Source organism: Sphingomonas yunnanensis (genome assembly GCF_019898765.1).
GTDB lineage: Bacteria > Pseudomonadota > Alphaproteobacteria > Sphingomonadales > Sphingomonadaceae > Sphingomonas > Sphingomonas yunnanensis.
Genome location: NZ_JAIOKB010000001.1, coordinates 227989 through 340917, shown reverse-complemented (window position 1 = coordinate 340917; position 112929 = coordinate 227989). Strand labels below are relative to the sequence as shown.

Below are 112929 nucleotides of genomic sequence, written 5' to 3'. Positions count from 1 at the left end.
GGGTCGGTGCGGCGCAACAGCATGGACGCCTTCACCAACGTGCCGTCCAACGGCAAGATCGCGATGAAGTTCGAGGGCGAGGATGCCGACGACCGGCTGATCGGCGTGGCGCTGCTCGACGAGGGTGACGACGTGCTGCTCGCGACCAAGTGCGGCAAGGCGATCCGCTTCGCCGCCGACGAGGTGCGCGAGTTCCAGAGCCGCAACTCGACCGGCGTGCGCGGCATCGCGCTTAAGGGCGACGATCAGGTGATCTCGCTCTCGGTGCTGCACCGCGCCGGCATCCGCGACCAGGAGGAGCGCGACGATTACCTCCGCCACGCGCCGTGGAAGGCCGAGGACGCCGATCGCACGCCGCGGGCGATGGACCAGATCCGCTTCGAGGAGCTGCGCGCCCGGGAGCAGTTCGTGCTGACGGTCTGCGCCAACGGCTATGGCAAGCTGAGCTCGGCCTATGAGTATCGCCGCACCGGCCGCGGCGGCCAGGGCATCACCAATATCGACAATATCGCGCGCAACGGCGCGGTGGTGGCGAGCTTCGCGGCGAGCAAGGCCGAGCAGCTGATGCTGGTGACCGACCAGGCCAAGATGATCCGCATGCCGCTCGCCTCGTTGCGCGTGATCGGGCGCGGCTCGGCCGGCGTGCGGCTGTTCAACGTCGCGGCGGACGAGCATGTCGTCTCGGCGGCGCGGATCGACGAGGAGCCCGAGCCCGAGGACGCCGCCGAGGCCGCGGTCGCGGCCGAGCTCGACGAGGCCGCGCCGGTCGCCGCGAGCGACGTGCTGACGCTCGACGACGGCACCGGCCCCGACACGCTCGGCGAACAGGTCGACGAGAGCGATGACGACGGGGAGGAGGACTGATGGCGGACGAGCGGCCGATGTTGGCCTATAAGGTGCTGACCGGCGAGCAGATCGCCGCGCTGGAGCGCGACGGACGCTTCGACGGCGCTCCGGTCGATCTGGCCGATGGCTACGTCCACCTCTCCACCGCGGCGCAGCTCACCGCGACGGTGGACAAGCATTTCGCGGGCCAGGACGCGTTGCACGTCGCCGCGGTCGACCTCGAGGCTTATGGTGATCGCGTGCGGTGGGAGGCGGCACGCGAGGGCCAGCTGTTCCCGCACCTCTACGAGCCGCTCCTGCTCGAGACCGTGGTGGCCTATGGCCCGCTCGAGCGGCTCGAGGACGGGAAGGTGAAGCTGCCGGTCGCGGGCTAGGGTGGGCAGTGGGCGACGTGGTCGCCTACCGCCCCCCGTCATGCCGGACGTGATCCGGCATCCATCCAGCCGCGGGCGGCGGCGCCGGAGGTGGCCGTCGCCAACGCCACGCGGTTACCGTCGCCCCGGAACACGTCCGGGATGAGGGACAAGGGACGACCTGCGGCATCGCACCGTATCGTGCTCCGGCGACCGCTGGAGCACAGAGCCACCGGCGGCGCGGCCCTTCACCCCGGGCTCCTGCATCCGCAGGAGCACGCGCCGCCTTCGCTCACGCGTACAGGTCGACCACCTCGCGCCCCTCACCCACCGCGCCGAGCAGCAAGGTGCGGTGGCAGTGGCACGGGTCGCGCTCGAAGCACAGCAGCGCGCTCGGCCGCTCGTCCGCCAGCTCGAGCATCTGCGCCGCCGCCACCTGCGCCTCCGGTAGCGCGAGCTGTGCCTCGTACACCGCGGTGAGTGTCGCCACATCGCCCTTCTTGGCGGCGTCGCGTCCGGGCTTGGGCGTGCCGAGCGGTTTGAGGTGGACATAGTCGATCCCGGCCTCCTTCAGCGCCGCGGCGAGCAACGATTTGGAGAAGCCCGGCCGCCGCGACAGCGGCAGCGCGCGCACGTCGATCACGCGCCGCACACCCGCCCCGGACAGCGCGGCGAGGAACGAGTCGACCGTCGTCCCCTCATAGCCGATGGTGTAGATCTTCATCGCTTCAAGCTGGGAACGCGCACCTGACAAGGCAAGCGCGAGCCGCTATCGCGCACCCCATGAAACATGACATTCACGTGATCGGCGGGGGACTTGCCGGGTCGGAGGCGGCGTGGCAGCTGGCCGAGGCGGGGTTCCGCGTCCGCCTCTCCGAGATGCGCGGCGGCGGCGACACCACCCCGGCGCACCACGGCGACCATCTCGCCGAACTGGTCTGCTCGAACAGCTTCCGCTCCGACGACGCCGAGAGCAACGCCGTCGGCCTGCTCCACCAGGAAATGCGCGCGCTCGGCTCGCTGATCCTGCGCGAGGGCGATCACCACCGCGTCCCCGCCGGCTCGGCGCTGGCGATGGACCGCGACGGTTTCTCCGCCGGCGTCACCGCGGCGCTGGCGGCGCACCCGAACGTGACGATCGTGCGCGAGCGCGTCGACACCTTGCCCGACACGCCCGCGATCATCGCCACCGGCCCGCTCACCGCGCCCGCGCTGTCGGAGCGGATCGCGGGCGAGACCGGCCGGGACGCGCTCGCCTTCTTCGACGCGATCGCGCCGATCGTCCACCGCGACTCGATCGACCTCGACACCGCCTGGTTCCAGAGCCGCTGGAACAAAGGTGACGGGACGGACTACATCAACTGCCCGCTCGACAAGGACCAGTATCACGCCTTCGTCGACGGGCTGCTCGCCGGCGAGAAGACCGAATATCGTGAGTGGGAGAACGTGCCCTATTTCGAGGGCTGCATGCCGATCGAGGTGATGGCCGAGCGCGGGCGCGAGACGCTGCGCTTCGGGCCGATGAAAGGCGTCGGTCTCGACGACCCGCGCACCGGGCGCTGGCCCTATGCCGCGGTGCAGCTGCGCCAGGACAACGCCCACGGCACCTTGTGGAACATCGTCGGCTTCCAGACCAAGCTCAAGCATGCCGAGCAGGTGCGGCTGTTCCGCACCATCCCGGGGCTGGAGAAGGCCGAGTTCGCGCGGCTCGGCGGGCTGCACCGCAACACCTTCATCCGCTCGCCCGAGCTGCTCGACCCGCAGCTGCGATTGCGCTCGCGCCCGCACCTGCGCTTCGCGGGGCAGATCACCGGTTGCGAGGGCTATGTCGAGAGCGCGGCGATCGGTCTGCTCGCAGGACGCTTCGCCGCCGCCGAGCTGCACGGAGAGGCGATGACGCCGCCTCCGGTGGAGACCGCGCTCGGCGCGCTGCTCGGCCACATCACGGGCGGCGCCGAGGCGGAGAGCTACCAGCCGATGAACGTCAATTTCGGCCTGTTCCCGCCCATCCCGGGGCGCACCAAGAAGGCGGACCGAAAGAAGCTCTACACCGACCGCGCCCGCACCGCGCTGGCGGCGTGGATGGCGGCCTGACGCGGCGCGGCGCCGCGCCGCGCTGGTCGCGCGCCGCGGCGCAGGCGCTCAATCGTCACTGTGCACTGCGTCGGCGCAGGGGCTCGCGCGACGGGGTTTGTGCTTGGGCGCGGTCGCGGCGAATTCCTTCTCGTCTAACGCACCCGACCTGTCCCGATCGGCGGTCGCGAAGCGGTCGACGGTGCGCGCCGCCCACTCGTCGAAGCTCAACTTGCCGTCGCCGTCGCGGTCGAGCTTGGCAAATGCCTTGCGCCGCGGCTCGAGGAACTCGTCGCGGGTCACCTTGCCGTCGCGGTCGCGGTCGAACCGCTCGAAGCGCCGGCGCGCGCGCGTGGCATTGTCGGCCTCGGGCAGGTCCGGCGCGGGACTGGTCGCGGCCGCTGTGTCACTCGGTCGCGCGGACGGCGCCGCGCTCGTCGACGCGCCCGAGTGCGCCTGTCCGCCGATCATCAGCCAGCCGCCTGCGATCAGCAGCAGAGCCGCCACGCCGCCCGCCAGGTACCGCCACATTGCCTCATCTCCCCACTACCCACGGGGAGGCTATCGGGCGCCCAAGCGACCGCGCAAGCGCGCCCGGCTAGCGTCCGGAAAGGCGGTGCCAAAGCAGTCGCGCCGCTCGCGCCGGATGGCCCGTCGGCCGAGTCGGCCAGGTCAGATCGAGTCGCGCCAGCCACGCCAGCGCACCCAGCGCGCGCGCTCGCGCCGGCCAGTGCTGGCCCAGTGCGTCGGACAGCCGCGTCAGCGCGGCGGTGCGGGCCACCGCGGCGAGGTACGGGTCGCTGAGATGGCGCGTGAGATCGGCTAGCGCCCACCCCTCCCCGGCGCGTTCGATCGCTTCCGCGGGCGGGACTCGCAGCAGCGTCGCGGCGGCAGCGAACAGCGAGCCGCCGCGGCCGCGGGCATGCAGCTCCAGCGCCGTCGCGGTCAATGGCGCCTCCAGCAACGCCTCCCATCCCTCGACCTGCTGGGCCAGGACCGCGCCGCTCACGCGCGCGACGACCGTCTCGCCCAGCGTGGCGAGCGTCGGTTCGGCCGGCGGCGGCGCGCGGTCGAGCGCCTCCAGCGCCTCATACCACCAGGTCAGCCGCATCTGCCCGACCAGCGGCTCGCGGGTGGTGCGCAGGATGGCGCCGAGCCGCCCGTCGAGCGCGAGCAGCGCGGCGAGGCCGTCGCGCGCGCCTGCGGGGGCGTAGCCGAGCACCAGCGCGCGCTCCGTGGCTGTGGCGGAGGGCGTTGGAAAATGATCAGTCTCGATCACGCTGACGCTCGCTCCCTCACGTTCGCGCCCGGCGATGCCCGGAAGGTATCAGATGCGCAGCCGATCGCGCTTGTTCCGCTCGCTCCGCCCCGCCCTAGCGCCGCTCGCGCGAGATGACTCGGCTGGACGATCGGGATCGTGGCCGCCGCGCTCGTCTATTCCTTCGACAGCACGGTGATCGTCGAGCATTCGCTCAGACCGCTCGTTCGAACGCGAGAGCAAGTGCGCCACCGTGAGCCATCGGTGAGCGATCGCGAGCGCTAAGCGAAGCGCCTGACGTCATCCTGACCGCGTAACAGGATGACGCTAGGCGATAGCGTTGGCAAATCGTTGAGGCGGGAAAGTGGCACTGCGCCGGCTTCCCGCCTCGTCCATGGTCTCACTTGCGGTAGGTCACCTTCTTCACCGCCGCGACGATCTTGTCCGCGGAGATGAGCGCCAGCTTCTCGAGGTTGGCGGCATAGGGCAGCGGTACGTCCTCGTTGGTAACGCGCAGCACCGGCGCGTCGAGGTCGTCGAAGCCCTGCTCCATCACCACCGCGGCAATCTCGGACGCGATCGAGCAGGTCGGCCAGCCCTCTTCTACCACCACCAGGCGGTTGGTCTTGGCGAGGCTCTTGAGCACCGTCTTCGTGTCGAGCGGCCGTAGCGTGCGCAGGTCGATCACCTCCGCCTCGACGCCCTCGCCCGCCAGCTTCTCGGCGGCCTCGAGCGCGAGCCCGACGCCGATCGAGTAGCTCACGATCGTCACGTCCTTGCCCTGACGCATCACGCGCGCCTTGCCGATCGGCAGCACCCAGTCGTCCAGCTTGGGCACCTCGAACGAGCGGCCGTACAGCAGCTCGTTCTCGAGGAACACCACTGGATCCTGGCTGCGGATCGCCGCCTTGAGCAGGCCCTTGGCGTCGGCCGCGTCATAGGGCGCGATCACGATCAGGCCGGGCACGCTGGCGTACCACGGCCCGTAGTTCTGCGAGTGCTGCGCGCCGACTCGGCTCGCCGCGCCATTGGGACCGCGGAACACGATCGGGCAGCGCATCTGACCGCCCGACATATAGTTGGTCTTGGCGGCCGAGTTGATGATGTGATCGATCGCCTGCATGGCGAAGTTGAATGTCATGAACTCGACGATCGGCTTGAGCCCGCCCATCGCCGCGCCGGTACCGACGCCGGCGAAGCCGTACTCGGTGATCGGCGTGTCGATCACGCGCTTGTCGCCGAACTCGTCGAGCAGGCCCTGGGTCACCTTGTAGGCGCCCTGATATTGCGCGACCTCCTCGCCCATCACGAACACGCGCGCGTCGGCGCGCATCTCCTCCGCCATGGCGTCGCGCAGCGCCTCGCGGACGGTCTGCTTCACCATCTCGGTGCCCGCGGGCACGTCCGGGTCACTCACCTCGGACGTGTGCGCGGCGGCCTCGAACAGCTGGCGCGCGCCGGTATCGACCTTCTCCTGCGCGGGGTGCGCCGAGTCCTCGACCGTGTCGGGCGTCTTCTGCTCGTCCGCCGACGCGTCGCCGCGCGGCGAATCGTCCTTGGTCGCGGCGGTGCTGGCCGGTTCCGCCGACCCCGCCTCCTCGCCCTCACCGGCGAGCTGCAGGATAACGGTGCCGACCTTCACGCCGTCGGTGCCCTCGGCGACCAGGATCTTGGCGACCGTGCCCTCGTCTACCGCCTCGAACTCCATCGTCGCCTTATCGGTCTCGATCTCGGCCATGATGTCGCCGGACTTCACCGTGTCGCCCTCCTTGACGAGCCACTTGGCGAGCGTGCCCTCCTCCATCGTCGGGGACAGCGCCGGCATCTTGATGTCGATCGCCATCTCAATACTTCTCCACCAGGACGTCGGTATACAGTTCGGCCGGATCCGGCTCGGGCGTGCTCTCGGCGAAATCCGCCGCCTCGTTGACCTGCTTGCGGATACGCTGCTCGATCGCCTTGAAGTCCTCCTCCTTGGCGCCGTGCGTCTCGCTCAGCGTGCGCTTCACCGCCTCGATCGGGTCGGACTTGTCGCGCACCGCCTGCACCTCGTCGCGCGAGCGGTACTTGGCGGGATCGGACATCGAGTGGCCGCGGTAGCGATAGGTCTTCATCTCGAGGATGATCGGCCCCTTGCCCGCGCGCACCCAGGCGAGCGCCTCCTCCGCCGCGCCGCGCGCCGCCAGCACGTCCATGCCGTCGATCTGCAGCCCGGGGATGCGGAAGCTCTCGCCGCGCTTGTACAGCTGGTCCTCGGACGAGGCGCGATTGACGCTGGTGCCCATGGCATATTGGTTGTTCTCGATCACGAAGATGATCGGGAGCTTCCACAGCTCGGCCATGTTGAAGGCCTCGTACACCTGGCCCTGGTTGGCCGCGCCGTCGCCGAAATAGGCGAGGCAGACGCCGCCGTCCTCGCTGTACTTGTGCTTGAACGCGAGCCCGGCGCCGAGCGACACCTGCGCGCCGACGATACCGTGGCCGCCGTAGAATTTATGCTCGACGCTGAACATGTGCATCGAGCCGCCCTTGCCCTTGGAGATGCCGGCCTGACGCCCGGTCAGCTCCGCCATCACGTCCTTGGGCGGGATCCCGCACAGCAGCATATGGCCGTGGTCGCGGTAGCCGGTGATCACCGAATCGGCCTCGGTCAGTGCCGACTGGAGCCCGACCGCGACCGCTTCCTGGCCGATGTAGAGGTGGCAGAAGCCGCCGATCAGGCCGAGACCATAGAGCTGTCCCGCCTTCTCCTCGAAGCGGCGGATCAGCAGCATGTCCTCGTAGAATTTGAGCAGCTCTTCCTTGCTGGCCTCATACGGACGCGGGTCCGATGGGCGCTCGCGATTCGTCTTCGTCGGGTCGGCGGGGGGCGTATCGCCGGCGATTACCGGGCTGCGTGCTGGGGCTTTTGCCACGATGGACAGGACCTCATTCCTTGGGAAGATGGGGGCCTATAGGCGCGGGTCGCGTCGGACTGCAAACCCCACCGGGTTGCAAGGGTTTCAGCGCGGGTCTAACCCGCTCCTCCGATGCACGCCCCGATCGATCCGCCGGCCGCGCCGCGCCACCCTCTTCGCATCGCCAACTTCCGCGCCTACTGGCTGGCGCGCTTCTCCGGCACGATCGCGATCAGCGCGCAGGCGATCATCATCGGCTGGCAGGTCTACGGCCTCGCGCGCCAGACGATGGACATCCGCGACGCCGCCTTTCTCCTCGGCATGATCGGGCTCGTGCAGTTCATCCCCCTGTTCCTGCTGACGCCGCTCGTCGGGCTGGTGGCCGATACGGTCGACCGGCGCTGGATCGTGCGCGGCACCACCGCGCTGCTGGTGCTCAACGCCGCGACGCTGGGCGTGCTGACCTGGTCGGGTCAGCTCGGCCTTCCATATCTTTTCGTGTCCGCGGTGCTGATCGGTGTCGCGCGTGCCTTTTCGGGACCGGCCTATTCCGCTTTGGCGCCGAATCTCGTTCCCAAGGAGAGCCTCCCGACCGCGATCGCGATCTCCTCGATCGCCTGGCAATTCGGCACGATCGCGGGGCCGAGCGTCGGCGGACTGCTCTACGCCGTCCACCCCGATATCGCTTATGGCGTAATCGCGGGTCTGCTGCTGCTCGCGCTCGGGCTCATGTTCCTGATCGGCAAGGTGCCGCAGCCGCCCGCGCAGAAAGACCGTCGCCCGCTCCAGCGTATCCTCGACGGCTTCGCCTATGTCCGGCGCAACCGGCTGGTGCTCGCGGCGATCACGCTCGACCTGTTCGCGGTGCTGCTGGCCGGCGCGACCGCGCTGTTACCGATCTTCGCGCGCGACATCCTCCGGGTCGGTGCGCCGGGTCTGGGCGTCCTGGCGGCGGGCATGGGGATCGGCGCGGCCAGCACCGCGCTCTGGTTCTCGTTCCGGCCGATGAAGCGCAACGTCGGCGTCAAGATGCTCGCCTCGGTGGTGGTCTTCGGGCTCGGCATTCTCACCTTCGGGGTGGCGACTCAGCTGACCGACGCGCTCGGCATCACCCATGTGGCGCTCGGCGCGGGGTGGCCGGTGCTCCAGACCGACTTCCTGCTCAGCCTGGTCGGGCTGATCGTCGCGGGCGGCGCGGACATGGTCTCGGTCTATGTCCGCAGCTCGCTGATCCAGCTCCATACGCCCGACTCGATGCGCGGCCGCGTCAGCGCGGTGTCGCAGCTCACCATCTCGGCCTCGAACGAGCTCGGCGAGGCGGAGAGCGGGCTGATGGCGTCGCTGCTCGGCCCGGTCGGCGCCGTCGTCTTCGGCGGCGTCGGCGCGATCGCGATCACCATATTGTGGTCGCGGCTGTTCCCGGAACTGAAGAACGCGCGGACCTTTGACCCGCCCGAGATGCTAGAGACCGAACCCCAGCACGGAGTAGCGCAGCCATGAAGGCCCAGACCATCCTGGAGACGATCGGCAACACGCCGCATATCCGAGTCCGCAAGCTCTTCCCGGGCTCGGAGGTGTGGATCAAGTCCGAGCGATCCAATCCCGGCGGTTCGATCAAGGACCGCATCGCGCTTGCGATGATCGAGGCGGCCGAGGCCTCGGGCGCGCTATCGCCCGGCGGCACGATCGTCGAGCCGACCAGCGGCAACACCGGGATCGGCCTCGCCATGGTCGCCGCAGTGAAGGGCTATAAGCTGATCCTCGTCATGCCCGAGAGCATGAGCCTCGAACGCCGCCGGCTGATGCTCGCCTATGGCGCGCAGTTCGACCTGACCCCGCGCGAGAAGGGGATGAAGGGCGCGATCGAGCGCGCGCTCGAGCTGGTCGAGCAGACGCCGGGCGCGTGGATGCCGCAGCAGTTCGAGAACCCCGCCAACGTCGACGTCCATGTCCGCACGACGTCGCAGGAGATCCTGGACGACTTCCGCGACTCGCCGATCGACGTCATCATCACCGGCGTCGGCACCGGCGGCCACATCACCGGCGTGGCCGAGACGTTGAAGAAGGAATGGCCCAACCTCAAGGTGTTCGCGGTCGAACCTCAGGCGTCGCCGGTGATCTCCGGCGGCCAGGCCGGGCCGCACCCGATCCAGGGCATCGGCGCGGGCTTCATCCCCGCCAACCTCCACACCCAGGCGCTCGACGGTGTGATCGAGGTCGACGCCGCGGTGGCCAAGGACATGGCGCGCCGCGCCGCACGCGAGGAGGGCATGCTGGTCGGCATTTCCTCGGGCGCGACGCTCGCAGCGATCCTTCAGAAGCTTCCCGACCTGCCCGACGACGTGCGCGTGCTCGGCTTCAACTACGACACCGGCGAGCGCTACCTCTCGGTGCCGGACTTCCTGCCGGAGAATTGAGCTGAGCGGCATCGGTATGCGGACGAGCGCGGTCCTCGGCGGCATCGCGCTGCTGGCGATCGCGGGCCCACTGGTGGTGATCCAGCGCGCGCCGGCGGTGCCGCGCGCGATCGCGGCCAAGGTCCGTCCGCCGCAGCGGGTCGCGCCGCCGACCGAGCTGCCCGAGGTCGAGCCGGTCGAGCTGCAGGATCTCACCGCCGAGGAGGCGCGCGCCTACAACGCGGGAATCGCGTTCGTGCGCGGGCCGAAGCCGGCGGCGCAGCCGTTCCGTTTCGCCGGCGACGCCGCCGCGCTGTTGCGCGCGACCGACTGTCTCGCTGCCGCGTCCTGGTACGAGGCGGGCGACGATCCCGCCGGTCAGCGCGCGGTGGCGCAGGTGGTGCTCAACCGGCTGCGTCATCCCGCTTTCCCCAAGACCGTGTGCGGCGTGGTGTTCCAGGGCGCGGAGCGCAGCACCGGCTGCCAGTTCACCTTTACCTGCGACGGCGCGCTGGCGCGGCACCCGAGCGGGCCCGCGTGGGAACGCGCGCGCAGGGTCGCCGCGGACGCGCTGGCGGGCAAGGTCGAGAAGAAGATCGGCTACGCCACCCACTACCACACGGATTGGGTGGTGCCGTACTGGAGCTCGAGCCTCGACAAGATCGCCGAGGTTCACACCCATCTGTTCTTCCGCTGGACGGGATGGTGGGGCACGCCCGCCGCCTTTCGCCGGACGGTATCGAGCGCCGAGCCGGTGATCGCCGCGCTCGCCGCGGTGTCGCCCGCGCACCAGCTGAGCGCCGCGCAGGCAGAGGCGGACGCGGTGACCGCCGCCGCGGTGCCGCTGCTCACGGGCGCACCCGGCCCGGCGCCGGCGGCGACGCCGCTACCCGACGACGAGGACGCCTTCGCGATGCTGCTGGGCCGCGACTCGCCCGAGCGTTACGTCGACGTCGCGCGCGGGGCGTGCGGCGAGCGCGCGCGGTGCAAGTTCATGGGCTGGACCGACCGCGCCCAGCTGCCGGGAAGCGCGACGATGGCTCCGCAGCAGATCGCCGCGATGTCGTTCAGCTATCTTCGCAACAAGGACGCAGGCATCGAGCGCATGCTGTGGAACTGCAAGGAGTTCCCGCGCACAGGCCCGGGCCTGTGCATGCGCCGCCAGCCGGTCTCGCAGCTCGCGCCGCCGTCAGGGCCGCTGCCAACCGGGCCCGAGCCGCTGGATGGCGTGCGACGGCGCGAGGGAGCCAGCGGGAGGAGCCCCTCGCCTGAAGGGGAGGGGTTGGGGCGGGGAGCTTCCTCAGGCGCTACCCCCGCGGCGAAGCCCCACGTCCAGCCCCTATCCTAAAGGGGACCGTTGCATAATCGCGATTGCGCGACCGACCATCGTCATCCCGGCCTGGAGCCGTAATCTATGGCTCGGCAGAAGCGACGGCGTAGCGTTCGCGGCACGATGGATCCCGGCTCAAGGCCGGGATGACGAGAGTCTCGCAGCGATCTCCTACAGGGGGAAAGGAGAGCACAGATCCTCCCCGCTCGCGGGGAGGGGGACCGCGCCCGCTGGGCGGGGTGGAGGGCGGCGACCCGAACGCACCGGCCCGTATGCGGACCCCCGCCGTCATCGCTGACGCGCTGCCACCTCCCCGCGAGCGGGGAGGATGTCGTCGCACGTCCCGGCGAGCACTTCGCAGATGCCTGCCCAAACGCCTGGCCCGCGCATGGAACGCCCGCACTCCCCGCGAGGAGGGAGGCTTCGCGCCATATCGCCCCCTCAGGCCGCCGCGAACATCTCCGGCGGCAGCGCCATGATCGCATCGGCGCCGCCCTCGATCTTGCGGCGCAGCGCGCCCGCCTCCGGCAGCACGCGCTCGGCGAAGAAGCGCGCGGTGACCAGCTTGGCGTCGAGGAAGGCGGCGTCCCCCGCCCCTTCCGCCTTCAGCCGCGCGGCCGCGGCGGCCATGCGCAGCCACATCATCCCGACCGCGACCACGCCGAGGAGATGCATGTACGGGACCGCCCCCGCGCCGATGTTGTTGGGGTCCTTCATGCCGTTCGCGAGGAACCACATGGTCGCCGCCTGCAGCTCGCCCGCGGCCTTCTCCAGCCGGGCCGCGAGGTCGGCGGTCGCGGACTCGGCCTTGCCCGCGGCGATCTCCTCCAGCACCAGCTTGCCGAACGCCTGCACCGCGCGACCGCCGTTGAGCGCGAGCTTGCGCCCGACCAGGTCCATCGCCTGGACGCCGTTGGTGCCCTCGTAGATCATCGCGATGCGCGCATCGCGGACATACTGCTCCATCCCCCACTCGGCGATATAGCCGTGCCCGCCGTAAACCTGCTGCGCGTTGGTCGCGATCTCATAGCCGCGATCGGTGCCGACACCCTTGATCACCGGCGTGAGCAACCCGAGCAGGTCGCCGGCGAGCTGGCGCTCCGCCTCGTCGGTGGCGTGATGCTCGAGATCGGCCTGGAGCGCGCCCCACAGGCAGAGAGCGCGCAGCCCCTCGGTCCAGGCCTTGCCCTCCATCAGCATGCGGCGCACGTCGGGGTGGACGAACAGCGTGTCGGCCTTCTCGCCCGGCTCGGCCGGCCCGGTCAGCGCGCGGCCCTGGCGGCGGTCCTTCGCATACTGCACCGCATTCTGGTAGGCGGTCTCCGCCACGCCGAGCCCCTGCAGCCCGACGCCGAGCCGCGCCGCGTTCATCATGATGAACATCGCGGCGAGCCCCTTCATCTCCTCGCCGACGAGCCAGCCGGTGGCGCCATCATAGTTCATCACGCAGGTCGAGTTGGCGTGGATCCCCATCTTGTGCTCGATCGAGCCGCACGTCACCGCGTTGCGCGCGCCCAGCGAGCCGTCGTCCTCGACCATGACCTTGGGCACCACGAACAGCGAGATGCCCTTGGAGCTGTCGGGCGCGCCCGGCGTCTTCGCCAGCACGAGGTGGATGATATTGTCGGTCAGGTCGTGCTCGCCCGCCGAGATGAAGATCTTGGTGCCGGTGATCTTGTAGCTGCCGTCGGGCTGCGGCTCGGCGCGGGTGCGGATCAGCCCGAGGTCGGTGCCGCACTGCGGCTCGGTGAGGTTCATCGTGCCGCCCCACTCGCCCGACACCATCTTGGGCAGGTACTTCTGCTGCTGCTCGGGGCTGCCCTTCACCACCAGCGCCGCGATCGCGCCGTGCGCCAGCCCGGGGTACATCGCGAATGCCATGTTCGCGGAGATCATATATTCCTGGAAGGCGGTGGACACGACGTGCGGCATCCCCTGCCCGCCGAACGCCTCGGGCGCGCTCAGCGTGCCCCAGCCCGACTCGACGAACTGCCGGTACGCTTCCTTGAACCCCTTGGGGGTGGTGACGCTGCCGTCGGGATGGCGCGTGCAGCCCTCCTGGTCGCCCGACTGGTTGAGCGGGAACAGCACCTCGGCGACGAAGCGGCCGCCCTCCTCCAGCACCGCCTCGACCGTGTCGGGCGTGGCGGCGGCGAAGCCGGGGACGTTGGCGTACCGATCAAGCCCGAGCACCTGCTCGAGCACGAAGCGGGTGTCGCGGATGGGAGGAGTGTATTGCGGCATCGTCTCAGCTTTCCTTGGCTTTGCCACCCTCGACCACCGTCAGGAACTCGGCCAGCTCGGTGATCGCGGCGTCGATATCGTGCTTCTGTTGCTGGAGCGCGGCGATGCGCTCGCGGCAGCGCTCGATCGCCACCGCGCGCTGCTTCTGCCGGCCGTCGCCCGCGTCGTAGAGGTCGATCATCTCGCGGATGTCGGCGAGGCTGAAGCCGACGCGCTTGCCGCGCAGGATCCAGGCTAGCCGGGCGCGGTCGCGGTGCGAGTAGATCCGCACCATGCCGCGCCGCTCGGGCGCGATCAGCCCCTCGTCCTCGTAGAAGCGCAGCGCGCGCGGCGTGACGCCGAACTCGGCCGAGAGGTCCGTGATGGTGAAATGATCGCGGTCCGCGCGCGGCGGCACGACGGCATAAGCGGCAGACACGTCGAGAAGGTCGCTCATGACACGGCGGTAACTTCCCTTTACGTGAACGTCAACTGGCACCGTCGCCGCAGAGGAGACGTCCGTCGGCGCCGCGGGTCCGACTCGCCTCGGCGATCGAGTCGCTCAGTCGCTCGAGTCGCAGACCGGCCAGCGACGCTCGACCGGAGCAGCGCGAGTCGCAGCCAGCGGGCAGTGTTGCGGGAACGATCAGCGCGTCGCGGTCATACCGGAGCGTGACCGTGCAGCTCTTTCCCCACTGCATGGTCAGCGCCGAACCGGCGTGCGCCACACCGCGCGCGACGCAATGCTGGCCCGCGCCATAGTCGACGCTCGCGCCGGCGCTGAGCGCCCCGTCCCGCCGCGGGAGGAGACACAGTCGCGCCGCCTCGGTCGCGAAGACGCCGACCGGCCGTTCGCGCGCCGGCGCGACGATCAGCCCGGCCATGTCAGCGGCGCGCTCCAGCGCGGCGCCCGCGGGCTGTTCATGCGGCGCGGACGACGGCGCACGCTCGCAGCCGGCCAGAAGCAGCCCCGCGAGCGCGAGCGCGCGTCGAGTCACGCGACCGGGCTCAGCGAGCCCTCCGCTGAAGCGGCGCCGAGCGCGACCTGGCGATAGAAGCAACTGCGCGCGCCGGTGTGGCACGCCGGACCGGCGGGATCGACGATCAGCCACAGAGCGTCCTGGTCGCAATCGACCCGCATCTCGACGACGCGCATCACGTTGCCCGAGGTCTCGCCCTTCTTCCACAGCCGCCCGCGACTGCGCGAGAAGAAGGTGGCCTCCCCGCTGGCGCGCGTGGCGGCGATTGCCGCCGCGTCCATGTGCGCGACCATCAGCAGCTCACCGGTCGCTCGGCTGGTCACCACCGCGGTGATCAGCCCGGCCGAGTCGAACTTGGGGAGGAAGTCGGTGCCGGTCTCGCGCGTGTCGATCATGTCGGTCATGTCGACCGCGTAGAGCGAGACGGGACCGGTTTGAAGCCGGGATGTGGGTCGTGCCTCGTGCCCCGGCAGGCCAGGGCACGAGCATGCCGCCGCCGGGTCCTCACAACCTGGATCAGGAACCAGCCTCGGTCGTGGAACGTAACCCCCGCGATGACCGACCTTCTATGGCTGCGCCAGGACCTCCGCCTTCACGATCAGCCCGCGTTGATCGCGGCCGCGCACAGCGGTGCGGTGATCCCGGTCTATGTGCTCGACGACGAGGCGCCCGGCGCCTGGAAGATCGGCGAAGCGCAGCGCTGGTGGCTGCACCACAGCCTCCGTGCGCTCGCGGCGTCGCTCGAGAAGAAGGGCAGCCGGCTGATCCTGCGGCGCGGCCGGGCGGCCGAGGCGCTGCCCGCGCTGGTGGACGAGGCCGGTGCCGAGCGCGTCCACGCTGTCCGCCACTACGAGCCATGGTGGCGCCACGCCGAGGCGGCGCTCGGCGACCGGCTCTGCCTGTACGACGGCAATCACCTGACGCGGATCGAGGACGTCACCACCGGCGGCGGCGCGCCGTACCGGATCTACTCGTCCTTCTGGAAAGGGCTGCAGCCGCACCTGCCGCCCGGGAAGCCGCTCGCCGCGCCGCGTACCATCCCCGCACCCGAGACCTGGCCGAAGAGCGACTCGCTCGCCGACTGGACGCTGCTGCCGACCGCACCCGACTGGTCGGGCGGGTTCGACTGGACGCCGGGTGAGGCCGAGGCGCTGCGCAAGATCAAGCAGCTCGCGCTCGACGGCTATGAGGAGCGCCGCAACCTGCCGAGCGAGGAGGGCACGTCGCGGCTGTCGCCGCACCTCCATTTCGGCGAGGTCTCGCCGCGCACGGTCTGGCACGCCACCGGCGGCGACGACATCACGTTCCGCAAGGAACTGGCGTGGCGCGACTTCACCGACGGCGTCGTGCTCGCTCTGCCCGACTATGCCGACGCGAACGGGCGCGACCGCTACGACAAACTGCCGTGGCGCAGCGGGACGGCGGCTCAGCGCGACCTGCGCGCCTGGCAACGCGGGCGCACGGGCTATCCGATCGTCGACGCCGGGATGCGCCAGCTGTGGCAGAGCGGCTGGATGCACAATCGCGTGCGGATGATCACCGCCTCCTTCCTGGTGAAGCACCTGCTGATCGACTGGCGCGAGGGCGAGCGCTGGTTCTGGGACTGTCTCGTCGACGCCGATTACGGCAACAACGCGGTCAACTGGCAGTGGATCGCGGGTACGGGCGTGGACGCCAACATGTTCAGCCGGATCATGGCGCCGATCCGCCAGTCCGAGAAGTTCGCCGCGGGCGACTATATCCGTCACTGGGTACCCGAGCTGAAGCATCTTCCCGATGCCGCGATCCACGATCCAGACGCGGCGGGCTGCCGCCCCGGCGACTATCCCGCGATGCTGATCGGCCATCGCGAGGCACGTGAACGCGCGCTGGCGGCGGGTAAAAAGGTGCGATAGGCGGCGCGGCATGGATGCCGCGACGACCCGCCCTCCCCCCGCCGCTCTCGGCAGCCGGATCGTGGCGCCGCTGTTCCACCGCATCCTCGACCGCGTCGACCGCGGGCTGGTGACGGGGGCGATCGAGGCCGAGCTGCCCGACGGTACGCGCCGGCTGCTGGGCGGCCATGAGCCAGGGCCGTTCGCGGCAGTGCGCGTTGTGCGCTGGCGCGCGTTGTGGCGGTTGGTCAGCGCCGGCTCGATCGGCTGGTACGAGGGCTGGGAAGCGGGCGACTGGACCAGCCCCGACCCGGTGCCCGTGTTCGACCTGTTCATGCGCAATCGCGCGGCGCTGGGCGATGTCGCGCGCGCCAAGCGCGGCGCCAAGCTGGCGGCGCGGCTGGTCCACCGCCTGCGCCGCAACGATCGCGGCGGCGCGCGCCGCAACGTGGCGGCGCACTATGACCTCGGCAACGACTTCTACCGCGAGTGGCTCGACGAGACGCTGACCTACTCGAGCGCGCGTCACGCCACGCCGGGCGAGCCGCTCGCCGCGGCGCAGCGGCGCAAGCTGGAAGCGATCCTCGCGCGAACCGGGGCGAGCGCGGGGCAGCGCGTGCTCGAGATCGGTTGCGGCTGGGGCTCGTTCGCGGCGACCGCGGCGGCGGCGGGAGTCGGCGTCCACGCGCTGACGCTCTCGACCGAGCAGCGCGACCATGTCGCCGCGCGCGGCCTGTCCGGCGTGAGCGTGGCGTTATGCGACTATCGCGACGTCACCGGCATGTACGACGCGGTCGCCTCGATCGAGATGGTCGAGGCGGTCGGTCCGGATTATTGGCCGGCCTATTGCGCGACGCTCGCGCGCGTGCTGCGCCCCGGCGGCCGCGCCGCGCTCCAGCTGATCGCGATCGCGGACGACGTGTGGGACGCCTATGCGGGCGGCGTCGACTTCATCCAGCGCTACATCTTCCCCGGCGGGTCTCTGGTATCGGTCAGCCGCTTCCGGGCGATCGCCGCGGCGCACGGGCTGGCGTGGCAGGACGAGGAGCGGTTCGGCCTCGACTATGCCGAGACTCTGCTGGAGTGGCGCCGCCGCTTCGACCAGGCCGCCGCTGAAGGTCGGCTGCCGGTGCGGTTCGATGAGCGCTTCCAGCGGCTGTGGCGCTATTATCTGATGTACTGCGAGGGCGGCTTTCGCGGCGGCGGCATCGACGTGCTGCAGGTCACGCTCTTGAAGCAATGACGAGCGGTGACGAAGCGGCCCAATGCTCAACCGTCATCTCGGACATGATCCGGGGCCCATCTTTCCGCGAGAGCAACGCTGGCAGAGGGTGCGGCGCCATGGGTCCCGGCTCAAGGCCGAGACGACGAGTAGGGCCAAGACGACGAGGAGAACCGGAAGAACGAGGTGGTGGCGAGGCGTCGCCGACTAGCCCACGCGCTCGCGGTGGTTCGCGTCGAAGCCGTCGATCGCCAGCGCCGCGATACGCGCCGCGACCGCCTCGGGCGGCTTGACCGATGCCGGGTCCTCACCCGGATACGCGCGCGCGCGCATCTTGGTGCGCGTCGCGCCGGGGTCGAGCACGGCGACACGCACCTTGCTCACCTCGGCCATCTCGTCGCCGTACGCCTCGAGCAGCGTCTCGAACGCTGCCTTGGACGCGCCATACGCCCCCCAATAGGCCCGCGGCGTGCGCGCCACCGAGGAGGTCACCCCGATCACCCGCGCGCCGGCGGAGCGCCGCAGCATCGGGTCGAATGCCTGGATCATCGCCACCTGTGCGGAGACGTTGAGCGTCAGCACCTGCGCCAACTCCTTGGCGTCGATCGCAGGCACCGCGGCGAGCGAGCCGAGCATCGCGGCGTTGAGCACCAGCACGTCGAGCGCCTCCCAGCGCTCGCCGATCGCGGTGGCGAGCCGCGCGATCGAGTCGCTCTGCGCGAGGTCGAGCGGCGCGATCGTCGCCGAGCCCCCCGCGTCAAAGATCGCCTGCTCGACTTCCTCCAGCCCCGCAGCGGTGCGCGCTGTGAGCACGACGTGCGCGCCCGCCGCGGCGAGCGCGATGGCGGTGGCGGCACCGATGCCGCGGCTCGCGCCGGTCACCAGCGCGAGCTTGTCCGTCAGTGCCTCGCTCACGTTGCTCAGTTCACCCGCTCGGCGAGTATCGCGAACTGGTCGACCGAACTGCTCTCGTCATGGTCGGTCAGCGTGGTGGGATAGTCGCCGGTGAAGCACGCGTCGCAATATTTGGGCCGGATGTCGGCGCGGTGGCTCTCGCCCAACGCCTTGTAGAGCCCGTCGATCGAGACGAACGCCAGACTGTCGGCGTGGATGAAGTCGGTCATCCCGCCGAGGTCGTGCTTGGCCGCGAGCAATTTGGCGCGCTCTGGCGTGTCGACGCCGTAGAAGCAGCTGTGGCTGGTCGGCGGCGAGGCGATGCGCATGTGCACCTCGGCCGCGCCGGCCTCGCGCATCATCTGCACGATCTTAAGGCTGGTGGTGCCGCGCACGATCGAATCATCGACCAGAATCACCTTCTTGCCCTGGATCAGCGCGCGATTGGCGTTGTGCTTGAGCTTGACGCCGAGGTGGCGGACCTTGTCGCCCGGCTGGATGAACGTCCGCCCCACGTAGTGCGAGCGGATGATGCCGAGCTCGAACGGGATGCCCGACTGCTGCGCGTAGCCGATCGCCGCGGGCACGCCCGAATCAGGCACGGGGATCACCAGATCGGCGTCGACCGGCGATTCGATGGCGAGCTGCGCGCCGATCCCCTTGCGCACCGAGTAGATCGAGTGATCGTCGACGATCGAGTCGGGACGCGAGAAATAGACCCATTCGAAGATGCACGGCCGCGCCGCCAGCTTGGCGAAGGGGCGGATCGATCGCACCTGGCCGTTCTGCACGATCACCAGCTCGCCCGGCTCGACCGAGCGCTCGAACTCGGCGCCGACCACGTCGAGCGCGACCGTCTCCGAGGCGAAGATCACCGCGTCGCCGAGGCGCCCCATCACCAGCGGGCGGATGCCGAGCGGGTCGCGGCACGCGATCATGCCCTCGGGGGTCATCACGATCAGCGAATAGGCGCCCTCGATCTGCTTGAGCGCGTCGATGAACTTATCGAGCAGCGTGCGATATTGGCTGGTCGCGACGAGGTGGATGATCGTCTCTGTGTCCGAGGTCGACTGGAAGATCGAACCGCGCCGCACCAGCTCGCGCCGCAGCCGCATCGCGTTGGAGATGTTGCCGTTGTGCGCGATCGCGAAGCCGCCCGACTGGAGCTCGGCGTAGAGCGGCTGGACGTTGCGCAGCGCGGTCTCGCCCGTCGTCGAGTAGCGCACGTGCCCGCACGCCACCTCGCCCGCGAGCGCGCGGATGATGTCGTCGCGGTCGAAATTGCCAGCGACATGGCCCATCGCGCGGTGGGTGTGGAAGTCGTGGCCGTCGAAGCTGGTGATGCCGGCGGCTTCCTGGCCGCGATGCTGCAGGGCGTGGAGCCCCAGCGCCACCAGCGCCGCGGCGCCCTCGGAGCCGGAGGCGCCGAAAATTCCGCACTCCTCGTGCAGATGGTCGTCGTCGAACGGGTTCGTGGTCAGCATGTGCGGAGGCTCGCCTGGTGCGTGGCCGCATATAGCGACTGTCGCGGGAATGTCATCCAGCTGCGGCAGCTTGGAGCGGGACCGAGCGGGTCCTCGGACGCGCGGGCGCGCCGATCGACCCGCGCTCGCGTCAGAATCCCTGCCTCCCACCTCTCCGTCATACCGGACTTGTTCCGGGATCCAGGGTGCCGCGTACACCGAAGCCGCCGCTCTCGCGGAAGGGTGGATCGCGGACCAAGTCCGGGATGACGGAGGACGGTGGGGCGTCTGGACGATCCATGTCAGCCGCTGCGCAGCCAAGGAAATCGGCTCCCTCATATACCGCCGCCAGCCGCTCGATCACCGCGACGTGGCGCGCCGCGATCGCCATCACGTCGTCGCCGTAGCCGCCGCCCACGGTGCTCGCCAGCGGCACGCCGCGCGCGAGCGCCAGCCCTCCCACCAGCCGGTCGCGCCGCGCCAGCCCCGCGTCGCTCAGCGCGAGTCGGCCGAGCCGGTCGCCGGCATAGGGGTCCACCCCGCCCTGGTAGAGGATCAGGTCGGGCTGCACCTCGTCGAGCAGGGGCACCAACGTCTCCTCGAGTTGCGCCAGATAATCGTCGTCGCCGAGCGCGTCGGGCAGCGCGACGTCGACCGTCGAGCAGGCCTTGCGCACCGGGAAGTTCTTCGCGGCGTGGATCGAGTAGGTCGTGATTGCCTCGTGGCCCGCAGTCAGCGCCGCGGTGCCGTCGCCCTGGTGGACGTCGACGTCGACGATCAGGATCCGCTCCGCCGCGCGCTCGGCGGCGAGCCGTACCGCCGCCACCGCGAGATCGTTGAAGACGCAATAGCCCGCCCCCGTGGTCGCCAGCGCGTGATGGCTGCCGCCCGCGGTGTTGGCGGCGAAGCCGTGCGCCAGCGCCAGCCGCGCCGCCATATAAGTGCCGCCCGGCACCAGCGCGGCGCGGCGCGCCACGACCTCGGTCACCGGGAAACCGATGCGCCGCTCCTTCTCGCGCGGGACCGCGGCGGCAAGCACCTCGGCGACATAGTCGGGATCGTGCGTGGCCTCGAGCCACTCGCGCGGCATCGGCGCGGGCTCGTGCCAGGTCACCGCCGCGCCCCGATCGAGCAGAAGGTCGCGGATCGCGCCGTTCTTGCCCCAGCGATAGGTGCTGCGCGCGGGCGCCTCGGTGACATAGGCGCGATGGTGGACGACCCGGATCATCTGCCTAAGATAAGGCGAGGATCGCGGCGCGCCATCGCGCCCCCGCAGAGGAGCGCGCATGACCGACCGACCCGCCCCCGCCGCCGAGCGGACACCCTTCGTCCGCCCCGACGTCGCGGCCTTCCTGACCTATCTCAACAACGTCCCCGGCCCCAGGATGCACGAGATGCCGCCCGCCGAGGCGCGCGCGATGATGGTGGCGATGAAGGACGTCGCCGACCTGCCGCGCGGCGAGCTGGCGGTGGTGCGCGACCTCACCCTGCCCGGCCCCGGCGGCGAGCTGCGCGCACGGCTGTTCGACTCGCGCGAGAGCCGGGCGCCGGGGCCGGCGGTGGTATTCTTCCACGGCGGCGGCTGGGTGATCGGCGACCTCGACACCTATGCCAGCTTCACCGCGGAGATGGCGCGCCAGCTCGACCTGCCGGTGATCTCGGTCGATTACCGCCTCGCGCCCGAGGCGCGCTGGCCCGCCGCGCCCGACGACGCCGAGGCGGCGGCGCGCTGGGTCGCATCAGGACCGGAGGTGCTCGGCCGCGGCGTCACCGCGCTGGTGCTATCGGGCGACAGCGCCGGGGGCAACCTCGCCATCATCGTCGCCGGCGCGCTGCGCGACCATCCCGCCGCGGTACCGGTGATCGTGCAGGCGCCGATCTATCCCGCCACCGACGCCAGCCGCCCCTATGCCTCGTTCGACGCCTTCGCCGACGGCTATCTGCTCACGCGCGAGGGGATGGCCTGGTTCAACGACCATTATGCCGGAGACCCGCGCCACCCGCGCTTCTCGCCGCTGCTCGGCGACGTCGCAGGCCTGCCGCGCGCGGTGATCGTCACCGCGAGTCTCGACCCGATACGCGACCAGGGGCGCGCCTACGCCGCCGCGCTGGCACAGGCGGGCGTGGCGGTGACCTTCCGCGAGGCACAGGGCAACATCCACGGCTTCATCACGCTGCGTCGGGCGATCCCCTCCTCGCAGGGCGACGTCGCCGGCTTCCTCGCGGCGGTGCGCGCCACGGTCACCGAGGCCGAAGGCGAGCGCGTGCTGCGGCAGGCGGCGGGGTGAAGTCGCTTCTCTCGCCACCGTGGAAAAAAGCCAGCCTAGGCACGGGACAAGCGAACAACGGTTGCGCGGGCCCCTACCCGCCGCCCATGTAGCGGGCATGGCAAGCCTCCTCGATCCCGACGCGCGCGGCCGCGTCATTCTCGTCGGCGCGGGACCGGGCGATCCCGGGCTGCTCACGGTGCGCGCGGTGGAAGCGCTGCGTGACGCCGATGTGGTCGTCCACGACGGGCTGATCGACGATCGCGTGCTGGCTCTGGCCCCCGCGACCGCGCAGCGCATCTCGGTCGCCAAGCGCCGCGCGCGCCACACCTTGCCGCAGGAAGCGATCAACGCGCTGATCGTGGCGCACGTCCGCGCCGGCAGCGTGGTGGTGCGGCTCAAGGGCGGCGACCCGTTCATCTTCGGCCGCGGTGGCGAGGAGGTCGAGGCGGTGCGCGCCGCCGGCCTCGCCGTCGAGGTGATCCCGGGCGTGTCGGCCGCGCTCGGCTGCGCCGCCGAGGCGATGCTGCCGCTCACCCACCGCGATCACAGCTCGGCGGTCACCTTCGTCGCCGGCCAGTGCAAAGGGTTGACGGACCAGGACTGGTCCGGCCTCGCCGGGCAGGGTCGCACGCTGGTGATCTACATGGGCGTCGCCACCGCCGAGGCGATCGCGGACAAGCTGATGGCCGACGGCGTCGCCCCCGACATGCCCGTCGCGGTGCTGGAGAGGGGCACGCTGCCGGGGCATCGCGCGCTGCGGACGTTGCTGGCGGATCTCGGCGCGATGGTTTCGCGTGAGCAGGTCGCCAGCCCCGCGATCATCGTCGTCGGCGAGGTGGTCGAGCTGTCCGACGCACAGGACCGGCTCGCGGGCTACGCGCGCGTCGCCGAGAGCGTCGGGAGCCTCTCGGCATGAGGCTGGTGACGGGCAACGATCTGCCGACCGGCGACGTGGTCTGGTGGGCGGGCGGCGGATGGTCGCGCCACATCGAGGACGCGGTGGACGCGGGCGACCGCGCCGAGGCGATCGCGCGCGAGGAAGAGGCGGCGCGGCGCGTCAACGTGCCCTATGTGATCGAGGCGACCGCGACCGCCGAGGGCCCGCGCCCCGCGCACATCAAGGACCGTATTCGCGCGCTCGGCCCGACCGTGCGCACCGACCTGACGCTCAAGCCGGCCGACCCGAACGCGGGCAGCTGGGTGATATGATCTCCTCCCCGGCACGGGGAGGGGGACCGCCGCGGGGAGCGCGGTGGTGGAGGGGGGCCTTCGCGAGCGCACCGTGCGCGGCGAGCCCCCTCCACCACTCGCCTGCGGCGAGCGGTCCCCCTCCCCATGCTGGGGAGGATTAAGGACATTCTATGTACCGTTACGACGAATATGATCAGGCGATCGTGGACGCGCGGGTCGAGGAGTTCCGCGACCAATGCCAGCGTCGGCTCGCGGGCGAGCTGAGCGAGGACCAGTTCAAGCCCCTGCGGTTGATGAACGGCCTCTACCTTCAGCTCCACGCCTATATGCTGCGCGTGGCAGTGCCCTATGGCACGCTCAACGCGCGTCAGATGCGAATGCTCGCCCATGTCGCGCGCAAGTACGACCGCGGCTACGGCCATTTCACCACGCGCCAGAACATCCAGTACAATTGGATCAAGCTGGAGGACGCGGCCGACATCCTCGCCGAGCTGGCGACGGTGGAGATGCACGCGATCCAGACCAGCGGCAATTGCATCCGCAACATCAGCTCGGACCAGTTCGCCGGTGCCGCCGCGGACGAGGTCACCGACCCGCGCCCCTGGGCCGAGCTGCTGCGCCAGTGGAGCACCTTCCACCCCGAGTTCACCTACCTACCGCGCAAGTTCAAGATCGCGGTGATCGCCGCCGACGAGGACCGCGCGGCGATGCGTCTCCACGACATCGGGCTCCAGCTGATCGAGCAGGACGGCAAGCTCGGCGCGCGCGTCTATGTCGGCGGCGGGATGGGGCGGACGCCGATGATCGCGCCGCTTATCCGCGATTTCGTCGGCGCGGACGAGCTGATGAGCTATCTCGAGGCGTGCCTGCGCGTCTACAATCGCTACGGCCGCCGCGACAATATCTACAAGGCGCGGATCAAGATCCTGCTCCACGAGATCGGCGCGGACGAATATCGCCGCCAGGTCGAGGAGGAGTTCCGCGCGGTCAAGCAGCTCGGCATCGATCCGCCTGCGGCAGAGCTGAAGCGGATCAGCGCGATGTTCGCCCCCCCGCCGTTCGACGCCGCCGCTCCCGACACCGTCGACCGCGCCGACCCGGACTTCGCGCTGTGGCTCGACCAGAACGTCAAGCCGCACAAGCAGCCGGGCCATGCGATCGTCAACATCTCGCTCAAGCCGATCGGCGGCATCCCCGGCGACGCCTCGGCCGAGCAGATCGACCTGATGGCCGACCTCGCCGAGCGCTACAGCGCCGACGAGCTGCGCGTCACCCACGCGCAGAACATCGTCCTGCCGCACGTCCGCAAGGCCGACCTGTACGCGGTGTGGCAGCAGCTCGCCGAGACGGGGCTGGCGGAGGCCAACCTCGACCTGATCAGCGACATCATCGCCTGCCCCGGGCTCGACTATTGCGCGCTCGCCAACGCGCGCTCGATCCCGCTCGCGCAGAAGATCGGCCAGCGCTTCGCCGACGCCGGGCGGCAGCGCGAGCTGGGCGAGCTCAAGCTCAAGATCTCGGGCTGCATCAACGCCTGCGGCCACCATCACGCGGGCCATATCGGAATCCTCGGCGTCGACAAGAAAGGCACCGAGAACTACCAGCTGCTGCTCGGCGGCTCGGGCGCGGAAGACGTCAGCCTCGGCCGCATCACCGGGCCCGGCTTCGACGAGGACGGCGTGGTCGACGCGATCGAGCGGGTCACCGACACCTATCTCCAGGTGCGCGAGAAGGGCGAGCGGTTCGTCGACACCTATCGCCGCGTGGGCATGCAGCCGTTCAAGGAGGCGATCTATGGCTGAGCCGCACGCCCGGAGGACTCCCGCATGAGCGACAATGTGCTGCGCTACCGCGACGACGAGGCGCATGACGAGCCCGCGGTGACGCTCGACTCGTTCGTCGCCGGGCAGACCAACGCCGGCGCGGTGCGGCTCGAGGCCGGCGACGACGCGCGCCTGCTGCTGCCACATCTGGAGCGGCTCGCTCTGGTGGAGGTATCGTTCCCGAGCTTCCGCGACGGGCGCGGTTACTCGAGCGCGCGGATCCTGCGCGAGGCGGGCTATGCCGGCGAGCTGCGCGCCGCGGGCGACGTGCTCGTCGACCAGATCCCGCACATGCGCCGCTGCGGCTTCGACAGCTTCGCGCCCGAGACCGCGATCGACGCGGCGGTGCTCGAGCGTTCGCTCGCGCGCTACCCCACGCCGTATCAGCGCGCCGCCGATGCCAGGCTGCCGGTGTGGAAGCTGCGGCATGGCTGAGCCCGCGCGCCAGCTCGACACGATCGACGTGGCGCCATCCTTCACCGTAGAGGAGGCGGCGGCGCTCGACGTCCGCTACGCCGATGCGAGCGCATACGAGCTGCTGGGCGAGCTGATCGCCGGGCCGCTCAAGGGGCGGATCGCGGCGGTGTCATCGTTCGGCGCGGAATCAGCGGTGCTCCTCCACATGGTCGCCGCGGTCGACCGCGACGTGCCGGTGATCTTCACCAACACGCAGAAGATGTTCGGCGAGACGCTGGCATACCGCGACGAGCTCGCCGAGCGGCTCGGCTTCACCGACCTTCGCGTCTTCCGACCCGACCCGCGGCTACTGCGGCTCAAGGACGAGAAGGGCCTGCGCTGGTCGTACGACCCCGACGGCTGCTGCGAGCTGCGGAAGGTCGAGCCGCTGCGCCGGGCGCTCCAGCCGTTCGCGGCGTGGATCTCGGGTCGCAAGGGCTTCCAGGCGTCGACCCGGCGCACGATCCCCCGCGTCGAGGTCGACGACGGTCGTCTCAAGATCAACCCGCTCGCCGACTGGTCGAAGGAGCGCCTCGACGCTTATTTCACCGAGCACGAGCTGCCGCAGCACCCGCTGGAGGCGCAGGGCTATCTCTCGATCGGCTGCGCGCCTTGCACCTCCAAGGTGCGCCCTGGCGAGGACCCGCGCGCCGGGCGCTGGCGCGGCTGGGACAAGGTGGAGTGCGGCATCCACGTCGCGGGCAAGCCGGGCGAAGAGCCGGCGTTCTAGGCGATCGGTCGGGTCCTCGTCGCCCAACGCCGTGACGGGGCGGCGGTAGGCCGACGCACTCCCCTCAGTCGAGATCGCCGACCTCCACTCCTTCCCTCATCTCGGCGCAGGCCGGGATCCACCGCTCCGAGTCCTCCGCGCTCGAGATAGGGCACGACACCGCACCGCGGTACAGCATCGTGCTACGTCGCAGCTTACGCACGCTGACGTCACCCAGATGGACGCCGGCTTTCGCCGGGGTGACGGGCGCCGGGAGGCCGGTCTCTCCAGCGCAACCAGCCGTCGTGGGTCAGGGCGCGAGCCTGGCCGTCGCACAGCTGCGAAGCCGATGAAGTGGCGCTCCCTGCCCGCCTACCCACCCCTGCTCTTGACACCTAGGTCAACGCCACGGATCAATCGGGCGGCCGAGGGTGCGACGCTCAGCCGCGTCCCGGGGGAGTCGATCGTGCCTCGTACCGCCCTCCCCGCTCCCCCGTGCTCCACCCTCACGCTCATCGCCATCGCGGCGCTGCTGGGCGGCTGCGGCAAACAGCGCGACAACCCGGCGCCGCCGCGCGTCGAGGCTCAGATCGGGCAGCTGCCCGCGGAGAGCTCGACGATCGTCGTCCCCGTCACCGCCGATCTCGCCGCGCTCGAGCGCGGGCTCAACCAGGAGACGCCGCGCGTCCTCTGGACGATCGACCAGCACCAAGACCGCTGCGTCGCCGCCAAGAAGATCGATCTGGGCATTGGCAAACTGAAGGTGCTACCCGACCTCGGCTGCCGCCTCGTCGGCCAGGTCACCCGCGGCGCGATCCGGCTGTCGGGCAAGGGCGAGCGGCTCGACCTCGTCATGCCGGTGAGCGCCGCGATCACCGCGCAGAACGTCGGCGGTGTGCTGAGCAAGACCGCCACCGGCCGTGCCGTGGTACGCGCCACCGGCCGGCTCGGCATCGTCGGCGACTGGCAGCCCACCGCCACGCTCGACATCGCCTATGACTGGCGCGAGGAACCCGGGGTGGACGTCGCGGGCCAGCGCGTCACCTTCACCTCGCGCGCCGACGCCAAGCTGAAGGGGATCGTCCGCAAGCTCGAGGGCGACCTGCCGCGCCAGCTCGCCAAGCTGCACCTGCGCGACCAGCTGGCGCAGCTCTGGCCGCAAGGCTTCACGTCGATCTCGCTGAGCAAGCGCAACCCGCCCGCCTGGCTGCGAGTCACCCCGCGCGCACTCGGCTTCGGCGGCTACCGGGTTGAGGGGCGCACGCTGCGGCTGACGCTCGCCGCGGAGGCGCTGACCGAGACCTTCGTCGGTCAGCGCCCGCCCGACCCGGCGGTGACGCCGCTGCCCGCCCCGACGAGGGTCGGCGACCGCACGGGGCTACGCTTCTCGGTGCCGGTGCTGGCCGATTACGCCACGCTGGAGCCGGTGGTGGAGCGCACCTTGCGCAAGCTCGCCGCGCGCGGGCTGAGCGTCACGGGCGTAGGGCCGGTCGATGTCGCCTTCGGCAAGGTCACCGTCTATGCCACGCGAGGAGGCCGGCTCGCCGTGGGCGTGCAGGCCAAGGTGACGCCGCGCGCGATCGGCAGCGCCTCGACCAAGGGCGAGGCCTGGCTGACGGCAGTCCCGTACAACGATCCCGGCTCGCAGCTGGTGCGTGCGCGCGACGTCCAGCTCGTGGCGCGCACCGACTCGGCCGCGGTCGACCTGCTGATCCGCCTGCTCGGCGAGGCGCAGGTGCAGAGTGCTGTCGCGCTCGCGCTCCAGCACGATTTCCGCGGTGACTATGCCGAGGTGCTCGGCAAAGCGCAGCGCGCGATCGGCGCACGGCAGCAGGGCGACTTCTTCCTCTCGACCGACGTCACCTCGGTGGAGAACGGTCAGCTGCAGGTCACCGGCGCGGGGCTGTTCCTGCCGGTGCGCGCGCAGGGCACCGCGGAGATCGCCTACCGTCCGCGGTGAGGGCGCGCGATGAGCAGGTGAGATCCGGCTGAAGTCAGGGCAGCCGGAGCGACCGCGGCGTGTTCAGGCGGGCAGCGCTTCAAAGTCGCGGCGTTCTCGCGTGAACCTAGCTCGCGGAGCGTACCGCGCGAGAACCTGCTCACCGCAGCAGATCGGAGACCTTGTCAAGGAAGCTCGCTATATGGTCGGGCTTGGACACGAAGGCGTCGGCACCAGCGGCGTAGCAGGCGTCCATGTCGTGCTGGCTCTGCAGAACGGTGAGCGCCATCACCGGGATCGCGCGGGTCGCGGGTGCGCCCTTGAGCGTCTCGATAACGTCGAGGCCGCTGACGTTGGGCAAGCGGATGTCGACGATGATCGCGTCGGGTGCGATCGCCTCGGCGGCCACCAGGGCGCCGCGCTCGTCGTCGATCACGCGCGGGTCGTAGCCGCCGATCGTCAGCCAGGAGGAATAGAGTTTACGATGGCTCGGATCGTCCTCGACCAGCATGATGCGCTTCTTCATCCGTCTCCCTCGACGTGGTCGCGCCGATGCGCCTCGCCTGACCTGAATAATACCTTCTGCCTCTCGGGCATGCGATGCGGCGCGTCAATGCGCGATCAGTCGCTCCACCCCGCGCGCGAGCTCACCGAGCCGATAGAGATCAGGCAACACGTCGTGGAGCTTATCGTCGATGACGCAGAGTGCGCCCAGCGGATAGCCGGCGCGATCAACCAGCGGTAATCCCGCGTAGAAGCGAATGAACGGCGCGGCGGTGACGAGCGGATTGTCGGAGAACCGTTTGTCATGGCGCGCATCGGGCACGATCATCGGCTCGCCCGGACGGTGGATCGCATGCGCGCAGAAGGACACGGCGCGCGGCATGTCCTCGTCGACCTCGCCCACCTTGGCAAGGATGCACTGACGACGGCGATCGATGATCGAGATGGTGGCGATCGGCGTATGCGCGACGCGCGCGGCCTCCTCTACCATGTCCTGCAACGCGGCATGCTGATCGCGCGCCGGTTGCCACACGCGCTCGACCGCGACGAGCCGGCGTTCCTCCTCGAAGGGCACAAAGGCCACCTTCCTATCCCCTGTATCTACTACTCACGTAGTAGATCGGATAGTTCGTGGTGCCTCGATCTGCGTCAAGCGTGAACCGATCCGTTCCGGCGGCGTCTCGCCACGCAGCCGCGAGCTCAGTCGTGCTCGGCTTCGCGCCTGGCGCGCGCGGTCATGCCGGTAGCGGAGGCGTCGTCGAGCATCTGCTCGTCGGGCGCGGGCTTCTCCTCAGGCGGCAGCGCCGCGGTGTTGTTGGTGAGGTCGCTCGGCGACGCCACCGGAGAGGGCTCGGGAGCCGGCGTCGGCTCGGGCGTCGGCACGGCCTCTTCGCTGGGCGTCGGCTCGGGCGCGGGTTCCGGCTCGCGCGAGCAGCCGGCGATCGCCAGCGCCGCGGTCGCGAGCAGCGGGAGCATCAGTCGCTTGGTCATCGTCATCATCCTCATCGCGCCGCCACCTGCACCTGCACTGCCGAGCGCCGCTCGACACTGGCGGCCAGCCGCGCGTCCCAGCTGTACGGATCCTCGCGAAAGCCTACCTGCCCGCTCGGGCTGGCGAAAGCCGTCCAATAGAGCAGATAGACGCTGACCGGGGACGCCATCGCCGCGCGCACCGTCTTGCCCGCCGCCACGGTCGAGTCGATCGTCTCGGGCGGCCACTCGGGCGTGTCGCGGAGCATCAGCCGCGCGAGGTCGGCGGGCTTCTCCAGGCGCACGCAGCCGTGACTCGACAGCCGGTCGAAGCGCGAGAAGCCCGAGCGCGCCGGCGTGTCGTGCAGATAGACCGCGAAGTCGTTGGGGAAGTCGAACTTGTAGCGGCCGAGCGCGCTCTTCTCGGACGATTGCTGCAGGCGCTTGCCGCCGTTCCCCGTGTCGATCACGCGGAAACCGTTGCGCTTGAGATAGCCCGGGCTGGCCTTCTCCTTGGGCCACAGCTCCTTGGTGGCGATCGAGGTGGGCACGTTCCACGGCGGGTTGAGCACGATGCTGTTGATCTTGGAGATCAGCATCGGCGTCTCGTTGCCGGGCCGCCCGGTCACTGCCCGCATCGACATCACTGGCTCGTCACCCTCGAAGACGGTGAGCACCGCGGCGGCGATGTTGACCTGCACGCGCTTCTTGTCGAGCTCCGGCGGCAGCCAGCGCCAGCGCTCGAGATTGGCCATGATCTGCCGCATGCGACGCTCGACCGGCACGTTGAGCGCGGCGAGCGTCTGGGCGCCGACCTGTCCCGCCGGGTTGAGGCCGTAGCGCCGCTGCGCGCGCCGTACCGCCTCGAGCAGCGCGGCGTCGAACGTGTCGCCCGACGGCGGCGACTGCGGATCCTCCAGTGCGAGCCGCTCGCGCAGTCTGGCGACGTCGGCGCCGCGGCTGCCGAAGGCAGGCGTGGCGGCCAGCATGCCCCAGCCGCCCTTGCCGGCGATGGCGCGGTAGCGCGCGAGCCCGGCCACGAGCGTGTCGTAGCCCTGATAGGGCGGCGGCAGCGAACGCAGCCAGCTCGACAGCCGATCGCGCGACACCGCGTCGGCGAAGGACGGCAGCGGATCATAGGCGGGCGGGCGAACGCCCCAGTCCTTCTGGAAATCCTCGGGCATCAGCCGCCCGGCATGAACCGCGCGCGCGTGGTCGAGCGCGGCGCGCACCAGCGCTTCGGAGTCGAGCGAGTCGAGGTCGGTACGCCGCGTCAGCCGCAACCCCTGCGCGAGCTCGTCGTCGGCGATCAGCGTGGCGAGCTGCTGGCGCTGCGCCGCGCTGAGCGTCGGCAGTGGCACGCTCGGCGCCACTGGCGGCACGGGAATGACCGGCACCGGCGCGGGCGGCACCGGCGACGCGGGGACCTGGGTGGTCGTTGGGGCCGGCGCGACGACCTGCGCCGCCGCGGGCGCGACCAACGCGACGATGGAAGCGAACGGGCTGGCGCGCCAGAGCAGGCGGCGGCGCGGAGAAGCGGGACGCTGGTTCATCGCGCTTCCTCTAGTGTGCCGCGCGGCCGGTGGGAACACCCCCTCGCGGGGCGTCGACGCGCGGACGCGGGGCTGCCCCGGACGGACACTTCTCTCACTCGCCGTTCCCCGGCAGAAGTTGGAGCCCGACTGAGAGACTCCAGTGCGTCCCACTGCCGCCTTCCCACCTGGGCACCGGCTACCGCCGGGGAACAGGAACGTTCAGGCCATGTAGTGCCGACACAATACCTCTACCCCGTTCGCGTCAGCAACGCGGTACGCAGGCACTGGCATACCAGCTCGTCGCGCTGGTTGTGCAACCGGTGCTCGAACGTCACTAGTCCCGCCTCGGGACGCGATCGGCTGTCGCGGAGCGCGATCACCACGCTGGAGGCGCGCAGCGTGTCGCCGATGAACACCGGCGCGGGCATCACGACCTTATCGTACCCCATATTGGCGACCAGCGTCCCCAGCGTTGTCTCCCCGACCGTCAGTCCCACCATCAGCGCGAAGGTGAAGGTGCCGTTGACCAAAATCTGCCCGAACTCGGAGGCGCGCGCCGCCTCGGCGTCGAGGTGGAGCGGCTGCGGGTTGTGGGTCATCGTCGAGAACAGCAGGTTGTCGGTCTCGGTGACGGTGCGGCGGATCGGATGCTCGACTTGGTCACCGAGCGCCCATCCGTCATAGTGACGTCCCGCCATCACGCGTCCTCCCGCTCGATCCGAACCAGCGGCGCGCCGTCCGCCACCTGTGCGCCAATCACCACATCGAGCGTGGCGACGACACCGTCGAACGGCGCGACCAGGCTGTGCTCCATCTTCATCGCCTCCAGCGTGACGAGCCGCTGCCCCGCGCGGACGCGCTCGCCCGCTGCGACCTCGACCGCGATGACTCGCCCCGGCATCGGCGCGAGGATCGCGCCGTCGCCCGCTGCGCCCCCGCCCGCCGCCGCGGCGCGGAAGGGCGTCAGCGCATAGGTCTGGCCGGCCTCGGTGATGAGCGCGCGCTCACGCTGCTCGCCTCGCCCAGCGTCGCGGGCGAGCGCCACCTCGGCCGGCTGCCCGTCGAGCAGGAACGTCGCCGCGCGTCGCGGTGGCGCGTTGAGGCGGAAACCGGGCACGAGCGCGGGGTCGGTCAGCTCACCCGCCGCGGCGGTGAGCGCGGCCTCGCTCGGCCGCTCGGGCGGCATCAGCGCGATGCCGGCGCGCTCGATCAGCCCGGTATCGACCGCGCCCGACGCGAAGTCGGGATGGTCGAGCGCGCGCACCAGGAAGCCCGCGTTGGTACGCACCGGCCACACCCGCGTCTCGGCGAGGGCCGCGCCGAGCGTGCGCCGCGCACCGTCCCGCGTGTCGGCATGGGCGATCAGCTTGGCGATCATCGGGTCGTAGTGCGGCGAGATCGTCGCGCCCTGTTCCACCCCGGTGTCGACCCGAACGCTTGTGCCGGGACGAAAGGCGATCAGCGTGCCCGTCGAGGGGAGGAAGCCGCGCGCGGGATCCTCGGCGTAGAGCCGTGCCTCGATCGCGTGGCCACGGATCGCGAGCTGGTCCTGGCGCAGCGGCAGCGGTTCACCGCTCGCGACGCGGAGCTGCCACTCGACCAGATCGACGCCGGTGATCGCCTCGGTGACGGGATGCTCGACCTGGAGCCGCGTGTTCATCTCCATGAACCAGACGCGGTCGGCGCGCAGCCCCTCGCTGGCGTCGGCGATGAACTCGATCGTGCCCGCGCCGACATAGACGACCGCGCGCGCGGCGCGCACCGCGGCGTCGCACACCGCCGCGCGGGTGGTCGCGTCCATGCCGGGCGCGGGCGCCTCCTCGATCACCTTCTGGTGGCGGCGCTGGAGCGAGCAGTCGCGCTCGAACAGATGGACGACCTGGCCGTGCCGGTCGCCGAACACCTGCACCTCGATGTGCCGCGGCGCGAGGATGTAGCGCTCGATCAGCACGCACTCGTCACCGAACGCCGCCGCCGCCTCGCGCCGGCATGCGGCGAGTGCGGCGGCGAAGTCGGCCGGGTCGTCGACGCGGCGCATGCCCTTGCCGCCGCCGCCCGCGACCGCCTTGATCAGGACGGGATAGCCGACGCGATCGGACTCGGCGGCGAGCCGCTCGGGCGACTGGTCCTCGCCGAGATAGCCCGGGGTGACGGGCACGCCCGCGGCGATCATGCGCTGCTTGGCGGCGTCCTTGAGCCCCATCGCGCGGATGCTGACGGGGTCGGGGCCGACCCATTTGAGCCCGGCCTCGATCACGGCGGCGGCAAAGTCCGCGTTCTCGGACAGGAAGCCGTAGCCCGGGTGGATCGCGGCGGCGCCGGTCTCGCGCGCCGCGGCGAGGAGCAGGTCGCCGCGCAGGTAGCTGTCGCGCGCCGGCGCTGGGCCGAGCCGGACGGCGGCGTCGGCAAGGCGAACATGCAGCGCGTCCGCATCGGCGTCGGAATAGACCGCGACGGTGCGGACGCCGAGCGCGCGCGCGGTGCGGATCACGCGGCAGGCGATCTCGCCACGGTTGGCGATGAGGAGCGATGGCAGCATGGGGTTTACCTCCGGGACTCGGGGGTGAGCTGCGCTTCATCCGCCCTGATGATGGCGTCATGCTGAACTTGTTTCAGCATCCACCGAGCCACACGCGCCGTCCTACGAAGGTAAGGATGGCCAAGCAGCCGTGCGTCTACATCCTGGCGAGCCGGCACAACGGCACGCTCTACATCGGCGTCACCGCCGATCTGCTCGCGCGGCTGCCCCAGCATCGTGCCGATACGGACGGTTTCACGGGGCGCTACAAGGTCGCCCGGCTGGCCCGCTACGAGTTCTTCGCCGACATGCCCACCGCGATCGCGCGCGAGAAGCAGCTGAAGCGCTGGCATCGCGAGTGGAAGATGAACCTCATCGAGCGCGACAATCCTGTTTGGGCTGATCTCGCGGTGACGCTCGGTTCTGCGCCGCTCCCTCCGCCTACGCGGCTTGGTGGACCCTGAAACAAGTTCAGGGTGACGCCAGGTAGAGGCGAGAGCGCGCATAATGCGGCCTGAACGCTCGCTGCGATGATCACCCACCCCCCTCACATCCGGAACACCCCGAAGCGCGGCGCCTCCTCGACCGGCGCGTTGAGGCACGCCGCCAGCGCCAGGCCGAGCACGTCGCGGGTCTGCGCCGGGTCGATCACGCCGTCGTCCCACAGCCGCGCCGTGGCGTAGTAAGGGTTGCCCTCGTCCTCGTACTTCTGCCGCACCGGCGCCTTGAACGCCTCGGCCTTGTCCTCCGTCCACGTCGCCGCGTCGCGGTGGACGGTGGCGAGCACCGCCGCGGCCTGCTCGCCGCCCATCACGCTGATCCGACTGTTGGGCCAGCTGAACAGGAAGCGCGGGCCATAGGCGCGGCCGCACATGCCGTAATTGCCCGCGCCGAAGCTGCCGCCGATCAGCAGCGTCAGCTTGGGTACGCTGGCGGTCGCAACCGCGGTGACGAGCTTGGCGCCGTGCTTGGCGATGCCCTCCGCCTCATATCTGCCGCCGACCATGAAGCCCGAGATGTTCTGCAGGAACAGCAGCGGCACGCGGCGCTGGCACGCCAGCTCGATGAAGTGCGCGCCCTTCTGCGCGCTCTCGGAGAAGAGCACGCCGTTGTTGGCGAGGATCGCGACCGGCATGCCGTGCACGTGCGCGAAGCCGCACACCAGGCTGCTGCCGAACAAAAGCTTGAACTCGTGGAAGCGCGAGCCGTCGACCAGTCGCGCGATCACCTCACGCACCTCATAGGGCGCGCGCACGTCCTGCGGCACGATCCCGTACAGCTCCTCGGCCGGGTAGAGCGGCGGCGCGGGGGGCGCGAGATTGACCGTCGGCACCGGCGGCGGCGGCAGCGTGGCGACGATGTCGCGCACGATCGTCAGCGCGTCGAGATCGTCCGCCGCGACATGGTCGACCACGCCCGAGCGACGGCCGTGCGTGTCCGCGCCGCCGAGCTCTTCCGCGCTGATCTCCTCGCCCGTCGCCGCCTTCACCAGCGGCGGCCCGGCGAGGAAGATCGTCCCCTGACCGCGCACGATCACCGTCTCGTCCGACATGGCGGGGACATAGGCGCCGCCAGCGGTGCAGCTGCCCATCACGCACGCCACCTGCGCGATCCCGCGCGCCGACATCTGCGCCTGGTTGAAGAAGATCCGGCCGAAATGGTCGCGGTCGGGGAAGACCTCGGCCTGGTGCGGCAGGTTGGCGCCGCCCGAGTCGACGAGATAGACGCAGGGTAGTCGGTTCTCGAGCGCGATCTCCTGGGCGCGCAGGTGCTTCTTGACGGTGAGGGGATAATAGGTGCCGCCCTTCACCGTGGCGTCGTTGGCGACGATCATCACGTGCCGCCCCGAGATGGTGCCGACGCCGCAGATCAGCCCGGCGCCGGGCACCTCGTCGCCGTAGAGCCCGTTCGCGGCGAGCTGGCCGATCTCGAGGAACGCCGCGCCGGCGTCGAGCAGCCGCTCGACCCGCTCGCGCGGCAGCAGTTTGCCCCGCGCTTTGTGGCGCTCGCGCGACGAAGCGCTGCCGCCGAGCGCCGCCGCGGCGACGCGCGCGCGCAGCTCGGTGGCGAGCGCGCGATGGTGCGAGTCGTTGGCGCGGAAGCGGTCGTCGTCGCGCGCTACCGTCGAGGCGAGGACGGGCGCGCTCACTGCGCCACCGGCTCGGTTGCGCCGACCAGCTCGCGCCCGATCAGCATGCGGCGGATCTCGTTGGTGCCCGCGCCGATGTCGAGCAGTTTGGCGTCGCGGAGGAAGCGCTCGACCGGCCAGTCCTTGGTATAACCCGCGCCGCCGAGCGCCTGCACCGCCTCGCCCGCGACGCGGAAAGCGCTCTCCGAGGCGAGCAGGATCGCGCCCGCGGCGTCGAAGCGCGTGGTTCGGCCCGCGTCGCAGCTGCGCGCCACGGCATAGACATAGGCGCGCGCCGAGTTGAGCGCGACGTACATATCGGCCACCTTGGCCTGCATCAGCTGGAAGCTGCCGATCGCGCGGCCGAACTGACGGCGCTCGCGCAGGTACGGCAGCACCGTGTCGAGGCACGCCTGCATGATGCCGAGCTGGATCCCGGCGAGCACGGTGCGCTCATAGTCCAGCCCGCTCATCAGGATCCCGACGCCGCCGTTGAGCGGCCCCATCACGTTCGCCTCGGGCACCTCGCAGTCGGTGAACACCAGCTCGGCGGTGGGGGAGCCGCGCATCCCCATCTTGTCGATCTTCTGGCCGATCGCGAAACCGGGCATGTCCTTCTCGATCAGGAAGGTGGTGATGCCGCGGCTGCCCTCTCCGGTCTTGGCATAGACCACCAACGTGTCGGCGTAGGGAGCGTTGGTGATCCAGAATTTGGTGCCGTTGAGCACCCAGCCGCGATCGCTGCGGCGCGCGGCGAGCTTCATCGAGACGACGTCCGAGCCCGCGCCCGCCTCGGACATGGCGAGGCTGCCGACATGCTCGCCCGAGATCAGCTTGGGCAGGAAGCGCGCCTTCTGCTCGGGATCGGCCCAGCGCCGGATCTGGTTGACGCACAGGTTGGAGTGCGCCCCGTAGGAGAGGCCGATCGAGGCCGAGGCGCGCGCCACTTCCTCCTGCGCGACGACATGCTCGAGATAGCCGAGCCCGAGCCCACCGTCGGCCTCGTCCACGGTGATGCCGTGCAGGCCGAGCTCGCCCATCGCGGGCCAGAGTTCCTCGCGCGGGAACCAGTCCTCGGCGTCGATCCGCGCCGCGAGCGGCGCGATCTTGTCGACAGCGAAACGTCGCGTCGTGTCGCGGATCATCTCCGCGTTCTCGCCCAGCGCGAAGTCGAAATCGGGCGTCATGGGCGCATCCTCTACCGTTCTGCGGAGCGCACCCATACCATCGTCATCGCGGGCGTTCGCCGGGGCGACGAGAGGGAGAGTGGTCCGTCTCTTCTCGTCGTCAGCATAGCCGCGAGACTCCGTCACCCCAAGTTGAAGCGGTCGAACACATTCCATAGATGGCATCTATGATCGACCGCTATTTGCTTCGCTACTTCCTGGCGGTGGTCGACCAGGGCACCTTCTCGCGCGCGGCCTCGCATTGTCGCGTGACGCAACCGACCCTCTCCGTCGGGATCGCCAAGCTCGAGTCGCTGCTCGGCCAGCCGTTGTTCGAGCGCAGCAACCGCCGCGTCGCGCTCACCGCCGCCGGCGCGCGGCTCGCCGAGCATGCGCGTCGGATCGAGGCGAGCTTTGTCGCCGCCGAGCAGGCGGTGAGCGGCTCGCCCGCGGCCAAGCTGATCCGCCTCGGCCTGTGCACCACCCTGCCCGACGACTGGGTAGAGGAAGCGGTGCGCGCGGCCGCGGTGGGCGGCGAACGGCTCGAGCTGGTCGAAGGGCGCGCCGGCGAGCTGCGCGCCGCGCTCGACCGGGGGCGCGTCGACGCGATCGTCGCGCCACTCGACGCCGCGCTGCCGCATCGCGTGCTGTTCGAGGAGCCCTATGCCATGGCGTTCGCGCGCGACCATCGCCTCGCTGCACGCGCCAGCGTCGAGGCGGAGGAGCTCGCCGCCGAGCCGATGGTGGTGCGTCGCCACTGCGAGATGCTCGCCGAGACCAGCCGCTTCTTCACCGCACGCGGCATCCGCCCGTTCATGGCGGCGCGTACGCACAACGACGCGCGCGCGCTCGCCTACGTCCGCGCCGGACTCGCGACGACCCTGCTTCCGGCCTGCTACGCGGACCCGGCGCTCGCGCTGGTGCCGCTCGCCGGCTTTGACCAGCGCAGAACCATGGCGCTCTGCTTCGCGCCCGACAGCCGCGCGCGCGCCGAGGGAAGCGTCGCGCTCGCCCGGATCGGCGATCGTCTGACCGAGTTGGCGCGCGCCGGCGCGGGTGCGTTTACGGTTAATTATCCTACTCCGGTCTAATCGCCCGCCGCTACGGCGCATGCGCCGCATGGGGGGATGTCTATCTATGCCGAAGTCCGCGTTCCTGCTCTCGGCGGCGGTGCTCGCCGGCCTCGCCGCCCCCGCCGCGGCGCAGAACCTGCGCGGGTCAGCCGCCGAGGCCAAGCCGACGGACGCGAAAGCGGGCGATTCACCTAATACCGCCGACATCGTCGTCACCGCGACACGCCGCTCCGAGCGGCTGTCGAACGTGCCGATCGCGGTCTCGGCGTTCGGCCAGGCGGCGCTGCAGAACTCGGGGGCGACCGACATCCGTCAGATGACCCAGATCGCGCCGTCGCTGCTCGTCTCCTCGACCGGCTCGGAGGCGAACGCCGCGGCGCGCGTGCGCGGCATCGGCACCGTCGGTGACAATCCCGGCCTGGAGAGCTCGGTCGCGGTCTTCATCGACGGCATCTATCGCAGCCGCACCGGCGCCGGGCTCAACGATCTCGGCGAGATCGAGCGGATCGAGGTGCTGCGCGGCCCGCAGGGCACGCTGTCGGGGCGCAACTCCTCGGCCGGCGCGATCAGCATCTACACCAAATTGCCCGAGTTCAAGTTCGGCGGCTTCGCCGAGGCGACCTACGGCAATTACGACGCGGTACGCCTCTCCGGCGCGCTGACCGGGCCGGTCATCAAGGACCTGCTCGCCTTCCGCGTCGACGGCGTCTACTCGAAGCGCGACGGCTTCCTGCGCGACGTCGTCAACGACACCGATTACAACAACCGCGATCGCTATTTCGTCCGTGGCCAGCTGCTCTTCACCGTCACCCCCGATCTCGCGATCCGGCTCATTGGCGACTACACCCACCGCGACGAGAAATGCTGCGGGGCGGTCTACGTCGGCACCGCCGAGACGACCGATCCCACGCCCGGCGTGCCCGGCGACTTTGCCTTCAACCCCAATGGCAACCGCATCACCGCGGTGCTGCGCAGCCTCGGCGGCGTGCTGCCGAGCGAGGGCGACCCATACAACCGCAAGGTCGCCTTCAGCCCCGGCCGCGACTATTCGAACCTCACCACCGACGGCGGCCTCTCGGCACGTGTGCGGTGGAACATCGGCGCCACCCAGCTGACATCGCTGACCGCCTATCGCGAGTACAGGTCCGACGGCGCGGCCGACATCGATTACGGCAATGTCGACATCGGCTATCGCCCAGACGACGGCAACAATTACCGGCGCTTCAAGACCTTCACGCACGAGAGCCGCTTCTCGGGCTCGATCCTCGGCAACAAGCTCGACTGGCTGGTCGGCGGCTATTACGCGCACGAGGACCTGGAGGTCGTCGATAACCTCCGCTTCGGCACGCAGTACGGCGCGTTCGCCGCGTGCCGCATCGTCGCGACGATCAACCCGCTCGCGGCTTTGCGCAATCCCGCCAACCCAGGCTGCCTCAGCGCGGCCGGGCGCGGGGCGCTGAGCGGCGCGGTCGGCCCACAGATCGTCGGCGGGATCGATCGGCTGAGCCGGCTCAACGACCTCGGCAGCCTGCGCGACGTCTACGACCAGACCAGCGAGAACTGGGCCTTCTTCACGCACAATATCTACAAGCTGACCGACCGGCTCAACGTCACGCTCGGGCTGCGCTACACGCACGAGAGCAAGACGCTCGCCGCCGCCTTCAACAACAACAACACGATCTGCCCGGCGCAGCAGGCCGCGCTGGCACCGCTGCTGCGCAGCACCAACGCCACGGTCCAGGCGCTCGCCGCCGGCATCGTCACGCTGAGCTGCACCGGCAACTCGACCTCGGCGCTGACCGGCGTCGGGCTCAACGACCGGTTCAAGGAGGGACAGCTCACCGGCACCGGCGTGGTGTCGTGGAAGCCAGTCGACAGCACGCTCGTCTACGCTTCCTACGCGCGCGGCTACAAGGCGGGCGGGTACAATCTCGACCGCTCGGACCTCAGCGCGACGGTGTTCGCGACGCCGACCTCGGCCAGCGCGAGCAACCTGCGCTTTGACCCCGAGACGGTGAACGCCTATGAGCTCGGGCTGAAGTATAGCGCGCACCATCTCACCGCCAACGTCGCGCTGTATCGCTCGGAGTTCGCCAACTTCCAGCTCAATACCTTCAACGGCACGAATTATATCGTGCAGAACATCGGCGGCTGCGACCAGTCGCTGAACGGTGCCGATCACGACAACAACTCCGCCACCGGGACCTGCACGGGCAAGGTCGGCAAGGGCGTGGTCACGCAGGGCGTCGAGCTGGAGCTCGGCCTCTACCCGGCGCCAGACTTCACGGTGAATCTCGGCTACACGCTCGCGGACGCCAAGTATCAGCGCGATCTCGTCGGCAGCAAGTCGGGCGAGCCGCTCAACGCGGCGCTGTTCCTGCTCCCCGGGAGCCAGATGTCGAACGCGCCGAAGCACACCGTGACCAGCGCGGTGACGTGGAGCCCGGCGCTGGGCGGCGGCGGTCTGACCGGTCTGTTCTACGTCGATGGTCGTCTGACGAGCGACTATAATACCGGCTCGGACCTGTTCGTGGAGAAGGCGCAGGACGGCTTCTTCGTGATGAACGCGCGCCTGGGCGTGCGCGGGCCCGAGCAGCGCTGGGCGATCGAGCTCTGGGCGCAGAACCTGCTCGACGCCGATTACCAGCAGGTGGCGTTCAACCTGCCCTTCCAGGGCGCGGGCAGCCGCTCGCAGGTCCAGGCCTTCGGCGCGCCGTCCTACGCGACCGGCAACGCATTGTTCGGCGCTTTCCTGGCCGAGCCGCGCACCTATGGCGTGACGTTGCGCTCGCGCTTCTGAGGCGAGGGGCGCGGGTCAGGCGTGAGGCGCCCGATCCGCGCCGTCCTGCGTAACCTCAGCGCGCATAGGCGTACGGACCGCCGCGGGCGAGCGCGCGCTGGTAGCCCGGCCGCACGTGGATCTTCGCCAGCCACGCGACGGTCGCCGGCCGCGACCCGCCCAGCCCGGCGCGGTGGCGGGCCGCCTCGAGCGGGAAGCTCATCATGATGTCCGCCGCGGTGAAGGTGTCGCCCGCGAACCACGGCCGATCCGCCAGCTCCGCTTCGACGAAGTCGAGGTGACGGTCGATCATCGGCTGGACGCGCGCCACCGCGCGCGTGCCGATCAGCGGCAGCCGTGACAGCACCAGCTTGAGCAGCAGCGGCGGCATCATCGACCCTTCGGCATAATGGAGCCAGAAGCGATAGCGCAGCGCGTCGTCGCGCTTCGCCGGGGCGCCGAGCCTGCCGTCCGCGCGGTCGACGAGATACTCGACGATCGCGCCGGTCTCGGCGACCACGCGGCCGCGCTCGCCCGGCGCCGCCCCGTCGCGATCCTCGATCACCGGCGACTTGCCGAGCGGATGAACGCGGCGAAGCTCGGGCGGCGCGAGCATCGTCTTGGGGTCACGCGCGTACCGCTCCACCTCATAGGCCAGCCCGAGTTCCTCGAGCAGCCACAGCACGCGCTGCGAGCGCGAGTTCTCGAGATGGTGGACGACGATCGTCATGACGGCTCCCCTGAACGCGCGACCCAGATCCAGATCGCTGCGGTGAACGCGACCGCGCCGTCGCGTATCCGCGGTGCGAGTGCCGCCACGATGCGACGCTCGATTGCCGCTCGCTCATCCGGCTCCGCGGCGGCGAGCGCCGCCGCGGCGGGGCCGATCCGGCGGAAGAAGGCGAGCGCGTCGGCGATCGGGTCGTCACCGGCGCCCACGACGTACTTGACGTCATGCGGTGTGACACACGCGTCACGCCACCCGGCGGCGAAGAGGATATCCCGCGTATGAGCGCGGTCGGCGAGACCGAACGGACCCGGGGTATAGACGCCGTTGACGTCGGGCGACGTGCCGACCGCGGCGTCCAGCGCATTGGCCCAGTCATTCTCCTCGCGCGATCTGAAGCAGGAGAAGACGAGCGGCGCGCCCGGTCGCGCCGCACGCGCCATCGCCGCGAAGGAAGCGACGGGATCGTCGAAGAACATCACGCCGTGGCGCGAGACGATGAGATCGAGTGGGGCGAGCGTCGGCAGCACCACCGCGGCGTCACCGACGAGGAAAACGACTCGGCGATCGCCCCCGGCGTGATCGTCCAGGCCGCGGCCAGCCGCACGCTCCCGAGCCACCGCGACGAGCGGCTCCGCGAGGTCCAATCCCGTCACCTTTAGACCGGGACACGCCGCGGCGAGTGCCAGACCGGTACTCCCCGCCCCGCAGCCGACGTCGGCGGCGCGCCCCTTCTCCGGCACGATTGACATAATCGCCGCGTCCAGGACGGCGGCGATATCCGCGAAGGCGCGTTCGGTGCGCTGCCACTCCGCGGCCCAGGTCGCCCCGACACGGCCACGCCAGTCCGCACCCGACGTCACCACTCAGCCTCGCGCACCACCTGTCCGAGGAGGCGACATCGCACCAGCCGCCCGCTCACCGAGAGGCGGCCCGAGCGTATCCCCCGCCGGCCCCGCCGCCCGCGCGCTCGCCGCGCGCGTTCCGCTCGGGAGCCGACCGGCTCAGATGTCGTCGTCCTCGCTCGGCCCGGCCATCATGCCGTCGGCGACCTGCTCGGTACGCGCCCGGATCGCCTTCTCCAGCCGGTCCATCATCTCCGGATTCTCGCGCAGGAAGGTCTTGGCATTCTCACGCCCCTGCCCGATGCGAACCGAGTCGTAGGAGAACCACGCACCGGATTTCTCGACCAGCCCCGCCTTCACCCCGATGTCGAGGATCTCACCGACCTTGGAGATGCCCTCGCCGTACATGATGTCGAACTCGACCTGCTTGAACGGCGGCGCGACCTTGTTCTTCACCACCTTCACGCGCGTGGCGTTGCCCGTCACCTCGTCGCGGTCCTTGATCGCGCCGGTGCGGCGGATGTCGAGGCGAACCGAGGCGTAGAACTTCAGCGCGTTGCCGCCGGTGGTCGTCTCCGGGTTGCCGTACATGACGCCGATCTTCATGCGCAGCTGGTTGATGAAGATCACCATGCAGCGCGACCGGCTGATCGAGCCGGTCAGCTTGCGCAGCGACTGCGACATCAGTCGCGCCTGCAGGCCGACGTGGCTGTCGCCCATCTCGCCCTCGATCTCGGCGCGCGGCACCAGCGCGGCGACCGAATCGACCACCAGCACGTCGATCGCGTTGGAGCGCACCAGCGTGTCGACGATCTCGAGCGCCTGCTCGCCGGTGTCGGGCTGCGACACGATCAGCTCGTCGATATTGACGCCCAGCTTCTTGGCATAGACCGGGTCGAGCGCGTGCTCGGCGTCGACGAAGGCCGCTGTGCCGCCGTTCTTCTGCGCCTCGGCGATGACGTGGAGCGCCAGCGTCGTCTTGCCCGAGCTCTCCGGCCCGTACACCTCGATCACGCGGCCGCGCGGCAGGCCGCCGACCCCGAGTGCGATGTCGAGCCCGAGCGAGCCGGTCGAGATCGCCTCGACCTGCATCGTCTCCTTCTGCCCGAGCTTCATCGCCGAGCCCTTGCCGAAGGCACGGTCGATCTGCGCCAGCGCGGCGTCGAGCGCCTTCTGACGGTCTGCGTTCGCGGTAGCCATGCCGGTATCGATCACCTGAAGTTTGGCGGCCATTGCCGTGGACCCTTTCGCTAGAGCAACCGCGCGTCGCGTTCAACGCACCGCGATGGTGTATTCTCTTTGTTCCATGAGAACAAGTAGAGAACTCTGCCGCGATATCAAGCCTCGCCGCGATAGCGGGCCACGCCGGCGGCGAAGCGAGGGTTGCCGAACGAATCCTCGAAGGCCTGGTCGAGCGACTCGTCCAGCGGGTCGTCCAGAATATGCTTGAGCAGCCGTAGCGCGGTCGCGTCGTTGCGCGCGATCTCGTCGATCACCTCGGACGCGTCGCCGATATTGTCCACCAGCCCGATCCGCAGCGCCTCCGCCGAATCGATCGAGCCGGCGGTGAACAGAAGCCGCGCCGCCTGCGCGCGCCCGACTCGCCGCGCCAGTCTTGCGACGTCACCGACGGGATAGCCGATCCCGAGCCGCGCGGGCGGGATGCCGAAACGCGCGCCGGGCGAGGCCACGATCAGGTCGCAGGCGAGCGCCAGCGCCACACCCGCGCCGAAGCAGCCCCCCTCGACCTGCGCGACGGTCGGGATCGGCAGCTCGGCCAGCACACCGACGGCGTCCTCCAGCGCGAGCCGGAATACGCTACGCGCCTCGACATCGTCGACCAGCCGCGCGAGATCGGCGAGGTCGGCGCCGGCGCAGAACACCCCCGGCACTGCCGAGCGCAGCAGCAGGGCGCGCGCGCTCGTCGGGATCGTCCGGAGGCTGGCCGCGAGCGCCTGCCACGCACCGGTCGGCAGCGCGTTGCGCGCGTCGGGTCGCTCGAGCGAGAGGATCGCGACATGGTCGAGGAGCTTGAGCGCGATCATGCCACCGTGGTCGCGAGCTGCCACCAGGCCGGCTGCTGGATCGCGATCGCACGCGCCGCGCGGTCGCGCGTCGCGACCGCGTCGAACAAGGCGAAACAGGTCGCGCCCGAGCCGGACATGCGCGTCAGGGTCACGCCTTCTTGGTCGCGCAGCACGCCGAGCAGGTCGCGCACCGCGGGCGCGACCGCTTCCGCCGCGGGCTGGAGGTCGTTGCGGCCCGCCAGCGCGCGCGCCAACGTGTCCCCTTCCCCGATGCCGCCGCGATCCACGCCATCCCAGCGCGCGAAGACCGCGGCGGTGGAGACCTTCTCGAGCGGGTTGACGAGCAGCGCCGGGCAGTCGCCCACCCCCGTGATCGGCACGAGATCGTCGCCGCGTCCCGTCCCCAGAGCGGCGCGACCGAGCAGGCACGCGGGCACGTCCGCGCCGAGCGCGCGCGCCACCGCGTCGAGCCGCGCGTCGTCCTGCGCGACGCCGTGGCGCCGCGCGAGCGAACGTAGCGTCGCCGCCGCGTCGGCCGAGCCGCCGCCGATCCCCGAGGCGACCGGCAGCCGCTTGTCGAGCGTGATGACGTAGCGCTCGTCCCCGCCGAAGGCCGCGCGGAACGCCGCGAGCGCCCGGACGACCAGATTGTCGGCATCGTCGTCGATCGCCGCGGCGAACGGCCCGGTGACGGTGAAGCGGTCGCGCTCGGCCGGCGCCAGCGTCACCACGTCCCCATCGCGCGCGAAGGCGAACAACGTCTCGAGCGCGTGATAGCCGTCGGCACGGCGTGCGCGCACGTGGAGCGCCAGGTTGAGCTTGGCCGGCGCCGTCTCGACGAGCACCACCGTGTCCACCGCCGTCGCGCTCACCGCAGCGCTCCGATCCCGCGCGCGATCTTCGCATCGAGCCGGGCGGCGATCTCGGCCTCGGCGACCTGTCGCGCCGCGGTCCAAGCGTAGCGCGCCTCGTAGCGCCGCCCCGCCGTCCAATAGGCGTCGCCGAGATGCTCGCCGATCTCGGCATTGGCAGGGTCTCCGAGTGCGGCCTGTTCGAGCAGCGGCAGCGCGCGCGCGCGCTGGCCGCGCACCAGCAGCGCCCAGCCGAGCGAGTCGGCGATCGCGGCATCGTCGGGCTTGAGCGCGGCGGCCCGCTCGAGCAGCTTCTGCGCGTCGGCCAGCCGCTCGCGCCGCTGCACCAGCGCATAGCCGAGATAGTTGAGCGCGAGCGGCTCGCTTGGCCCCAGCTTCACCGCCCGCTCCAGCGCGGGGCGCGCCTGATCCCAGCGCTTCGCCTCGTCGAGCGCGGCGCCATATTGCAGCCAGTCGGCCCAGTCGGCCGCGGCGCCGGCGCGGTCGATCAGCCGGCGGTAGAGCGGCACCGCCTCGATCGGGCGGCCGAGCCGGACGTTGAGATCGGCGAGCCGCTGCACGTCCTCGGTCGCGGCGTCGGGGGCGGCACCCAGCGCGCGCGCGGCGGCGAGCGCCTCTGCGTCGCGGCCGTCGTCGGCGAGCAGCTGGACCCGCCCCGCGGCGGCGATCTGCGCGTAAAGGCCGTTCGGCGACACCGCGTCGAGCACCGCCAGCGCGCGATCGACCGCGTCGTCGCGCGCCAGCACGCCGGCGAGCAGCACGCGCGCGCGGTCGTTCCCCGGCTCGGCCCGCAACGCGGCCTGGAGCAGCGTGTAGGTGAGCGGGCCGGGCGCGCCGACGGCGAGGTCCGACGCGACGCGCGTGAAGAGGTAGGAGGCGCCGAACGTCAGCGACGGCTTGGCGGCATAGCGCCCGGCCAGCGCAGGGTCGGTCGCGGCGGCGCGCAGCCGCGTGATCGTGGACTCGCCGCCGGCGGCGAGGAGCCGCGCCGCCGCCTCGTGCTCACCGCGACCGAGCAGCAGCCGCGCGGCGGCGACTCGATGATCCTGGCTGGCGAGGTCGTTGCCGAGCAGCGGGCGGAGCGCTGCCTCGCCCTCCGCCACCTTGCCGGTGGCGATCAGCAGCAGCGCGCGGGTCTCCTCGACGAAGCGGCGCGACACCGCGTCCGCGGGCGCGCGCGCGAGCGGCGCGAACGGATCACCGCCCGCGTCGAGCGCGGCCCAGGCGGCGAGCGGGGCGGCGAGGATGCGGAGCTGGTCGTCGCGCAGGCGCGCGATCGCGGCGCCGGCGGCTACTCGGTCCCCGGTGCGCGCGGCGCGGGCGAGCGCGAGCAGAGCGGCGTCGGCGGGGGCGACGCCCTGGTCGGCGAGCGACGCCGCGGCGCGGTCGGCGAGCGTGAGATCGCCCGCGCGCACCGCCTCGCGATAGGCGCGCACCGCGACCACCGCGTTGTCGGGGGCGGCGGCGAGCGCGCGCGCATAGTCGCTGGTGGCGGCGCCGACCGCGCCGTCCGCGGCCGCGGCGCGCGCCTTCATGTAGGCGCTGAGATCGCCGGTCGCGGCCGCGGCGGCGCCCGGCGCGAGCAGCAGCAGCGCGGCGGAGACGAGACCGGGAGGGCTGAACCGCATGGCCCGCTGTCGCGGCTCGGGCGCGGTCGCGTCAACCCCGCCGCCCGGCTTTATTGCGCGCAATAGGGACGGTGGAGAGGTGACGAGACCACGGCTCTCTCCGCTGTCTCGCCCTCCCGGGCGATGACGCGCCTGCGCGACAGCGGTCGTCATCCCGGGCTTGACCCGGGATCCATCGTCCCGCGCACGCCCCGAACCCTGTGTCTGAGGAGACATGGGTCCCGGCTCAAGGCCGGGTGACGTTAGCTGGGGGTCAAAGCGTGCGGCCCCACTCACATGTTCGGGTAGTTCGGCCCCCCGCCGCCCTCGGGCACGACCCAGTTGATGTTCTGTGTCGGATCCTTGATGTCGCAGGTCTTGCAGTGGACGCAGTTCTGCGCGTTGATCACGAACTTGGGCTCGCCGACCTCCTCGCCTACGATCTCGTAGACACCCGCCGGGCAGTAGCGCTGCGCGGGTTCGTCGTAGAGCGGCAAGTCATAGGCGACCGGGATGGTCGGGTCCTTGAGCGTGAGGTGGACCGGCTGATCCTCCTCGTGGTTGGTGTTCGACAGGAACACCGAGGAGAGCCGGTCGAAGGTGAGCACGCCGTCGGGCTTGGGATAGTCGATCTTCTTGACCAGGTCCTTGCGCCACAAGGTCTCGTGATCGGGATGGTGGTGTAGCGTGAACGGCATGCGAAGCCCGAGATATTCAAGCCACATCGTCACGCCCGCCAGCCCCGAGCCGATCAGGTCGCCGAAACGCTTCACCAGCGGCACGACGTTGCGGACGATCGACAGCTCCTTCTTCACCCAGCTGCGCTCGAACGCCTCGGGGTAAGCGACCAGCTCGTCACCCGCGCGCTGCGACACGATCGCCTCGACCGCGGCCTCGGCGGCGAGCATCGCGCTCTTCATCGCGGTGTGTGTGCCCTTGATCCGGGGCACGTTGAGGAAGCCCGCGCTGTCGCCGATCAGCGCCCCGCCGGGGAAGACCAACTTGGGGATGGACTGCAGTCCGCCGTCGTTGATCGCGCGCGCGCCGTAGCTCACCCGCTTGCCACCCTTGAGCAGCGCCGCCACCGCGGGGTGCGTCTTCCAGCGCTGCATCTCCTGGAAGGGCGAGACATAGGGGTTGCTGTAGTTGAGCCAGGTGACGAAGCCGATGCTCACCTGCCCGTTGGCCTGGTGATAGATCCAGCCGCCGCCGTTCGAGCCGGTCTCGCTGAGCGGCCATCCCTGGGTGTGGATCACCTTGCCCGGCGTGTGCAGCGCGGGATCGATGTCCCACAATTCCTTGACGCCGAGGCCATAGACCTGCGGGTCGCAGTCGCGTCGCAGGTCGAAGAGGCGCATCAGCTCCTTCGATAAGTGTCCGCGACAACCCTCTGAGAAGAAGGTGTATTTCGCGTGAAGCTCGAGTCCGGGCTGATAGTCGGACTTGCGCGTGCCGTCGCGCGCGACGCCCATGTCGCCGGTGGCGACGCCCTTCACGCTGCCGTCGTCGTGGAACAGGATCTCGGCCGCGGCGAAGCCGGGGAAAATCTCGACTCCCAGCTCCTCGGCCTTGCCCGCGAGCCAGCGGCACAGGTTGCCGAGCGAGCCGGTATAGGTGCCCTTGTTGTGGAGGAAGGGCGGGGTCCACAGGTGCGGCAGCGTGAACTTGCCCTTCTTGGTCAGCACCCAGTGGAGGTTATCGGTGACGGGCACCTCGGCCAGCGGGCAATCCTGCTCGCGCCAGTCAGGCAGCAGCTCGTCGAGCGACTGCGGGTCGATCACTGCGCCGGAGAGAATGTGCGCGCCGACCTCCGAGCCCTTCTCGATCACGCAGACCGAGACCTCGGCGTCTTTCTCCGCGGCGAGCTGCTTGAGCCGGATCGCCGCCGACAGGCCCGCCGGCCCGGCGCCGACGATGACCACGTCATAGGGCATGGACTCGCGTTCGCTCACGTCATCTTCTCCTCGGGAGCGCCCGGCGCCGCCTCGATGCGGGCACTCGTCGTGTTGTCGCAACGGCTGATCGGGCCGGCGGTGCCAGAAAGTTGACGCTCACGTCAACCGCGATCCTATGATGCAGATATGGGGGCTGATCAGAATCACGACTGGGCCATGATCGCGGCGAGCGCGCTCGACTGGTGGCGTGAGGCCGGGGTCGACACGCTCGTTGAGGACGCGCCGTTCGACTGGCTCGCCCCGGTCCAGACCGCCGCGCCGATCGCCTTCCTCCCGCCCGTCGCGCCGGCGAACGCGCCCCTGCCCGCCCCCGCCGCGCTACCCGACACGCGCGAGGCGTTCAAGGCGTGGCGGCTCGGCGAGGACGCGCCCGAGGCACGCTGGGGCGGCGTCGCGATCGCCGCGAGCGGGCCGCCGGACGCCGAGCTGATGGTCTTCGTCGACTGTCCCGAGCGCGACGACCGCGAGACGCTCCTCGAGGGTGACACCGGGCGGTTGTTCGATCGGATGCTCGCGGCGATCGGCCGCTCGCGCGCCGACACCGCGCTCGCCTCGGTGTGCGCGCGTCGCCCCACCACCGGCCGCGTCCCGCGCGACATCGCCGACCGGCTCGGCGAGATCGCGCGGCACCACGTCGCTTTGGCAGCCCCGACACGGCTGCTGGCGATGGGCGATGCGGCGAGCCGTGCGCTGTTGGCGATGAGCGTCGCCGACGCACGGGGACGTATGCACCTGATTAACCATAAGCACGGCAAGAGCACGCACGTCGTGGCGACCCATCACCCGCGCTTCCTGCTGGATCGCCCCGCCGCCAAAGCCGAGACTTGGAAGGACCTGCTGATGCTCACCGGGGAGATCGCGTCATGAGCCCCCGCCGCGCCGCGCTGGCCGCCACCGCCGCGCTCGTCGCCGCCGTTCTGCCCGCCTCGGCCTCGGCCGCGCCAGCGCCTGTCGCGCCGCCGGTGACGGTCGCGACGGGCAAGACCGCCGGCATCCCGGCGCAGCTGACCCCCGAGCAGCGCTCGGGCTATCGCGCGGTCTTCGCCGCGATCCGCGACGAGCGCTGGAGCGACGCGCAGATCACGCTCGACACGATGGCGAGCGGGCCGCTCCACGCCTACGCCCGCGCCGAGCTGGTGCTCGCCAAGGGTTCGCCGCGGGTGAGCGACGAGGCGCTGAGCCGGCTGATCGCCGAGGCACCCGAGCTGCCCCAGGCCGAGGCGCTGATGCGGCTGGCGAGCGCGCGCGGCTTCACCGACCTGCCCGCGCTGCCGAGCGCGCAGCGGCTGATCTGGCAGGACGGCGCCCCGTCGCGCGTCCGCGCCCGGGCCACGCGCAGCGACCAGGTCGCCGCCGACCTGGCGCAGCGCATGCAGCCCTATGTGAAGGCCGACATGGGCGCCGAGGCGCAGGCGCTGCTCGAGACGACCGATGGCCTCTCGCCCGAGGCCGAGACCGAGTGGCAGGCGCGGATCGCCTGGATCTACTTCCTCCAGGGGCTCGACCCGCAGGCGCGTACGATGGCGGCCAAGGCGGCGGCGGGGAGCGGGGAGTGGGCGCTCCACGGCCGCTGGACCGAGGCACTGTCGGCGTGGCGCCAGCGCGACTGTGCCGCGACCCAGGTCGATTTCGAGAATGTCGCGGCGCGTGCGACGGACACCGACCTGCGCGCCACCGCGCTCTACTGGGCGGCCCGCTCGGACATGGCGTGCGGCCGGCCCGACCGCGTCGAGGCGCGGCTCAAGACCGCGGCGCAATATAAGGAGACCTTCTACGGGCTGCTCGCGCGACAGGCGCTCGGGCTTCCCGTGGACCGAGTCCGCCCCGAGCTGGTGAGCGGGGAATGGGCGCGGCTCGAGCGTCGTCCCAACGTCCGCGTCGCCGCCGCGCTGGCCGAGCTCGGCGAGGGCGAGCGCGCCGACACGGTGGTGCGCCAGCAGGCGCGCATCGGCGATCCGTCCGAGTTCGGCAGCCTCGTCCATATCAGCGAGACGCTCGACCTGCCCGCCACCACGGTGTGGCTCGCGCACAACATGCCGCAGGGCGCGGTGGCGACCGCCGACACGCGCTACCCGATGCCCAACTGGACGCCCGACACCGGCTGGCGCATCGACAAGGCGCTGGTCTACGCGCACACGCTCCAGGAATCGGGCTTCCGCAACAAGGTGCGCAGCCCCGCCGGCGCGTTCGGGCTCATGCAGATCATGCCCGCGGCGGCGACCGACTATATGCGCGAGCGCGGCGTCGCGATCGACCAGGACGCGCTGGCGCGACCCTCGACCAACATCGACATCGGCCAGCGCCATATCGAGAAGCTGCGCGACATGGGGCTCACCGGCGGGCTGCTGCCCAAGGTGATCGCCGCCTATAATGCCGGGCCCAAGCCGGTCGGAGAGTGGAATGCGCTGGTGCGCGACGGCGGCGACCCGTTGCTCTACATCGAGAGCATCCCCTTCTGGGAGACGCGCGGCTATGTGGTGACGGTGCTGCGCAACTACTGGATGTACGAGTCGCTGGGCGGCAAGGCCAAGAGCCCCAGCCGAGTCGCGCTGGCGCAGGGCATGTGGCCGCGCTTCCCGGGCCTGCCCGGCGACAGCGCGGTGCGGATGACGTCGCCGGCGCCCGTTACGGCGATCGCGATCAACGGCACGGTCGCGGCGCAATCGACGACTCACGCCGAGCGATGAGCCTCGACCTCACGCGCGCCTTCGTGCCGGTGCGTATCGCGGTGCTCACCGTCTCCGACACGCGCGGGCTGGCCGAGGACCGATCGGGCGACGCGCTGGTGGCGCGGCTGAGCGAGGCGGGGCATGTGCTCGCCGAGAGGGCGATCCTGCGCGACGACGTCGACTCAATCGTGGCGCAGCTCGATCGCTGGATCGACGACGCGGGCGTGGACTGCGTCATCACCACCGGGGGCACCGGCGTGACCGGGCGCGACGTCACCCCCGAGGCGATCGAGCGGGTCGCCGACAAGATGATCCCCGGCTTCGGCGAGCTGTTCCGCTGGCTGAGTTACCAGACGATCGGCACGTCGACGGTGCAGAGCCGCGCCTGCGCCTGCGTCGCGCGCGGCACCTATATCTTCGCGCTGCCCGGCTCGACCGGCGCGGTAAAGGACGCGTGGGACGGCATCCTCGCGAGCCAGCTCGACGTCCGCCATCGCCCCTGCAACTTCGTCGAATTGATGCCGCGGCTGACCGAGCGCTGAGCGGCGCCCGGCGACAGCGGGTCAGCCCGCGGTCACCGCGGCGAGCTCGTGACCGTCGGGATCGGTGAAGTGGAAGCGGCGGCCGCCGGGGAAGGCGAAGATCGGCCGGGTCACCTGCCCGCCCGCTGCCGCGACGGCCGCGAGCGCTGCCTCCAGGTCGCTGACCGCGATGACCGGCAGCGGGGCGGATGACGCTTCCGCGGGATCGGCCTGGAAGCCGATGTCGGTGTCACCGCTGGTGGTCGCGGCATAGGTCGGGCCGTAATCGGCGAAGGACCAGCCGAACGCCGCGCCGTAGAACTCCTTGGCGCGCGTCGTGTTCGCCACCGGCAGTTCGAGGTAGTTGAGCCGCCCCATCTTCGTCTCCCCTGATGTTCTTGCTATGTTCTAGGTCATCGCGTATATAGCCGCAATGGCCGATCGCAAGCTCCGAGCCGTTCGCGGCGCCACGCTGAACGCGGCGAGCACGCGCTTCAATCTGCCGCAGGCGGAGGAGGACGGCGACTGGCTCGACTCGCGCGAGAGGATCGACGGCGCCGCTGCCCCGGCGCGCACCACCGTCACGGTCGAGCGCGCGCGGACGATCATCACGCGCAACCAGTCGCCCGACGTGCCGTTCGACCGCTCGATCAACCCCTATCGCGGCTGCGAGCACGGCTGCATCTACTGCTTCGCGCGACCGAGCCACGCCTTCCACGACCTCTCGCCGGGGCTCGACTTCGAGACCAAGCTCTTCGCCAAGCCCGACGCCGCCGCGCTGCTCCGCACCGAGCTCGGCAAGCGCGACTATCGCTGCGCGCCGATCGCGATGGGTACCAACACCGATCCCTATCAGCCGATCGAGCGCGAGTGGCGGGTCACGCGCGAGGTGATCGAGGTGCTCGCCGCCTGCGACCACCCGCTGGTGATCACCACCAAGTCGGACCGGGTAGTGCGCGACCTCGACCTGCTCGCGCCGATGGCGGCGAAGGGCCTCGTCGCGGTCGCGATCTCGGTCACCTCGCTCGACCCGCGCGTGGCGATGACGGTCGAGCCGCGCGCGCCAGCGGCGGCGCGGCGGCTCGCCGCGGTGCGGCGGCTCAGCGACGCGGGCGTGCCGACCTATGTCAACATGGCGCCGGTCATCCCCGCGATCACCGACGAGGAGGTGGAAGCGGTCGTCGCCGCCAGCGCCGCGGCGGGCGCGCTGGGGGTCTCGTACATAGCGGTACGGCTGCCGTGGGAGGTGGCACCGCTGTTCCGCGCCTGGCTGGACGAGCATTATCCCGAGCGCGCCGCCAAGGTGATGGCGATCATCCAGAGCCTGCGCGGCGGCAAGGACAATGACCCGCGCTTCGGCGAGCGAATGCGCGGCCAGGGACCGTGGGCCGAGCTGCTGCGCACGCGCTTCCGCATCGCGCGGGCGCGTGCTGGCTTCAGCGACGAGCGGCGTCGGCTCGACCTGCGCTGCGACCTGTTTCGCGCACCGGCGCGGGCACAGGGCGAGCTGTTCTGAGGCCGCCATCGTCGTGCCGGAACCGACCTCCGACATAGCGTCGGAGAGTGGACGATGTCGCCGTCACGACGTGCACATCATCCGGCACGCTTGAACCATCGTGCGCCCGCGCATGCGGGAGCCCAGAGCAAACACGCGACCCGCCCGACCCTGGGCTCCGGCGGTCGCCGGAGCATGGTGGCGCCCGCTAATCGCAGCCCTCTACCGCCCCAGCCGCCCGCGACTCGATAGCAACCGTCCTTGCGCCGCCACCGCCGGCGCGAACGCGCCGAGCCCCGGCGGCTCGGGCATGTCGACGTAGATTGCCTCCATCCCGCCGCGCGCCGAATAGGCCTCGTGCCAGAAGCCGTTCCCGTGGCGGTCGGCGAGGAAGGCGCGCCACCAGTCGCTGTGCGGATCGGCACGCGTGAACGCCTCAAGGCTCTCCAAATCGCGCCAATATTGCCGGATACCGACATGGTTCCAGGCGTAGAGCGCGCCGTCGCTATGGAGCAGCCCCTCAGGCGGCGAGCGCCGGATCGCGGCGAGTCCGCGCCCGATCGACAGAAAGGAGGGCAGCCCGCGCAGTGCGCCGACACGGAAGCCGAGCAGCACCACCACCATGTCGGGCCACGCCGACACGTCCACCGTCACGCGCCGCGCGTCCTTCGCTTGCATCAACGCCTCCATCGTTTACACCGTACACATAGCCTGCCACGTGTACGGTGTAAACAGATGAGTGTCCCGGCCAACCTTCGCGATCAGCTGCTCGACCATGCCGAGGCGATGCTGGAGGCGGGCGAGAGCGAGCCCGGCATCCGCGCGCTGGCGCGCGCGGCGGGCGTGTCGGCGATGGCACCCTATCGCCATTTCGCCGACAAGGCCGCGCTGCTCGCCGCGGTCACCGCGCGTGGCTTCGCCACGCTCGCCGCGCGACTCGCCGTGGCCGACGCCGAGGGAAGCGACGCGGAGCGGCTGATCGCGCAGGGGCTCGCCTATGTCGCCTTCGCGCGTGCCCACCCGGCTCTGTTCCGCCTGATGTTCGCGCGGGTGATGGAAGGCGAACCAGCCCACGAGAAGACTCGCGAGAACGCCCCCGCCTTCGCCATTCTCGCCGATCGCGTGACCGCGCTCGCAGGCAACGACGCCGCCGACGCGACGCTGGGCTGCTGGGCGATCGTGCACGGGCTCGCCACGCTCGCGCTCGACTCGCGCGTCGACGCGCCGTCGGGACAGGTACGCGCGGTGCTCGCGCTCTACGTTGCCGGGATCAGCCGACCGACTTGAGCCGCGTCTCCTCGATGTCGAACTCGACCTTGGTGACGCCGGGCAGATGCTCGATCCGCTCGGCGAGCTCGGCGTCGAGCGCGAAGTCGCGGCCGAGGACCACCGTGGCCTGCGCGTCGCCGTCGAGCGGCACCCGGAGCGTCACCTTGCCGCGCGCGCCGCGCAGCTCGCCGACCAGCGCGGCGAGCCCCGCCACCGCTGCGGTGTCGCTGACATGGACCTCGAGCGCGAAGCGGGTCGACGAGGCGAGTCCCTCGAACGGCCTGATCGCCTTGACCGTGACACGCGGCGTCTCCTCGCCCGGCCGTCGGTCGAGCTCGACCGTCGCGAGCCCGCAGCCGCCGTTGCGCGCCGCCTCTTCCAGGTCTGCGGCGGGGCCGTCGTCGAAGCAGGTCGCGACGAACTGCCCCGTCGAGTCCGACAGCGTCGCCATCATATAGCGTTTGCCGCGCGCCGAGGTGCGCCAGCGCGCGTCCTCGACCAGCACCGCCATCGTCGCCATGACGCGCGCGCCCTCGGCGATCGGCAGCTCGCCCAGCGCGACATAGCTGCGCGCGCCGTGCGTCTTGGCGAGATGGCGATAGCGATCGACCGGGTGCGCCGAGAAATAGAAGCCGAAGGCCTCCTTCTCCTGCTCCATCCGCTCGGCGAGCGACCAGCGCGCGTCGGGCAGCTTGATCGTGTCGCCCGCCCCAGCGTCGTCGCCGAACAGACCGCCCTGCCCACTCGCCCGCCCCTCGTGCGTGCGCGCCGCGATCGCGAGCATCGTCTCGGCGACGGCATGGACGCCCGCGCGATTGAGCTCGAGCGAGTCGAACGCGCCCGCCGCCGCGAGCGTCTCGAGCTGGCGCTTGTTGAGGAGGCGCGGGTCGACCCGAGTGGCGAGATCGTCGAGGCCGCGGAAAGTACCCGCGCCGGCGCGCTCGTCGCACAGCCGCTCCATCGCGCCCTCGCCGACCGACTTGAGCGCGGCGAGCGCGTAGCGCACCGACGGGACGCCATCGGCGTCGACCTCGACGTCGAACTCGGCCGCGCTGGCGTTGATGCAGGGCGGCAAGAGCCCGATCCCGAGCCGGCGCATGTCGTCGACGAAGATCGCCAGCTTGTCGGTGAGGTGGAGATCGTAGCACATCGAGGCGGCGAAGAACTCGGCCGGGTGATGCGCCTTGAGCCAGGCGGTCTGGTACGCGAGCAAGGCATAGGCCGCCGCGTGGCTCTTGTTGAAGCCATAGCCCGCGAACTTGTCGATCAAGTCGAACAGCTGGTTGGCATAATCCTTCTTGATGCCGTTATGCTCGGCGCAGCCGGCGACGAAGGTGGCGCGCTGCGCGTCCATCTCGGCCTTGATCTTCTTGCCCATCGCGCGGCGCAGCAGGTCGGCGCCGCCGAGCGAATAGCCCGCGAGGATCTGCGCCGCCTGCATCACCTGCTCCTGGTAGACGAAGATCCCGTAGGTCTCCTTCAGGATCGGCTCGAGCAAGGGATGCGGGTAGGTAATCTCCTCATTGCCCTGCTTGCGCCGGCCGAATGACGGGATATTGTCCATCGGCCCCGGGCGGTAGAGCGAGACGAGTGCGACGATGTCGCCGAAATTGGTCGGCCGCACCGCCGATAGCGTGCGGCGCATGCCCTCGGACTCGAGCTGGAACACGCCGACCGTGTCGCCGCGCTGGAGTAGCTTGTAGACACCCTCGTCGTCCCACAGCAGAGCGTCGAGATCGACATCGATCCCCCGCTTGGCCAGCAGCTGCACCGCTTTCTTGAGCACGGACAGCGTCTTGAGCCCGAGAAAGTCGAACTTCACCAGCCCGGCGCCCTCGACATATTTCATGTCGAACTGGGTCACCGGCATATCCGAGCGCGGGTCGCGGTAGAGCGGGACCAGCTGTGCCAGCGGCCGGTCGCCGATCACCACGCCCGCGGCGTGGGTCGAGGAGTGACGCGGCAGGCCCTCGAGCTTCATCGCCAGGTCGAGCAGCCGCCGAACCTCATTGTCGTTCGAATATTCGCGCGCCAGCTCGGAAACGCCGTTGAGCGCGCGGTCGAGCGTCCACGGGTCGGTCGGGTGGTTGGGGACGAGCTTGGCGAGCCGGTCGACCTGGCCGTAGCTCATCTGCAGCACGCGCCCGGTGTCCTTGAGCACCGCGCGCGCCTTGAGCTTCCCGAAAGTGATGATCTGCGCGACCTGGTCACGGCCGTATTTCTCCTGGACGTAGCGGATCACCTCGCCGCGGCGCGTCTCGCAGAAGTCGATGTCGAAGTCGGGCATCGACACGCGCTCGGGGTTGAGGAAGCGCTCGAACAGCAGCCCCAGCTTGATCGGGTCGAGATCGGTGATGGTCAGCGCCCAGGCCACCGCCGAGCCGGCGCCGGAACCGCGCCCCGGTCCCACGGGGATGTCGTGCGCCTTGGCCCATTGGATGAAGTCGGCGACGATCAGGAAATAGCCGGGGAAGCCCATCTGGATGATGACGTCGAGCTCGAACTCGAGCCGCTGCCGGTACGTCTCCTGCCAGTCGGGCTCGGCGGGCGCCTGGCCGAGCGCGACGATCCGCTCCATCCGTGCCGCCAGCCCCTCGCGCGCGCGATCGCGCAGCATCGTCGCCTCGCCCTCGCGGTCGCCCGCGAGGCTGGGGAGGATCGGCTTGCGCTTGGGTGCGGCGACCGCGCAGCGCTGCGCCACCACCAAGGTATTGGCGATCGCTTCGGGCAGGTCGGCGAACAACTCGCGCATCGCCTCCGCGGGCTTCATCCAGGCGTGGCCGCAGCTCTTCGGCCGATCATCGCTCTCAAGGTAGCTGGAGCTGGCGATGCACAGCATGGCGTCGTGCGCGTCGCCGAACGCCGCCTCCTCGAAGCAGCTCGGGTTGGTCGCGACGATCGGCCAGCCACGCGCGTAGGCGAGGTCGAGCAGCGGCGCCTCGGCGCGCTCCTCGATCGGATCATCGCGGCGGCACAGCTCGACGTAGAGCCGGTCGCCGAAGGTGGCGTGGAGTCGCTCGGCGTATGCGATCGCGCGCGCCGGCTGGTCCTCGGCGAACAGGCGTGCCACCCCGCCCTCGCCGCCCGCGGTGAGCGCGATCAGCCCCGCGGCGTGGCGCTCGAGCAACTCGAAGCCGACGTGCGGCGCCAGCTCGAGCGGGCGGTCGAGATGCGCGTGGCTGACCAGGGCGCAGAGATTGTCGTAGCCCGCCTCGTCCTGTGCGTAGAGCGCGATCCAGTCGACCACGGTCGAGGCACCCTCGGGCATGTCGGGCCGTGCCACGCCTAGCATCGTGCCGATCACCGGCTGGACACCCGCGCCTTTGGCGGCGTCCGAGAAAGCCATGGCGGCGTACAGCCCGTTGCGATCGGTCAGCGCAGCGGCGGGGAAACCGAGCTTGGCCGCGCGTTTGGCGATCGCCTTGGGCTCGATCGCGCCGTCGAGCATGGTGTAGCTGGAGAAGATGCGGAGCGGCACGAAGCCCGAATGTGGCATCTCCCCTAGCTAGGCGCGGCGACCCGATTCGGCCAGCACCCGCGCGACCGCCGGAACCGCGCCCGCGCCGGCCCGTTCGCCAGCGCAGCAGGAGGACGGACATGAGCGATCTCAGGGGTGCGCCGCGCGCGATGGGTGCGGGCTGGGGCTGGATCATGGCCTATGGGGTGGTCTCGGTGCTGGTCGGCGTGGCGGCGATTATCTGGCCCTATGTGGCGACCTACGCCGCGACCGTGGTGATCGGCACCTTGTTCTTCATCTCAGGCGTGTTCTCGATCGCGGCGGGCCTGTTCGGGCACGGTAGCGAGAGCCGCGGCTACGCCCTTCTGTTCGGAGTCCTCTCGGTGGTGGTCGGCGCGATCATGGTGTTCGAGCCGATGACGGGCGCGATATCGCTGACCTTGATGGTGGCGGTGTGGCTCGGCGTGCGCGGCGTGCTGGAGATCGTCGCGGGGACGCGGATGCGGCGCCGCCGCGTGATGATGATGGTGCTCGGCGCGATCAACCTGCTGCTGACGCTGTTCATCCTGCTGACGGTGCCGTGGTCGGCGCTGACTCTGCCGGGCTATGTGCTCGGGATCAGCTTCCTGTTCGGCGGCGTCACCGCGATCGCGGCGGCGAGCGATCATCGCAGCGGGGCGAGCGCCTTCGCGGTGCCCGAGGAAATGGTGCAGCAGTGAGAGGCGCGGTGGCGCGCCCTTGCCTTACCCTCGTCCGTCGTCCTGCACTTGTTTCAGGATCCACGGTCGCGCAGGCGCCGCGGCTGGTGAACGTCCGGCACGGTGGATCCTGAAACGAGTTCAGGATGACGCATAAGCTCGAGGGTTGTCGCCGACCCCGGCCGCTACAGCAACGCCTCGATGTCCGCTCGCAGCGCCTGGGGCGCGGTGGCGGGCGCGTAGCGCCGCACCGTCTCGCCGTCGCGTGCGACCAGGAACTTGGTGAAGTTCCACTTGATCGCTCGCGATCCCAGCAGCCCCGGCGCGACGCGCTTGAGCCGCTCGAACAAAGGGTCCGCGCCCGGACCATTGACCTCGACCTTGGCGAAGATCGGGAAGGTGACGTCGTAGCCGGTCGAGCAGAAGGTCGCGATCGCGGCGGCGTCGCCGGGCTCCTGCGCGCCGAACTGATTGCACGGGAAGCCCAGGACCGCCACGCCGCGACCGCTATAGGCACGGTGGAGCTCCTCCAGCCCGGCATATTGCGGCGTGAACCCGCACTGGGACGCTGTATTGACCACCAGCAGCACGTTGCCGGCATAAAGCGCCAGCGGCTGCTCGCCGCCCGCGGCGGTGCGGACGCTCAGGTCGGTGATCGCGCTCATCCGTGCCTCCGCAGCAGGAACTCGATGTTGGTCCGCACACCCGGCCACTCCGACGCGATGATCGAGTAGACCACCAGGTCGCGCACACGCCCGTTAAACAATTGGTGCGAGCGCAGCACGCCGTCGCGCTTGGCGCCGAGCCGCTCGATCGCGGCCTGCGAGCGCTTGTTGAACCAGTCGGTGCGGATCTGCACCACCTGGCAGCCGAGCACGTCGAAGGCGTGGCCGAGCAGCAGCAGCTTGGCCTCGGTGTTGACCCCCGTGCGCTGCACCGAGCGCGCGTAGAAGGTCCCGCCGATCTCGACGCGGCGGTGCGCCTCGCTCATCCGCATGAAGCGCGTGAGCCCGACGACCCCGCCATCGGGCACCTCCACCGCGAACGGCAGCGCCCGCCCGAAGTCGCGCTCGCGCAGCGCGGCAGCGACGAAGGCGTCGGGATTGGTCAGGCCCGAGACGTTGGCGAAGAACAACTCGGTCAGGTCGCCGTCGCCAGCGGCCGCGGCGAGCGCGGGCGCGTCCTCCGGGGTCAGCGGGCGAAGCACCACATGCTGCCCCACCAGCCGCGGCGTCTCGCGCCAGCGGCTCACGCGATCGTGCCCTCGTGCAGCCGCACCACACGGTCCATCTTGGCGGCGAGCCGCTCGTTGTGAGTCGCCACCAGCGCCGCCGAGCCCTCGCCGCGGACCAGCCGCAGGAACTCGGCGAGCACGACGTCGGCGGTATGCTCGTCGAGGTTGCCGGTCGGCTCGTCGGCCAGCACCAGCGCGGGCCGGTTGGCGAGCGCGCGCGCCACCGCGACTCGCTGCTGCTCCCCGCCCGAGAGCTGCGCCGGGCGATGGGTCAGCCGGTGCCCGACGCCGAGCGCGGTGAGCAGCCCCGCGGCGCGCTCCTCCGCCGGCGCGCGCTCGGCGCCGTGGATCAGCTGGGGCAGCACGACATTCTCGATCGCGTTGAAGTCGGGCAGCAGGTGGTGGAACTGGTAGACGAAGCCGAGCCGGTCGCGCCGCATCACGGTCCGCCCCGCCGCGTCGAGCTGCGCCGCCTCCACCCCGCCGATCCGGATCGAGCCCGCGAACCCGCCCTCGAGCAGACCCACCGCCTGGAGCAAGGTCGACTTGCCCGAGCCCGACGGACCCAGCAGCGCGACGATCTCACCCGGCGCGATGGAGAGATCGACGCCGCGCAGCACGTGGATCGTCGCCCCGCCCTGTGTGAAGCTGCGCGCCAGGCCGCTCGTCTGGAGCACGGCCTCGCGCCCACCGGTGCGCCGCATCGCCTCATTCATAGCGCAGCACCTCGACCGGGTCGGTGCCCGCCGCCTTGAGCGCGGGATAGACCGTCGCCAGGAAGGTCATCAGCAGCGTGATCAGCACGATCGCGACGATCTCGACGGGGTTGGGCTTGGATGGCAGTTCGGTGAGATAGCGGATCGACGGGTCCCACAGGTTCTGCCCGGTGATCGCCTGCACCGCGTTCACCACCGACTGGCGGATGAACAGGAAGCCGAAGCCGAGCAGCAGCCCCGCCACGGTGCCCAGAACCCCGATCGTCGTCCCCACCGTGATGAAGATACGCAGCATCGCGCCGCGGCTCGCCCCCATGGTGCGCAGGATCGCGATGTCGCGCGTCTTGGAGCGCACCAGCATGATCAGCGACGAGGCGATGTTGAAGGCGGCGACCAGGATGATGATGCAAAGCACGGTGAACATCGCCACCCGCTCAACCGCCAGCGCGTCGAACAGCTCGGCGTTGAGCCGACGCCAGTCGGCCACCGCGGCATAGCCCTGCACCTTGCGCGTCAGCGGCGCGAGGATCTCGCCGACGCGGTCGGCGTCGCTGGTCTGCAGCTCGATGATCCCGACGCTGTCGCCGCTCAGCAGCAGCGTCTGCGCGTCGGCGAGCGGCATCACCACATAGGCCTTGTCATAATCGTACACGCCGACCTCGAAGATCGCGCCGACGGTGTAATTGACGTAGCGCGGCATCGTACCGAACGGGGTCGAGGGGCCGAGCGGGTTGATCAGCGTGATCTCGGACCCGATCGTCGCGCCGAGCTGCTCGGCCAGCCGCGCGCCGATCGCGACGTTGTTGCTGCCCGGCGTCACGCTCGCGAGGCTGCCGACGATCACCTTGGAGTTGATCGTCCGATTGGTTCGGATGTCCTCGGGTCGCATGCCGCGCAGGATGATGCCCTCGGCGCGACCGTTGTAGGTGACGAACAAGGGCTGCTCGATCATCGGGATCGCGCTGGTCACGCCCGGGGTGGCCTTCGCCTCGGCGAGCGCGCGGCGCCAGTCGGGCAGACGGCCGTTGTAGCCCTGGATCACGGCGTGGCCGTTGAGCCCGACGATCTTGTCGAACAGCTCGGCACGGAAGCCGTTCATCACGCTCATGACGATGACCAGAGCGGCGACGCCGAGCATCACCGCGCCGAGCGAGAAGCCCGCGACCAGGACGATGAACCGCTCACCGCGACCGGGCAGCAGGTACCGCCGCGCGATCATGCTCTCGTAGCGCGACAGCAACATGCCGCCGCCTCTAGGATGGCACGCGCTGCGGTGCAACGGGGCGTGTGGCGGATTCGACACAGAGTCGCCGCAATCGGTTTAGCCACCGTTCATTTCGGTCGACAGTCGAACGCCGCACCAGCATACCTTGCCTCACTGGCACACAGGCAAAGGCCGTGGTTCGGGGAATGTCGTCGAGCTCCGCTTCAGACCGAGGCGCGCGGGCAGATGACGGGATAGGGGGCTGACGAGCGATCGTCACGCAGGCGCCCGGGTCGCGACAAGCGGCCCGGGCGTTTGCTTTGTGGCAGCAATGTGGTGCCGCCATGCTCCCGCGCGAGCGGGAGCATGGCCCGGGATCAGAAATTCGCCGATACGGTCACACCATAAGTGCGCGGGTCACCCGGTTGGCCGACCACCAGCCCGGTGTTGCCCGACTGGGTCGCCAGCAGCTCGTAATAATCCTGGTCGAAGGCGTTGCGCAGCCAGACGAAGGCGTTGAGCCCGCGCTCGCTGCGATAGCCCAGCCGCACGTTCGAGATCGAGTAGCCGTCGATGTTGGTGTAGATCGACTCCGACGGGTTGCTCGAGAAGTCGGAGCGGTAGCTGCCGTCATAGCCGAGATAGACGTTGCCGCCCTCCCCGCCCAGCGTCACCGGCACCGCATATTCGGCGCCGTAGGAGAAGGCCCATTTCGAGATGCCCGGCAGGCGCTGGCCCGAGATGTCGCAATTGGCCGGGCTGCTCGTGCCCCCCGACAGCTCGGGCGGGCACGGAGCGTCGGTGAAATCGACGTATTTGGCGTCGGTGTAGGCCGCGTTGGCGTAGACATTGAGCCGCGTGGTCGGGCGGAAGGCCGAATCGAGCTCGACACCGCGCGTTCGCACCTTGCCCGCATTGGCGAGATAGCCGCGCAGCACGCCCAGCTGGCCATTGGTGACGGTCGCCTGATAGTCCGAGATATCGGTCCAGAAGGCGGCGAGGTTCACGGTCGCACGACGATCCAGGAACTGTGTCTTTAGCCCCAACTCATAGTGGTTGACCTTCTCGGGCTTGACCGTCGCCGCGCTGAGGATCGGGTTGTTGCTGGCGTCGAGTGGCAGGCCTGACAGGTTGATCCCGCCCGACTTGTAGCTGCGCGCGTAGGTCGCGTAGCCGTGGACGTCGGCGGCGAGGTCCCAGGCGGCGGTGATGTCGCCGGAGACATTCCAATTGTCGAAGTCGGGCGCGTAGCTCTGCGGCGCGAGCACGCCGCGCTGGTCGCTGGTGAGCGTGGTCGAGCCGCTGCCCGTCGTCACCACCGAGAGGTAGGAGCCGCGCTTCTTGTCGTAGTTGACCCGGATGCCGGGCGCGATCGAGACCGTGTCGCCGAGGTGCCAGGTCAGCTTCCCGAAGGCCGCGGCGGACGTGTTGGTGAAGCCGATCGTGTTGCGCGCGGTCAGTCCGTCGAGGATCGCCGGGTTGCACGCCGCCGTGGTCGGGCGCGCGCAGCCGTTGGCGCCGAACGGCGGGTCGCCCGGGTTGAGCAGCCAGCGGCTCGCCGCCGGCCCCTGCACCTGAAGCCCCTGCGTGTCGATCGTCTGGTGAAAGTAGAAGAGGCCCGCGACGTAATCGACGCGGTGCTCGCCGTTGGAGGCGACGCGGAGCTCCTGGCTCACCTGCTTCTGCTGCGACGGGTTGGCCGAGACGGTGGTGATCGGCAGGCCGATGAAGTCGCGGTCGTTCGATGGGTCCCAGTCCCAGAAGCGCCACGCCGAGACCGAGGTGATCGTCGCCGGGCCGAGATCCCAATTCGCCACGAGCGACAAGCCGCCCAATTCCTGGCGAGCGCGCAGCGGCGTGTCGAGGTCGGTCAGCCGGTCGAAGGCGTTGCGCGACGGCGGTTCGTAGCCGAAAGCGGCAGCGAGTGCCTCATATTGGCGCGACAGCGGTCGCTGGGTACGGCCGACGCGCGCGAAGATCTGCGCGCAGCAGTCCGGGTTCTGGTTGTTGTAATCGCCGGCGAGCGTGAGATCGAGGTTGGACGCGGCCTGCCAGAACAGCTGCCCGCGCACGCTACGATTGTCCTGCGCGTTGACGTGGGCGCCGGTGCGCGTGTTGTAGATCGTACCGCGCCGCGACGTCACCGAGGCCGACAGGCGGATCGCCAGCGTGTCGTCGATCAGGGGACCCGACACCGAGGCCTTGGCCTGGACGAACTCGAGGTTGCCCGCGGTCAGCTCGACGCGCGCCTCGGGGGTGAAGCTCGGCCGCCGCGTGGTGATGTTGATCGCGCCCGCGGTGGTGTTCTTGCCGTACAGCGTCCCCTGCGGCCCGCGCAGGATCTCGATCCGCTCGGTGTCAGTGAAGTCGAAGGTCGCCGAGGCGATGCGGGAATAATAGACCTGGTCGACGTAGATGCCGACACCCTGCTCGATCCCGTCGTTGGTGAGGCCGAACGGCGCTCCGAGCCCGCGAATATTGGCCGCCGAGTTGCGCGGGTTGGTCGAGTAGAATTGCAGGGTCGGCTGGATCTGTGTCAGCCGGCTGACATTATACGCGCCCGTCTCCGCCAGCGCGGTGCCACCGATCACCGATACCGCGAGCGGCACGCGCTGGACGCTCTCGGCGCGGCGCCGCGCGGTGACGACGATGTCGCCCCCGCCCTGCTGCGCCGGACCGAGCCGTCCGCGTTGATTGTCACCGCCGCCGTCGCCCGTGCCACGGACCACGGCATCGTCCTGCGACGGTGCCGGGTCGACGGGCGCGCCGGTCGCCTGATCGGCCGCCGCGGACGGTACGGCGGCCTGCGCCAGAAGAAGCGCGAGCGTCAGCGACATGAAATTCCCCCTGTTTACCTCACCATCATCCTGCATCACCGATCCCGCATCGTCCATCAACGAAGTAGGAGTATCAGGGGGACTTGAAACGCTTCGCGCTACTCCCATTTAGCTAGCGTGCGGCGCCGCTCGTCGGGCCGTGCTGACAGAGGTGCCGCGGACGACCGGGCACCTTGCTTCAAATAGCTCATCGGAGGATTTGAACATGCGTTTCGACCTGACTCCCTATCGCCGCTCGACCATCGGCTTCGATCGTCTCTTCGACATGATCGAGGCGAACGCGCGCGGCGCATCCGAGAATTATCCGCCGTTCAACCTGGAGCGAGTCGCCGACGACCGCTACCGCATCACGCTGGCCATCGCGGGTTTCACGCGCGACGAGATCGAGATCACCGCGCAGCAGAACCTGTTGCTCGTGGCCGGCAAGAAGGATGATCGGTCGGAGAATGCGCAGTTTCTCCACCTCGGCATCGCCAACCGCAGCTTCGAGCGGCGGTTTGAGCTCGCTGACTTCGTGTTCGTGGAGGACGCGCGGCTGAATGACGGGCTGCTGGTGATCGATCTCGTCCGCGAGGTGCCTGAGGCGATGAAGCCGAAGTCGATCGCGATCAAGACGGGGCCGCAGCTCGCCGCGGTGGAGGACAAGCCCACCGACGCGGCACGCGCCGCCTAACGATCAGCCGCGCGAGCGGGATCGGCGTCTCTTTGCTCCCTTTCGAGGCGCCGGTGGGGGCGTCCGGGCCGTCAGGTCCGGGCGCCTTTCCTTGATCTACACCGCGGCTGCGATCAATCATGCTCGGCCGACCGGTCACGCGCGGCGTGCCCGAGGCGCGGCGCCGGCCTGGGCAAGCGGCGCGGCGGCGCGTCGAGCTGCGGATGGCGCGGCACGCCGGCGCGGGTCGGCGCCGGGCTATCGAGCAGGAAGTGCGCCACCTCGCGGGCCAGCGCATCGGCCTCTCCGGCGAGGGCGCGCGCCGCCGCCGTGGTCTGCTCCACCATCGCCGCGTTCTGCTGCGTGACGCCGTCCATCTCGGCGATGGCTTTGCTCACCTGAATCAGTCCCGTCGACTGCTGCTCCGCCGCCTCGGCGATCTGCTCCACCAGGGCGCCGATCTCGCCGATGCGCGCGATGATGCGAGTCAACGCCTGCCCCGCTTCCCCCACCAGCTTGGCGCCGGCGCCGACCTGCTCGGTCGAGGCGCCGATCCGCTTCTTGACGTCGCGCGCGGCGTCGGCCGAGCGCTGCGCCAGGGCGCGCACCTCCTGCGCCACGACCGCGAAGCCGCGGCCGGCATCACCCGCGCGCGCCGCCTCCACGCCCGCGTTCAACGCGAGCAGATTGGTCTGGAAGGCGATGCCGTCGATCACGCTGATGATATCGCCGATCTCATGCGAGGCGCGCTCGATCCCGCTCATCGCGTCCACCGCGCGACGCACCACCTCGCCCGAGCGCTCGGCGTCGCTGCGAGTCTCGACCACCACGCCGTTGACCCGCGACACGCCCTCCGCGGTCTGACGCACCGTCTCGGTGATCTGCTGCATCGCCGCTGAGGTTTCCTCCAGGCTGGCCGCGTGCTTCTCGGTTCGGTGCGACAGATCATCGCTCGCCTGAAGGATCTCGTCCGCGCCCTCGCTGATGCCGGTGGCGCTCTCCTGAACCGCTGCGAGGACAGCGGCGAGCGCCGCGATGGCGTCGTTGAAGTCGGTGCGCAACTTGCCGAAGGCGCCCTCGAGCTCGTCGTCGACGCGGGTCGTCAGATCGCCGCGCGCGAGCGAGTCGAGCCCGGCGCCGACGCTCGTGACGATCAGCGCGGTCTGCCGCGCCTTCTCCTGCTCGGCGGCGAGCAGCCGGTCGCGCAGCTTGATCGCGGCAGCGGCGAGGTCGCCGACCTCATCGCGGCGCTCCGCCCCCCCTACCTCGACGCCGAGGTCGCCGTCGGCGAGCCGCAGCAGCGCGCCAGTCACGGCGTCGAGCGGTCGCGCGATGCCGCGGACCAGCAGCACCAGCAGCGCGATCACCAGCAGCGCCGCCGCGGCCATCGCGGCATAAGTGATCGTTCGCGCCTCCTCGACGAGTGCGCGCGCGGTCGCTACGCCGATATCGAGCGAGCCCGATTGCTGCATCAGCAGCCGGGTCGAATCGCGCATGACGTCGGCGAAGGCGGGCGCGCGCGCGCGGAAGGTCGCCAGCTCCGCCATCGCGGCCGCCCCGCGATGCTGGCTCGACGCGGTGGCGCGATAGGTCTCCCAGTCATGCGCGAACTCGCGCAGCATCCCCTGGGTCACCGGCGAGCGCAGCCGGGCGTCGAGTTCCGCGATCCGACCGTCGATCGCGCGCGCGCGATCGGCCAGATCCGCCGTCGCCGCCGCCGTCTCGGTGCCGTCGCGCGCCGCCGCCAGCGTCGCCTCACCCAGCCGGTATCGCGTCGCGGCCAATCCCAGCGCCGAGATCGCCTCGTAGTTGAGCCGGCGATGCACGCCGATGTCCTCGGCGATCGTGTCGACGCGGCTCAGGTTGGCGAGCGCGAGCAGGTTGATCCCCAGCATCACGACGAAGATCACCGCGTACGACAGGACGAGCCTGGGCGCGATGCGTAGCTGGTTCATGAGGGGCACGCTCCGTTGACCGCGCCGACATCCGGTGCGCGGTTCCGCTGCCCCAATTATATGACGGCCTCCCGGCGGCGCGGTCGCGCCTGCTACACCAAGCGGCTCTGCTTGAGCGCCGCCTCGATGAAGCTGGCGAACAGCGGGTGCGGATCGAACGGCTTGCTCTTCAGCTCCGGATGGAACTGGACGCCGACGAACCACGGATGATCGGGACGCTCGACGATCTCGGGCAGCATGCCATCGGGCGACATGCCCGAGAACACCAGCCCACCCTGCTCCAGCGCCTCGCGATAGCCGGTGTTGACCTCGTAGCGGTGACGATGGCGCTCGGAGATCTGCGTGTCGCCGTAGATCGAGGCGACGACGCTGTTGCCCGCGAGCGTCGCGTCATAGGCGCCGAGCCGCATCGTGCCGCCCATGTCGCCCTGGGCCTCGCGCTGCTCCAGCCCGTCGCGCCCCATCCACTCGGTGATGAGGCCGACGACGGGCTGCTCGGTCGGGCCGAACTCGGTCGACGAGGCCTCGGCGATGCCGGCGAGGTCGCGCGCGCCCTCGATGCACGCCATCTGCATGCCGAAGCAGATGCCGAAATAGGGGATCTCGCGCTCGCGCGCGAAGCGCACCGACTTGATCTTGCCCTCTGCGCCGCGCTCGCCGAAGGCGCCCGGCACCAGGATGGCGTCGAGCGGCTCGAGCTGGCTGACGATCTCCTCGTCGTCGTGCTCGAACAATTCGGCGTCGATCCAGCGTACGTTGACCTTTACCCGGTTGGCGATCCCGCCGTGCACCAGCGCCTCGTTGAGCGACTTATAGGCGTCCTGCAGACCGACATACTTGCCGACCACGCCGACCGTCACCTCGCCCTCCGGATGCTGGAGGCGATCGACGATCTCCTGCCAGCGCGTCAGGTCGGGCGGCGACGAGGGCGTGATCCCGAAAGCGCGCAGCACCTCCGAGTCGAGTCCCTCGGCATGATATTGCAGCGGCACCGCGTAGATGCTGGCGGCATCGAGCGCGGGGATGACCGCGCTCTCGGGCACGTTGCAGAACAGCGCGATCTTGGCCCGCTCCGAGACCGGGAGCGGCTTCTCGCAGCGGCATACCAGCACGTCGGGCTGGACCCCTAGCGCGGCAAGCTCGCGCACCGAATGCTGCGTCGGTTTGGTCTTCAGCTCGCCCGCGGCGGCGATGTACGGCACCAGCGTGACGTGGACCGAGATGGCGTTGCCGCGGCCGACCTCGTTCTTGAGCTGGCGGATCGACTCGATGAAGGGAAGCGACTCGATGTCGCCCACCGTCCCGCCGATCTCGCAGAGCACGAAGTCGAGATCGTCGGTCTCGGCACGGGCGAAGGCCTTGATCGCGTCGGTGACGTGCGGGATCACCTGCACCGTCGCACCGAGATAGTCGCCGCGGCGCTCGCGCTCGATGATCGTCTTGTAGATCCGGCCCGAGGTGATGTTGTCCGACTGGCGCGACGCCACCCCGGTGAAGCGCTCATAGTGGCCGAGGTCGAGGTCGGTCTCGGCACCGTCATCGGTGACGTAGACCTCGCCGTGCTGGTACGGGCTCATCGTGCCCGGATCGACGTTGAGATAGGGGTCGAACTTGCGAATGCGCACGCGGTAGCCGCGCGCCTGCAGCAGCGCCGCGAGGCTCGCCGCCATGAGACCTTTGCCGAGCGAGGAGACCACGCCGCCGGTGATGAAAATATACCGCGCCATGGGGCGAACTGCCTAACCTTAGAGTACGAGCGAGGGCAAGCGCGCGGTGATCCCGCGCGCGACGAGTCGACGCTGTCAGCGTGATCAGCGCGCCAGCGGCACGCCATTGTCGGCCGGTGCCGGTGCCGGTGCCGGTGCCGGAGCGGCGGCATTCGCCGGCGCACCGGCGAGCGGCACCTGCGCGGCGGCGTCGGGCTGAGTCGGCGCCGGCTGCTGGGTCTGCGCCGCGGGCACGCGCCGCTGCAGCGACGTATCGACCGAGACCGCGCCGCGGTGCGCCGCGATGAAGGCCAGCACGATGCTCATCACCACGAAGACCCCCGCCAGCACCGAGGTGGCGCGCGTGAGGAAGTCTGCCGCGCCGCGCGCCGACATCAACCCCGACGGGCTGCCCGACGAGGTCAGACCGCCGCCTTCCGAGCGCTGCATCAGGATCACGGTGACGAGGGCAGCCGCGATGATGGCCTGGACGACGAGCAGGAAGGTGAACATGGGAGCGACGCGGGTCCGATACAGCAAGGGCACGCGTGATCAGGTCACGCGTGCCGGATGGCGGCCACATAGGGGAGCGACGGGCGCGGATCAACCGCGCCGCTCGTCCCCGGATCGGCACGATTTCGGCTCGCTAATTCGTGACATGGCTGAAACCAGCCGCGAAAGCGGACGTTGTTCTCGCACAAACCCGGAACGGACCGGGCGTGATGCAGCGGGACGAGGACGTGGCAACATTAGCGCAACCCGAACTTAGTTCGTGGATGAACGCGCTGGTCGATTACGTGCGCTCGGGCGAGCCCGACCTCACCAATCGCCAGATGGCGCTCCTCCTCGTCGTATACTTGCGGCCCGGGCCGCATACCGTGCGCGGGTTGGCCCGCGTGCTCAACGTGTCCAAACCCGTGGTGACGCGCGCCTTGAACAGACTGGGTGCGCTCGGCTATCTGCGCCGCCAACGCGACGATAGCGACAAGCGCAACATCTTCGTCGCGCGTACATCCGAAGGGGCAGATTTTCTTGAGGAGTTCGGCCAGTTCATCGGTGACGGCGACCACCCGCCCGCCCGCGCCGTCGAGCAGCAGCACGCCACCGCGTAGCGGCTTCACGCTGACTGGGCGATCGCGGACACTCGACCCGCGCACCCACGCGGTGCGCGCCGATGTCGCCGACGTTCGTCTCGCCGACCAGGTGTTCGCGCCACATTATGCCGCGCCGCTTCGTCGCACCATCGTCACCGACACCAGTCTGCGCGAAGGGCGCGACACCGCCGCATCGTCGCTGGCCGAACTGGGCGCGGGCGCCGTCTTTGACGTGCTCGACGTCACTGGCGGCGTCGCCTGGGGCATCGCCGTGGAAAAGAATCTCGTGGGCTATGTCGATGCCGCGGTCGTCCGCGCACCATGACGCTCGCGGTCTTCATCGACGGTGCCGCCGGCACGACGGGGCTCGAGATCCGCGAGCGGCTGGCGACCCGCAGTGACGTCGCGCTGGTCACCATCGACGAGTCGCGGCGCAAGGATGCGACCGCGCGCGCCGAGGCGCTCAACGACGCGGACGTGGTGATCCTGTGCCTGCCCGACGACGCCGCGCGCGAGGCAGTCGCGATGATAGCCAACGATCGCACGCGCGTGATCGACGCTTCCACCGCGCATCGGGTCGCGCCCGACTGGACCTATGGCCTCGCGGAGCTCGAGCCCGACCAGGCGGAGCGGATCGCGGCGGCGCGGCTGATCACCAACCCCGGCTGCTATCCCACCGGCTTCCTCGCGCTGGTTCGCCCGCTGGTGCGCGCCGGGCTGCTCGCCACCGACGTGCCGCTCAGCGTCAACGCCACCTCGGGCTATTCCGGCGGGGGCAAGGCGATGATCGCCGAGTTCGAGGGGGGCGAGGTGGCCACCGCCTTTCGCCCCTATGCGCTCGGGCTCGCGCACAAGCATGTCGCCGAGATGACGCGCCACGCCGGACTCAGCGTCGCGCCGATCTTCCAGCCGGCGGTGGCGCGGACCTATCGCGGCATGGTGGTGCAGGTACCGCTCCACCTCAGCCAGCTCACCCGTGCGGCGACGCTGACCGATGTGTCCGAGGTCCTCGCCGCGGCCTATGACGGCGAGCGCGTGGTCCGCTTCGCGCACGAGGCGACAACCGTGGTGAAGATCGAGGACGACGCGGGGACGGATCGCATGACACTGCGGGTCGTCGGCAACCAGGCCAGTGGCCAGGCGCTGCTGGTCGCCACGCTCGACAATCTCGGCAAGGGCGCCGCGGGTGCAGCGGTGCAAAATCTCAATATCATGGCCGGCTACGACCCCGTCGCCGGTCTTACCTTCTAGAAAGCGACGCAGGAGACTCAGATGGAGCGCAATCCGGTGGGCAAGCTGCTGCTGTTCGGTGCGACCGGCGACCTCGCCAAGCGGATGCTGCTGCCCTCACTCTATGGGCTGCATGCCGACGGGCTGCTGCCCGCGGGGCTGACGATCACCGGCTCGGCGCGGAGCGACCTCGACGACGCGGCCTTCCGCGACGTCACGCGCAAGGCGCTCGACGAGTTCCTGCCTGCCGACCGCAAGGACGCGGGGGCGATCGACAGCTTCCTCCAGCGCCTGCAGTTCCAGCCCGCCGATCTGTCGGATCCGTCCAGCTTCCAGCCGCTCGCCGACAAGATCGGCGACGTCTCGGGTGGACTCGCCATCTATCTTTCCACCGCCCCCTCGCTGTTCGAGCCCGCGGTCAAGGGGCTTGAGAGCGTCGGCCTCGCGGGCGAGACGGTGCGGATCGGCCTCGAGAAGCCGCTCGGCTACGACCTCCAGTCGAGCCGCGAGATCAACGACACCGTCGCCTCTGCCTTCCCCGAGGACCGGATCTTCCGGATCGATCACTATCTCGGCAAGGAGACGGTGCAGAACATCCTGGCGCTGCGTTTCGGCAACTCGATGTTCGAGCCGATCTGGAACGCCACCGGGATCGACAACGTCCAGATCACGATCGCGGAGACGGTCGGGCTCGAGGACCGCGCCGGTTACTACGAGGGCGCGGGCGCGCTGCGCGACATGGTGGCCAACCACGTGCTCCAGCTGGTCGCGCTGATCGCGATGGAGCCGCCGGCGCTGTACGACGGCACCGCGATCCGCGACGAGAAGGCCAAGGTGTTCCGCTCGCTTCGCCACATGAAGCCGGAGGAGGTGCAGGGCTACACCGTCACCGGCCAGTATGAGGAGGGCGCGGTCGGCGGCAAGGTCGTGCGCGGTTATGATGCCGAGCTCGGCTATGACAGCGACGTCGAGACCTTCGTCGCGATCAAGGCCTTCGTCGACAATTGGCGCTGGCAGGGCGTGCCCTTCTATCTCCGCACCGGCAAGCGCATGGCCAAGCGCCGCAGCGAGATCGCGATCCAGTTCAAGCCGGTGCCGCACTCGATGTTCTCGGGCCGCGGCGGGCTGCTCCAGCCCAACAAGCTGGTCATCCGCCTCCAGCCCGAGGAATATATCCAGCTATTGGTGATGACCAAGGAGCCGGGGCTCGACCGGGAGGGCATCAAGCTGCGCGAGGTGCCGCTCAACCTGAGCCTTGACGCCCAATTCGCGGGCTCGCGCCGCCGCATCGCCTATGAGCGGCTGCTGCTCGATCTGATCGAGGGCGATCAGACACTGTTCGTGCGCCGCGACGAGGTCGAGGCGCAGTGGAAGTGGATCGACGCGATTCGCGCCGGCTGGGCCGCCGCGCAGACCAAGCCCAAGCATTATGCCGCTGGCACCTGGGGCCCCGCCGGCGCGATCGCGCTGACCGAGCGCGACGGGGTGAGCTGGCACGACGATTGACCGTTCGGTGTTCCTGCGAACGCAGGAACCCAGGGTTGTGGGCGAGGCGCTCGTGACTCTGGGCTCCTGCGTTCGCTGGAGCGCGGGTCGCTGACATGGCTATCGCCCCGGCGAACGCCGGGGCCCCGGTGGGAAGGTCGCACTGCGACTCACCACGGCCTACCCCACTGGGCCCCGGCGTTCGCCGGGGTGGACGCTCAGATGTCGCGCCGCTCATCACCCGACCGCCTACCCTCACGCCCAGCCACCGCATTGCTCGGTTGACCTGACCGAACTTCCTGCGAAAGCAGGGCCACGACCCTTGCCGGCGCGAACCGCGCGGCGACCAGCGCGGCCCTAAGCGCCAGCGACGGAGAGAGACATGACCGAGATCGAATGGTGGGATTATGACGACGCGGCCGAGCTCGCCGACGCCGTCGCGGGCGATATCCAGTTCGTCATCGAGAGCGCGATCGACGCGCGCGGCTCGGCCGTGATCGCGCTGGCGGGCGGCAAGACGCCCCTGCCCGCCTATGAGAAGCTGGCCAAGGCCAAGCTCGACTGGAAACGCGTGACGATCGTCCCCGGCGACGAGCGGATCGTCCCGCTCGGCGACCCGCTCTCCAACGTCACCGCGCTGGGAAAGATCTTCCTTCCCAAGGGCGCGCGGGTGATGCCGATCGTGCCCAAGGCGACCGACGACTACAAGGCCGCGGGCCGCTCGGCCGACGCGCTGATGCAGGACCTGCACTGGCCGCTCGACCTGTGCGTGCTCGGCGTCGGCGGCGACGGCCATACCGCCTCGATCTTCCCCGGACCCGACTATGACGAGGCGCTCAACGGCCCGAAGGATCGCCGCGCGCTCGGCGTGATGCCCGATCCGCTCCCGCCCGAGGCGCCGGTGGCGCGAGTCACGCTCAGCCGTCAGGCGATCGCCACCGCGCGCGCGCTGCTGATCGCGGTGACCGGCGACGCCAAGCGCAAGGTGATCGAGGACGCCATCAAGGAGGGCGCCGGCTCGCCTTATCCGATCGGCCGCGTGCTCGCCGACGCCGAGCTGCCCGTCGACATCCACTGGGCCGCCTGAGCCGCCCCACGAATACGTATTCCGACCTCGCGGGACTTGAGTGCGGCAGGGCCCTGCCGCACAACCGCGCCGCCGCGCGATGACCCGCCCGAGCCGAAGGTAGCAGCATGAATCCAGCCGTCAGCGCCGTCACCGACCGGATCATCGAGCGCTCGCGCCCGACCCGCCAGGCATATCTCTCGCTGATCGAGCGTGAGCGCGACGGCTGGATCGGCCGCCCGCGGCTCGGCTGCGCCAATCTCGCGCACGCTTATGCCGGGACGCCCGAGGACCGGGAGGCGATGACGACGCGACACGAGGCGATGAACATCGGCCTCGTCACCGCCTACAACGACATGCTCTCGGCGCACGCGGTCTATTACCGCTATCCCGAGCAGATGAAGGTGTGGGCGCGCGAGGTCGGCGCCACCGCCCAGGTGGCGGGCGGCGTGCCCGCGATGTGCGACGGCGTGACCCAGGGCTATGCCGGGATGGAGCTGTCGCTGTTCAGCCGCGACACGATCGCGCTCAGCACCGCGGTCGCGCTCAGCCACGGCACGTTCGAGGGCGCGGCGCTGCTCGGCATCTGCGACAAGATCGTGCCCGGGCTGCTGATGGGCGCCCTGCGCTTCGGCCACCTACCGATGATCCTGATCCCCGGCGGGCCGATGCCGTCGGGCCTGCCCAACAAGGCCAAGGCGGCGGTGCGCGAGCGCTTCGCCGAGGGCCAAGCGACGCGCGACGAGCTGCTCGACGCCGAGATCCAGGCCTATCACACGCAGGGCACCTGCACCTTCTATGGCACCGCCAACACCAACCAGATGATGATGGAGGTGATGGGCCTGCACATGCCGGGCGCCGCCTTCGTCAACCCGGGCACCAAGCTGCGCCAGGAACTGACCCGCGCCGCGGTCCACCGGCTCGCCGCGATCGGCGTCCACGGCGACGACTATCGCCCACTCGGCGTCTGCGTCGACGAGAAAGCGATCGTCAACGCCGCGGTCGGGCTGCTCGCCACCGGCGGCTCGACCAACCATCTGCTCCACCTCCCCGCGATCGCGCGCGCGGCGGGGATCGTGATCGACTGGGAGGATTTCGACCGCCTCTCCGCCGCGGTGCCCACGGTCGCGCGGGTCTATCCCAACGGCTCGGCGGACGTGAACGCGTTCGAGGCGGCGGGCGGCATGCCCTTCGTGATCCGCGAGCTGATCGGCGCGGGCTATCTCCACCGCGACCTGATGACCGTCGCGGGCGACGATCTCGCCGCCTATGGCGAGCGGCCGGTGATCGAGGGCGAGAGACTGGCGTGGCAGCCGGTGCCGGCGAGCGGTGACGAGACGATCCTGCGCCCCGCCGACCGCCCGTTCGCGCCCGACGGCGGGATGCGCATCCTCCAAGGGAATATCGGCCGCGCCTGCATCAAGGTCTCAGCGGTCGAGCGCGAGCGCTGGGTGGTCGAGGCACCCGCGCGCGTCTTCGCCGACCAGCTCGAGGTGCTCGAGGCGTTCCGCAACGGCGAGCTCGAGCGCGACGTAGTCGTCGTGGTCCGCTTCCAGGGGCCGCGCGCCAACGGCATGCCCGAGCTGCACAAGCTCACGCCGCCGCTGGGCGTGTTGCAGAATCGCGGCTTCACGGTGGCGCTGGTCACCGACGGGCGCATGTCGGGGGCGAGCGGCAAGGTGCCGTGCGCGATCCACTGCTCGCCCGAGGCGCTGGGCGGCGGCGCGATCGGGCTGATCCGCGACGGCGACCTGATCCGCGTCGACGCCGAGGCCGGCACGCTCACCGCGCTGGTTGACGCCGACGAGTGGGCGGCGCGCAAGCCCGCAGCGGCGCCCCCGCCGACGAGCGGCATGGGGCGCGAGCTGTTCGGCCTGTTCCGCGGCCTCGCCGACGAGGCCGAGAAAGGTGCCAGCGCGATACTGGCGGGCGCCGGATTGTAGTAGCTAAGCGCCCTCTCCCGCGGGAAGAGGGTCGCGAGCGGGGTACCGCGGCGCGCGTCGCGGCAACCGGCAGCCCGTGCGACGGGGAGAGGAAGAAGAGCATGCAGATCGTATCGGTGGACATCGGCGGCACCCACGCCCGCTTCGCGATCGCCGAGGTCGACAAGGGCCGAGTCCAGTCGCTGGGCGAGCCGGTGACGCTCAAGACCGCCGAGCACGCCAGCCTGCAGACCGCCTACGAGGCGTTCCGGGCGCGCCAGGGCGGCACCCTGCCTGCCGCCGCCGCGATCGCGGTGGCCTCGCCCATCACGGGCGACGTGATCCGCCTGACCAACAATCCCTGGGTGATCCGCCCCTCGCTGATCCCTGAGCGGCTCGGCGCCGACCAATGGACGATCATCAACGATTTCGGCGCGATCGGCCACGCCGTCGCGCAGCTGCCCGCGGACGACTTCGAGCATCTCTGCGGGCCAGACATTGATCTCCCGAGCGAGGGCGTCACCACCGTCTGTGGCCCAGGCACCGGGCTGGGCGTGGCCCAGGTGTTGCAGCATCAGGGCCGCTACTGGGTGCTGCCGACCGAGGGCGGGCACATGGACTATGCCCCGCTCGACGGCATCGAGGACGCTATTCTCAAGCGCCTGCGCAAGACCTACACGCGGGTCTCGGCCGAGCGCATCGTCGCCGGCCCCGGCATCGTCGCGATCTACGAGACGCTCGCCGAGCTGGAGGGGCGCGCGGTGCTGCGCCGCGACGACAAGGCGATCTGGACCGAGGCGCTGGAGGGCACCGACTCGATCGCGCTCGCCGCGCTCGATCGCTTCTGCCTCGCGCTCGGTGCGGTCGCGGGCGACCTCGCGCTGGCGCAGGGCGCCAAGGGAGTCGTGATCGCCGGCGGCCTGGGGCTACGGATCAAGGACAAACTGCTGCGCTCGGGCTTCGACCAGCGGTTCGTCTCCAAGGGCCGGTTCCAGTCGATGATGGCGGCGATACCGGTCAAGCTCATCACCCATCCCCAGCCCGGCCTGTTCGGCGCCGCGGCGGCTTTCGCGCAGGAGCATCAGTGAGACCATGAGCGACATCGAGACCGTGATGCGCACCAGCCCGGTGATCCCGGTGCTGGTGATCAAGGACGCCGCGCAGGCGCGCGGGCTGGCCGAGGCGCTGGTCGCCGGCGGGCTCAAGGTGCTGGAGGTGACGCTGCGCACCCCCGCCGCGCTCGACGCGATCCGTGCGATGAAGGAAGTGCCCGGCGCGATCGTCGGCGCGGGCACCGTGGTCACCGCCGAGCAGGTCGCGCAGGTCAAGGACGCGGGCGCGGAGTTCATCGTCTCGCCGGGCCTGTCACAGAAGCTGGGCGAGACGATCCTGGCGAGCGGGATCCCGTGGCTGCCCGGCATCGCCACCGCGGGCGACATCATGCGCGGGCTCGACATGGGGCTGTCGCACTTCAAGTTCTTCCCGGCCGAGACGAGCGGCGGGATCAAGGCGCTCAAGGCGCTGGCGGCGCCCTTCTACCAGTGCCGCTTCTGCCCGACCGGCGGCATCACCGAGGCGAGCGCGCCCGACTGGCTCGCGCTCGACCCGGTGCTGTGCGTCGGCGGCAGCTGGGTGACCGAGGGCACGTTGCCCGAGATCGAGGCGCGTGCGCGCGCGGCAGCGGGTCTGGCGCGGTAGGGCGACGGGAAGAGGTGGGAGGCGCGCTGGTCGCGTCTAGGAGCCCCGCCCCCACCCTCCGTCATCCCGGACTTGGTCCGGGATCCACCGTGCCGCCCCTGCCGGCGCCTGAGTACGCGGGTCAGTGGATCCCGCACCAGGTCCGTGATGACGGTCGCGGGAGTGGAGAGGTTACGCTCTCCATGGCGATCCTTATGCCCCACGAGATCGCCTATCATGCGCGCCGCGCAGCGTAACACGGCGCAGCTCCCGGATCACTCGCGCCCGATCAGCCGCCGCGCGATCCGGTCCGCGACCTCGGCGGTCGGATCGCCGGTTACCTCGGCCTCGTCCCACACCTGATCGAGCCGCCCCGGGATCTGCGCGATCCGCGCCATTACCTCGGCCTCGTCGCCGTGGCCGAGATACTCGAGCCCGACGTTGATGATCCCGCCCGCGTTGATGACATAGTCGGGCGCGTAGACCACGCCCGCCTCGTGGAGACGCCGCCCGTCCGCCGCGGTGGCGAGCTGGTTGTTGGCGCCGCCAGCGACGATCCTGGCCTTGAGCGTCGGGATCGACTGCTCGGTCAGGATCGCGCCCAAGGCGTTGGGGCTGACGATGTCGACCTCGGCGCTCAGGATCGCCTCGGGTGCGATCACGGCGGCCCCCAGCTCGGCCGCGAGCCGCTCGGCGCGCGCCTGGTCGACGTCGGCGAGCGTCAGCACCGCGCCGTCGCGCGTGAGCAGCTTGGCGAGCCCGCCGCCGACCGAGCCGAGGCCCTGGATGGCGACCCGCACGCCGCGGACGTCGTCGCTGCCGAGCCCGCGCTTGGCCGCGGCGCGCACACCGAGATAGACGCCATGGGCGGTGTAGGGCCCTGGGTCGCCCCCCGCCGCGCCCTGCGCCACGGGCAGGCCGGAGACGTAGCGCGTCTCCTCGGCGATCAGCTTCATCCGCGCCTCGGACATGCCGACGTCCTCGGCGGTGACGTAGCGGCCACCGAGCGACTCGACCGAGCGGCCGAAGGCACGCAGCTGCGCCTCGCTGATCGTCTCGCCCGGCCGCGACGCGAGCACGACGCCCTTGCCGCCGCCGAGCGCCAGTCCCGCCATAGCATTCTTGTAGCTCATCCCGCGCGACAGCCGCAGCGCGTCGGTGAGCGCGCGCGAGTCGTCGGCGTAATGCCAGAAGCGCACCCCACCCGCGGCTGGCCCGAGCGCGGTCGAGTGGACCGCGATCACGGCCTTCAGCCCGGAGGCCGGATCGGCGAACAGGTGAAGCCCCTCATGGGCGTCGAAATCGGGATAGTCCCACAGCGAGGTCATCACGCCTCCGTCAAGCGCAGCAGAATATTACTTCGAAGCGCAATATTCATAGCAGGCCGCGGAGGCCAGCGCGAAATGAGGATGGGGAGAAATGGGGCGACCGACGGGACTTGAACCCGCGACCCTCGGTACCACAAACCGATGCTCTAACCAACTGAGCTACGATCGCCGCGAAGGCCGGTCCCCTAGCGGTGCGCGTGGCCCCTCGTCAAGGCGCTCAGAATCTTCCTTCCACGGCGAAGGTGCGCGCGGCGCCGTTGGCGACGAAGCCGCCGGCGTCGAGCCGTGCCGCGATCGTCGGGTCGGTCGGCACGAGCGTCAGCTCGGCGCGATAGCGGCCGTCTGGCCAGAGCCGCAGGTTGACGCCCTCGCCCGCCCCGCTGTTCAGCGGCAGCAGCAATGCTCCCCCGTCGCAGCGCGCGGTGCCGCTGATCGCGCCGGGCAGCGGCTGGCCGAGGAACTGGCCCGACAATGTCGCGCGAACACGTCCCTCGGCCTGCTCGCACGTTGAGTCGACGAAGCGCACGGTGACGTCGTCGAGGTCGAGCGCGGTCACGGGCAGCGGGCGAAAGGCGTTGCCAGGAGTCAGCGGCCCGCGCGCGCCGATGACGGCGGCGCGGTTGCGCGCCAGCTCGACCGTGCCCGACAGCTGACGCGACGGGTCGGCGCTCGCGCCCGCCAGCGCGATCCGCGCGCGCCCGATCAGCAGCGCCAGCGGCGACACGCCGGCGTCGAGGTCGCCCAGCGCGATGTCGCCGAAGCGCGCCTCGACAAGCCGGCCCGACCAGAGGCTGCCCGTCACCTCGCGCGCCGTGAAACCCTGCGCGTCGAGCCCGGCCCAGCCGAGCGCCAACCGCATCGGCAGGAAGACCAGCATCGCCAGCGCGAACAGAGCGATGAAGAGCGCGCGGCGCCCGGTGGCGAGACGGATGCGCATCACTCGCCCCGCTGGCGCAGGCTGAGCTGAGCGGTAACGCTACCCGCGCCGCTGCCGGTGACGCTGAGCGAGTCGACGAGGATGCCTTCCTGCTCCAGCCCCGCGACCCAGCGCATCAGCGCCCCGGCGCGCGCGCTGGTGATCGAGGTGCGCACCTGGTCGGGCGCGACCACGTCCAGCGAGGCCAGCGCGAACCCGGCCGCGTCGGCACGCGCGCGTACCACGTCAGCCAGCGAGCCGCCGAGCGCGGTCGCACCGCGACGCTGGAACGACTTGACCTGGGCCAGCCCGCTCTGCGCCGCACCTAGCCGCACCACCGCGTCAGTATAGCGCGCGCGCGATGCGGACAGGCCGTTGCGCACCGGCAGGATCACCGCCGCCCACACGATCGTGACGGCGAGCAGCACCACCATCACCGCGACCAGCCGGCGCTCGCGCAGCGATCGCGCCTCGAACCAGGCGCGCGCGGCGTTCACGGCCGCACCGTCATGTCGCCGGTGAGCCGGTTGTTGGCCTGCTGGAACACGCTCGACTCCACGGTGAAGCCCGCCGACGCGAGCCGCTGCTTGATCGTGTTGGCCTGTGCCTCGCCGGCGAGCGACAGCGACACGCGCAGCGACCCGTTGGGCTCGAACTGGAGCGCGGTGACCTCGCTCTCGGGCACCGCGTCGACGGTCGCGTAGACCGCCGCGGCGGTGCGCGTGAATCCCTGACCTGGGCCGCGCAACCGCGTCAGCCGCTCGCCGAGCAGCCGCGACGAGTCGCCCGCGGTCGCACCGCGCGGCAGCGCCTGGCGCGCCACCGTGTCGGCCTGCGCCTCGATCGCGTCGGCACCGAAGGAGTAGCGTAGGATCCGGACGAGATCGATCGCCAGGGTGGCGAGCAGGATGCAACCGACCAGCATCGCCAGGCGGCGCAGCAGCGCCCAATCGACCGCGCGCTGGCGGCGGCGCGCGAACGCCCCCTGGCGCAGGTCGATCGCCGGCGCGGCGATCGCCGCGACCGCCGCGTCGCGCACCGCGTCGCGCGCGAGCGGCGACGGGCGCTCCCCCGCGGTGATCAGCTCGGTGAGCAGCGGCTCGTCGGCCCAGCCGCTGGTACGGCCGCGCACCACCCGCTGCCCCGGCAGGTCGGCGGCGACATAGCCTTCCTCCGGCGCAGGCAGCAGCAGCGGCGCGGGGATGATCGCGCCCGGGTCGATCCCGGCGCGCGCGAGCGTCTCCAACCAGCCCCGCATCAGCGCCGGCGCCACCACCGCGATCGCGCGCTCGCCGCTCTTCTCGCCGCCCACCGCGACGTGGAGCTCCTGCGCCGGCTCCGCGGTGGCGTCGCTCACCACCACGCGCGCGGCGGCGAGCGCCTGCGCGGGCGAGCGTGCCGGCAGCTCGGCCCAGTGGAGCGTCACCGCGTCGGCGGGGGCGACCGCGATCACCGGCGCCTCCTCGTCGCGCGCGGGGACGCCCTCGCCCTCGCGCTCGACGCGGTCGTCGCGGATGCGCCACCAGCGCCACGGCTGGTCGTCGGCGGAAGGCAGGAAGAGGAGCGTGGCAGCGGTCATGGCGCATCTCCCCATTGCCGCGTCACGAGCCGGACGGGAAGGGTCCGCGCGTCGATCAGCCCCTGTTCGTGCAATTCGGCGGTGCCGAGCATCACGTCGACGCGCAGCGCGAACCACACGGTCTTCACGCTGGTCGACTGCGCCGCTCCCACCTGCGAGGCACCGCCGCTCTGGGTCGAGAGCTGTGCCCACATCTGGTCGACGCTCGACCAGCCGTTCGGCGGCCGGCGCAAGAGCACGCCCTGCGCCGCCTCGACGCTGAGCGACTCGCCCACCAGCATCGCCAGCAGCGGCGCCTGTTCGGGCAGCAGGGTGTTGACGTTGAAGACGTTGCGCTGCGCCAGCGGCAGCGTGCAGAGGTAGGGCCGCAGCGCGCGATATACCTCGGGCGTGACGCCGCGCACCGCGCGCAGCTCGCTCACGTCCGCCATCAGCACGCCCGCGGTGCGATAGCCACGATAGTCACGGTCCTCCGCCCCGCCGGGAAGCGGGCTGTCGTCGCTGTCGATCCAGTCCGCCGCCGCGGCGGCGACGCGATCGCCGTCGGGCACCCGCAGCAGCCGCGCCAGCCGCTGCAATTGCTGGAGCGACTCGATGTTGACGGCGTAGCTGCCGTCCGGCGCGCGCACGACGAGGCTGTTGAGGTTGAAGCAATTGCCGCCGTCTGTGACGCGCGCGGTCGCGGTCCCGCCCGGGATCGGCAGCCCGAACGGCCGCCCGCTCCATCCCCCCGTCAGCGCGACCCTCTCGCGCGCCTGGCTCAGCAGCGACGTCACGCGCGTGGTCGCCAAGGTCTCGGCGGCATAGGCGTAGCCGCGCGCGGCATCGAGCGCGACCGCGTTGGCGGCGAGCCGGGTCGACAGCCGCAGCCGCTCGAGCGCGCTCGCCGCCATGACGGAGATCACCGCGACGAGCAGCAGCACCGTCAGCAGCGCCGCGCCGCGCTCACCGTGCCGCATCGCCGCCTCCCGGTATCCGCGCCGGCGCACCTGCGCCGGGCGACCCCGTGCCGCCACCCGCAGCACCGCCGCCGCCACCCCCCTGAGCACCGCTGCCGCTCTCCTGCACGCGCCCCGCGCCGGTGCCGACGAGGAACAGCAGCCGGTACAGCCGCGAGTCGGCCCGCGTCACGACGAGCTCGATTGCCTGGGGCAGCGCGGCACGCGGGTTGCCCTGCCACGTGTCGCTCCAGGCGCCACGGTAGCGGAAGCGGAGCTGCACCGTGCGCACGCGATCGAGCAGCAGCGCTGGCGGCAGCGGCGCGGCGCCGTCCAGCGCGGGATAGGCGACCCGCTCCAGTCCGTCTCCGGCGAGACGGTACTCCACTTTCTGCAACTCGGCGCGCGGGGCCTGATCGGGATTGCTCCAGCCGGCGCGCACCAGCCGCAGGAGCGGCGTCGCCGCGGCGTCGCCGCTGAAGGCCGGCAACAGCGTGCCGTTGACGTCGCGCGTGTTACGGTCCTGCGCCTGGGCGAGATCGGCGGTGAGGATCGACGATAGCCGGCTCAGCGCGCCGGTGTCGTCGAGCGCGACCGCGCTGGCGCCCTGCGCGCGCACGCTGAAGGCGAGCAGCGCGACCCCCGCCGCCGCGATCATGCCGAAGATCATCAGCGCGATCATCACCTCGACCAGCGTGAAGCCGGTATCGCGGCGCACGCTCATCCCGCCACGTCCACCGAGAGCGGCGGCGCGGGCGGGCGGACCATCGTCATGCGGCCGAGCACCGCGCCGCCCGGGTCGCTGACGCTGACGTCGACCCGCATCACGTCGCCGTCGCCGAGCGGCTGCACCTCGCGCACCCAGGTCCAGGCACGGCCGCCGTTCTGCTCTACCCCGCTGCTGCGCCCCCGCACCGGCGGCTCGGCGTCGGTCACCGCCTCGATCGCGACATTGCGCGCCACCGCCTGTGCCAGCAACGTCGCCGAGAGCACGCCGGTGGAGCGGATCGTCTGCCCCTCCAGCCGCACCAGCGCGAGCGCGGCGAGGCTGAACACCGCCAGCGCCACCATGATCTCGATCAGCGTGAAGCCGCGCTCAGCCCGCGACATGCGCCCGCCCGTCAGACTCGATCACGACATCGGTGCGCGCGCCCTCGCGCGTCAGCGTGATCGTCAATGGCCGGTCCGCCAATCCGGTGGTGTCGAAGGTGACTCGCTCGCGCACCAGCCCTGCCGCCGCGGTGCCGGGGCGCCACTGCTCGACTCCGAGCGGCGGCTCCATCGGTGACCAGCGGCCGCCGCGCCACTGGTCGAAGCCATAGCCGGTCTCGGTGACCCACAGGCTGACCGGGCGTGACTCGATGATCGCGGCGTCGTGCGCGCTCCGGGCACGCGCGGCGAAGCGCGCCGCCTCGTCCGCCAGCCGGCCGCGCGTGTCGGGCATCGCCAGCACCGCCGCCGCGGAAGCGAGCCCGATCACGGTGATCACGACCATGAGCTCGATCAGGGTGAAGCCGCGGGTCGCGCGCCGAAGCTCGCGGCGGTGCACGCACGCGGCTCCTGCCCGCACGACCGCTCCCCCTCCTGCCGTCATCCCCAGCTTGTTCCGGGATCCACGGTGCCGCGGGAGCCGAAGTTCCGGGATGAGAGGAGGAGTGGATCCCGGAACAAGTCCGGGATGACGGAGGTGTGTGGGGCGATCGCGCAGTTCCAGCACGCGCCGCCCGAGATGCGCGCCGTGCGCCGCGACCCGGTTCGGACCGCGCTTACTGCCAGGAGCCGATATCGGCATCGATCCCCTCGCCGCCGTCCTTCCCGTCGGCACCCAGGGTCCACACGTCGGCGGCGCCATGCTGGCCCGGCGAGGCGTAGAGATAGTCGCGGCCCCACGGATCCTTCGGCAGCTTCTTGACGTAGCCGCCGGCCTGGTAACGCGCGGCGTCCGCGCCGGCGGGGGCGGTCACCAGCGCCTGGAGGCCCTGCGACGTCGTCGGGTAGCTGCCGATCTGCAGGCGATACAGCTCCAGCCCCTGCTCGATCGTGGCGATGTCGGCCTTGGCCTTCTGGATCCGCGCGGTGTCGCCCGAGGGCAGCACGTTCAGCGCGACGATCGTGGCGAGGAGGCCGATGATCACGATCACCACCATCAGTTCGACGAGGGTGAAGCCGTTCTTCTTCTTGCGGCGCTGCTTCTGTACGTTGTGCATCAGGGGTCTCACTGGCCGGCCAAGGTGTTGAGCTGGAGGATTGGGAGCAGGATCGATAGCACGATCGTGGCGACGATCGCGCCCATCACGACGATGATCAGCGGTTCGAGCAGCGACAGCGCGGTCGCGGTGAAGCGGTCGAACTCGCGCTCGAGATAGTCGGCGGCGCGCTCGAGCATCTCGTCGAGCCGCCCTGCCGCCTCGCCGCTGGCGGCGAGATACACGAGCAGGGGGGGGAACACGCCGGTGCGCCTCATCGCGGTCGAGAGGCTCCCGCCGCCGCGGATCGACTCGGTGATCTCGTCCGATGCCGCCTTGAGCCGGCGGTTGTGGATCGTGCCGCCCGTCAGCGTCAGCCCCTCGAGCAAAGGCAGCCGGCTCGCCACCATGGTCGAGAGCGTGCGCGCGATCCGCGCGGCGTGGAGATCGCGCAGCAGCCGCCCGATCAGCGGCACGCGCAGCAGCCAGGTGTCGAAGGCGAGCCGGATCGGCGGCTGGCGCAACGCCAGCACCGCGCCGCCGACCGCCGCGACGACGATCAGCAGCAGCAGCCACCACCAGCCGACCAGAAGGTCCGACAGCGCGATGATCATGCGCGTGAGCAGCGGCAGCTGCTGGCCGACCGTGTCGAACTGCTCGACCACCTGCGGCACCACGAAGGTCATCAGCGCGATCACGACGCTGAACGCCACCGCCGACAGCACGCTGGGATAGGCCATGGCGGTCAGCAGCTTGCCGCGAATCTCCGCCTGGCGCTCGAGCAGGGTGGAGAGCCGCTCCATGATCTCGGGCAGCGTCCCCGAGCTCTCGCCCGCGGCGACCATCGCACGGTAAAGTGGCGGGAAGCTCTTCGGCTCGCGCGCCATCGCGTCGGCCAGGCGCCGGCCCTCGACCACGCCGGTGTGGACGGTCTGGACGATCACGCGGACGCTCTCCTGCTCGGTCTGGCGCGTGATGGTGCGGAGCGACTCCTCCAACGGCGAGACGCGGTTGAGCGTGGCGAGCTGGCGCGTGAAGAGCGTCAGCTGCTTGCCCGACATCTTGGCGCGGCCGAGCTCGAGCCCGAACAGCGGCCGCTGGCGCGTCGCGGGCGCACTGCCCGGCTCGAGCCGCACGACGTAGAGGCGGCGGCGGTCAAGCGTCGCGCGCGCCGCGGCGACGTCCGCCGCGGCGACATGCCCGCGCGTCTCATTGCCGCGCGTGTCGATCGCGAGATAGTCGAAGTCAGCCACGGCGACCCGTCCGACGGACGCGGTAGGAGGATCGTACGTGCCTGGCCGCCTCCCGCTCGTCATCCCCGCACCGGCGGGGATCCAGACGCACGGGCCTTGGCGATAGAGTCGCGAGGTCAGCGTGTATGGATCCTCGCCCGCGCGGGGATGACGAGAGGCGTGCGAAGCGAGGCGCCCGATCACGCATCGGTGATCGCCACCTCGGCGACGTCGGCATTCTCGCTGCGCGAGACGCGCACCGCCTCCTCCGCGGTGGTCCGGCCGTTCTCGACCAACCGTCGCGCCGCGATCGCGAGCGTGTCGTTCTGGGCGAAGGCGTGACGCGCGATCGCGTCCTCGTCGCCGCCCTCGTTGATCATGCGGCGCACTACGGCGTCGACTCGCACCGCCTCGAACACCCCGACTCGGCCGCGAAAACCGGTACGATTGCACTGCTCGCAGCCGACCGCCTCGTAGACGGTCGCGCTCGGATCGATCCCGAGCAGCGGCGCCACCGTCTCGCTCGCGCGCACGGCGTGGCGACAGTTGGTGCACAAGCGCCGCACCAGCCGCTGCGCGATCACCGCGCGCAAGGTGGAGGCGAGCAGGAACGGCTCGACCTTCATGTCGCGCATGCGCGTGATCGCGCCGACCGCATCGTTGGTGTGGACGGTGGAGAGCACGAGATGCCCGGTGAGCGAGGCCTGGACCGCGATCTCGGCGGTCTCGCGGTCGCGGATCTCGCCGACCATCACCACGTCGGGGTCCTGGCGCAGGATCGCGCGCAGCCCGGCGGCGAAGGTGAGCCCGACCTTGCTGTTGACCTGCGTCTGCCCGACGCCCTCGACCGCATATTCGACCGGGTCCTCGACCGTCAGAATGTTGCGGCTGCCGTCGTTGAGCAGGCGCAGCGCGCCGTACAACGTCGTCGTCTTGCCGCTGCCGGTCGGGCCAGTGACGAGCACGATGCCGTTGGGCTCGGCGATGATCTCGCGCAGCAGCGCGTACATCGGCGGCGTCATGCCGAGCGCGTCGAGGTCGATGCCGGCATTCTCCTTGTCGAGGATACGCAGCACCACCCGTTCGCCCGCGCGGCTGGGCAAGGTCGAGACGCGGACGTCGAGCAGCTTGCCGCCGAGTGTCAGCCCCATGCGCCCGTCCTGCGGAACGCGCCGCTCGGCGATGTCGAGCCGCGCCATCACCTTGATCCGGCTCACCACCACCGGCGCGACGTGCGGCGGCATGCGCAGCGTCTCGCGGAGCACGCCGTCGATCCGCATCCGCACCACCAACCCGGTCTCATAGGGCTCGATATGGATGTCCGACACGCCGTTGCGCGCGGCGTCGGCGATGATGCCGTTGATCAGTCGGATCGCCGGCGCGTCGTCGGCGGTGTCGAGCAGGTCCTCTGCGGTGGGAAGGCCCTCGGCGAGAAGGTCGAGCTCGTCGCCCATGCCGACCGCGGCGGCGGCGGTGGCCTGGCCGTCCATCGCGTAATTGTCGCTGAGCAGCCGGTCGAACGCCGCGACCGGCACGACTGCGACGTCGAAGGCGCGCCCGAGCACGCGCCGCACCTCGATCAGCGCGCGCGGATCGGCGCCCTCGCGCAGCGCCACTTTGGGCGTCCCGACCGTGCCGCCCTGGTCGAGCACGACGCCGAACTTGCGCGCGAAGGAGTAAGGCAAAGCCGCCGGCGGCAGCATCGCCGGCGGCACCGTCACCCCATCACCGGGCGGCGGCAGCGGCGCGGCGACGGCGTCGATCTCGGCTCCGGTGCGCACGATCACTTGCGCCTCTCTCCCCCAGGGATGACGGTGGTGGAGTTGCGATAGACCGGCACCGCCACGCGCGGGTCCTCGATGCTGCCGGGCTGGCCCGCCGGCGGCAGCGGCGGCGCGGCTCCCATATAGTCGCGCACCAGCGTGTCGATCGACGGCTCGGATAGCGGCTCCTGCGCCGCCTGCTGGAGGCGGAGATAGCCGTAGCGCTGCTCGGTGACGCGGCGGTTGTCGGCCGCGCTGCGGATCACGGTCGGGCGGATGAAGATCATGAGGTTGGTCTTCGACCGCGTCTTGGCGCGCGACTTGAAGAGGTTGCCCAGCACCGGAATGTCCCCGAGCAGCGGGATCTTCTCGATCGTGCGGCGCTCCTCGTCCGACAGCAGCCCGCCGATGACGCCGATCGCCCCGTCGTCGACGGTCAGCACCGTCTCGACCTCGCGCTTGTTGAGGATCAGGTCGGAATTGTTGCTCGACACCGGCCCCGCGATCGAGCTGACCTCGAGGTGGAGGTTCATCTTGATCGTGCCCGAGGAGTTCACCTGCGGCCGCACGTCGAGCCCGATGCCGACATTCTGCCGCTGCGTGGTGCGGAAGGCATTGTCGAAATTGTTCGACAGCGCCTCGCCGGTGGTGATCGGGATCTCCTGCCCGACGAGCGTGTGCGCCTCCTGGTTGTCGATCGTCATGATCTGCGGCACCTGGAGCAGGTTCGACGTATTGTCGCGCTTCACCGCGTTGATGATCGCGCCGAAGACAGTGCTGCCGATCTGTCCGCCGAAGCCACCGAACCCGCCCGACGAGCCGATGATCGACTGGATCGCCGACTGGGTCAGCGTGTCCGAGGGCGTATTGTTGGTCACCGTGGTGGTGACGCCGTTGGCGATCGTGGTGGTGGTCGAGCTCGCCAGCTCGCGCGCGCCGATCGCGCCCGCGATCTGAAGGATGTTGGGCGCCGAGTTGCTGAAGGTCGACGCGGCGAAGGCGCCGCCGTCGAGGTTGCCGAGGATGAACTGCGCGCCGAGCTGGTTGACGGTCGAGTCCGACACCTCGGCGACGATCGCCTCGACCAGCACCTGCTGGCGGCGCTGGTCGAGCTGCTTCACCACGTCGGCGAGCTGGCGCTGGATGTCGGCGGGCGCCGCGATCACGATCGCGTTGGCGCCGGCATAGCGGGTCACCACCGCCGCGGTGCGGTTGCCCTGGCCGGTGATCGCGGCCTGCTGCGGCTGGCTGCCCGACTGCTGCGTCGTCGACTGGGTCGGACGCGAGCGAGTCGCTGGCTGCGGCGTCGCGCCCACCCCGGTCGAGCCGGTGCTCGAGCTGCTGAGCCCCGAGCGGGTGAGCGCCTGCTCCTCGATCGCGTCGGGCGCCTGGCCGACGAGCTGCTGGAGCACCGGCAGCAGCTGGTTGGCGTCGGCATTCTCGAGGAAGACGACGCGGATCTCGGTGGCGTTGCGCGCGCTCTGGTCGAGCTCGCGCGCCAGCGCCGCCAGGCGCGCGACGGTCTGCGGGTCGCCGCGCAGTGCCACCGCGTTGGAGCTCTCGATCGCTACCGCCGAGGCGCCGCCCGAGGGAGACGCGGCACCGCCGCTCCCGCCGATCAGCCCCTGGAGCGCGGTCGCGACCTCGCTGGCGCGCGCGTTCTTGAGCGGGATGATCCGCGTCGCCGATGTGTCCGAGTCGATCCGCCGCACCACCTCGCGCACGCGCCGGACGTTGTCGGCGAAATCGACCACCACCAGGCTGTTGCCGCCCCGGTTCGCGGTCACCGAGCCCTGCGCGCTGACCAGCGGGCGGACGGTATCGACCGCTTGCGCGGCGTCGATCGAGCGCAGTCGGATGATCTCGGTGACGAGCTGGTTACGCGGCGCGCCGGCCAGGCCGATCCGCCCCGGCTGGCTCGCCGCATTGTCGATCGGCTGGACGCGGAAGGCGCCATTGGCGCTCGGCACCGCGACCAGGCCGTTGGCGCGCAGCGTCGAGAGGAAGACCTCGAGATATTCGGAGCGCGACAGCGGACGGTCAGTGACGACGGTCACTTTGCCCTGCACGCGGTTGTCGATGATGAAGGTGCGCCCCGTCACCTTGGCGGCGTCGGCGATGAAGGCGCGGATATCGGCGTCGCGCACGTTGAGCGTGGTCTGCGCGAGCGCGGGCGGCACCGCCGCGGCCAGCGCGACGGAAGCGAGGAGGACGTGGGGACGCTTCATCATTTTACCGGGATGGCGAGCGCGACCGTCTGGCCATTGCGCTGGACGGTGACGGGGACCGAGCCGCCGGGGGCGCGCTCGCGTGTGAACTGTTCGAGGTCGGCAGGTCCCGAGACCGGCCGACCCGCCACCTGGGTGACGACGTCGCCGTCGCGTAGACCCGAGGCGCGGAAGGCGTTGCCGCCCTGCCCGCGGACGGTCAACCCGACGACCCGACCGCCCTCTATCTGCGGGATGGCGGTGATGTCGGTGCGAAGCCGGTCGGGCGACATCGCCCCGCCGCCCGCGTCGGAGTCGCGTGCCGTTCGCGGGTCCGGGCCCGGCATCGCCACGGGAGCGGCGCCGGGGGGCGGCACCGCGGCGCTCGGCTTGCTCGACTGATCGAGGAACAGGTCCTCGCGCGCGCCGCCACGCTCGAGCGTGACATGGTCGAAGGCGACGCCGCGCAGCACCACCCCGGGCACGACCTCCTCGCCGACGCTGACGCTGCGCTGCAGTCCGTCCGGCCCCGCGAGGATCGCGGCACCGCGCGCCTGCGCGTCGTCCATCCGCGTGCCGAACAGGGTGAGCTGGAGCGAGGTGACCACCGCGGGTCCCTGCGCCGCCTGTGCGCCACTCACCCGGTAGAAGGGATCGACGCTGCCGAGCACGCCGGCGGGATCGACGGGGATCGTCGGCCCGGCCGGTACCCAGGCGCCGAGCGGCGACACCGGCGTGACGATCACCCACATCAGCCGCGCGCATTGCACGGCGAGGCCGGCGAGCAGCAGGAGCTCGACTGCCGAATAAGCGTTCACCACCGGCAACCGCCGCAGGATCGCCCGTGCCCGGGCGTCGAACTTCAAACGCATGCGCTCGGCTGAACTCCCTGCGCCACCACGACTGCCCTGTTACATCGGCACCGCCGGCTTGTGTAATATTTCTGTGGCTGGTTCGACTTGCTTCAGGTGGAATATAGCAGGTGCATGGCGACCGACCCCATCATCGCGCGACTGAGTGCGCAGCCGCTGATCCAGCGAGTCCCCTCTCCCAAGCTCACGCTGTTCATTCGTCGCGACTTCCTCGACGCACAGGAGTGCGACGCACTGATCGCGCTGATCGACGCGGATCGGCGACCCTCGACCATCGCCGATCCGAACGGCGACACCGCCTTCCGCACCAGCGAGACCTGCGACCTGCGCGTCGACGTCCCGCTCGTCGCCGCGGTCGACCGTCGCCTCGCCGACTTCGCCGGGCTCGACCCGCGCCACGGCGAGCCATTGCAGGGCCAGCGCTACGCCGTCGGTCAGGAGTTCAAGGCGCACACCGATTATTTCGAGCCGACCGGGGCCGATTTCGCGCGCTTCTGCGGCGTGGCGGGCAACCGCACCTGGACGATGATGGTCTATCTCAACGCCCCCGAAGCCGGGGGCGCGACGCGTTTCAAGGCGATCGACAAGACGATCCAGCCGGAGTCGGGCAAGCTGGTCTGCTGGAACAACCGCCGCGCCGACGACACGCCCAACCCTGCCACGCTGCACCACGGCATGAAGGTGCGCGCCGGCGTCAAATACGTCATCACCAAATGGTTTCGCGAGCGACCCTGGGGCTGAGCAGTGCCCGGCGGCGTCTTCCGCCGGTCACCGCCGCCGATCAGAAGCTCACGCTGGCGCCCAGGGTGAAGAGACGACCCAGCCGATAACGGTTGATGTCGACCCGGCCGCCGCCGTCGAAGCTCTGGAATTCCTGGTAGCGCGTGCCCGTGAGATTGCGCGCCTCGGCCTTGATCTCCACCTTCTGCCCGACCAGCTGCACCTTCTGGCGCATGACGAAGTCGAGCCGGATGCCCGGCTTCTCGATGATGTCGGGCTGGAAGCCCGAACCATCGAGCAGCGATGGCCCCCGGTTGGTGACCCGCTCGCTGGCATAGTTGAACAACAGAGTCGCCTGGGTGCCGTTGTCGGTGTCCTCATAGCCCAGCTGCAGGTTGACGAGATGGTCCGACTGGCCGGTCAGCGGCGCGCCGTCGCGGAACAGCGAGCGCGCCGGCGCGAAGTTCGCCTGACACCCGCCCAGCGTCGTCCCCTCGAGCACGCCCGGCACGCAGCTGCCGTCGGCGGTGATGGCCGAGTGGGTCCAGGTGTAGTTGGCGATCAGCACCGCTCGCTTGCCCGCGAAGCCGGCCGAGATGAAGTCGAGCGGGACGTACTTCTGCGCCTCGAGCTCGGCGCCGTACAGCTTGGCGCGCGGCAGGTTGGTGAAGCCGGTCTGGAGTCGCGCGTCGGGCGTCGGGAAGAAGCCGACCTGCTCGATCGGGTTGTCGATCCGCTTGTAGAAGCCCGCCAGCGTGATGCGCTGGTCGCGCGCGAAGAACCACTCGTAGCGCGCCTCGAGGTTGTACAGCTCCGAGTCCTTCAGCCGCGGGTTGCCGAAGAAGAGGCGGTCCGACTCGAAGTCACGAAAAGCCTGGGGAGCGAGCTCGCGGAACTGCGGCCGCGCGATCGTCTTCGAGGCGGCGAGGCGCAGCTGCTGGTTGCTGGCGAAGTTCCAGGTGATCGTCGCCGCGGGCAGGACGTAATCGTTCTTGAGCCGGGTCGAGGTGGCGTTGATCGGGGTGACCCGCTGCGTCGCTGTCTCGTAGCGGACGCCGATGATCGCGCGCAGCCCATCGAGCGCCTCCGCCTCGACCTGGGCGTAGCCGGCGTGGATGCGCAGCAGCGCGTCATATTGGTAAGAGCCGTTCTGCCCCGCGTCGAAGCGCAACTGCACCGCGGTGTCCGCCGGGTTGCCCGAGATCGGCGTGGGGCAGCCGTTCACCACGTCGGGCGAGAGCAGATAGTCGGGACGCAGCAGGTTGCACGGGAACGGGATCGCCCCGCCCGTGGCGGTCTGGTAGACGAAGGGCAGCCGCGTCGAGGTGCGATCGTTCTCCGAGAAATAATAGCCCGCCGATACCGTCATCGGGCGCTCGCCCGGGATCTTGTAGGCCACGTCGGCCTGGCCCGAGTAGAGATCCTCGTTGAGCTCGCTGAAGACCACCGTGGCGAAGCGATCGAAGGCGTTGGTCGCCTGCCACGCCCCCGGGCAGTTGAGCCCGCGGTCGCTGACCGGCACGTCGCCGGTCTGGTCGGTCAGGCTGGTGTTGCAGAGATAGATGAACTGCCGCTCATAGGGCGAGTTGCGCTGCGTGTTGGCGTAGGCGCCGCGTACGTCGATCGACAGGTCGGTGATCGGCTTGAACTCGCCGACGAGCTGGGTCTCGATCAGCTTGCGCTCGAACCAATTGGTGTTCTGCTGGAAGAGCGGGTTGCCGCTGGAATTGTTGTACACGGTCGCACCCGAGGCACGGCCCTGCTTGAGCGTGTCGTGGATGTAGACGTTGGTCCAGCGCACCTTGTTCTCGCCGAACTCGGCGCCGAAGCCGAGCAGGCCGTTCACCACGGCGCGATTATCGGTGATCACGGTGTGAAAGTCGTTGCGCAGCGTGCCGTCGACGCTGACCGTGTCCTGCTGCGTCGCGTCGCGCGTACGCCAGGTGTTCGACACGCCGAGGCTGCCGATCAGCCCGACGCGGGTCGCGCCGATGTCGCCGGTGACGCCCAGGTCCATGCTGCCTGAGTAATTGGCGGGCGTGTCGGTGGTGCGCTGGAGCAACGTGGTCCGCGCATTGGAGAGCTGCAGCACCTGCGCGCTCGGGATCACGCCATTGCCCGTGGGCGCCTGCTTGATGAAGCTGGGCACGTTGCGCTCGCCGCCGTCATAGCCGAGCCAGTCGGTCTTCGAGCCGAAATAGGTGTAGCCGAGCTTGGAGGTCGTCTCGGTGTCGATCCCGCCCGAGGCACCGACGGTGAAGAAGTTCTCGTCGGGAATGGCCTTGGTCGTCAGGTTGATGACGCCGCCGCCGAACTCGCCGGGGTAATTGGCGGAATAGGTCTTCTGCACCAGCGCCGAGCCGACCACGGTGGTCGGGAAGATGTCGAGCGGGACGGTGCGGCGCAACGGCTCGGGGCTCGGCAGCGGCGAGCCGTTGAGCAGCGCCGAGGAGTAACGGTCACCCAGGCCGCGGACGAACACATAACCGTTGCCGACCACCGACAGGCCGGTGACGCGGGTCAGCGCACCGGCGATGTCGCCCTCGCCGGTGCGCGCGATGTCGGCGCTGGAGAGGACGCTGACGACCTGCGCGGTGGCACGGATCGTGTTGGGGATGTTGCGCCCCACCACGACGATGTCGCCTCCGCCGCTGGCATCGAGCCCGGGCGCGGAGATCTCGGCCTGGGGCTCTTCGGCCGCGGCGTCGGCGCCCTGCTCAGTGCCGGGCGTCGCGGTAGCGGTCGCCTGGTCCTGCGACGTCGGGGCGGCCTCTGGATTGGTGGTGGTGCTCGTCGGCGGCGGGGCCGCCGGCGAGGACGTGGTCGGCGCGCCGGTCTGCGGCGCGACCTGCGCCAGCGCCGCGGGGGCGACCAAGGTGGTCGTCAGGAGAAGGAGCGAGGCATAGGTGCGCTGGCGCATGGCGGAAGGTTCCAGTCTGTTTCTATGAGCGGGCCCGGGGCGGCGCTGAGAGGCGCTCCCCGGGCCCGCCGAGCATCACGAGGGCTGGTGGCGCCTCAGCGGCCCTGGCACTGGAAGTAGACCGAGTTGAAGGTCGGCGGCCCGACGTCCTGGAGCGCGCTGTCGGCGGCGCGGATCGTGGTGCGCGTGGCCCCGTCACCCGCACCGGCGATGATGTTGACGCACGCCGCACCCGCCGCCGACTTCACCACGCCGTTGACGAAGGCGAAGTCCGCGCCGCCGCGAAGGCGGATCGCGGCCGGGGCCGAGTTGGTCTGGACGAAGGTGAAGTTGGCGTAGCGGCCGTAGGTGCGCGGCAGCAGGTCCTCGGCATTGTTCGAGTCGATCTCGGTCGCGAACGAGTCGGCGGTCGAGCCCGAGGCCTTCTGCGCGGCGATGATGAACTGCATGAAGCCGCGCCAGCCGTTGTCGACGTCGAACCCGTCGTCGTCCGCGCCCGTCACGACGAAATACTTCAGGTTGGTGGCGCCGCCGAAGATCTCGACGCCGTCGTCCGAGGAATTGTGACTCTGGACGTGGTCGATCGTCGTGCCCGAGCCGGTGCCGCCGAGCGTGAGGCCCTGGAGCTCGTTGCCCTCACTGATCGCGATGCCGGTAAAGCGGATCTGGACGTACTGGAGCGTCCCCGAGCTGTCGGCCTGATCGCTGCCGCCGTAGAAGCGCCCGGTGACGCCCTCGATCGCCTGCTGGCAGGTCGCCGAGCTGCCGTTGGCGTCGTTCGGGCCGGTACCGGCGGCGCAGACCGCGGTGGGCGCGCGGCCGAGCAGCACCACGCCGCCCCACAGCCCCTGAGTCGCGTCCGACACGCCGTTGCTGGCGAGGTTCTGCTGCGCGGTGAAGATGATCGGCGCATCGGCCGTGCCCACCGCGTTCAGGCGGCTGCCACGGTTGACGAGCAGCAGATCATTCGAGGACTCGGACGAGTCGGCGGCGATCACGACGCCCGGCGCGATCGTCAGAGTGACACTCGCGGTACCATTGCCGATCTCGGTTTGCCCGCGCAGCCGGTAGAAGACCCCAGAGATTTTCGGCAGCGTCAGGTCGCTCAGGATCTGCGGCGTTTCCGTACCGGACGGAAGGCGGCAGGCGCGGAACGTCTGCACGAGACCGTCGTCGATCGTCCCCGTCGGGCAGGTCGCAGTCGCGCCGCCGGTGCCGATGGAGGGCGCCGCGCTGCAATTACCGCTATTGAGGAAGCTGGCGGCGGTGGAGCTGCACGTCCAGCCCGAGAAGGCGGAGTCGTTCGGGCCGCTCAGTGCACCGACGAAGCTCGTGTTCTGGATGAAGCTGCTGTTGCCGAGCACCGTCTGCGGGTTGCTCGCGGTCGCCAGCGAGGTGCCGCTGACCGGGTAGACGCCGTTGAGCGTGCTGCCGAAGCCCTGCAGATTGTTGTTCTGCCCGGCGTTGAGGATCGCGACCTGCTCGTCCGCGGTGACGGTGATGCCATTCTGCGCGGTCGCCAACGCGATCTGCGCGTTCGTAAGGGCCGTCGGAGTCGGCGCCGCGGTCGGCGTCGGGGTCGGCGCGGGCTGGACGATCGTGATCGGCAGACTGCCGGCGCCCGGCGACGCGACGTCGTCCGCGCCGCACGAGGCGAGGAACAACGTGGCGGAGGTCGCCAGCAGGAACTTGCTGCGACGGCTGAAGCTGACCATGACTCACTCCCTGTTAGGACGGACCCCGCGTTGGGACCCGGTGCGGCGAGTCGAACCATGTGCGCCCGCTCGCTCCCTGAGCAGCGCCGCTAGGCCCGCTCGATGACAGCTGAATGAGTCTTCCAAGACGTTTTGGCGTCGTTTGCGTTACGCTTAAGTGACAACCAGGCTCGTGCCCCGATCTGGGACTTGTCAGGCGCGGGCGAACGGCGAGCGTCTAGTCTGCCGCTCAGCCTGTGATCGTCGGCCCCTGCATCACAGTTCGATCGTGTTCCTGCGCACGCAGGAACCCAGAGCCTGAAACGCCGGGCCTGATACCGCTGCGCTACTGCCAGCGCAGGATCACGCGCCGTGGGTGATCGCGCACGATGCCGAACGTCACATGCGAGAAGCCCCGCCGGTCACGGGGACGAGCGGGGCGTTCGGGCCGGTCGGATGGTGGGCGCGACAGGGATTGAACCTGTGACCCCACCCGTGTGAAGGGTGTGCTCTACCGCTGAGCTACGCGCCCATCCGCGTCGGGAGCGGCGCACCTACGGGAGCGCGCCAGCCCTGTCCAGCACTTAATTGAGCGAGTCCTTGAGCACCTTGCCCGCCTTGAACTTGGGCTGGCTCGAGGCCTTGATCGTCATCGGCTCACCGGTGCGCGGGTTGCGCCCCGTCGACGCCTTGCGACGACTGACCGCGAAGGTGCCGAAGCCGACCAGGCGCACCTCGTCCCCCTTCTTCAGGCTCGTCGAGATCGCGTCGAACACCGCCTCGACCGCGCGGCTCGCCTCGCTCTTGCCGAGCCCGGCCGCCGTCGCGACCTGCGCGATCAGTTCCTGTTTGTTCATGCGAGAAGACCCCGTTCCTTACCGTTACGCAATCGAGATGGATTCGCGGAGCGTGGCCCGCATCCCTCCAGTAAGGCGCGCGCTCCGCGTCGAGTCAAACGAAACCGCCGCGCCCCGGGACAGGACGCGGCGGCAATAAGTTGCTTTGTGTTAGTGACGCTTAGTGGTGCAGCTCGCCGCCGACCGGGGTGATCGGAGCGGGCGGCAGCGCCGCTAGCTCGTCCGCCTCGGTCCAGTCGATCGCCTCGAGCGGCTGGGTCAGCGCCAGCTTGAGCACCTCGTCGACGTGGCTGACCGGCACGATCCGCAGGCCCTCGCGGATGTTCGCCGGAATCTCCGCCAAGTCCTTCTCATTCTCCTTGGGGATCAACACCGTCTCGATCCCGCCGCGGAGCGCCGCGAGCAGCTTCTCCTTGAGCCCGCCGATCGGCAGGACCCGGCCGCGCAGCGTGACCTCGCCCGTCATCGCGACCTCCTTGCGCACGGGGATACCCGTGAGCGTCGAGACGATCGAGGTGACCAGCCCGATGCCCGCCGACGGGCCGTCCTTGGGCACCGCGCCCTCGGGCAGGTGGATGTGGATGTCCTTGCGATGGAACAGGCTGGGCTTGATCCCGAACGAGGGCGAGCGCGCCTGCACGAAGCTGTAGGCGGCCTGGACCGACTCCTTCATCACCTCGCCGAGCTTGCCCGTCACCTTGGCCTGGCCCTTGCCGGGCACGGTGACGCTCTCGATCGTCAGCAGCTCGCCGCCCACCTCGGTCCAGGCGAGGCCGGTCACCGCGCCGATCTGGTCCTCGGTCTCGGACAGGCCGTGGCGGAACTTCTGCACGCCCGCGAAGTCGGCGAGATTGTCGGGCGTGATCGTCACGCCCGTGACCTTGCCCTCGAGGATCTGGCGCAGCACCTTGCGGCACAGCTTGGCAACCTCACGCTCGAGCGTGCGCACCCCCGCCTCGCGCGTGTAGCGCTGGATCAGCGCCCGCAGCCCCTCGTCGGTCAGCGTGAACTCGCCCGGCTTGAGCCCGTGGGCCTGCACCTGCTTGGCGATCAGGTGGCGCTCGGCGATCTCGACCTTCTCGTCCTCGGTATAGCCCTCGAGCCGGATGATCTCCATGCGGTCGAGCAGCGGCTGCGGCAGGTTGAGCGAGTTGGCGGTGCAGACGAACATCACATCGCTGAGATCGATGTCGATCTCGAGATAATGATCGCTGAAGCGCGCGTTCTGCTCGGGATCGAGCACCTCGAGCAGCGCCGAGGCCGGGTCGCCGCGGAAATCCTGCCCGAGCTTGTCGATCTCGTCGAGCAGGAACAGCGGGTTGCTGGTCCCCGCCTTCTTGAGGTTGGTGACGACCTTGCCCGGCAGCGAGCCGATATAGGTGCGGCGATGGCCGCGGATCTCGGCCTCGTCGCGCACCCCGCCGAGCGACTGACGGATGAACTCGCGCCCGGTCGCCTTGGCGATGCTCTTGCCGAGCGACGTCTTGCCGACGCCGGGCGGGCCGACGAGGCACAGGATCGGCCCCTTCAGCTTGTTGGTGCGCGCCTGCACCGCGAGATACTCGACGATCCGGTCCTTGACCTTCTCAAGCGCGTAATGATCCTCGTCCAGGACCGCCTGCGCGGCGGCGATGTCCTTCTTGATCTTGCTCTTCTTGCCCCAGGGCAGGCCTAGCAGCACGTCGAGATAATTGCGCACGACGGTGGCCTCGGCGCTCATCGGCGCCATCGTCTTCAGCTTCTTCAGCTCGGCGGTCGCCTTGCTGCGCGCCTCCTTGGAGAGCCGGAGCGTCGCGATCTTCTGGGTGAGCTCGGCGATCTCGTCGCCCTCGCCCTCCTCGCCCTCGTTGCCCAGCTCGCGCTGGATCGCCTTGAGCTGCTCGTTGAGGTAATATTCGCGCTGCGTCTTCTCCATCTGACGCTTGACGCGGCTCTTGATCTTCTTCTCGACCTGCAGGACGCCGAGCTCACCCTCCATCAGCGCATAGGCCATCTCGAGCCGCTTGAGCGGGTCGATCTCCATCAGCAGCGACTGCTTCTCCGCGACCTTGACCTGGATGTTGCCCGCGACCGTGTCGGACAGCTGACCCGCGCCCGCGATCTCGGCCAGCTGCGACGCCAGCTCGGCCGGGAGCTTGCGGTTGAGCTTCGCATAATTCTCGAACTGATCGACCACGGAACGCATCAGCGCGGCGAGCTCCGGCCCTTCGACCTCCACGTCGGAGACGGGTTCGACCGTGGCGGTGAGATAGGCACCGCTCTCCTCCAGCGTCTCCAGCGTGGCGCGCGCCTTGCCCTCGACGAGCACGCGCACCGTGCCGTCGGGTAGCTTGAGCAGCTGGAGCACCGTCGCCGTGACGCCCATCGTGTAGAGGTCGTCGCGCGAGGGATCGTCCTCGGCCGGGTCGAGCTGCGCGACCAGGTAGATCTCCTTGTCCGCGGCCATCGCCGCCTCGAGCGCGGCGACCGACTTGTCGCGCCCGACGAACAGCGGCACGATCATATGCGGGAAGACGACGATGTCGCGAAGCGGCAGTACGGGGAAAGTGGACGTCATGGATACTCCGGCGCCGCCCAACGAGGACGGCCAACGCACTGTATATGGTGCGTGGGGCCGCCGCATCAATCTGGCAGTGCTCACGACCGTCCTGCCGTTGGCGATCGGGAGCGCCACCGCGGCGCGCGGGTCACACCTGCCCGCGAAGGGCGAGCCACCGATCAGCGCGCAGACGCAGCGCTCGGGCGGCCTTCGCCCGCCCGAGCAGGCGGCACTCCGCCTCGCATCGGCCGAACTCTGGTTCGGGCTCGACCCGTCGCGGCGGACACTGACGGCGCGCGCGCGGCTCGGCCTGCGCGCGGAGGCGACGGTGCCGCGACTGCTGCTCGACCTCGACTCCAACTATGCAGTGCGCTCGGTCTCGGTCGGCGGCCGCGCACTCCCTGCCACGGCGGTGCAACGCCCCGGCGGCCAGCTCGCCCTCGCGATACCGCTGGCGAAGGGCGCGACGACCTCGGTCGACATCGTGTATGACGGCACGCCGCACGTCGCGGTCAATGCGCCATGGGACGACGGCATCGTCTGGTCGACCACGTCAGACGGTCATCCGTGGATCGCGACGACGACCGAGGGCTATGGCTGCGACCTGCTCTGGCCTTGCCTCGACTTCCCCGAGGGCGAGCCGGGCGAGGCTCTGCTGCACATCACCGCCCCTCGGGGGCTGAAGGCGCCGTCGAACGGCCGCCTGATCGGGGTCGACGCGCTGCCCGACGGACGCAGCGTCTGGCACTGGCGCGCGCGCCAGCCCAACACCTATGCGATCGCGATCAATCTCGGCCCCTATGAGGTGATCGAGGGGACATACCGCAGCCGCTACGGTAACCGTATCCCGCTCGCTTACTGGTACCTGCCGGGCGAGGAGGCGCAGGCGCGCGCGCTCTTCGCCGAGTTCGCACCGACGCTCGACTTCTTCGAGTCGGTGATCGGCCCCTACCCCTTCGGCGACGAGAAGCTCGGCGTCGTCGAGACCCCGCACAAGGGCATGGAGCACCAGACGATCAACGCCTACGGCAACCGCTATGCGAAGGCGCCCGAGGGGTTCGACTGGCTGTTCCACCATGAATTCTCGCACGAGTGGTTCGGCAACCAGCTGACCGCGGCCAATTGGGACGATTACTGGCTGCACGAGGGCTTCGGCAGCTACATGCAGCCGCTGTACGGGCGCTGGCGCGAGGGCGAGGCGCGCTACGCGGTGATGCTCGAGGCGCAGCGCAACCAGATCGCGAATCGCGCGCCGATCGTGCGCGATCGTGTCCTGACCGAGGAGGAGGTGTACGAGCCCGCCAAGGGCGGTGCGGGCACCGACATCTACTACAAGGGATCGTGGGCGCTCCACAGCCTGCGCTGGCTGATCGGCGACGCCGCCTTCTACGAGGCGGTGCGCCGTCTGGTCTACGGCCGCCCCGATCCGCGCCCCGGCAACTTCAGACCGCGTTACGGCTCGACGCGCGAGTTCGAAGCGATCGTCGCGCGCGTGACCGGCAACGATTACGGCTGGTTCTTCGACACCTATCTGCGCGACCGGGCGTTACCCGAGCTGCTGACGAGGCGCGACGGCGACGTGCTGCGGCTGGCCTGGAGGACCGAGCGACCGCGCGATTTCGCGATGCCGGTCGAGATCCAGGTCGGCGACGTGCTGCGGCGTGTCGCCGTCCCAGGCGAGCTACGCGTCCCGGCGGGGGCGCACGTCACGATCGACCCGGCGGCGCGCGTGCTGCGTCGCTCGGTCACGGTGGAGGAGTATCAGGCATGGCGCGCGCGACCGACGACCTCGAAGTGAGTCAGCTGCTGGCGCGGCGCAGCGCCGAGATGGCCGCGGTGTTCATGATCGGCGACGGGATGCTCGGCCTGCTCCAGCCGCGCCGCCACGTCGCGCTGTGGCGGGAGCGCGCGCTCGGCGCGGAGGCACTGGTGGCGCCCTTCGTCGGCCGGCCGGGACGGCGGCGCGCCTATGCGGTGTTGCAGATCGCGGCCGGCATCGCACTGGCGGCGCGACAGCGGACGCGGTGAGTCCGGGAGGGAGGCGGTGCCGCGCTCACGGCACCACGGTGGTGAACAGATAGACCGCGAAGATCACGAGGTGCACCGCGCCCTGCAGCACCGTTGTTCGCCCGTTGCCCAGCGAGATCGTCGCGACGAAGAGCGAGAGCGCGAGCAGCACCAGGCTCTTCGCGCCGATCCCAAGCGCGAGCGGCAGGTCGAGCGCGAGGCTGACGATGGCCACCGCCGGGATCGTCAGCCCGATCGTCGCCAGCGCCGAGCCGAGCGCGAGATTGAGGCTGGTCTGGATGCGATTGCGCCGCGCCGCTCGGACGGCGGCGAGGCTCTCCGGCGCGAGCACCAGCGCAGCGATCACCACGCCGACGACCGCGAGCGGCAGGCCGGCGTCGAGAACCGCGCGCTCGATCGTCGCCGACAGCGATTTGGCGAGCAGCACCACCGCCACCAACGCGACGAGCAGCAGCGCGAAGGCGATCCAGGTCGTGCGCGGGTCGGGGATGGCGCCGTGATCGTCTTCCCCCTCGACGCTGAGAAAATAGTCGCGGTGGCGCAGTGTCTGCACCATCACGAACACGCCGTAGAGGAACAGGCTCACCAACGCGACGAGGATGAGCTGCGAGGTCGAATAGCTCGGCCCCGAGGCGCTCGAGGTATAGTTGGGCAGGACGAGCGCCAGGATCGCCAGGGCGGCGAGCGTGCACAGCGCCGCGCTCGCGCCGCGCAGCGAGAAGCGCTGCTCGCCGTGGATCACGCCGCCCACCATCAGGCATAGGCCGATGATGCCGTTGAGGATGATCATGATCGCGGCGAAGACGGTGTCGCGCGCCAGCGCCGAGGCGTCACCCGCGTCGGACAGCATCAGCGAGACGATCAGCGACACCTCGATCACGGTCACCGCGATGGCGAGCACCAGCGTGCCGAACGGCTCGCCGACGCGATGCGCCACCACCTCGGCGTGATGGACGGCGGCGAGCACCGCACCGAACAGGATCACCGCCGCCGCTACCGTGCCCCCGCTCCCCAGCTTGGCCAGGCCCGCGAGCACCGCGATCACGCCGGCGAGCGGGAACCCGACCGCCCACCAGGGCATCAGCGTCGGTGGCGCGGGCGGCGGGGCGTCGGTCGTCGTCTGCATGCCGAGGCAATGCGCGAGCACACCCGTGCGATCCGCCCGATATGATCAGCAACGAAGAAGGGCGCCGCGGTCGTACCGCGACGCCCTGGTGCGGGGCTTGGAAAGGACGGGAACGTTCAGCGTCGATAGGGACCCGGTCCCTACCGTCGCGTCACCCTGCGCTTGTCCCCGGATCTACCCTTGACATCACGCCACCCCGGCTGAGCCTGCGGCACGGTAGCTCCAGGACCAGCCCCGCGATGACTTCGGGTTCGCGAGGCCCCCTAAACCCTCACTCTGCCTCAATGTCTCCGACAGAGCGGACCGATCAGGCGACCTCGCCCGCCTTCTTCTTCTCGGCGTAGACCCGCACCGGCTCCTTGCGGCCCTCGACCACGTCGCGGTCGATCATGACCTCGTCGACCGAGTCCATGCCGGGCAGGTCGAACATCGTGTCGAGCAGGATGGCCTCCAGGATCGAACGCAACCCGCGCGCGCCGGTCTTGCGCTCGATCGCCTTCTTGGCGACCGTGGTGAGCGCGTCGTCGGTGAAGCCGAGCTTGACGTCCTCCATCTCGAACAGCTTCTGATATTGTTTGACCAGCGCGTTCTTGGGCTCGGCGAGGATCTTCACGAGCGCGGGCACGTCGAGGTCCTCGAGCGTCGCGATCACCGGCAGGCGGCCGACGAACTCGGGGATCAGACCGAACTTGAGCAGATCCTCCGGCTCGGTCTGGCGCAGCACCTCGCCGGTGCGCTTCTCCTCGGGCGAGGCGACATAGGCGCCGAAGCCGATCGACTTGCCCTGGAGACGATCGCCGATGATCTTCTCGAGCCCCGAGAAGGCGCCGCCGCAGATGAACAGGATGTTGGTCGTGTCGACCTGGAGGAACTCCTGCTGCGGGTGCTTGCGACCGCCCTGCGGCGGGACGCTCGCGGTGGTGCCCTCCATCAGCTTGAGCAGCGCCTGCTGCACGCCCTCACCCGACACGTCGCGGGTGATCGAGGGATTCTCGGCCTTGCGGCTGATCTTATCGATCTCGTCGATGTAGACGATGCCGCGCTGCGCGCGCTCGACGTTATAGTCGGACGCCTGGAGCAGCTTGAGGATGATGTTCTCGACGTCCTCGCCGACATAGCCCGCCTCGGTCAGCGTCGTGGCGTCCGCCATGGTGAACGGCACGTCGAGGATCCGCGCCAGCGTCTGCGCCAGCAGCGTCTTGCCGCAGCCGGTCGGGCCGACGAGCAGGATGTTCGACTTGCTCAGCTCGACATCGGCACCCTTGGCGCCGTGATTGAGGCGCTTGTAATGGTTGTGCACGGCCACCGACAGCACGCGCTTGGCGCGCTTCTGCCCGATGACGTAATCGTCGAGCACGTCGCAGATCTCCTGCGGGCTCGGCACGCCGCCGTCCTTCTTCGCGACCAGTGCCGACTTCGTCTCCTCGCGGATGATGTCGTTGCACAGCTCGACGCACTCGTCGCAGATGAACACGGTGGGGCCGGCGATCAGCTTGCGCACCTCGTGCTGCGACTTGCCGCAGAACGAGCAATAGAGCGTGCTCTTGCTATCGCCGCCACTGAGTTTCGTCATTCAGATCATCCTTCGTCGCAGGCATGGCGCCTGCCCTGGGCGCGGCGCAGGCTATCGCACTGCACCTTAAGCAACAACGTACAAAGCCGCGAAAATCTAGCCGTCGCCGGCGCGGTCACGCGTTGTCGCCGAACCGCAATATCTATCCTCCGCCCTGCGGCTTCAAGGGCGTAGCGGTGCAGCGCTGACCCGCTGGGCCGAGCTCACCGCCGCGGCAGGCCGGCGCGCCACGATCGGTCGCGCCGGTTCACCGGATCACGCCGCCGCGCTGACGTCCTCGCTCGGGGCCGGGCGCTTGTCGAACACCTCGTCGATCAGGCCGAACTCCTTGGCCTCCTCGGCACTCATGAACTTGTCGCGATCCATCGACAGCTCGATCTCCTCGAGCGGCTTGCCGGTGTATTTCGCATACAGCGAGTTGAGGAAGTGGCGCATACGCAGGATCTCACGCGCCTGGATCTCGATGTCGGCTGCCATGCCCTGCGCGCCGCCCGAGGGCTGGTGGATCATGATACGGCTGTTCGTGGTCGCGACGCGCATGCCCGGCTCACCGCTGGCGAGCAGGAACGAGCCCATCGACGCGGCCTGACCGATGCACAGGGTGCCGACACGCGGGCGGATGTACTGCATCGTATCATGGATCGCCATGCCCGCCGTGACCACGCCGCCCGGCGAGTTGATGTACATGAAGATGTCCTTCTTCGGATTCTCCGACTCGAGGAAGAGCAGCTGCGCGCAGATCAGCGAGGCCATGCCGTCCTCGACGCCGCCGGTGACGAACACGATCCGCTCGCGCAGCAGCCGAGAGAAGATGTCGAACGAACGCTCGCCGCGGTTCGACTGCTCGATCACGATCGGGACGAGCCCGGCCTGGGTCTGCTGCATGCCGACGCCGGCGCGCGCCAAGGCGCCTGCGAAATCGCCGGTCTCGAACGGATTGTGCATGGGAAGACTCTCTTATGTCCTGAAGACGGCCAACATCGGCGCTCGCCGCAGCTTGTTCAAGCCCCGTCGCCGGTGCCCCGCCCGGGCGCGGGCTGCGCGAGGTAGGCGAGTCGCCGCACTTCACGGCGGCCGCGCACGACCGTGTCGAGGATCAGCCCCGCGAAGCCGCACAGCGCCGCCAGGATCATCAGCCCGGTGACCAGCACGGCCGTCGGGAGGCGGGGTACCAGCCCGGTCCGCGCGTAGGTCAGCGCCAGCGGGCCGGCGAGCACCACTGCGACCAGCGCGAGCAGCGCCCCCGCGCCGCCGAAGAACCAGAGCGGTCGCTCGATCCGGTACAACGTCGCGATCGTCCGGAGGATGCGCCAGCCGTCGCTGTAGGTACTGAGCTTCGACACCGAGCCTTCTGGGCGCGCGTAATAAGGCGTCTCGACCTCGCCGAGCGGCATCTTGAGTTCGAGCGCGTGGACGCTGATCTCGGTCTCGATCTCGAAACCGACCGACAGCACTGGGAAGCTCTTGACGAAACGGCGCGAGAAGACGCGATAGCCACTGAGGACGTCACTGAAGCTGCGACCGAACAGCCGCGTGAGCATGCCGGTGAGCAGGCTGTTGCCGAGCCGGTGGCCGCGCCGATAGGCGGCGGTCGCCTCGCCCACGCGCGTGCCGACGATCATGTCGAGTTGCTCGTCAAGCATGCGCGCGACCATCGCGGGCGCCGAGGCGGAGTCATAGGTCGCGTCGCCGTCGGCCATGACATAGACGTCGGCATCGACGTCGGCGAACATGCGCCGCACCACGGCGCCCTTTCCCTGGATGCGCTCGGTGCGCACCACCGCCCCCGCGGCGCGCGCGACCTCGACGGTGCGGTCGCGGCTGTTGTTGTCATAGACATAGATCACTGCCTGGGGCAGGGCGCGGCGAAAGCCGGCGATCGTCTCCGCGACCGCGGCTTCCTCATTGTAGCACGGCAGCAGCACCGCCACGCGCGGTGTCGCCTGTGCCTCGCCCACCGTAACGCTACCCTGCATCCGCCGTCCTGCCGTCCTGATCCGCTCACCCTGCCGTCATCCTAGACGATGTTCCCGACCGAAACGTGAAAGAGCCGGGTTGCGTCGCGGCAACCCGGCTCTCTCGCTGTCGCGGCGACGCCGTCGCCCGCTTACTCGGCCTTCTTGGCGCGCGTGCGCTTGGGTGCCGGGGCGTCGGCGGCCTCGGTACCCGCCGCCGTCTCGGCCGCGACCGGATCGGACTCGAGCACCTGGGTCTCCTCGCCCACCGGCGCCGCCTTCTTGGCGCGCGGCTTCTTGGCGGGTGCCTCGGCCGAAGCGGGCTCTACCGCGACCGGCTCGACCGCGGCCTCGTCAGCAGAGGGATCGGCCGCTGTCGTCTCGTCGACCTTGGCTGCCTTCTTCGTGGCGGGCTTCTTCGCCGGCTTCTCGGCCGCGGGCGCCTCCCCCTCGGTGGCGCCGCCCTCGCCGTCGCTCGCCGCCGGCTTCTTCTTGCCGCGCGCCTGCTTGGGCTTGTGGTTGTCGTGATCGTGGTGGTGCGTGCCGGTCGCGAAGCCGTCCTCGCTCTCGATCGCGGCCTCCAGTTCCTCGCGCGTCGTCTCGCGCTCGGTCACCTCGGCCTTGTCGAACAGGAAGTCGACGACCTTGTCCTCGTACAGCGGCGCGCGCAGCTGCGCGGCGGCCATCGGGTCCTGCTGGACGTATTGGACGAAGCGCTGCTGGTCCTCCCCGCGATACTGCTGCGCAGCCTGGGCGATCAGCCGGTTCATCTCCTGCTGCGTCACCTCGACGCCGTTGGCCTGGCCGATCTCGCTCAACAGCAGCCCGAGGCGAACGCGGCGCTCGGCGATCTTGCGATAATCGTCGCGCTCGGCCTCCATCTCGGCCAGCGCCGCCTGCGGGTCGCGCTCGTGCGTCGCCTCATGCTGGAGCTGCTGCCAGATCTGGTTGAACTCGGCCTCCACCATCGAGGGCGGGACCTCGAAGTCATGCCCCTCGGCGAGCTGGTCGAGCAGCTTGCGCTTCATATAGGTGCGCGTGAGCTGGTTGTGCTCCTGCTCGATCTGGCCGCGCAGCAGTCCGCGGAGCTGATCGAGGCTCTCCAGCCCGAGCGCCTTGGCGAGCTCCTCGTCGATCGCGCTCTCGGCGGCGGTCTTCACGGCCTTGACCGTGAGGTCGAAGGTCGCCTGCTGGCCGGCCAGCTCCTTGGCACCGTAATCCTCCGGGAAGGTCACGGTGATCTGGCGCTCGTCGCCTGCCTTGACGCCGACGACCTGGTCCTCGAACCCCGGGATCAGCTGGCCCGCGCCGAGCTCGACTTCCATGTCGGAGCCGGTGCCGCCCTCGAACGCGACGCCGTCGAGCGTCTTGCCGACGAAGTCCATCGTCACTTGGTCGCCGGTCCCGGCGGCCTTGTCGCCGGCATCTTCCCAGCGCTTCTTCATGTCGGCGAAGCGCTTGAGCTGGACGTCGATCGCCGCATCGTCGACCGGCACGGTGAGACGCTCCAGCTTGAGCCCCTCGATCGCGGGGGCCGGCACCTGCGGGAGCACCTCCAGCTCGACCTTGAGCTCGGCGTCCTTGCCCGCCTCGTAACCATCGGCCAGCTCGACCGACGGCTGCATCGCGGGGCGCAGCTGCTTCTCGCTGATCAGCGCCTGGATGCCCTCCTGGATCGAGGTGTTGAGCGCGTCCTGGTGGAGCGCCGGGCCGTGCATCTTTCGCACGATGTTGGCGGGCACCTTGCCGGGGCGGAAGCCGGGCATGCGGATCTGCGGCGCGACGCGCTTCAGCTCGGCGTCGACCCGCCCGGCGATCGCGCTCGCGGGGATGGTCACGGTGTAGGCGCGCTTCAGGCCCTCGTTCAACGTCTCGACAGTCTGCATAGGCCGCTTTCGTCTGGAATAGGATGAGTGATGGCCACCCCGCGTGAAGCGCGGGGACTGGTGCGGGCGAAGGGACTCGAACCCCCACATCTTGCGATACCAGAACCTAAATCTGGCGCGTCTACCAGTTCCGCCACGCCCGCAAGTCGGACACCGCCGGTCGGCGGGCTCTATACCGCGGGCGCAGCCGGAGCAAGCGCCGTGAGCGGGCAACTCCGCGCGCGGCGATACGTTGACCCGGAAAGGAGAAAACTCATGGCCACCAACCCCGTCAGCCCACCCGACGTGCCGCAGCCGACCTCACCTGGCACGCCCGACGCCCCGCCGCCCGAGATCAGCCCGCCCGGCCCGGACATCGACGTCCCTGCCCCCGGGTCTCCCGCCGGTGACCCGGCTCCGGCCAACCCCAGTTTCTGAGCGAGACCGACATGAGCGAGCGAGAGATCGATCCCATCACGAACCGCGACGACGAGCGCCCGGACATTCAGCAGGCGGTCGAGGCGCGCAGCGACGCGGTGGCGCGCGGCGAAGGTGGCAAGGAGCCGGCGCGCTTCACCGACACCGGCGAGTTCGATGGGACCAGCGGTACCGGCGGCGAGGTCAAGAACCAGGAAGTTGATCAGCAATGAGCCTTGGTTGAGCCGGCCGGCGCTGCTGCTCCGGTCGGTTCAGCGAAAACGCGCGGTAGCGGCGAGCCGACGCCAGCTCTCTAGGTCGCGCGTATAATAGTAGATCGACGGCGCCTCGTAGCTCATCCAGTATAGCCTCTTGTCACGGATAGTCGCGAGCGCTTCACCATGCCGCTCGACCTCGTCCTCCTGCCGCATGAAGGTATACCGGACGTGTGTCGCTCGCTCGCCGTCGAGCTATGCCGGCTCGGCCGAGTCGATCGTCATCAGCGATGCGCCCCCGCGCGATGCGGTAGCTCTTCTCGACGAGACTGGGCAGGTCGGTCGTCGAGCGTCCAGCGGTCGCAGCGCGGGCCCGGGTGTCACCCCAAAGCGCTCCACTCGCGGTCGGGTGTCACGATGAACGTGTCATGCGCGCCAGCAACGGCGCGCCCGGCGTCGACCAGTCGGTTGCCCGCGACGGCGGGCATGCTGGTCGCGGCGAACAGCAGCGCGACCGCGCCGAGAGGATATTTCATCGAGCCACTCCTCGCGGGTCGAGTGCGCGCACCATCGCGGCGTCGCTGGCCGCGGGTGCGAGTTCGAGATAGCGCCGCAGCTCGGCTCGGCCGGCCTCCGCCTCGGCGCCGCGCAGCAGCGCCATGCCGAGACCGCGGTGACACTCGGCGTATCGCTGGTCGAGCGCGAGCGCTTGGCGGTAGAAGTCCGCCGCCGCGACCAGGTCGCGCGGGTTGCCGCGCTGGCGGTAAAGTTCGGCGCGCGCGAACAGCAGGTCCTCGCTCCAGCCATCCTGCGCGAGCTGACTCAGCAGATAGTCGGTGCCGCCGATGTCGTCAGGCTTGACCTGGTCCGCCAGGAACGCCGCGCGCCAGAGCCGCAGCGCCGCGGCGAAGGCCGCCGCCTCGGTCGCGCCGCCGCTGGGCAGCGTCGCCGCGGCGGCGCGCAGCGCGGTCATGCCCTGCAGATCGGTCGGGTGCGTGGCGAGGAGGTGGACCCCGTCGTAGCGGTGCGAGCGCTGTTTGCGGCCCGCCACGAAGGCGCGACAACTTGACATGGCCTCCCCTCGGTGACGACCCCGCCGCCAGGGGAGGAATCACCGCCCGCCTGCCCTCCGACAAGCGGGAGACTGGCTCAGTTCAGCGCCTTCTTCAGCAAGTCATTGACGACCTGCGGATTCGCTTTTCCACCCATCGCCTTCATCGTCTGCCCGACAAAGAAGCCGAACAGCGTCACCTTGCCGCCGCGATACTGTCCCAACTGCCCCGGGTTCTTCGCCAGCACCTCGGCGATCACCGCCTCGATCGCACCGGTGTCGCTGGTCTGCTTGAGCCCGCGCTCCTCGACGATCTTTCCCGGCGCGTCGCCGGTCTCGAGCATCGCCTCGAACACCTGCTTGGCGAGGCTGCCCGAGAGCGTGCCGTCCGCCACCAGCGCGAGCAGCTCGGCCGCCTGCCCCGGCAGCACCGGGCTATCGCCGATCGATTTACCCAGCCGGTTGAGCGCGCCGAACAGCTCGCTCGTCACCCAATTGGCGGCCGCGATCGGCGGCGCGCCCTGCGCCAGCAGCGAGTCGAACCAGCGCGCGCTCTCGACTTCGGCGGTCAGCACCTCGGCGTTGTACTGAGTGATGCCGAGCGACTCATAGCGCTGGCGTTTCGCGTCCGGCAGCTCCGGCAAGCTCGCGCGGCACGCCTCGAGGAAAGCTTCGTCGAGCTCGAGCGGCAGCAGATCGGGATCGGGGAAATAGCGATAGTCGTGGGCGTCCTCCTTGGACCGCATCGACCGGGTCGTGCCACTGTCGGGGTTGAACAGCCGCGTCTCCTGCACGACCGTGCCGCCGCCCTCGATCAACTCGACCTGGCGTTTCGCCTCATGCTCGATCGCCGCCATGACGAAGCGCACCGAGTTGACGTTCTTGGTCTCGGTGCGCGTGCCGAACTCGGCACCGGGCCGGCGCACGCTGACGTTGACGTCGGCGCGCATCGAGCCCTCCTCCATGTTGCCGTCGCACGAACCGACATAGCGCAGGATCGCCCGCAACTTGCGCAAGTAAGCCCCTGCTTCTGATGGAGAACGCATATCTGGCCGGCTGACGATCTCCATCAGCGCCACGCCCGATCGGTTGAGGTCGACGTAGGAACGCGTCGGGTGCTGGTCGTGCATCAGCTTGCCCGCGTCCTGCTCGACGTGGATGCGCTCGACGCCGATCGTCTTGATCGCCTCCCCATCATCGATCTCGACCGAGCCCTCGCCGACAAGCGGGTGATATAGCTGGGAAATCTGATATCCCTGCGGGAGATCGGCGTAGAAATAGTTCTTGCGGTCGAAGCGCGACCAGCGGTTGATCTGCGCGTCGATCGCCATGCCGGTGCGCACCGCCTGGCGGATGCACTCGCGGTTGGGGACTGGCAGCATGCCGGGCATCGCCGCATCCACCAGCGAGACCTGGGTGTTGGGCTCGGCGCCGAACGCCGTGGCCGCGCCCGAGAAGAGCTTGGCCTGGCTGGTCACCTGGGCGTGGACCTCGAGGCCGATCACGACCTCCCACTCGCCGGAGTCGCCCTTGATACGATAGGGGGTGGATGCGTCAGCCATGATCGGTCTCGGGTGTGATGAGGGTGAGGTCGGGGAAGTAGGAGGTGAGCCGGTGGTCGCGCGTCATTAACGACGCGCCCAGCGCGACGGCATGGCCGGCGATCAGGAAATCGGCGAGCATCGCGTCACGGGCGCCACCTCGGCGGCGATATTCGCGGAAGGCGGTCCCAGCAGCGAAGCACGCATCGACGGTGAGATCGACGGCGGTGATCCGGAACGCCTGAAGGCGGTCGAGCAGCCGCTCCGGTCGAGTCGCATAGCCCGCGATTTCGGCGACGACGACCAGATTGACCATCAGCAGCCGGTCGGCGACCGCGCGATACGCCTCGCGCGACCACGCCGCGCCGACGCTCTGCTGGGCACCGAACAGATCGATCACGACGCTGGTGTCGAGGAAGATCACGGGAGGCGCTCGTCGCCACGAAGCGCGCGCATGATCTCGTCGCTCGGTCGATCGAAGAGCGGATCGGCATCGACGCCGGCGAACAGCCGGTCGAGTCGCTGCGCCCGCTCCTCGGCCGTCTCCGCGGCCGCGGCGCCACTCGGCACGACGACCGCCTCCCCGCGATCGTTCACACCGACGTCGACCGGCGCACCCGGAACCAACCCGATCAGGTCGCGCACGTCCTTGGGGATCAGCACCTGTCCCTTGCTGGTCATGTTGGTCCGGGTGCGCCTCTCGAGCGGAGCGTGCATCGTTCCTCCGGTGTTACCGAGGGTAACACTCGCGATCAAAGCGGTCTACCACCAGCGCGCGGGGCGCGCGACGAAGCCGGCACGCTCCTCGATCGCCAGCGCGGCGTCGAGCACGCCCTGCTCGTCGAGCGGCCTGCCGATGATCTGCAGCCCCAGCGGCAGCCCGCCCGCGTCGACCCCGCCCGGCACGCTCATCGCGGGCAGCCCGGCGAGCGACGAGGGCACGGTGAAGACGTCGTTGAGGTACATCGCCAGCGGGTCGGCCGCCTTCTCGCCCAGGGCGAAGGCCGCCGAGGGCGCGGTCGGCGTCAGCAGCACGTCGCACTGCTCCCAGGCGCGCTCGAAGTCGCGCGCGATCAAGGTGCGCACCTTCTGTGCCTGGGTGTAATACGCGTCGTAGAAGCCCGCCGAGAGCACGTAGGTGCCGATCAGGATGCGGCGCTTCACCTCGTCGCCGAACCCCTCGGCGCGGGTGCGGGCGTACATCTCCTGCAGGTTGGCGCCCTCGGGCAGGTCGCGCAGGCCATAGCGGACCCCGTCGTAGCGCGCGAGGTTGGACGAGGCCTCGGCCGGCGCGATGATGTAATAGGCCGGCAGCGCGTAGCGCGTGTGCGGCAGCGACACCTCGACGATCTCGGCGCCGGCGTCGCGCAGCCAGTCGATGCCGCGCTGCCATAGCGCGTCGATCTCGGCCGGCATGTCGTCGACGCGATATTCCCTGGGGATGCCGACGCGCTTGCCCTTCAGCGAGGCGTTGAGCCCCGCCTCCCAGCGCGGCACCTCGAGGTCGAGCGAGGTCGCGTCCTTCGGGTCGAAGCCCGCCATCGCCTCGAGCAGGATCGCGCAGTCGCGCACGTCGCGCGCCATCGGCCCCGCCTGGTCGAGCGACGAGGCGAAGGCG

The 112929-nt window shown here is 70.1% G+C and carries 105 protein-coding genes and 3 tRNA genes (2 of these 108 cut by a window edge); 38 read left to right on the top strand and 70 right to left on the bottom strand.

Annotated features, from left to right (window positions below):
* Positions 1-864, top strand: the 3' end of a protein-coding gene (gyrA, locus tag K7957_RS01540; RefSeq protein ID WP_223010238.1) for a DNA gyrase subunit A. It extends 1950 nt beyond the left edge of the window; only the last 864 of its 2814 coding nucleotides appear in the window; its start codon lies beyond the left edge, outside the window; it ends in the stop codon at positions 862-864.
* The gene (locus K7957_RS01535; protein WP_223010237.1) at positions 864-1220 is read left to right on the top strand and encodes a DUF952 domain-containing protein; all 357 of its coding nucleotides are present in this window, start codon (positions 864-866) and stop codon (positions 1218-1220) included. The genes gyrA and K7957_RS01535 overlap by 1 nt, the downstream gene beginning before the upstream one ends.
* A gap of 271 nt (positions 1221-1491) precedes the next feature.
* Here the strand turns inward: K7957_RS01535 and K7957_RS01530 are convergent, their stop codons facing one another.
* A complete protein-coding gene (locus K7957_RS01530) occupies positions 1492-1923 on the bottom strand; it encodes a DUF488 domain-containing protein (RefSeq protein WP_223010236.1) in 432 nt (143 codons plus the stop codon).
* Between the two features lie 59 nt (positions 1924-1982).
* Between K7957_RS01530 and trmFO the strand changes: the two genes are divergently transcribed.
* The gene (trmFO, locus tag K7957_RS01525; RefSeq protein WP_223010235.1) at positions 1983-3293 is read left to right on the top strand and encodes a methylenetetrahydrofolate--tRNA-(uracil(54)-C(5))-methyltransferase (FADH(2)-oxidizing) TrmFO; all 1311 of its coding nucleotides are present in this window, start codon (positions 1983-1985) and stop codon (positions 3291-3293) included.
* Positions 3294-3341: 48 nt separating this feature from the next.
* Here trmFO and K7957_RS01520 read toward each other — a convergent pair whose 3' ends face one another.
* From K7957_RS01520 to pdhA, 4 genes are all read right to left on the bottom strand, one after another.
* On the bottom strand, positions 3342-3803 hold the full coding sequence (locus K7957_RS01520) for an EF-hand domain-containing protein (protein ID WP_223010234.1): 462 nt from the start codon (positions 3801-3803) through the stop codon (positions 3342-3344).
* A gap of 67 nt (positions 3804-3870) precedes the next feature.
* The gene (locus tag K7957_RS01515; protein ID WP_343228266.1) at positions 3871-4551 is read right to left on the bottom strand and encodes a squalene/phytoene synthase family protein; all 681 of its coding nucleotides are present in this window, start codon (positions 4549-4551) and stop codon (positions 3871-3873) included.
* Between the two features lie 379 nt (positions 4552-4930).
* Positions 4931-6373, bottom strand: coding sequence for a pyruvate dehydrogenase complex E1 component subunit beta (locus K7957_RS01510; protein ID WP_223010233.1), 1443 nt, complete (start codon positions 6371-6373; stop codon positions 4931-4933).
* Position 6374: 1 nt separating this feature from the next.
* Positions 6375-7445, bottom strand: coding sequence for a pyruvate dehydrogenase (acetyl-transferring) E1 component subunit alpha (pdhA, locus tag K7957_RS01505; protein WP_223010232.1), 1071 nt, complete (start codon positions 7443-7445; stop codon positions 6375-6377).
* Positions 7446-7559: 114 nt separating this feature from the next.
* Here pdhA and K7957_RS01500 point away from each other — a divergent pair, with 114 nt between their 5' ends.
* Genes K7957_RS01500 through K7957_RS01490 form a run of 3 tightly spaced genes read left to right on the top strand, consistent with a single transcriptional unit; the run spans position 7560 to position 11171 of the window.
* The gene (locus K7957_RS01500) at positions 7560-8927 is read left to right on the top strand and encodes an MFS transporter (protein ID WP_223010231.1); all 1368 of its coding nucleotides are present in this window, start codon (positions 7560-7562) and stop codon (positions 8925-8927) included.
* Positions 8924-9844, top strand: a complete 921-nt coding sequence (cysK, locus tag K7957_RS01495) for a cysteine synthase A (RefSeq protein WP_223010230.1) — start codon at positions 8924-8926, stop codon at positions 9842-9844. The genes K7957_RS01500 and cysK overlap by 4 nt, the downstream gene beginning before the upstream one ends.
* 16 nt (positions 9845-9860) lie before the next feature.
* Entirely contained in the window at positions 9861-11171 is a 1311-nt protein-coding gene (locus K7957_RS01490; protein WP_223010229.1) for a cell wall hydrolase, read from the top strand.
* A 423-nt stretch (positions 11172-11594) separates the two neighbouring features.
* Here K7957_RS01490 and K7957_RS01485 read toward each other — a convergent pair whose 3' ends face one another.
* Genes K7957_RS01485 through hisI form a run of 4 tightly spaced genes read right to left on the bottom strand, consistent with a single transcriptional unit; the run spans position 11595 to position 14751 of the window.
* Positions 11595-13397, bottom strand: a complete 1803-nt coding sequence (locus tag K7957_RS01485; RefSeq protein ID WP_223010228.1) for an acyl-CoA dehydrogenase C-terminal domain-containing protein — start codon at positions 13395-13397, stop codon at positions 11595-11597.
* A gap of 4 nt (positions 13398-13401) precedes the next feature.
* Positions 13402-13833 (bottom strand): MerR family transcriptional regulator, encoded by a 432-nt coding sequence (locus tag K7957_RS01480; protein WP_223010227.1) that lies wholly within the window; start codon positions 13831-13833, stop codon positions 13402-13404.
* Positions 13834-13864: 31 nt separating this feature from the next.
* Positions 13865-14374: a hypothetical protein gene (locus tag K7957_RS01475; protein ID WP_223010226.1), complete on the bottom strand. Its 510-nt coding sequence runs from the start codon at positions 14372-14374 to the stop codon at positions 13865-13867.
* Positions 14371-14751 carry a phosphoribosyl-AMP cyclohydrolase gene (hisI, locus tag K7957_RS01470; protein ID WP_223011068.1) on the bottom strand — a complete coding sequence of 127 codons (381 nt, stop codon included), beginning with the start codon at positions 14749-14751 and terminating at the stop codon, positions 14371-14373. The genes K7957_RS01475 and hisI overlap by 4 nt, the downstream gene beginning before the upstream one ends.
* Positions 14752-14910: 159 nt before the next feature.
* On the opposite strand from hisI, the gene K7957_RS01465 reads away from it, so the two are divergent.
* Positions 14911-16251 carry a cryptochrome/photolyase family protein gene (locus K7957_RS01465; RefSeq protein ID WP_223010225.1) on the top strand — a complete coding sequence of 447 codons (1341 nt, stop codon included), beginning with the start codon at positions 14911-14913 and terminating at the stop codon, positions 16249-16251.
* A gap of 10 nt (positions 16252-16261) precedes the next feature.
* The gene (locus K7957_RS01460; protein ID WP_223010224.1) at positions 16262-17473 is read left to right on the top strand and encodes an SAM-dependent methyltransferase; all 1212 of its coding nucleotides are present in this window, start codon (positions 16262-16264) and stop codon (positions 17471-17473) included.
* A gap of 186 nt (positions 17474-17659) precedes the next feature.
* Here the strand turns inward: K7957_RS01460 and K7957_RS01455 are convergent, their stop codons facing one another.
* The 3 genes from K7957_RS01455 to K7957_RS01445 all read right to left on the bottom strand — a co-directional run bounded on the left by K7957_RS01455 (position 17660) and on the right by K7957_RS01445 (position 21037).
* Entirely contained in the window at positions 17660-18367 is a 708-nt protein-coding gene (locus tag K7957_RS01455) for an SDR family NAD(P)-dependent oxidoreductase (RefSeq protein ID WP_223010223.1), read from the bottom strand.
* 5 nt (positions 18368-18372) lie between these two features.
* Positions 18373-19830: an amidophosphoribosyltransferase gene (gene purF / locus K7957_RS01450; protein WP_223010222.1), complete on the bottom strand. Its 1458-nt coding sequence runs from the start codon at positions 19828-19830 to the stop codon at positions 18373-18375.
* 157 nt (positions 19831-19987) lie between these two features.
* Positions 19988-21037 (bottom strand): histone deacetylase family protein, encoded by a 1050-nt coding sequence (locus K7957_RS01445; protein ID WP_223010221.1) that lies wholly within the window; start codon positions 21035-21037, stop codon positions 19988-19990.
* 58 nt (positions 21038-21095) lie between these two features.
* Here K7957_RS01445 and K7957_RS01440 point away from each other — a divergent pair, with 58 nt between their 5' ends.
* The 7 genes from K7957_RS01440 (at position 21096) to K7957_RS01410 (ending at position 28218) form a co-directional block, all read left to right on the top strand.
* Positions 21096-22097 (top strand): alpha/beta hydrolase, encoded by a 1002-nt coding sequence (locus K7957_RS01440; RefSeq protein ID WP_223010220.1) that lies wholly within the window; start codon positions 21096-21098, stop codon positions 22095-22097.
* Between the two features lie 97 nt (positions 22098-22194).
* Entirely contained in the window at positions 22195-22995 is an 801-nt protein-coding gene (gene cobA, locus K7957_RS01435; RefSeq protein ID WP_223010219.1) for a uroporphyrinogen-III C-methyltransferase, read from the top strand.
* Complete coding sequence (locus K7957_RS01430; protein ID WP_223010218.1) at positions 22992-23288, top strand: DUF2849 domain-containing protein; 297 nt, start codon at positions 22992-22994, stop codon at positions 23286-23288. Before cobA ends, K7957_RS01430 begins: the two co-directional genes overlap by 4 nt.
* A 152-nt stretch (positions 23289-23440) precedes the next feature.
* Positions 23441-25072: a nitrite/sulfite reductase gene (locus K7957_RS01425; protein WP_223010217.1), complete on the top strand. Its 1632-nt coding sequence runs from the start codon at positions 23441-23443 to the stop codon at positions 25070-25072.
* Positions 25073-25096: 24 nt separating this feature from the next.
* Positions 25097-25528 (top strand): DUF934 domain-containing protein, encoded by a 432-nt coding sequence (locus K7957_RS01420; RefSeq protein WP_223010216.1) that lies wholly within the window; start codon positions 25097-25099, stop codon positions 25526-25528.
* Positions 25521-26279: a phosphoadenylyl-sulfate reductase gene (locus K7957_RS01415; protein WP_223010215.1), complete on the top strand. Its 759-nt coding sequence runs from the start codon at positions 25521-25523 to the stop codon at positions 26277-26279. The genes K7957_RS01420 and K7957_RS01415 overlap by 8 nt, the downstream gene beginning before the upstream one ends.
* Positions 26280-26724: 445 nt before the next feature.
* Positions 26725-28218 (top strand): DUF4403 family protein, encoded by a 1494-nt coding sequence (locus K7957_RS01410; protein ID WP_343228265.1) that lies wholly within the window; start codon positions 26725-26727, stop codon positions 28216-28218.
* 139 nt (positions 28219-28357) lie between these two features.
* Here the strand turns inward: K7957_RS01410 and K7957_RS01405 are convergent, their stop codons facing one another.
* The 6 genes from K7957_RS01405 to K7957_RS01380 form a co-directional block, all read right to left on the bottom strand.
* The gene (locus K7957_RS01405) at positions 28358-28723 is read right to left on the bottom strand and encodes a response regulator (protein WP_223010213.1); all 366 of its coding nucleotides are present in this window, start codon (positions 28721-28723) and stop codon (positions 28358-28360) included.
* Positions 28724-28807: 84 nt separating this feature from the next.
* Positions 28808-29275 carry a GAF domain-containing protein gene (locus tag K7957_RS01400; RefSeq protein ID WP_223010212.1) on the bottom strand — a complete coding sequence of 156 codons (468 nt, stop codon included), beginning with the start codon at positions 29273-29275 and terminating at the stop codon, positions 28808-28810.
* Between the two features lie 125 nt (positions 29276-29400).
* A complete protein-coding gene (locus K7957_RS01395; protein WP_246616602.1) occupies positions 29401-29691 on the bottom strand; it encodes a hypothetical protein in 291 nt (96 codons plus the stop codon).
* Between the two features lie 11 nt (positions 29692-29702).
* Positions 29703-31223: a L,D-transpeptidase family protein gene (locus K7957_RS01390; RefSeq protein WP_223010211.1), complete on the bottom strand. Its 1521-nt coding sequence runs from the start codon at positions 31221-31223 to the stop codon at positions 29703-29705.
* A gap of 230 nt (positions 31224-31453) precedes the next feature.
* Complete coding sequence (locus K7957_RS01385) at positions 31454-31903, bottom strand: MaoC family dehydratase (RefSeq protein ID WP_223010210.1); 450 nt, start codon at positions 31901-31903, stop codon at positions 31454-31456.
* Positions 31903-33744 (bottom strand): acetyl/propionyl/methylcrotonyl-CoA carboxylase subunit alpha, encoded by a 1842-nt coding sequence (locus K7957_RS01380; protein ID WP_223010209.1) that lies wholly within the window; start codon positions 33742-33744, stop codon positions 31903-31905. The genes K7957_RS01385 and K7957_RS01380 overlap by 1 nt, the downstream gene beginning before the upstream one ends.
* A gap of 116 nt (positions 33745-33860) precedes the next feature.
* Here K7957_RS01380 and K7957_RS01375 point away from each other — a divergent pair, with 116 nt between their 5' ends.
* Entirely contained in the window at positions 33861-34187 is a 327-nt protein-coding gene (locus tag K7957_RS01375; RefSeq protein ID WP_246616601.1) for a GIY-YIG nuclease family protein, read from the top strand.
* Between the two features lie 83 nt (positions 34188-34270).
* Here the strand turns inward: K7957_RS01375 and K7957_RS01370 are convergent, their stop codons facing one another.
* A complete protein-coding gene (locus K7957_RS01370; protein ID WP_223010208.1) occupies positions 34271-35872 on the bottom strand; it encodes a carboxyl transferase domain-containing protein in 1602 nt (533 codons plus the stop codon).
* A complete protein-coding gene (locus K7957_RS01365; protein WP_223010207.1) occupies positions 35869-37038 on the bottom strand; it encodes an acyl-CoA dehydrogenase family protein in 1170 nt (389 codons plus the stop codon). Before K7957_RS01365 ends, K7957_RS01370 begins: the two co-directional genes overlap by 4 nt.
* Before the next feature lie 167 nt (positions 37039-37205).
* Here K7957_RS01365 and K7957_RS01360 point away from each other — a divergent pair, with 167 nt between their 5' ends.
* Together K7957_RS01360 and K7957_RS01355 are read left to right on the top strand one after the other, a co-directional pair.
* Positions 37206-38108 (top strand): LysR family transcriptional regulator, encoded by a 903-nt coding sequence (locus K7957_RS01360; RefSeq protein ID WP_223010206.1) that lies wholly within the window; start codon positions 37206-37208, stop codon positions 38106-38108.
* A gap of 46 nt (positions 38109-38154) precedes the next feature.
* Positions 38155-40890: a TonB-dependent receptor gene (locus tag K7957_RS01355; protein WP_223010205.1), complete on the top strand. Its 2736-nt coding sequence runs from the start codon at positions 38155-38157 to the stop codon at positions 40888-40890.
* A gap of 55 nt (positions 40891-40945) precedes the next feature.
* Here K7957_RS01355 and K7957_RS01350 read toward each other — a convergent pair whose 3' ends face one another.
* From K7957_RS01350 to K7957_RS01320, 7 genes are all read right to left on the bottom strand, one after another.
* Positions 40946-41599: a glutathione S-transferase family protein gene (locus tag K7957_RS01350; RefSeq protein WP_223010204.1), complete on the bottom strand. Its 654-nt coding sequence runs from the start codon at positions 41597-41599 to the stop codon at positions 40946-40948.
* On the bottom strand, positions 41596-42459 hold the full coding sequence (locus K7957_RS01345) for a class I SAM-dependent methyltransferase (RefSeq protein ID WP_223010203.1): 864 nt from the start codon (positions 42457-42459) through the stop codon (positions 41596-41598). Before K7957_RS01345 ends, K7957_RS01350 begins: the two co-directional genes overlap by 4 nt.
* Positions 42460-42600: 141 nt before the next feature.
* Positions 42601-43674, bottom strand: a complete 1074-nt coding sequence (gene recA, locus K7957_RS01340) for a recombinase RecA (protein ID WP_223010202.1) — start codon at positions 43672-43674, stop codon at positions 42601-42603.
* A 104-nt stretch (positions 43675-43778) separates the two neighbouring features.
* Positions 43779-44510: an enoyl-CoA hydratase/isomerase family protein gene (locus tag K7957_RS01335; protein WP_343228263.1), complete on the bottom strand. Its 732-nt coding sequence runs from the start codon at positions 44508-44510 to the stop codon at positions 43779-43781.
* Entirely contained in the window at positions 44483-45340 is an 858-nt protein-coding gene (locus K7957_RS01330; RefSeq protein WP_425517138.1) for a 4-(cytidine 5'-diphospho)-2-C-methyl-D-erythritol kinase, read from the bottom strand. Before K7957_RS01330 ends, K7957_RS01335 begins: the two co-directional genes overlap by 28 nt.
* Positions 45337-46968 (bottom strand): tetratricopeptide repeat protein, encoded by a 1632-nt coding sequence (locus K7957_RS01325; protein ID WP_223010201.1) that lies wholly within the window; start codon positions 46966-46968, stop codon positions 45337-45339. The genes K7957_RS01330 and K7957_RS01325 overlap by 4 nt, the downstream gene beginning before the upstream one ends.
* Positions 46969-47240: 272 nt before the next feature.
* Positions 47241-48899 (bottom strand): electron transfer flavoprotein-ubiquinone oxidoreductase, encoded by a 1659-nt coding sequence (locus K7957_RS01320; RefSeq protein ID WP_223010200.1) that lies wholly within the window; start codon positions 48897-48899, stop codon positions 47241-47243.
* 129 nt (positions 48900-49028) lie between these two features.
* Between K7957_RS01320 and K7957_RS01315 the strand changes: the two genes are divergently transcribed.
* From K7957_RS01315 to moaB, 3 genes are read left to right on the top strand one after another with little or no spacing between them, the layout of a single operon-like run.
* Positions 49029-49769, top strand: a complete 741-nt coding sequence (locus K7957_RS01315; protein WP_223010199.1) for a uracil-DNA glycosylase family protein — start codon at positions 49029-49031, stop codon at positions 49767-49769.
* Positions 49766-51589 (top strand): lytic transglycosylase domain-containing protein, encoded by a 1824-nt coding sequence (locus K7957_RS01310; RefSeq protein WP_223010198.1) that lies wholly within the window; start codon positions 49766-49768, stop codon positions 51587-51589. Before K7957_RS01315 ends, K7957_RS01310 begins: the two co-directional genes overlap by 4 nt.
* Positions 51586-52113, top strand: coding sequence for a molybdenum cofactor biosynthesis protein B (gene moaB, locus K7957_RS01305; RefSeq protein ID WP_223010197.1), 528 nt, complete (start codon positions 51586-51588; stop codon positions 52111-52113). Before K7957_RS01310 ends, moaB begins: the two co-directional genes overlap by 4 nt.
* Positions 52114-52134: 21 nt before the next feature.
* Here the strand turns inward: moaB and K7957_RS01300 are convergent, their stop codons facing one another.
* Complete coding sequence (locus K7957_RS01300; protein ID WP_223010196.1) at positions 52135-52470, bottom strand: VOC family protein; 336 nt, start codon at positions 52468-52470, stop codon at positions 52135-52137.
* 55 nt (positions 52471-52525) lie between these two features.
* On the opposite strand from K7957_RS01300, the gene K7957_RS01295 reads away from it, so the two are divergent.
* Complete coding sequence (locus K7957_RS01295) at positions 52526-53608, top strand: PA0069 family radical SAM protein (protein ID WP_223010195.1); 1083 nt, start codon at positions 52526-52528, stop codon at positions 53606-53608.
* Positions 53609-53809: 201 nt separating this feature from the next.
* On the opposite strand, the gene K7957_RS01290 is transcribed toward K7957_RS01295, so the two are convergent.
* Positions 53810-54265, bottom strand: coding sequence for a monooxygenase family protein (locus tag K7957_RS01290; RefSeq protein WP_223010194.1), 456 nt, complete (start codon positions 54263-54265; stop codon positions 53810-53812).
* Positions 54266-54322: 57 nt separating this feature from the next.
* Here K7957_RS01290 and K7957_RS01285 point away from each other — a divergent pair, with 57 nt between their 5' ends.
* Positions 54323-54874, top strand: a complete 552-nt coding sequence (locus K7957_RS01285) for a TetR/AcrR family transcriptional regulator (protein WP_223010193.1) — start codon at positions 54323-54325, stop codon at positions 54872-54874.
* Here K7957_RS01285 and dnaE read toward each other — a convergent pair.
* Positions 54858-58352, bottom strand: a complete 3495-nt coding sequence (dnaE, locus tag K7957_RS01280; protein WP_223010192.1) for a DNA polymerase III subunit alpha — start codon at positions 58350-58352, stop codon at positions 54858-54860. The genes K7957_RS01285 and dnaE overlap by 17 nt on opposite strands.
* Before the next feature lie 101 nt (positions 58353-58453).
* Here dnaE and K7957_RS01275 point away from each other — a divergent pair, with 101 nt between their 5' ends.
* Positions 58454-59032, top strand: coding sequence for an HdeD family acid-resistance protein (locus K7957_RS01275; protein ID WP_223010191.1), 579 nt, complete (start codon positions 58454-58456; stop codon positions 59030-59032).
* Positions 59033-59196: 164 nt separating this feature from the next.
* Here the strand turns inward: K7957_RS01275 and K7957_RS01270 are convergent, their stop codons facing one another.
* The 5 genes from K7957_RS01270 to K7957_RS01250 all read right to left on the bottom strand — a co-directional run bounded on the left by K7957_RS01270 (position 59197) and on the right by K7957_RS01250 (position 65002).
* Positions 59197-59676: a glutathione peroxidase gene (locus tag K7957_RS01270; protein WP_223010190.1), complete on the bottom strand. Its 480-nt coding sequence runs from the start codon at positions 59674-59676 to the stop codon at positions 59197-59199.
* A complete protein-coding gene (locus tag K7957_RS01265; protein ID WP_223010189.1) occupies positions 59673-60263 on the bottom strand; it encodes a GNAT family N-acetyltransferase in 591 nt (196 codons plus the stop codon). The genes K7957_RS01270 and K7957_RS01265 overlap by 4 nt, the downstream gene beginning before the upstream one ends.
* Positions 60260-60961, bottom strand: a complete 702-nt coding sequence (locus tag K7957_RS01260) for an ABC transporter ATP-binding protein (RefSeq protein ID WP_246616600.1) — start codon at positions 60959-60961, stop codon at positions 60260-60262. Before K7957_RS01260 ends, K7957_RS01265 begins: the two co-directional genes overlap by 4 nt.
* Complete coding sequence (locus K7957_RS01255) at positions 60954-62204, bottom strand: lipoprotein-releasing ABC transporter permease subunit (protein WP_223010188.1); 1251 nt, start codon at positions 62202-62204, stop codon at positions 60954-60956. Before K7957_RS01255 ends, K7957_RS01260 begins: the two co-directional genes overlap by 8 nt.
* Positions 62205-62542: 338 nt before the next feature.
* Positions 62543-65002, bottom strand: a complete 2460-nt coding sequence (locus tag K7957_RS01250) for a TonB-dependent receptor (protein ID WP_223010187.1) — start codon at positions 65000-65002, stop codon at positions 62543-62545.
* Between the two features lie 205 nt (positions 65003-65207).
* Between K7957_RS01250 and K7957_RS01245 the strand changes: the two genes are divergently transcribed.
* Positions 65208-65675: an Hsp20 family protein gene (locus tag K7957_RS01245; RefSeq protein WP_223010186.1), complete on the top strand. Its 468-nt coding sequence runs from the start codon at positions 65208-65210 to the stop codon at positions 65673-65675.
* Positions 65676-65788: 113 nt separating this feature from the next.
* Here K7957_RS01245 and K7957_RS01240 read toward each other — a convergent pair whose 3' ends face one another.
* From K7957_RS01240 to secG, 3 genes are all read right to left on the bottom strand, one after another.
* Positions 65789-67609, bottom strand: a complete 1821-nt coding sequence (locus K7957_RS01240; protein ID WP_246616599.1) for a methyl-accepting chemotaxis protein — start codon at positions 67607-67609, stop codon at positions 65789-65791.
* A 92-nt stretch (positions 67610-67701) separates the two neighbouring features.
* Positions 67702-69336, bottom strand: a complete 1635-nt coding sequence (pyrG, locus tag K7957_RS01235; RefSeq protein WP_223010185.1) for a CTP synthase — start codon at positions 69334-69336, stop codon at positions 67702-67704.
* An 84-nt stretch (positions 69337-69420) separates the two neighbouring features.
* Positions 69421-69828 carry a preprotein translocase subunit SecG gene (secG, locus tag K7957_RS01230; protein ID WP_223011061.1) on the bottom strand — a complete coding sequence of 136 codons (408 nt, stop codon included), beginning with the start codon at positions 69826-69828 and terminating at the stop codon, positions 69421-69423.
* Between the two features lie 263 nt (positions 69829-70091).
* On the opposite strand from secG, the gene K7957_RS01225 reads away from it, so the two are divergent.
* The 8 genes from K7957_RS01225 (at position 70092) to eda (ending at position 77810) form a co-directional block, all read left to right on the top strand.
* A complete protein-coding gene (locus tag K7957_RS01225) occupies positions 70092-70427 on the top strand; it encodes a MarR family transcriptional regulator (protein WP_223010184.1) in 336 nt (111 codons plus the stop codon).
* Positions 70428-70479: 52 nt separating this feature from the next.
* On the top strand, positions 70480-70734 hold the full coding sequence (locus K7957_RS01220) for an SH3 domain-containing protein (RefSeq protein WP_223010183.1): 255 nt from the start codon (positions 70480-70482) through the stop codon (positions 70732-70734).
* Positions 70731-71660 carry an N-acetyl-gamma-glutamyl-phosphate reductase gene (argC, locus tag K7957_RS01215; protein WP_223010182.1) on the top strand — a complete coding sequence of 310 codons (930 nt, stop codon included), beginning with the start codon at positions 70731-70733 and terminating at the stop codon, positions 71658-71660. Before K7957_RS01220 ends, argC begins: the two co-directional genes overlap by 4 nt.
* 21 nt (positions 71661-71681) lie before the next feature.
* Complete coding sequence (gene zwf, locus K7957_RS01210; protein WP_223010181.1) at positions 71682-73145, top strand: glucose-6-phosphate dehydrogenase; 1464 nt, start codon at positions 71682-71684, stop codon at positions 73143-73145.
* A gap of 361 nt (positions 73146-73506) precedes the next feature.
* Positions 73507-74211, top strand: a complete 705-nt coding sequence (pgl, locus tag K7957_RS01205) for a 6-phosphogluconolactonase (RefSeq protein ID WP_223010180.1) — start codon at positions 73507-73509, stop codon at positions 74209-74211.
* 107 nt (positions 74212-74318) lie between these two features.
* Positions 74319-76133 (top strand): phosphogluconate dehydratase, encoded by a 1815-nt coding sequence (gene edd, locus K7957_RS01200; RefSeq protein ID WP_223010179.1) that lies wholly within the window; start codon positions 74319-74321, stop codon positions 76131-76133.
* A gap of 101 nt (positions 76134-76234) precedes the next feature.
* The gene (gene glk / locus K7957_RS01195) at positions 76235-77200 is read left to right on the top strand and encodes a glucokinase (protein WP_223010178.1); all 966 of its coding nucleotides are present in this window, start codon (positions 76235-76237) and stop codon (positions 77198-77200) included.
* A 4-nt stretch (positions 77201-77204) separates the two neighbouring features.
* Positions 77205-77810: a bifunctional 4-hydroxy-2-oxoglutarate aldolase/2-dehydro-3-deoxy-phosphogluconate aldolase gene (gene eda, locus K7957_RS01190; RefSeq protein ID WP_223010177.1), complete on the top strand. Its 606-nt coding sequence runs from the start codon at positions 77205-77207 to the stop codon at positions 77808-77810.
* Between the two features lie 254 nt (positions 77811-78064).
* Here the strand turns inward: eda and K7957_RS01185 are convergent, their stop codons facing one another.
* From K7957_RS01185 to K7957_RS01120, 14 genes are all read right to left on the bottom strand, one after another.
* Complete coding sequence (locus K7957_RS01185; protein WP_223010176.1) at positions 78065-79117, bottom strand: Glu/Leu/Phe/Val dehydrogenase family protein; 1053 nt, start codon at positions 79115-79117, stop codon at positions 78065-78067.
* 92 nt (positions 79118-79209) lie between these two features.
* Positions 79210-79286: transfer RNA gene (locus tag K7957_RS01180), tRNA-His, on the bottom strand.
* Positions 79287-79334: 48 nt separating this feature from the next.
* Positions 79335-80054, bottom strand: a complete 720-nt coding sequence (gene gspN / locus K7957_RS01175; protein ID WP_223010175.1) for a type II secretion system protein N — start codon at positions 80052-80054, stop codon at positions 79335-79337.
* On the bottom strand, positions 80054-80530 hold the full coding sequence (gene gspM, locus K7957_RS01170) for a type II secretion system protein GspM (protein WP_223010174.1): 477 nt from the start codon (positions 80528-80530) through the stop codon (positions 80054-80056). Before gspM ends, gspN begins: the two co-directional genes overlap by 1 nt.
* Positions 80527-81612: a type II secretion system protein GspL gene (gene gspL, locus K7957_RS01165; protein ID WP_223010173.1), complete on the bottom strand. Its 1086-nt coding sequence runs from the start codon at positions 81610-81612 to the stop codon at positions 80527-80529. Before gspL ends, gspM begins: the two co-directional genes overlap by 4 nt.
* Positions 81609-82571 (bottom strand): type II secretion system minor pseudopilin GspK, encoded by a 963-nt coding sequence (gene gspK / locus K7957_RS01160; RefSeq protein WP_223010172.1) that lies wholly within the window; start codon positions 82569-82571, stop codon positions 81609-81611. The genes gspL and gspK overlap by 4 nt, the downstream gene beginning before the upstream one ends.
* Complete coding sequence (gspJ, locus tag K7957_RS01155) at positions 82558-83274, bottom strand: type II secretion system minor pseudopilin GspJ (RefSeq protein WP_223010171.1); 717 nt, start codon at positions 83272-83274, stop codon at positions 82558-82560. Before gspJ ends, gspK begins: the two co-directional genes overlap by 14 nt.
* A complete protein-coding gene (gene gspI / locus K7957_RS01150; RefSeq protein ID WP_223010170.1) occupies positions 83271-83660 on the bottom strand; it encodes a type II secretion system minor pseudopilin GspI in 390 nt (129 codons plus the stop codon). Before gspI ends, gspJ begins: the two co-directional genes overlap by 4 nt.
* On the bottom strand, positions 83647-84099 hold the full coding sequence (locus K7957_RS01145) for a GspH/FimT family pseudopilin (protein WP_343228261.1): 453 nt from the start codon (positions 84097-84099) through the stop codon (positions 83647-83649). Before K7957_RS01145 ends, gspI begins: the two co-directional genes overlap by 14 nt.
* Positions 84100-84316: 217 nt before the next feature.
* Positions 84317-84757: a type II secretion system major pseudopilin GspG gene (gene gspG, locus K7957_RS01140; RefSeq protein ID WP_223010168.1), complete on the bottom strand. Its 441-nt coding sequence runs from the start codon at positions 84755-84757 to the stop codon at positions 84317-84319.
* Between the two features lie 8 nt (positions 84758-84765).
* Positions 84766-85989 (bottom strand): type II secretion system inner membrane protein GspF, encoded by a 1224-nt coding sequence (gene gspF, locus K7957_RS01135; protein WP_223010167.1) that lies wholly within the window; start codon positions 85987-85989, stop codon positions 84766-84768.
* A gap of 179 nt (positions 85990-86168) precedes the next feature.
* Positions 86169-87671, bottom strand: coding sequence for a GspE/PulE family protein (locus K7957_RS01130; protein ID WP_223011060.1), 1503 nt, complete (start codon positions 87669-87671; stop codon positions 86169-86171).
* Positions 87672-87751: 80 nt separating this feature from the next.
* Positions 87752-89959: a type II secretion system secretin GspD gene (gspD, locus tag K7957_RS01125; RefSeq protein WP_223010166.1), complete on the bottom strand. Its 2208-nt coding sequence runs from the start codon at positions 89957-89959 to the stop codon at positions 87752-87754.
* Positions 89959-90810 (bottom strand): type II secretion system protein N, encoded by an 852-nt coding sequence (locus K7957_RS01120; RefSeq protein ID WP_223010165.1) that lies wholly within the window; start codon positions 90808-90810, stop codon positions 89959-89961. The genes gspD and K7957_RS01120 overlap by 1 nt, the downstream gene beginning before the upstream one ends.
* A gap of 114 nt (positions 90811-90924) precedes the next feature.
* On the opposite strand from K7957_RS01120, the gene K7957_RS01115 reads away from it, so the two are divergent.
* Positions 90925-91551, top strand: a complete 627-nt coding sequence (locus tag K7957_RS01115; protein WP_223010164.1) for a prolyl hydroxylase family protein — start codon at positions 90925-90927, stop codon at positions 91549-91551.
* Between the two features lie 40 nt (positions 91552-91591).
* Here K7957_RS01115 and K7957_RS01110 read toward each other — a convergent pair whose 3' ends face one another.
* From K7957_RS01110 to lon, 5 genes are all read right to left on the bottom strand, one after another.
* Positions 91592-94450 carry a TonB-dependent receptor domain-containing protein gene (locus K7957_RS01110; RefSeq protein ID WP_223010163.1) on the bottom strand — a complete coding sequence of 953 codons (2859 nt, stop codon included), beginning with the start codon at positions 94448-94450 and terminating at the stop codon, positions 91592-91594.
* Positions 94451-94545: 95 nt separating this feature from the next.
* Entirely contained in the window at positions 94546-96165 is a 1620-nt protein-coding gene (locus tag K7957_RS01105; RefSeq protein WP_223010162.1) for a hypothetical protein, read from the bottom strand.
* 436 nt (positions 96166-96601) lie between these two features.
* Positions 96602-96676 (bottom strand) — tRNA-Val (locus tag K7957_RS01100).
* Positions 96677-96728: 52 nt separating this feature from the next.
* Positions 96729-97001: an HU family DNA-binding protein gene (locus K7957_RS01095; protein WP_183920663.1), complete on the bottom strand. Its 273-nt coding sequence runs from the start codon at positions 96999-97001 to the stop codon at positions 96729-96731.
* A gap of 160 nt (positions 97002-97161) precedes the next feature.
* The gene (gene lon / locus K7957_RS01090) at positions 97162-99558 is read right to left on the bottom strand and encodes an endopeptidase La (protein ID WP_223010161.1); all 2397 of its coding nucleotides are present in this window, start codon (positions 99556-99558) and stop codon (positions 97162-97164) included.
* Between lon and K7957_RS01085 the strand changes: the two genes are divergently transcribed.
* Complete coding sequence (locus K7957_RS01085; RefSeq protein WP_223010160.1) at positions 99557-101338, top strand: M1 family metallopeptidase; 1782 nt, start codon at positions 99557-99559, stop codon at positions 101336-101338. The two genes, lon and K7957_RS01085, sit on opposite strands and share 2 nt — an antisense overlap.
* Complete coding sequence (locus K7957_RS01080; RefSeq protein WP_223010159.1) at positions 101308-101568, top strand: hypothetical protein; 261 nt, start codon at positions 101308-101310, stop codon at positions 101566-101568. The genes K7957_RS01085 and K7957_RS01080 overlap by 31 nt, the downstream gene beginning before the upstream one ends.
* 25 nt (positions 101569-101593) lie before the next feature.
* On the opposite strand, the gene K7957_RS01075 is transcribed toward K7957_RS01080, so the two are convergent.
* From K7957_RS01075 to K7957_RS01050, 6 genes are all read right to left on the bottom strand, one after another.
* The gene (locus K7957_RS01075; protein ID WP_246616598.1) at positions 101594-102694 is read right to left on the bottom strand and encodes a calcium:cation antiporter; all 1101 of its coding nucleotides are present in this window, start codon (positions 102692-102694) and stop codon (positions 101594-101596) included.
* 307 nt (positions 102695-103001) lie between these two features.
* The gene (clpX, locus tag K7957_RS01070) at positions 103002-104267 is read right to left on the bottom strand and encodes an ATP-dependent Clp protease ATP-binding subunit ClpX (protein ID WP_223010158.1); all 1266 of its coding nucleotides are present in this window, start codon (positions 104265-104267) and stop codon (positions 103002-103004) included.
* Between the two features lie 255 nt (positions 104268-104522).
* Positions 104523-105212 carry an ATP-dependent Clp protease proteolytic subunit gene (locus K7957_RS01065; protein ID WP_281422787.1) on the bottom strand — a complete coding sequence of 230 codons (690 nt, stop codon included), beginning with the start codon at positions 105210-105212 and terminating at the stop codon, positions 104523-104525.
* A 56-nt stretch (positions 105213-105268) separates the two neighbouring features.
* Positions 105269-106243 (bottom strand): glycosyltransferase family 2 protein, encoded by a 975-nt coding sequence (locus tag K7957_RS01060; RefSeq protein WP_223010157.1) that lies wholly within the window; start codon positions 106241-106243, stop codon positions 105269-105271.
* A gap of 131 nt (positions 106244-106374) precedes the next feature.
* A complete protein-coding gene (gene tig / locus K7957_RS01055) occupies positions 106375-108108 on the bottom strand; it encodes a trigger factor (protein WP_223010156.1) in 1734 nt (577 codons plus the stop codon).
* Between the two features lie 58 nt (positions 108109-108166).
* A tRNA-Leu gene (locus K7957_RS01050) sits at positions 108167-108251 on the bottom strand.
* Positions 108252-108363: 112 nt separating this feature from the next.
* On the opposite strand from K7957_RS01050, the gene K7957_RS01045 reads away from it, so the two are divergent.
* Together K7957_RS01045 and K7957_RS01040 are read left to right on the top strand one after the other, a co-directional pair.
* Positions 108364-108525: a hypothetical protein gene (locus K7957_RS01045; RefSeq protein WP_223010155.1), complete on the top strand. Its 162-nt coding sequence runs from the start codon at positions 108364-108366 to the stop codon at positions 108523-108525.
* 11 nt (positions 108526-108536) lie between these two features.
* A complete protein-coding gene (locus tag K7957_RS01040; RefSeq protein ID WP_223010154.1) occupies positions 108537-108737 on the top strand; it encodes a hypothetical protein in 201 nt (66 codons plus the stop codon).
* A gap of 39 nt (positions 108738-108776) precedes the next feature.
* On the opposite strand, the gene K7957_RS01035 is transcribed toward K7957_RS01040, so the two are convergent.
* The 7 genes from K7957_RS01035 to gatA all read right to left on the bottom strand — a co-directional run.
* A complete protein-coding gene (locus K7957_RS01035) occupies positions 108777-108935 on the bottom strand; it encodes a hypothetical protein (protein WP_223010153.1) in 159 nt (52 codons plus the stop codon).
* A 164-nt stretch (positions 108936-109099) separates the two neighbouring features.
* Entirely contained in the window at positions 109100-109255 is a 156-nt protein-coding gene (locus K7957_RS01030) for a hypothetical protein (protein ID WP_223010152.1), read from the bottom strand.
* On the bottom strand, positions 109252-109791 hold the full coding sequence (locus K7957_RS01025; protein WP_223010151.1) for a hypothetical protein: 540 nt from the start codon (positions 109789-109791) through the stop codon (positions 109252-109254). Before K7957_RS01025 ends, K7957_RS01030 begins: the two co-directional genes overlap by 4 nt.
* A gap of 77 nt (positions 109792-109868) precedes the next feature.
* Positions 109869-111332: an Asp-tRNA(Asn)/Glu-tRNA(Gln) amidotransferase subunit GatB gene (gene gatB, locus K7957_RS01020; RefSeq protein ID WP_223010150.1), complete on the bottom strand. Its 1464-nt coding sequence runs from the start codon at positions 111330-111332 to the stop codon at positions 109869-109871.
* Positions 111325-111735, bottom strand: a complete 411-nt coding sequence (locus K7957_RS01015; protein ID WP_343228260.1) for a type II toxin-antitoxin system VapC family toxin — start codon at positions 111733-111735, stop codon at positions 111325-111327. Before K7957_RS01015 ends, gatB begins: the two co-directional genes overlap by 8 nt.
* Positions 111732-112028 carry an AbrB/MazE/SpoVT family DNA-binding domain-containing protein gene (locus K7957_RS01010; protein WP_223010148.1) on the bottom strand — a complete coding sequence of 99 codons (297 nt, stop codon included), beginning with the start codon at positions 112026-112028 and terminating at the stop codon, positions 111732-111734. The genes K7957_RS01015 and K7957_RS01010 overlap by 4 nt, the downstream gene beginning before the upstream one ends.
* Before the next feature lie 45 nt (positions 112029-112073).
* A protein-coding gene (gene gatA, locus K7957_RS01005) for an Asp-tRNA(Asn)/Glu-tRNA(Gln) amidotransferase subunit GatA (RefSeq protein ID WP_223010147.1) crosses the window boundary here: on the bottom strand, positions 112074-112929 show its 3' portion. 629 nt of this gene lie beyond the right edge of the window; only the last 856 of its 1485 coding nucleotides appear in the window; the start codon falls outside the window, past its right edge; its stop codon occupies positions 112074-112076.

What these genes read in the sequence shown, in the direction of transcription:
- K7957_RS01535 (WP_223010237.1), top strand. Translation starts at nt 864, where the DNA reads ATGGCGGACGAGCGGCCGATGTTGGCCTATAAGGTGCTGACCGGCGAG.
- K7957_RS01530 (WP_223010236.1), bottom strand. Translation starts at nt 1,923, where the DNA reads ATGAAGATCTACACCATCGGCTATGAGGGGACGACGGTCGACTCGTTC.
- trmFO (WP_223010235.1), top strand. Translation starts at nt 1,983, where the DNA reads ATGAAACATGACATTCACGTGATCGGCGGGGGACTTGCCGGGTCGGAG.
- K7957_RS01520 (WP_223010234.1), bottom strand. Translation starts at nt 3,803, where the DNA reads ATGTGGCGGTACCTGGCGGGCGGCGTGGCGGCTCTGCTGCTGATCGCA.
- K7957_RS01510 (WP_223010233.1), bottom strand. Translation starts at nt 6,373, where the DNA reads ATGGCGATCGACATCAAGATGCCGGCGCTGTCCCCGACGATGGAGGAG.
- K7957_RS01500 (WP_223010231.1), top strand. Translation starts at nt 7,560, where the DNA reads ATGCACGCCCCGATCGATCCGCCGGCCGCGCCGCGCCACCCTCTTCGC.
- cysK (WP_223010230.1), top strand. Translation starts at nt 8,924, where the DNA reads ATGAAGGCCCAGACCATCCTGGAGACGATCGGCAACACGCCGCATATC.
- K7957_RS01490 (WP_223010229.1), top strand. Translation starts at nt 9,861, where the DNA reads ATGCGGACGAGCGCGGTCCTCGGCGGCATCGCGCTGCTGGCGATCGCG.
- K7957_RS01485 (WP_223010228.1), bottom strand. Translation starts at nt 13,397, where the DNA reads ATGCCGCAATACACTCCTCCCATCCGCGACACCCGCTTCGTGCTCGAG.
- K7957_RS01480 (WP_223010227.1), bottom strand. Translation starts at nt 13,833, where the DNA reads ATGAGCGACCTTCTCGACGTGTCTGCCGCTTATGCCGTCGTGCCGCCG.
- hisI (WP_223011068.1), bottom strand. Translation starts at nt 14,751, where the DNA reads ATGATCGACACGCGCGAGACCGGCACCGACTTCCTCCCCAAGTTCGAC.
- K7957_RS01465 (WP_223010225.1), top strand. Translation starts at nt 14,911, where the DNA reads ATGACCGACCTTCTATGGCTGCGCCAGGACCTCCGCCTTCACGATCAG.
- K7957_RS01460 (WP_223010224.1), top strand. Translation starts at nt 16,262, where the DNA reads ATGGATGCCGCGACGACCCGCCCTCCCCCCGCCGCTCTCGGCAGCCGG.
- purF (WP_223010222.1), bottom strand. Translation starts at nt 19,830, where the DNA reads ATGCTGACCACGAACCCGTTCGACGACGACCATCTGCACGAGGAGTGC.
- K7957_RS01445 (WP_223010221.1), bottom strand. Translation starts at nt 21,037, where the DNA reads ATGATCCGGGTCGTCCACCATCGCGCCTATGTCACCGAGGCGCCCGCG.
- K7957_RS01440 (WP_223010220.1), top strand. Translation starts at nt 21,096, where the DNA reads ATGACCGACCGACCCGCCCCCGCCGCCGAGCGGACACCCTTCGTCCGC.
- cobA (WP_223010219.1), top strand. Translation starts at nt 22,195, where the DNA reads ATGGCAAGCCTCCTCGATCCCGACGCGCGCGGCCGCGTCATTCTCGTC.
- K7957_RS01430 (WP_223010218.1), top strand. Translation starts at nt 22,992, where the DNA reads ATGAGGCTGGTGACGGGCAACGATCTGCCGACCGGCGACGTGGTCTGG.
- K7957_RS01425 (WP_223010217.1), top strand. Translation starts at nt 23,441, where the DNA reads ATGTACCGTTACGACGAATATGATCAGGCGATCGTGGACGCGCGGGTC.
- K7957_RS01420 (WP_223010216.1), top strand. Translation starts at nt 25,097, where the DNA reads ATGAGCGACAATGTGCTGCGCTACCGCGACGACGAGGCGCATGACGAG.
- K7957_RS01415 (WP_223010215.1), top strand. Translation starts at nt 25,521, where the DNA reads ATGGCTGAGCCCGCGCGCCAGCTCGACACGATCGACGTGGCGCCATCC.
- K7957_RS01405 (WP_223010213.1), bottom strand. Translation starts at nt 28,723, where the DNA reads ATGAAGAAGCGCATCATGCTGGTCGAGGACGATCCGAGCCATCGTAAA.
- K7957_RS01395 (WP_246616602.1), bottom strand. Translation starts at nt 29,691, where the DNA reads ATGACCAAGCGACTGATGCTCCCGCTGCTCGCGACCGCGGCGCTGGCG.
- K7957_RS01390 (WP_223010211.1), bottom strand. Translation starts at nt 31,223, where the DNA reads ATGAACCAGCGTCCCGCTTCTCCGCGCCGCCGCCTGCTCTGGCGCGCC.
- K7957_RS01385 (WP_223010210.1), bottom strand. Translation starts at nt 31,903, where the DNA reads ATGGCGGGACGTCACTATGACGGATGGGCGCTCGGTGACCAAGTCGAG.
- K7957_RS01380 (WP_223010209.1), bottom strand. Translation starts at nt 33,744, where the DNA reads ATGCTGCCATCGCTCCTCATCGCCAACCGTGGCGAGATCGCCTGCCGC.
- K7957_RS01375 (WP_246616601.1), top strand. Translation starts at nt 33,861, where the DNA reads ATGGCCAAGCAGCCGTGCGTCTACATCCTGGCGAGCCGGCACAACGGC.
- K7957_RS01365 (WP_223010207.1), bottom strand. Translation starts at nt 37,038, where the DNA reads ATGACGCCCGATTTCGACTTCGCGCTGGGCGAGAACGCGGAGATGATC.
- K7957_RS01360 (WP_223010206.1), top strand. Translation starts at nt 37,206, where the DNA reads ATGATCGACCGCTATTTGCTTCGCTACTTCCTGGCGGTGGTCGACCAG.
- K7957_RS01355 (WP_223010205.1), top strand. Translation starts at nt 38,155, where the DNA reads ATGCCGAAGTCCGCGTTCCTGCTCTCGGCGGCGGTGCTCGCCGGCCTC.
- K7957_RS01350 (WP_223010204.1), bottom strand. Translation starts at nt 41,599, where the DNA reads ATGACGATCGTCGTCCACCATCTCGAGAACTCGCGCTCGCAGCGCGTG.
- recA (WP_223010202.1), bottom strand. Translation starts at nt 43,674, where the DNA reads ATGGCCGCCAAACTTCAGGTGATCGATACCGGCATGGCTACCGCGAAC.
- K7957_RS01325 (WP_223010201.1), bottom strand. Translation starts at nt 46,968, where the DNA reads ATGCGGTTCAGCCCTCCCGGTCTCGTCTCCGCCGCGCTGCTGCTGCTC.
- K7957_RS01315 (WP_223010199.1), top strand. Translation starts at nt 49,029, where the DNA reads ATGGGGGCTGATCAGAATCACGACTGGGCCATGATCGCGGCGAGCGCG.
- K7957_RS01310 (WP_223010198.1), top strand. Translation starts at nt 49,766, where the DNA reads ATGAGCCCCCGCCGCGCCGCGCTGGCCGCCACCGCCGCGCTCGTCGCC.
- moaB (WP_223010197.1), top strand. Translation starts at nt 51,586, where the DNA reads ATGAGCCTCGACCTCACGCGCGCCTTCGTGCCGGTGCGTATCGCGGTG.
- K7957_RS01300 (WP_223010196.1), bottom strand. Translation starts at nt 52,470, where the DNA reads ATGGGGCGGCTCAACTACCTCGAACTGCCGGTGGCGAACACGACGCGC.
- K7957_RS01295 (WP_223010195.1), top strand. Translation starts at nt 52,526, where the DNA reads ATGGCCGATCGCAAGCTCCGAGCCGTTCGCGGCGCCACGCTGAACGCG.
- K7957_RS01290 (WP_223010194.1), bottom strand. Translation starts at nt 54,265, where the DNA reads ATGCAAGCGAAGGACGCGCGGCGCGTGACGGTGGACGTGTCGGCGTGG.
- K7957_RS01285 (WP_223010193.1), top strand. Translation starts at nt 54,323, where the DNA reads ATGAGTGTCCCGGCCAACCTTCGCGATCAGCTGCTCGACCATGCCGAG.
- dnaE (WP_223010192.1), bottom strand. Translation starts at nt 58,352, where the DNA reads ATGCCACATTCGGGCTTCGTGCCGCTCCGCATCTTCTCCAGCTACACC.
- K7957_RS01275 (WP_223010191.1), top strand. Translation starts at nt 58,454, where the DNA reads ATGAGCGATCTCAGGGGTGCGCCGCGCGCGATGGGTGCGGGCTGGGGC.
- K7957_RS01270 (WP_223010190.1), bottom strand. Translation starts at nt 59,676, where the DNA reads ATGAGCGCGATCACCGACCTGAGCGTCCGCACCGCCGCGGGCGGCGAG.
- K7957_RS01260 (WP_246616600.1), bottom strand. Translation starts at nt 60,961, where the DNA reads ATGAATGAGGCGATGCGGCGCACCGGTGGGCGCGAGGCCGTGCTCCAG.
- K7957_RS01255 (WP_223010188.1), bottom strand. Translation starts at nt 62,204, where the DNA reads ATGTTGCTGTCGCGCTACGAGAGCATGATCGCGCGGCGGTACCTGCTG.
- K7957_RS01250 (WP_223010187.1), bottom strand. Translation starts at nt 65,002, where the DNA reads ATGTCGCTGACGCTCGCGCTTCTTCTGGCGCAGGCCGCCGTACCGTCC.
- K7957_RS01245 (WP_223010186.1), top strand. Translation starts at nt 65,208, where the DNA reads ATGCGTTTCGACCTGACTCCCTATCGCCGCTCGACCATCGGCTTCGAT.
- K7957_RS01240 (WP_246616599.1), bottom strand. Translation starts at nt 67,609, where the DNA reads ATGAACCAGCTACGCATCGCGCCCAGGCTCGTCCTGTCGTACGCGGTG.
- pyrG (WP_223010185.1), bottom strand. Translation starts at nt 69,336, where the DNA reads ATGGCGCGGTATATTTTCATCACCGGCGGCGTGGTCTCCTCGCTCGGC.
- secG (WP_223011061.1), bottom strand. Translation starts at nt 69,828, where the DNA reads ATGTTCACCTTCCTGCTCGTCGTCCAGGCCATCATCGCGGCTGCCCTC.
- K7957_RS01225 (WP_223010184.1), top strand. Translation starts at nt 70,092, where the DNA reads ATGAACGCGCTGGTCGATTACGTGCGCTCGGGCGAGCCCGACCTCACC.
- argC (WP_223010182.1), top strand. Translation starts at nt 70,731, where the DNA reads ATGACGCTCGCGGTCTTCATCGACGGTGCCGCCGGCACGACGGGGCTC.
- zwf (WP_223010181.1), top strand. Translation starts at nt 71,682, where the DNA reads ATGGAGCGCAATCCGGTGGGCAAGCTGCTGCTGTTCGGTGCGACCGGC.
- pgl (WP_223010180.1), top strand. Translation starts at nt 73,507, where the DNA reads ATGACCGAGATCGAATGGTGGGATTATGACGACGCGGCCGAGCTCGCC.
- edd (WP_223010179.1), top strand. Translation starts at nt 74,319, where the DNA reads ATGAATCCAGCCGTCAGCGCCGTCACCGACCGGATCATCGAGCGCTCG.
- glk (WP_223010178.1), top strand. Translation starts at nt 76,235, where the DNA reads ATGCAGATCGTATCGGTGGACATCGGCGGCACCCACGCCCGCTTCGCG.
- eda (WP_223010177.1), top strand. Translation starts at nt 77,205, where the DNA reads ATGAGCGACATCGAGACCGTGATGCGCACCAGCCCGGTGATCCCGGTG.
- K7957_RS01185 (WP_223010176.1), bottom strand. Translation starts at nt 79,117, where the DNA reads ATGACCTCGCTGTGGGACTATCCCGATTTCGACGCCCATGAGGGGCTT.
- gspN (WP_223010175.1), bottom strand. Translation starts at nt 80,054, where the DNA reads ATGCGCATCCGTCTCGCCACCGGGCGCCGCGCGCTCTTCATCGCTCTG.
- gspL (WP_223010173.1), bottom strand. Translation starts at nt 81,612, where the DNA reads ATGACCGCTGCCACGCTCCTCTTCCTGCCTTCCGCCGACGACCAGCCG.
- gspK (WP_223010172.1), bottom strand. Translation starts at nt 82,571, where the DNA reads ATGCGGCACGGTGAGCGCGGCGCGGCGCTGCTGACGGTGCTGCTGCTC.
- gspJ (WP_223010171.1), bottom strand. Translation starts at nt 83,274, where the DNA reads ATGAGCGTGCGCCGCGATACCGGCTTCACGCTGGTCGAGGTGATGATC.
- gspI (WP_223010170.1), bottom strand. Translation starts at nt 83,660, where the DNA reads ATGTCGCGGGCTGAGCGCGGCTTCACGCTGATCGAGATCATGGTGGCG.
- gspG (WP_223010168.1), bottom strand. Translation starts at nt 84,757, where the DNA reads ATGCACAACGTACAGAAGCAGCGCCGCAAGAAGAAGAACGGCTTCACC.
- K7957_RS01130 (WP_223011060.1), bottom strand. Translation starts at nt 87,671, where the DNA reads ATGCTGCCGCCGGCGGCTTTGCCTTACTCCTTCGCGCGCAAGTTCGGC.
- gspD (WP_223010166.1), bottom strand. Translation starts at nt 89,959, where the DNA reads ATGAAGCGTCCCCACGTCCTCCTCGCTTCCGTCGCGCTGGCCGCGGCG.
- K7957_RS01120 (WP_223010165.1), bottom strand. Translation starts at nt 90,810, where the DNA reads ATGCGTTTGAAGTTCGACGCCCGGGCACGGGCGATCCTGCGGCGGTTG.
- K7957_RS01115 (WP_223010164.1), top strand. Translation starts at nt 90,925, where the DNA reads ATGGCGACCGACCCCATCATCGCGCGACTGAGTGCGCAGCCGCTGATC.
- K7957_RS01110 (WP_223010163.1), bottom strand. Translation starts at nt 94,450, where the DNA reads ATGCGCCAGCGCACCTATGCCTCGCTCCTTCTCCTGACGACCACCTTG.
- K7957_RS01105 (WP_223010162.1), bottom strand. Translation starts at nt 96,165, where the DNA reads ATGGTCAGCTTCAGCCGTCGCAGCAAGTTCCTGCTGGCGACCTCCGCC.
- K7957_RS01095 (WP_183920663.1), bottom strand. Translation starts at nt 97,001, where the DNA reads ATGAACAAACAGGAACTGATCGCGCAGGTCGCGACGGCGGCCGGGCTC.
- K7957_RS01085 (WP_223010160.1), top strand. Translation starts at nt 99,557, where the DNA reads ATGGATACTCCGGCGCCGCCCAACGAGGACGGCCAACGCACTGTATAT.
- lon (WP_223010161.1), bottom strand. Translation starts at nt 99,558, where the DNA reads ATGACGTCCACTTTCCCCGTACTGCCGCTTCGCGACATCGTCGTCTTC.
- K7957_RS01080 (WP_223010159.1), top strand. Translation starts at nt 101,308, where the DNA reads ATGGCGCGCGCGACCGACGACCTCGAAGTGAGTCAGCTGCTGGCGCGG.
- K7957_RS01075 (WP_246616598.1), bottom strand. Translation starts at nt 102,694, where the DNA reads ATGCAGACGACGACCGACGCCCCGCCGCCCGCGCCACCGACGCTGATG.
- clpX (WP_223010158.1), bottom strand. Translation starts at nt 104,267, where the DNA reads ATGACGAAACTCAGTGGCGGCGATAGCAAGAGCACGCTCTATTGCTCG.
- K7957_RS01065 (WP_281422787.1), bottom strand. Translation starts at nt 105,212, where the DNA reads ATGCACAATCCGTTCGAGACCGGCGATTTCGCAGGCGCCTTGGCGCGC.
- K7957_RS01060 (WP_223010157.1), bottom strand. Translation starts at nt 106,243, where the DNA reads ATGCAGGGTAGCGTTACGGTGGGCGAGGCACAGGCGACACCGCGCGTG.
- tig (WP_223010156.1), bottom strand. Translation starts at nt 108,108, where the DNA reads ATGCAGACTGTCGAGACGTTGAACGAGGGCCTGAAGCGCGCCTACACC.
- K7957_RS01045 (WP_223010155.1), top strand. Translation starts at nt 108,364, where the DNA reads ATGGCCACCAACCCCGTCAGCCCACCCGACGTGCCGCAGCCGACCTCA.
- K7957_RS01040 (WP_223010154.1), top strand. Translation starts at nt 108,537, where the DNA reads ATGAGCGAGCGAGAGATCGATCCCATCACGAACCGCGACGACGAGCGC.
- K7957_RS01035 (WP_223010153.1), bottom strand. Translation starts at nt 108,935, where the DNA reads ATGCGGCAGGAGGACGAGGTCGAGCGGCATGGTGAAGCGCTCGCGACT.
- K7957_RS01030 (WP_223010152.1), bottom strand. Translation starts at nt 109,255, where the DNA reads ATGAAATATCCTCTCGGCGCGGTCGCGCTGCTGTTCGCCGCGACCAGC.
- K7957_RS01025 (WP_223010151.1), bottom strand. Translation starts at nt 109,791, where the DNA reads ATGTCAAGTTGTCGCGCCTTCGTGGCGGGCCGCAAACAGCGCTCGCAC.
- gatB (WP_223010150.1), bottom strand. Translation starts at nt 111,332, where the DNA reads ATGGCTGACGCATCCACCCCCTATCGTATCAAGGGCGACTCCGGCGAG.
- K7957_RS01010 (WP_223010148.1), bottom strand. Translation starts at nt 112,028, where the DNA reads ATGCACGCTCCGCTCGAGAGGCGCACCCGGACCAACATGACCAGCAAG.